General features: G+C 52.4%; 76 protein-coding genes (1 of these 76 running past the window's edge). 34 read left to right on the forward strand and 42 right to left on the reverse strand.

Annotation, left to right across the window (positions count from 1 at the left end; translation table 11 throughout):
* Together BLR09_RS25660 and BLR09_RS03535 are read left to right on the forward strand one after the other, a co-directional pair.
* Positions 1-206 (forward strand): hypothetical protein (locus BLR09_RS25660; RefSeq protein ID WP_218126601.1); only part of this gene is annotated, 206 nt, incomplete at its 5' end.
* A 511-nt stretch (positions 207-717) separates the two neighbouring features.
* Positions 718-2,457 (forward strand): S41 family peptidase, encoded by a 1,740-nt coding sequence (locus BLR09_RS03535; RefSeq protein WP_093197889.1) that lies wholly within the window; start codon positions 718-720, stop codon positions 2,455-2,457.
* Positions 2,458-2,791: 334 nt separating this feature from the next.
* On the opposite strand, the gene BLR09_RS03540 is transcribed toward BLR09_RS03535, so the two are convergent.
* The 3 genes from BLR09_RS03540 to BLR09_RS03550 form a co-directional block, all read right to left on the reverse strand.
* The gene (locus BLR09_RS03540) at positions 2,792-3,727 is read right to left on the reverse strand and encodes an NADP-dependent oxidoreductase (RefSeq protein WP_093197891.1); all 936 of its coding nucleotides are present in this window, start codon (positions 3,725-3,727) and stop codon (positions 2,792-2,794) included.
* A gap of 34 nt (positions 3,728-3,761) precedes the next feature.
* A complete protein-coding gene (locus BLR09_RS03545) occupies positions 3,762-4,580 on the reverse strand; it encodes an enoyl-CoA hydratase/isomerase family protein (protein ID WP_093197894.1) in 819 nt (272 codons plus the stop codon).
* A gap of 92 nt (positions 4,581-4,672) precedes the next feature.
* Complete coding sequence (locus BLR09_RS03550) at positions 4,673-5,569, reverse strand: helix-turn-helix domain-containing protein (RefSeq protein ID WP_093197897.1); 897 nt, start codon at positions 5,567-5,569, stop codon at positions 4,673-4,675.
* A gap of 476 nt (positions 5,570-6,045) precedes the next feature.
* Between BLR09_RS03550 and BLR09_RS03555 the strand changes: the two genes are divergently transcribed.
* Positions 6,046-6,348, forward strand: coding sequence for a hypothetical protein (locus tag BLR09_RS03555; RefSeq protein WP_143011010.1), 303 nt, complete (start codon positions 6,046-6,048; stop codon positions 6,346-6,348).
* Positions 6,349-6,425: 77 nt separating this feature from the next.
* Here BLR09_RS03555 and BLR09_RS03560 read toward each other — a convergent pair whose 3' ends face one another.
* Positions 6,426-7,292: an AraC family transcriptional regulator gene (locus BLR09_RS03560; RefSeq protein ID WP_093197903.1), complete on the reverse strand. Its 867-nt coding sequence runs from the start codon at positions 7,290-7,292 to the stop codon at positions 6,426-6,428.
* Between the two features lie 255 nt (positions 7,293-7,547).
* Here BLR09_RS03560 and BLR09_RS03565 point away from each other — a divergent pair, with 255 nt between their 5' ends.
* From BLR09_RS03565 to BLR09_RS03585, 5 genes are all read left to right on the forward strand, one after another.
* Positions 7,548-9,101, forward strand: coding sequence for a sodium:solute symporter family protein (locus tag BLR09_RS03565; protein ID WP_093197906.1), 1,554 nt, complete (start codon positions 7,548-7,550; stop codon positions 9,099-9,101).
* Between the two features lie 72 nt (positions 9,102-9,173).
* Positions 9,174-10,142: a dihydrodipicolinate synthase family protein gene (locus BLR09_RS03570; protein ID WP_093199613.1), complete on the forward strand. Its 969-nt coding sequence runs from the start codon at positions 9,174-9,176 to the stop codon at positions 10,140-10,142.
* Between the two features lie 550 nt (positions 10,143-10,692).
* Positions 10,693-13,740: a SusC/RagA family TonB-linked outer membrane protein gene (locus BLR09_RS03575; RefSeq protein WP_093197910.1), complete on the forward strand. Its 3,048-nt coding sequence runs from the start codon at positions 10,693-10,695 to the stop codon at positions 13,738-13,740.
* A gap of 45 nt (positions 13,741-13,785) precedes the next feature.
* Positions 13,786-15,438, forward strand: coding sequence for a RagB/SusD family nutrient uptake outer membrane protein (locus BLR09_RS03580; RefSeq protein ID WP_218126602.1), 1,653 nt, complete (start codon positions 13,786-13,788; stop codon positions 15,436-15,438).
* 81 nt (positions 15,439-15,519) lie between these two features.
* A complete protein-coding gene (locus tag BLR09_RS03585) occupies positions 15,520-17,541 on the forward strand; it encodes an SUMF1/EgtB/PvdO family nonheme iron enzyme (RefSeq protein WP_093197917.1) in 2,022 nt (673 codons plus the stop codon).
* A gap of 138 nt (positions 17,542-17,679) precedes the next feature.
* Here the strand turns inward: BLR09_RS03585 and BLR09_RS03590 are convergent, their stop codons facing one another.
* From BLR09_RS03590 to BLR09_RS03620, 7 genes are all read right to left on the reverse strand, one after another.
* Entirely contained in the window at positions 17,680-19,350 is a 1,671-nt protein-coding gene (locus BLR09_RS03590) for an alpha-amylase family protein (RefSeq protein ID WP_143011011.1), read from the reverse strand.
* Between the two features lie 94 nt (positions 19,351-19,444).
* A complete protein-coding gene (locus tag BLR09_RS03595; protein ID WP_176785439.1) occupies positions 19,445-21,193 on the reverse strand; it encodes an exo-alpha-sialidase in 1,749 nt (582 codons plus the stop codon).
* Positions 21,194-21,250: 57 nt separating this feature from the next.
* Positions 21,251-23,509 carry a right-handed parallel beta-helix repeat-containing protein gene (locus BLR09_RS03600; protein WP_093197925.1) on the reverse strand — a complete coding sequence of 753 codons (2,259 nt, stop codon included), beginning with the start codon at positions 23,507-23,509 and terminating at the stop codon, positions 21,251-21,253.
* A gap of 105 nt (positions 23,510-23,614) precedes the next feature.
* Positions 23,615-25,477: a RagB/SusD family nutrient uptake outer membrane protein gene (locus tag BLR09_RS03605; RefSeq protein ID WP_093197928.1), complete on the reverse strand. Its 1,863-nt coding sequence runs from the start codon at positions 25,475-25,477 to the stop codon at positions 23,615-23,617.
* Between the two features lie 24 nt (positions 25,478-25,501).
* Entirely contained in the window at positions 25,502-28,750 is a 3,249-nt protein-coding gene (locus BLR09_RS03610; protein ID WP_093197931.1) for a SusC/RagA family TonB-linked outer membrane protein, read from the reverse strand.
* A 127-nt stretch (positions 28,751-28,877) separates the two neighbouring features.
* The gene (locus tag BLR09_RS03615) at positions 28,878-30,134 is read right to left on the reverse strand and encodes a bile acid:sodium symporter family protein (protein WP_093197934.1); all 1,257 of its coding nucleotides are present in this window, start codon (positions 30,132-30,134) and stop codon (positions 28,878-28,880) included.
* A gap of 13 nt (positions 30,135-30,147) precedes the next feature.
* Entirely contained in the window at positions 30,148-30,876 is a 729-nt protein-coding gene (locus tag BLR09_RS03620) for a D-lyxose/D-mannose family sugar isomerase (protein ID WP_093197938.1), read from the reverse strand.
* 518 nt (positions 30,877-31,394) lie between these two features.
* Between BLR09_RS03620 and BLR09_RS03625 the strand changes: the two genes are divergently transcribed.
* Entirely contained in the window at positions 31,395-32,429 is a 1,035-nt protein-coding gene (locus tag BLR09_RS03625; RefSeq protein ID WP_093197940.1) for a LacI family DNA-binding transcriptional regulator, read from the forward strand.
* A gap of 96 nt (positions 32,430-32,525) precedes the next feature.
* Here the strand turns inward: BLR09_RS03625 and BLR09_RS03630 are convergent, their stop codons facing one another.
* The 7 genes from BLR09_RS03630 to BLR09_RS03660 all read right to left on the reverse strand — a co-directional run bounded on the left by BLR09_RS03630 (position 32,526) and on the right by BLR09_RS03660 (position 39,892).
* Positions 32,526-33,881, reverse strand: a complete 1,356-nt coding sequence (locus BLR09_RS03630) for a HAMP domain-containing sensor histidine kinase (protein ID WP_093197943.1) — start codon at positions 33,879-33,881, stop codon at positions 32,526-32,528.
* A 5-nt stretch (positions 33,882-33,886) separates the two neighbouring features.
* Entirely contained in the window at positions 33,887-34,564 is a 678-nt protein-coding gene (locus BLR09_RS03635; RefSeq protein ID WP_093197945.1) for a response regulator, read from the reverse strand.
* The gene (locus tag BLR09_RS03640) at positions 34,561-35,283 is read right to left on the reverse strand and encodes a hypothetical protein (RefSeq protein ID WP_093197948.1); all 723 of its coding nucleotides are present in this window, start codon (positions 35,281-35,283) and stop codon (positions 34,561-34,563) included. Before BLR09_RS03640 ends, BLR09_RS03635 begins: the two co-directional genes overlap by 4 nt.
* A 49-nt stretch (positions 35,284-35,332) precedes the next feature.
* On the reverse strand, positions 35,333-36,574 hold the full coding sequence (locus BLR09_RS03645) for an SLC13 family permease (protein ID WP_093197950.1): 1,242 nt from the start codon (positions 36,572-36,574) through the stop codon (positions 35,333-35,335).
* Positions 36,575-36,581: 7 nt separating this feature from the next.
* Positions 36,582-37,808: an MFS transporter gene (locus BLR09_RS03650; protein WP_093197953.1), complete on the reverse strand. Its 1,227-nt coding sequence runs from the start codon at positions 37,806-37,808 to the stop codon at positions 36,582-36,584.
* Between the two features lie 24 nt (positions 37,809-37,832).
* On the reverse strand, positions 37,833-38,546 hold the full coding sequence (locus BLR09_RS03655) for a hypothetical protein (RefSeq protein ID WP_093197954.1): 714 nt from the start codon (positions 38,544-38,546) through the stop codon (positions 37,833-37,835).
* A gap of 212 nt (positions 38,547-38,758) precedes the next feature.
* Positions 38,759-39,892: a glycosyltransferase family protein gene (locus BLR09_RS03660; protein ID WP_093197957.1), complete on the reverse strand. Its 1,134-nt coding sequence runs from the start codon at positions 39,890-39,892 to the stop codon at positions 38,759-38,761.
* A 134-nt stretch (positions 39,893-40,026) separates the two neighbouring features.
* Here BLR09_RS03660 and BLR09_RS03665 point away from each other — a divergent pair, with 134 nt between their 5' ends.
* The gene (locus tag BLR09_RS03665) at positions 40,027-41,205 is read left to right on the forward strand and encodes an acyl-CoA dehydrogenase family protein (RefSeq protein WP_093197959.1); all 1,179 of its coding nucleotides are present in this window, start codon (positions 40,027-40,029) and stop codon (positions 41,203-41,205) included.
* Here BLR09_RS03665 and BLR09_RS03670 read toward each other — a convergent pair whose 3' ends face one another.
* From BLR09_RS03670 to BLR09_RS03690, 5 genes are all read right to left on the reverse strand, one after another.
* On the reverse strand, positions 41,206-42,681 hold the full coding sequence (locus BLR09_RS03670; protein ID WP_093197962.1) for an FG-GAP repeat domain-containing protein: 1,476 nt from the start codon (positions 42,679-42,681) through the stop codon (positions 41,206-41,208).
* A 77-nt stretch (positions 42,682-42,758) separates the two neighbouring features.
* Positions 42,759-44,564 (reverse strand): RagB/SusD family nutrient uptake outer membrane protein, encoded by a 1,806-nt coding sequence (locus tag BLR09_RS03675; RefSeq protein WP_093197964.1) that lies wholly within the window; start codon positions 44,562-44,564, stop codon positions 42,759-42,761.
* A gap of 15 nt (positions 44,565-44,579) precedes the next feature.
* Entirely contained in the window at positions 44,580-48,146 is a 3,567-nt protein-coding gene (locus BLR09_RS03680; protein WP_176785440.1) for a TonB-dependent receptor, read from the reverse strand.
* A 263-nt stretch (positions 48,147-48,409) separates the two neighbouring features.
* On the reverse strand, positions 48,410-49,468 hold the full coding sequence (locus BLR09_RS03685) for a FecR family protein (RefSeq protein WP_093197969.1): 1,059 nt from the start codon (positions 49,466-49,468) through the stop codon (positions 48,410-48,412).
* Between the two features lie 155 nt (positions 49,469-49,623).
* Positions 49,624-50,223 (reverse strand): RNA polymerase sigma factor, encoded by a 600-nt coding sequence (locus BLR09_RS03690; RefSeq protein WP_143011012.1) that lies wholly within the window; start codon positions 50,221-50,223, stop codon positions 49,624-49,626.
* Positions 50,224-51,030: 807 nt separating this feature from the next.
* On the opposite strand from BLR09_RS03690, the gene BLR09_RS03695 reads away from it, so the two are divergent.
* From BLR09_RS03695 to BLR09_RS03720, 4 genes are all read left to right on the forward strand, one after another.
* On the forward strand, positions 51,031-51,240 hold the full coding sequence (locus BLR09_RS03695) for a hypothetical protein (protein WP_093197974.1): 210 nt from the start codon (positions 51,031-51,033) through the stop codon (positions 51,238-51,240).
* 883 nt (positions 51,241-52,123) lie between these two features.
* Positions 52,124-55,291, forward strand: coding sequence for a DUF6443 domain-containing protein (locus BLR09_RS03705; protein WP_093197979.1), 3,168 nt, complete (start codon positions 52,124-52,126; stop codon positions 55,289-55,291).
* A 611-nt stretch (positions 55,292-55,902) separates the two neighbouring features.
* Positions 55,903-58,194 carry an SdrD B-like domain-containing protein gene (locus tag BLR09_RS03715; protein WP_093197984.1) on the forward strand — a complete coding sequence of 764 codons (2,292 nt, stop codon included), beginning with the start codon at positions 55,903-55,905 and terminating at the stop codon, positions 58,192-58,194.
* A 34-nt stretch (positions 58,195-58,228) separates the two neighbouring features.
* Positions 58,229-63,481 carry an Ig-like domain-containing protein gene (locus tag BLR09_RS03720; protein WP_143011013.1) on the forward strand — a complete coding sequence of 1,751 codons (5,253 nt, stop codon included), beginning with the start codon at positions 58,229-58,231 and terminating at the stop codon, positions 63,479-63,481.
* Positions 63,482-63,552: 71 nt separating this feature from the next.
* Here the strand turns inward: BLR09_RS03720 and BLR09_RS03725 are convergent, their stop codons facing one another.
* From BLR09_RS03725 to BLR09_RS03740, 4 genes are all read right to left on the reverse strand, one after another.
* The gene (locus tag BLR09_RS03725) at positions 63,553-64,875 is read right to left on the reverse strand and encodes a vanadium-dependent haloperoxidase (protein WP_093197989.1); all 1,323 of its coding nucleotides are present in this window, start codon (positions 64,873-64,875) and stop codon (positions 63,553-63,555) included.
* A gap of 12 nt (positions 64,876-64,887) precedes the next feature.
* Positions 64,888-68,442 (reverse strand): VCBS repeat-containing protein, encoded by a 3,555-nt coding sequence (locus BLR09_RS03730; RefSeq protein ID WP_093197992.1) that lies wholly within the window; start codon positions 68,440-68,442, stop codon positions 64,888-64,890.
* 78 nt (positions 68,443-68,520) lie between these two features.
* Positions 68,521-70,269, reverse strand: coding sequence for a RagB/SusD family nutrient uptake outer membrane protein (locus BLR09_RS03735; protein WP_093197995.1), 1,749 nt, complete (start codon positions 70,267-70,269; stop codon positions 68,521-68,523).
* Positions 70,270-70,314: 45 nt separating this feature from the next.
* Positions 70,315-73,563: a SusC/RagA family TonB-linked outer membrane protein gene (locus BLR09_RS03740; protein WP_394331397.1), complete on the reverse strand. Its 3,249-nt coding sequence runs from the start codon at positions 73,561-73,563 to the stop codon at positions 70,315-70,317.
* Between the two features lie 704 nt (positions 73,564-74,267).
* Between BLR09_RS03740 and BLR09_RS03745 the strand changes: the two genes are divergently transcribed.
* Positions 74,268-75,098: a CvfB family protein gene (locus BLR09_RS03745; RefSeq protein WP_093197998.1), complete on the forward strand. Its 831-nt coding sequence runs from the start codon at positions 74,268-74,270 to the stop codon at positions 75,096-75,098.
* 53 nt (positions 75,099-75,151) lie between these two features.
* Here the strand turns inward: BLR09_RS03745 and BLR09_RS03750 are convergent, their stop codons facing one another.
* Positions 75,152-77,791: an alpha-L-rhamnosidase gene (locus tag BLR09_RS03750; protein ID WP_093198000.1), complete on the reverse strand. Its 2,640-nt coding sequence runs from the start codon at positions 77,789-77,791 to the stop codon at positions 75,152-75,154.
* 226 nt (positions 77,792-78,017) lie between these two features.
* Positions 78,018-78,452 (reverse strand): hypothetical protein, encoded by a 435-nt coding sequence (locus BLR09_RS03755; RefSeq protein WP_093198003.1) that lies wholly within the window; start codon positions 78,450-78,452, stop codon positions 78,018-78,020.
* A 110-nt stretch (positions 78,453-78,562) separates the two neighbouring features.
* Between BLR09_RS03755 and BLR09_RS03760 the strand changes: the two genes are divergently transcribed.
* The 4 genes from BLR09_RS03760 to BLR09_RS03775 all read left to right on the forward strand — a co-directional run bounded on the left by BLR09_RS03760 (position 78,563) and on the right by BLR09_RS03775 (position 85,396).
* On the forward strand, positions 78,563-80,197 hold the full coding sequence (locus BLR09_RS03760; protein WP_093198005.1) for a T9SS type A sorting domain-containing protein: 1,635 nt from the start codon (positions 78,563-78,565) through the stop codon (positions 80,195-80,197).
* A 5-nt stretch (positions 80,198-80,202) separates the two neighbouring features.
* Positions 80,203-82,227 (forward strand): thioredoxin domain-containing protein, encoded by a 2,025-nt coding sequence (locus tag BLR09_RS03765; RefSeq protein ID WP_093198008.1) that lies wholly within the window; start codon positions 80,203-80,205, stop codon positions 82,225-82,227.
* 220 nt (positions 82,228-82,447) lie between these two features.
* Positions 82,448-83,902, forward strand: coding sequence for a serine hydrolase domain-containing protein (locus BLR09_RS03770; protein WP_093198010.1), 1,455 nt, complete (start codon positions 82,448-82,450; stop codon positions 83,900-83,902).
* Between the two features lie 102 nt (positions 83,903-84,004).
* On the forward strand, positions 84,005-85,396 hold the full coding sequence (locus tag BLR09_RS03775) for a Gfo/Idh/MocA family protein (RefSeq protein WP_093198013.1): 1,392 nt from the start codon (positions 84,005-84,007) through the stop codon (positions 85,394-85,396).
* A gap of 68 nt (positions 85,397-85,464) precedes the next feature.
* Here the strand turns inward: BLR09_RS03775 and BLR09_RS03780 are convergent, their stop codons facing one another.
* On the reverse strand, positions 85,465-87,582 hold the full coding sequence (locus BLR09_RS03780; RefSeq protein WP_093198016.1) for a hybrid sensor histidine kinase/response regulator: 2,118 nt from the start codon (positions 87,580-87,582) through the stop codon (positions 85,465-85,467).
* Between the two features lie 41 nt (positions 87,583-87,623).
* On the reverse strand, positions 87,624-88,205 hold the full coding sequence (gene ruvC / locus BLR09_RS03785; protein WP_093198018.1) for a crossover junction endodeoxyribonuclease RuvC: 582 nt from the start codon (positions 88,203-88,205) through the stop codon (positions 87,624-87,626).
* A 59-nt stretch (positions 88,206-88,264) separates the two neighbouring features.
* On the opposite strand from ruvC, the gene BLR09_RS03790 reads away from it, so the two are divergent.
* On the forward strand, positions 88,265-89,269 hold the full coding sequence (locus BLR09_RS03790; RefSeq protein ID WP_093198021.1) for a lysylphosphatidylglycerol synthase domain-containing protein: 1,005 nt from the start codon (positions 88,265-88,267) through the stop codon (positions 89,267-89,269).
* The gene (locus tag BLR09_RS03795) at positions 89,256-90,377 is read left to right on the forward strand and encodes a glycosyltransferase (protein ID WP_093198023.1); all 1,122 of its coding nucleotides are present in this window, start codon (positions 89,256-89,258) and stop codon (positions 90,375-90,377) included. The genes BLR09_RS03790 and BLR09_RS03795 overlap by 14 nt, the downstream gene beginning before the upstream one ends.
* Here BLR09_RS03795 and BLR09_RS03800 read toward each other — a convergent pair whose 3' ends face one another.
* Complete coding sequence (locus BLR09_RS03800; RefSeq protein ID WP_093198026.1) at positions 90,378-90,677, reverse strand: hypothetical protein; 300 nt, start codon at positions 90,675-90,677, stop codon at positions 90,378-90,380.
* 196 nt (positions 90,678-90,873) lie between these two features.
* Here BLR09_RS03800 and BLR09_RS03805 point away from each other — a divergent pair, with 196 nt between their 5' ends.
* Both BLR09_RS03805 and BLR09_RS03810 read left to right on the forward strand, forming a co-directional pair.
* Positions 90,874-91,506, forward strand: coding sequence for a polysaccharide deacetylase family protein (locus BLR09_RS03805; RefSeq protein ID WP_093198029.1), 633 nt, complete (start codon positions 90,874-90,876; stop codon positions 91,504-91,506).
* A gap of 141 nt (positions 91,507-91,647) precedes the next feature.
* A complete protein-coding gene (locus BLR09_RS03810) occupies positions 91,648-94,176 on the forward strand; it encodes a DUF5686 and carboxypeptidase-like regulatory domain-containing protein (RefSeq protein ID WP_093198031.1) in 2,529 nt (842 codons plus the stop codon).
* Between the two features lie 483 nt (positions 94,177-94,659).
* On the opposite strand, the gene BLR09_RS03815 is transcribed toward BLR09_RS03810, so the two are convergent.
* Genes BLR09_RS03815 through BLR09_RS03830 form a run of 4 tightly spaced genes read right to left on the reverse strand, consistent with a single transcriptional unit; the run spans position 94,660 to position 99,120 of the window.
* Positions 94,660-95,421 (reverse strand): ABC transporter ATP-binding protein, encoded by a 762-nt coding sequence (locus BLR09_RS03815; protein ID WP_176785442.1) that lies wholly within the window; start codon positions 95,419-95,421, stop codon positions 94,660-94,662.
* Between the two features lie 38 nt (positions 95,422-95,459).
* Positions 95,460-97,127, reverse strand: coding sequence for a hypothetical protein (locus tag BLR09_RS03820; RefSeq protein ID WP_093198036.1), 1,668 nt, complete (start codon positions 97,125-97,127; stop codon positions 95,460-95,462).
* A 2-nt stretch (positions 97,128-97,129) separates the two neighbouring features.
* Positions 97,130-97,897: an ABC transporter ATP-binding protein gene (locus tag BLR09_RS03825; protein ID WP_093198038.1), complete on the reverse strand. Its 768-nt coding sequence runs from the start codon at positions 97,895-97,897 to the stop codon at positions 97,130-97,132.
* Positions 97,894-99,120 carry a TFIIB-type zinc ribbon-containing protein gene (locus tag BLR09_RS03830; protein WP_093198041.1) on the reverse strand — a complete coding sequence of 409 codons (1,227 nt, stop codon included), beginning with the start codon at positions 99,118-99,120 and terminating at the stop codon, positions 97,894-97,896. The genes BLR09_RS03825 and BLR09_RS03830 overlap by 4 nt, the downstream gene beginning before the upstream one ends.
* A 201-nt stretch (positions 99,121-99,321) precedes the next feature.
* On the opposite strand from BLR09_RS03830, the gene BLR09_RS03835 reads away from it, so the two are divergent.
* The 4 genes from BLR09_RS03835 (at position 99,322) to BLR09_RS03850 (ending at position 102,739) form a co-directional block, all read left to right on the forward strand.
* A complete protein-coding gene (locus BLR09_RS03835) occupies positions 99,322-99,993 on the forward strand; it encodes a hypothetical protein (protein WP_093198045.1) in 672 nt (223 codons plus the stop codon).
* 26 nt (positions 99,994-100,019) lie between these two features.
* Positions 100,020-101,039, forward strand: a complete 1,020-nt coding sequence (locus BLR09_RS03840; RefSeq protein ID WP_093198047.1) for a hypothetical protein — start codon at positions 100,020-100,022, stop codon at positions 101,037-101,039.
* A gap of 33 nt (positions 101,040-101,072) precedes the next feature.
* On the forward strand, positions 101,073-102,101 hold the full coding sequence (locus BLR09_RS03845) for an acetate and sugar kinases/Hsc70/actin family protein (RefSeq protein WP_093198050.1): 1,029 nt from the start codon (positions 101,073-101,075) through the stop codon (positions 102,099-102,101).
* Between the two features lie 134 nt (positions 102,102-102,235).
* Complete coding sequence (locus BLR09_RS03850) at positions 102,236-102,739, forward strand: hypothetical protein (RefSeq protein ID WP_093198053.1); 504 nt, start codon at positions 102,236-102,238, stop codon at positions 102,737-102,739.
* A 111-nt stretch (positions 102,740-102,850) separates the two neighbouring features.
* On the opposite strand, the gene BLR09_RS03855 is transcribed toward BLR09_RS03850, so the two are convergent.
* Positions 102,851-103,849, reverse strand: coding sequence for an SPFH domain-containing protein (locus tag BLR09_RS03855; RefSeq protein WP_093198056.1), 999 nt, complete (start codon positions 103,847-103,849; stop codon positions 102,851-102,853).
* Positions 103,850-104,254: 405 nt separating this feature from the next.
* Between BLR09_RS03855 and BLR09_RS03860 the strand changes: the two genes are divergently transcribed.
* The 4 genes from BLR09_RS03860 to BLR09_RS03875 all read left to right on the forward strand — a co-directional run bounded on the left by BLR09_RS03860 (position 104,255) and on the right by BLR09_RS03875 (position 107,630).
* Positions 104,255-105,745: a xylulokinase gene (locus BLR09_RS03860; RefSeq protein ID WP_093198059.1), complete on the forward strand. Its 1,491-nt coding sequence runs from the start codon at positions 104,255-104,257 to the stop codon at positions 105,743-105,745.
* Positions 105,746-105,889: 144 nt separating this feature from the next.
* Complete coding sequence (locus BLR09_RS03865) at positions 105,890-106,357, forward strand: SRPBCC family protein (RefSeq protein WP_093198062.1); 468 nt, start codon at positions 105,890-105,892, stop codon at positions 106,355-106,357.
* Positions 106,354-107,019, forward strand: coding sequence for a DNA alkylation repair protein (locus BLR09_RS03870; protein WP_093198064.1), 666 nt, complete (start codon positions 106,354-106,356; stop codon positions 107,017-107,019). The genes BLR09_RS03865 and BLR09_RS03870 overlap by 4 nt, the downstream gene beginning before the upstream one ends.
* A gap of 152 nt (positions 107,020-107,171) precedes the next feature.
* On the forward strand, positions 107,172-107,630 hold the full coding sequence (locus BLR09_RS03875) for a hypothetical protein (protein WP_093198067.1): 459 nt from the start codon (positions 107,172-107,174) through the stop codon (positions 107,628-107,630).
* A 98-nt stretch (positions 107,631-107,728) separates the two neighbouring features.
* Here BLR09_RS03875 and BLR09_RS03880 read toward each other — a convergent pair whose 3' ends face one another.
* Positions 107,729-107,992 carry a hypothetical protein gene (locus BLR09_RS03880; RefSeq protein ID WP_093198070.1) on the reverse strand — a complete coding sequence of 88 codons (264 nt, stop codon included), beginning with the start codon at positions 107,990-107,992 and terminating at the stop codon, positions 107,729-107,731.
* A gap of 65 nt (positions 107,993-108,057) precedes the next feature.
* Between BLR09_RS03880 and BLR09_RS03885 the strand changes: the two genes are divergently transcribed.
* Positions 108,058-108,741: a DUF3431 domain-containing protein gene (locus BLR09_RS03885; RefSeq protein WP_093198072.1), complete on the forward strand. Its 684-nt coding sequence runs from the start codon at positions 108,058-108,060 to the stop codon at positions 108,739-108,741.
* Here BLR09_RS03885 and fabF read toward each other — a convergent pair whose 3' ends face one another.
* From fabF to BLR09_RS03900, 3 genes are read right to left on the reverse strand one after another with little or no spacing between them, the layout of a single operon-like run.
* A complete protein-coding gene (fabF, locus tag BLR09_RS03890) occupies positions 108,742-109,992 on the reverse strand; it encodes a beta-ketoacyl-ACP synthase II (RefSeq protein ID WP_093198075.1) in 1,251 nt (416 codons plus the stop codon).
* A gap of 39 nt (positions 109,993-110,031) precedes the next feature.
* The gene (locus tag BLR09_RS03895) at positions 110,032-110,619 is read right to left on the reverse strand and encodes a TetR/AcrR family transcriptional regulator (protein WP_093198078.1); all 588 of its coding nucleotides are present in this window, start codon (positions 110,617-110,619) and stop codon (positions 110,032-110,034) included.
* 43 nt (positions 110,620-110,662) lie between these two features.
* Complete coding sequence (locus BLR09_RS03900) at positions 110,663-111,493, reverse strand: alpha/beta hydrolase (protein WP_093198081.1); 831 nt, start codon at positions 111,491-111,493, stop codon at positions 110,663-110,665.
* Positions 111,494-111,758: 265 nt separating this feature from the next.
* On the opposite strand from BLR09_RS03900, the gene BLR09_RS03905 reads away from it, so the two are divergent.
* Positions 111,759-112,349: a Crp/Fnr family transcriptional regulator gene (locus BLR09_RS03905; protein WP_093198084.1), complete on the forward strand. Its 591-nt coding sequence runs from the start codon at positions 111,759-111,761 to the stop codon at positions 112,347-112,349.
* Here the strand turns inward: BLR09_RS03905 and BLR09_RS03910 are convergent, their stop codons facing one another.
* A complete protein-coding gene (locus tag BLR09_RS03910; protein WP_176785443.1) occupies positions 112,350-113,726 on the reverse strand; it encodes a serine hydrolase in 1,377 nt (458 codons plus the stop codon).
* A gap of 141 nt (positions 113,727-113,867) precedes the next feature.
* On the opposite strand from BLR09_RS03910, the gene BLR09_RS03915 reads away from it, so the two are divergent.
* A protein-coding gene (locus BLR09_RS03915) for a sensor histidine kinase (protein ID WP_176785444.1) crosses the window boundary here: on the forward strand, positions 113,868-115,343 show its 5' portion. The gene runs 150 nt beyond the window's last position; the window shows 1,476 of its 1,626 coding nt (coding positions 1-1,476); its start codon is at positions 113,868-113,870; its stop codon lies off the right edge, out of view.

Consider the following 115,343-nt stretch of genomic DNA (forward strand, 5'->3'; position numbering starts at 1 on the left):
TGTCAATTGCTGCTTACGCACTTTCGTTGACGCTGGGGAGGAAGTATGCCGGCCCGGGAACCGGCTTCCTCATTCTTGTGTGTCTGCTGTCGGGAAGCATGTTCTTCTATCTTCAAAAACGGAGCAGTAGTCCGTTGATCGGTATCCTGAAGAACGGGATGCTGAGAAATGCGTTGCTGGCAAATTTTTGGTCTCCAATCTCATGATGACCACGCTTATCGTCAGACCGTCTTTTTTTGACGATCGGTCTGAAGCTCGACAAAGCCACTGTGGGTTGGCTGATGTCCATCGGGCCGTTGATTTCTATCCTGACAGGGATACCTGCCGGAAAATTTGTGGACAAAAAAGGTCGGGCTCTATCATCCAAATTGGCAGGTATAAAATCCTGGATAAAAGACGCAACAACTTTCAGGTTAAAACTGATGCCGATTGCATTGCTACGCCGGCCAGCTCGAGCAGTTCGTAAACCGGGAGATTCTCGATGTGCCCTCTGTTCTGATGGTGAAAGAATGCCTGAACTTAATCAAACGAATGTACTCGGCGATGCCAGGCGCCTTTTGTAAATTTGGCGAAGGCACTTAATCCATGCTGAGCGCAGTGTTCTCATTTCAAATCTCGCGCCCGGAACTTCACAGATTATCTGCAACTTTTCCCGTACCATTGCAATGGCTTAACCCAGGTAGTGAAAGGCGGCCAATTATCAATCGATAAGTCATTATGAAACAGTTGGTATTTGTTGTTTTCATGCTGGCAGGCACCTGCTCATTCGCGCAGATCAATACTGGCAAAACATTGGAATCCAGGCAATCGGCAAAAGCTGAAGACGACAAGGAGTTTGATAACGGCTCTATGCTCACACGGGAACAATTGCAAAAAATTCCGGCCAACGAGCTGGCTGAACTTGGCAAAATCTGGGGATTTTTGAAGTACCACCACCCCGCAGTGGCCAGCGGCAGGTACAATTGGGATTATGAACTTTTCAGGATACTGCTCCAATATAAGGACGCGGGAAGTAAGCAGGTTAAGCAAACGGTACTATTGTCATGGATTGACCGGCTTGGACCTTTTGGAGAACGAAAAAATACAGAAGCACAAACCGGCGAAATGGCACTTCTTCCTGATTTAAGCTGGATTCAATCTTCCGGTTTTAATGAGGAATTAAAAGCCAGGTTAATGGCCGTAAAAAACGCCGAAAGAACCGGGGGAAACTACTATATTGGAACTACCCCGAACGACAATCCGGCATTCAAAAACGAAAATCCTTACGAGTCAATGAACTATCCGGATGCCGGGTTTCGTTTGTTGGCCCTGTTTCGCTACTGGAATATGATCCAGTATTATTTCCCCTACCGAAAGCTGATCGATGGAAATTGGAACGATGTCCTGCCGGAATTTGTCCCGGAATTCCTCGCTGCTCCCGATGAGATCCACTACAAATTGGCAACGTTGAAACTCATTACCAGGATCAACGATACGCACGCAGACATACAGGGCGACTCGGTGCTGAACAGCTATTTCGGAGATAGAAATGCAGCTGTCGATGTCTCATTCATAGAAAACGAAGCTGTTGTAACGGGCTATCACAAAAAAGTACTGGGTGAGCAATCGGGCCTGAAAAAGGGGGATATACTGCGAAAAATAAACGGGAAAGCCGTTGCGGAAATGATCCGGGAATCGCTTCCGATCACCCCGGCCTCCAACTATCCAACGCAGCTGCGCAAGATTGCTACGAAACTTTTGCGGACTAACGATTCCCGGATTGTGGTGGATTACAAACGTGGTCGGGAAACCGGAAGATTAACACTCAAAAGCTATGACCAGAAGACGATGCAAGTACCGCGGAAAAACCAACGGAAAGACACTTGCTTCCGATTGATCCGGCCCGATATTTCTTATCTGTATCCGGGATCATTCAAAAACCGGTACTTACCGAAAATAACGCCAGAGATACTCAAAACGAAGGGTCTTATCGTAGATTTACGGTGTTACCCCAGTGATGATCTGGTGGATACTTTCGCAAATATCTTGCTTCCATCTCCCCGGGAATTCGTAAAATATTCCGTTTCGAAGCTGACCTATCCAGGACTCTTCGAGTTCACAGCTCCCATTCAGATCGGGGCGGACAATGCGGATTACTTCAAGGGAACGGTTGTGATCCTGATCAATGAACTCACTCAGAGTGCTGCCGAATATACCGCCATGGCATTCCGGACCGCGCCGAAGGTCAAAGTGATCGGAAGTACCACTGCCGGAGCGGATGGAAATACCTCCGCCATTTACTTCCCCGGCAATATAGTGACATACATTAGCGGCATAGGAGTATTTTATCCGGATGGACGGGAAACCCAGCGGGTCGGCATCATACCTGACATTCACATCAGCCCTACTATTAAAGGAGTCTCCGAAGATCGTGACGAATTAATAGAAAAGGCCATTGAAATTATCGACGGCAAATAACCATTGGCAAACCTTAATATCACCGAAAATGTCAAAGCTTCTTACCAGAATCTGACATCATGATATTTACTGAAGGGAGTGTCTGATTATGGCTTTCAATCGACTTGATTCCGCCAGGATAGGTTCAACGAATGATCGCCACAATTGGTCGTCCGATTTTCCGGAAGACAAAAAAGCCAGTCATGATTCACATCACAACTGGCTTATACTCAGTATTCGCGACAATGTAAATGCCGAACGGGTGTTCTGGCGGTATAAAACCAACGTCGAAAATAAGTTACTAATGAACGTCCCCGGTTCAACTTTTTAAGATTGTAAAAGAAAGACAATCTGCCTATGGAATCACCACCACTTTACCAATAGTTCTTCCCGATTCAACCTGCAAATGTGCTTCACGCATTTCAGAAAAGTTAAACTGGTGTGACACGTAAGGTTTAATCACTCCTTTTTCAAGGAGTAAAGCGATTTGCCTCATATCTTCTCCATTTGATTTGACCAGAATAAAGTAGCCGTCAACTCGCTTCTCTTTCGCTCTTTCGGTCACTTCGTCATTTAGTCCGGTTGGAATGCTGATAACGATTCCCCCTTCTTTGGTAACCGCAATGGAATTGTCGATGTTGTCTCCTCCAATGGTATCCAAAACAAAGTCGTATTCGCGATTTTGGGCGTGCCAATCGTAACCAGCGTAATCAATATGCCTGTCGGCCCCCAGGCTCATGACAAAGTCCTTATTTCTGGACGAGGAGGTACCAGTGACATGGGCGCCCAGGTATTTTGCCAGCTGAACGGCAATATGGCCGACGCCGCCGACAGCAGCGTGAATCAGTACATTCTGGCCTTTTTGCACCTTCGCATGTGATACCAATGCCTGCCAGGCAGTCAACGCCACCAGAGTCGAAACCGCTGCTTCTTCAAACGAAACATTAGGCGGTTTGATGGCCAACTGAGCTGCGGGTGCTGCGACATATTCGGCGTAGGCTTTTCCATGGCCCGGAAAATTGACCATACCCAAAACCTCGTCTCCCGGCTTGAATAACTCACTCCGACTTTCCTGCACAACTCCTGCAATGTCCCATCCGAGGATAATTGGCGATTCATCCTTCAGGACAGCATATATTCCTTTGCCTTCGCGCACTTTGGTATCGACGGGGTTGATGCTAATTGCTTTTACTTTAACCAATACTTCGCCCGTATTAATCCCGGGGATCGGAATATCAACAGGCTCCAGCTGGTCTGCATTGCCAGGCTTGTTTAAAATGATTGCCTTCATTGCTATTAAGAGATTTTACAGGCGGGATGGGTTTTCAAATGTCACTTTGGAAGATGTGCTCACCGAGATTGAGTTCGAGGTCTCCATTTTGTTGCAGGCCTTTACCAAAGAGTTTTTTGATTCGTTGGCGGGCTTCCGGCCATTCGAGAGAAGCAAAAAATTTGACCTGGGTATCAACAATATCTTCATTCCTGGGAATGATTGCTCTTTCATTCATAATGGATTTGATCGAGGCAATTGCTTTCTGATCGAATGAGGAAATCCTTCTGGCAAACCGGTCAACGAAAGAATCCAGCTCGGCGTCCGGAATAGCCCTGTTTACCCAACCGTAGGCCGCTGCTGTTTCGGCATCATAATCCTGACCGCTCAGAATAATTTCGAGCGCCCGGGCCTTGCCTGTTAACAGGTGTAAACGCTCCAATCCGCCGCCGCCCGGAAATGAACCGATACCTATTTCGACTTGAGCCAAAAAGGCCTTTTCCTTGCTGGCGAAGCGTATATCGAATGCCTGAGCGAACTCGCTTCCAAGCCCCCTTGCTCTTCCGCGAATAGAGGCAATGCTTACGAAGCTGGCTTGCTCCAGCCGCTTGGCCATATCCGGCCAGGCAATTGACAGTCCGGTCCTGCCCGTACCTTTGGGGAAGTCATTTACATGGAGTAGCTCGACATGGGCCACAAAAAAATCAGGGTTGGCACTTTCAAAGACCACCACTTTCAGATTTTCGCTGGCTTCCATTTCATCCAACAGCACCATCAGCTGCCTGGAGAACTCGGTATCAAACATATTGATCGGGGGATTGTCGAAAGTGACTTTCCAATAACCCTCGCTGATCTTGTCGGTCCTGAAAATCATGGTCGTGTCTGAATAGTTTTTGAACAAATAGTTAGAATGCTCAAAACTATTGCCCGGCACTTTCAGCCAGCGAACACAAACCAAGGAGATCTTTATACTTTTCCCTGATTGCGGATTTCTACCGGGGATTTACCCGTTGATTTCTTGAAGAGACGTGAGAAGTAGGGAACATTGTCAAACCCTAACTGATATGCTACATCCTGCACATTCATGTCTGTTTGGGTCAGCAGGATCTCAGCCTGCTCGATGACATAGTCGTGTATCAATGTGATGGTATTTTTCCCGGTTTCCTGCCGCACAAGGTCAGTGAGGTAATTAGGCGAAAGGTTGAGCTTGGCGGCTAACGCAGATACGGTAGGTACACCTTTTGCAGGCTGCGAGAGGTTGTTGTAATGATCCTGCAGAAGCTGTTTCACTTTCGACAGGATTGAGTGAGAGGGGGCCTGATGATCACGGAACTGCCTTTCATAGTACGTTTCTGCGTAAGTAAGCACCACATTCAGCAATGAAAGAACCACCTCCACATTGGCATCGGCTTTGTTGTTAAGCAGTTCCATGTGAATCCTCGTAAAAAGCCAGGTGATGGTTTCTTCCTCTTCCGCGGTCAGAAATAGTGCATCATCAATTTCGTAGCTGAAATACTTGTAACGGCTGATCTGACCGGCGATGGGATTTCTCTTGATTAGACTGGGGTGAAAAACAAAGGCGTAGCCGTCCCAAAACGTAAGCGTATCCCACGAAACCACTTGGCCCGGCTCGCTGAATAACATCAAGCCGTTTTCCGTATTGTATTTGCCGCTGCCATATCTGATATCACCTGAGAAATTTTTCTTAAATGCTATTTTGAAAAGATTCACCTGAATTTCAGCACTTTGGGCCGGAAAATTGGGAATAGTCTGCTTGCAAATCCGGCTATCCATTAACGGGTGCATCGGGTTTGACAGGTTCAGGTATTTATTATAGTCGGCTAAGTCGTCAAATACTTTCATACAACAAAAGTAATCAGAACGACGTCTTACGCCGTCCCCTCATGGCAGGCAAACAATAACCGTTGTTGTGTCATGGAATGGTTCGAAAGTACATGAGCGCAAAGGCTTCAGAAAGAGTACGTCCGATACCCTCATGCCGGCGAAGCGCAAAGAGACCAGCCAGGTATTTCGGGCGTGTCGCTGCACGCCTAATAAATTATCAGCAGAGTGCATCATCTGCAGCAAAAGTCATTTCATCGACAAATTATTCCATTTTGTCGACACTCACCAATTATATCTGTATCTTTGACTGCTCGCTGTTCTGAGGCAGAACCTTGTCCGCGCGGATAATGTGGCATTGCCCTGGAGCGAAGAGCGGCGAAGTCGAAGCGGAAAATTGACTTCGTTAGGAGGCCGGGACGAAATCTCGGCTTTTTGATTATCAAGTCACTGTTTTACACCCGGTCGGTCCCGCAAACGCTCTATCAGAATACCCGATGAAAAAAATACCCTGCCGCGTTGTGGCATTTTGTCCCCACCGAATTCTGAATACAGGAGATACTGTCCGCGATCAAATCAGCAGCTGGAGTTCGTTTCCGATGACAAAAGGAATTATTCCGGAACCCGGCCAGATTGTAGGCATCTTTCGTTTCACGGATCAGCTGGTCATTACCCCGCCTCAGTCGGAACACTGGACCCATGACCAGATACGGGAATGGATTGGTCAACGACGGTTTGTCGTCACCGAGGTGGTCGAAGGCGATTCTCATCCTGTTATTAAACTTGAAATGATAAGTTAACTGTCAGGAAAACATCGTCACCTGAACGTGATGTCCGGAACTGACTTCAGGCAGGAAAGCACGGTTAAACCGCTTTTCTAAACAACAAACCGGTTTTTGTAATCACCGGGGGTAAGGCCTTTAATGCGTTTAAAGTTTCGGTAGAAGTTAGACAGATTATTAAATCCGCTTTCAAAACAAATCTCTTCTGTACTCATCTTATTTTCAACCAACGACCGGCACGCATGACTGATTCGTACCTCATTCAGAAAATCATGGTATGTTTTATGAGTCATCAGTTTAAAGTACCGACAGAATGAGGTGACGCTCAAATTAGCTACGGAGGCTATTTCTTCGAGTGTTATCGGTTGCGCATAATTGGCCAGGGTATAGTTGCAGATATTGTTGAGCCGGACCGTTTCCATTTCGTTTGATTGGTAAAAGGCCTTGGCGGATGTAATGATTTCCATTTCATCGGATTGGGCGATTACATCCAGGATCGACAGCAGCGTCATCAGACGTTGAAAAGGAGTAGCCGTTATGGCCGCGCGCATCAGGCCGGCCAGTTTTTGATTCGTCGCGCCGTGAAATAACAATCCCTGCCTGGCCCGTTCGAATAATACGCGTATCGCATGCAATTCATCTAAATTCAGAAAATCCCGTCCAAAACAATCCGTTCGGAACTGGATCAGAATAGCTTCGACCTGTAGTCCGGACCCCTCCTGAAAATACTCCTGATTGCACCGCCAGGTATGCGGCAGATTCTCGCCTACCAACAGTATTTCTCCAGCCGAAAAGTTACTGACATTGTCGCCGATAAACCGTACCCCCTCTCCCCGAACGACATAGTGAAGCTCCAATTCCGGATGGTAATGCCAAATCGTTCCGAAGTTCGCTTTCACGTCGTGCGAGATCCGGAAGGAATCCTGCAAGCTAACCGGTACTTTGTAAAAATGAGGTTTCATAGGCCGCCACCCGAAATGATAAATTCGTACACTGATTAGCGAATTGGTAACACTGGATACCCTTTCGAATGCATTAATTTTGCTGGTAAAATTAAATGATTTTACCCAATAGTACAACTATTGGCCTCCCAACACGGAATAGTACAATACAGCGACTTTCTAATCTGGCCCGTATGCTCCAGCGATTCCTATAATTTATTTTCGTTTTCCGATGAAGAGTCATTGCCGGCTACCATCCGTTAATCGACCAATACCATGAAGTTGCTCCCCATTGCTGATATGTTGATTATACTGCTGTATTTGGGCGGTATGATTCTGGTTGGTATTTACTTCTCCCGGAAAAACAGAAACGCCGATCAATTCACGACGGCTTCCGGAAAAATTCCGGGATGGGCCATTGGCATGTCGTTATATGCTACCTTTTTAAGCAGCAATACTTTTCTAGGCGTACCCGGTAAAGCCTTTGGCAGCAATTGGAATGCCTTTGTATTTAGTCTGTCGATGCCCCTGGCGGCCTGGGTTGCGGCGAGGTATTTTGTCCCTTTTTACCGAAATACCGGCGAAGTATCCGCCTACTCGCATCTCGAAAAGCGCTTTGGCCCCTGGGCTCGCACTTATGCTGTTGCCTGCTTTTTACTGACACAGCTGGCCCGGATGGGATCCATCTTTTTTGGCATCGCGCTCAGCCTGCAGGCGCTGACGGGCTACTCCATGATTTCCATTATGATAGTGGTTGGCGTCTGCATTATCATCTACACGGTTTTAGGAGGTATGGAAGCGGTTATCTGGACCGAAGTAGCTCAGGGAGTTATCAAAACGGCCGGCGCGTTGATTATTCTGTATCTGGTCATTACCCAGGTTAGCGGGGGCCTTCCACGCATTTTGTCGATGGGAGCCGCCAACAACAAATTCAGCCTCGGAAGCTTCTCCCCTGACTTCACCTCCTCCACGTTCTGGGTAGTCCTGCTGTATGGCTTTTTCATTAACCTGAACAATTTCGGGATGGATCAGAACTATATTCAGCGGTACCATACCACGAAATCGACCAAAGAGGCCGCCCGCTCGATCTGGCTGTGCGTGTACCTGTACGTCCCCATTTCCCTGGTTTTTTTCATTTTAGGAAGTTGCCTGTACACCTATTATCAGCTTCATCCTGATTTGCTGAATGAGGTCCGCTACCAGGTCGCGGGTGAGCGCCTGCCCGGCGGGGCTCCTGAGGCTATCGCGCGCCTTGCCGACACGTTGACAGCGGCGGATATCGGCGACAAAATCATGCCTCACTTCATGGTTCATCAGATTCCGGCGGGACTACTCGGTCTGATTATTGCGGCTATCATGGCGGCCGCCATGAGTACGATCAGCTCCAGCATGAATGCGTCGGCAACCATTTTCCTGGTCGATATCTATCAGCGCTACCTCAAACCGGGCGTTGCTTCCCGTCAGTCGTTGCGGATTTTATACAGTGCGACCGTCGCGTTCGGCCTGCTTGGCATGATGACCGGAATTGCGATGATTGGTATAAAAAGTGTCCTGGATGCCTGGTGGCTCTTATCAGGCATATTCGCCAGCGGCATGCTGGGCCTGTTCCTGCTGGGCATTATCTCGCACTCGACGAAAGGGCCGGAGGCACTTACCGCAACCGTGATCGGACTTCTGGTTGTCATCTGGATGACGTTTCCGAAATTCATACCCGATCCGTTTGCCTCTCTGCGAAGCCCGTTTCACCAACATATGATCATGGTGATCGGTACCCTGACCATCTTTCTGACGGGCCTGCTCCTGACCCGCCGGGCTTCCGGGAAACAATAGCCGGGCCCTGTTGACAGCCACAGAACCTGAAAACGGGGTTTACATAAAAATCTACTTCTTAATATGCTCATTATGAGTGAATCAGTGAATTCCACGCAACCACTCCCCCACGGACTTATTCCGGTAATGCTCACCCCTTTCACGGAAACGGGAGCTGTCGACTATGCCGGATTGCATCAGCTGACGGACTATTACCTGAAAGCCGGCGCCGCCGGCCTGTTTGCCAACTGCCTTTCGAGTGAAATGTACGAGTTGACAGACGCTGAACGGCTCGCTACGACAAGGCAGGTAGTCCGACAGACAGACGGCTGTATACCCGTTGTGGCTACCGGAACTTTCGGAGGAAGTCTCGATCAGCAAGCAGATTTTATTAAACGTATATATGATACCGGTATTCAGGCCGTAATCGTTATTACCAGTCAGTTGGTATCCCTGCACGACAGCGATCAGACCTTTCTGGATCGCATGGGCAGGCTCCTGGACCTGACCCCCGGGATACCGCTCGGATTGTACGAATGCCCGGCTCCTTATAAGCGACTGATTACAACGGATATACTGGCGCAGTTGCTGCCGACCGGCCGTTTGATCTATCATAAAGACACGAGTCTCAGTGAAGAGGAAGTCAAAAACCGGCTGGCAATCGCCCGGGGTTATAATTTTGGTCTGTATGATGCCTACATGGTCAATGCTGTTTCTTCCCTGCGGGCCGGCGCTGCCGGTTTATCCTGCATCCAGGGGAATATTTTCCCGGAACTGCTGGTTTGGCTCTGCAATCACGTTAACGATTCCTGCCTGCAGGCGGAAGTAACAGAAATTCAGCGGTTTTTAGTGGACTGCATGGACCTGGTTCACACCGCGTATCCGACTATTGCCAAGTATGCCTTGCAGCAGCAGGGTTTGCCCATTTCGTTGTATACACGCCGGCAGGTTGAACCGCTCACCGATGCGCTGCGTACCGGCATGGACCAACTGCTGGCGAAAGCAGGGCGGTTAACAAAAGCGGTGTACCTCAATGAACTAAAACAGCGCCCGCTGGTTTGAAACGACACTTGCATTTCACCTGCTCCCCAAAGGCTAAGCACCTCATCATCAGCCCACCACCTTTCATCTGACAGAATCTCCAACGGATACCCGGCATTTATGCCTCCTGAAGAAGTACCTAAAAAGCAACCTGCTCTGTGAATGAATGGCAGGATGCTTTATAGTGATAAAGGCACTATCTCATTGATTTGCACCCTGGATGGCGATCCGGCCTCTTCATCCTGTCCGCGCCTGTTCCCCTTTAGATCAGATGCTATAAAATTATGATAAATTCGTACACTCAATTGATATGTTTAGTAACAGACAAATAGGCCTTCCGGCTTTATTTTTACATAAAAATTATATCTGCCCCGCAAAACGTTAAAAGACCTGCTCATTTAGCGTGGTTTTTTCAGGATGAGTCCGGACTTTATTTATGCGGCGTCATAGCCTCAAAATAGTCATTGTACAAATTTACTGTTCGTGCCTGACCATCACGACCTGGAATACTGTGCCTTTTTCAATCAATTCCCCCAATCTTTTACCCCCTGATTTAACTTAAACTACTAACATGAAAGAACGACTATTTACCTTGCTGCTTCTGGCAGCCGGGCTTGGCTGCGGCATGCTGCAGGCAGCGGCCTTGCCTGGTCACAATCGCTTATATGCGCATTCTGCCGACGATATACCCGCCGCCGAAATCACCGTCCGTGGAAGAGTAACCGACAGAGAAAAAGGAGAAGGCATTCCCGGCGTAAATGTGGTGTTGAAAAATTCCCGGAAAGGCACTACCACCGACGCAGACGGCAATTATTCCATTGTTATTTCGACGACGGCCGACGTGTTGGTTTTCAGCTCGGTTGGCTTTGCGACTCAGGAGATAACCGTTGGAGACCGAACCTTGCTCAATGTGACGCTCGAATCCGATGCGCGTGCCCTGGACGAAGTCGTTGTGGTGGGATACGGTTCGCAGTCCCGGCGGAATGTGACGGGTTCGGTTGCAAAAATCGACATGAAACAAACCGAAAACCTCCCGAATACCAACGTAACGCAATCCCTGAGGGGTCGGGTGGCCGGTGTGCAATTCACGGACAGCGGTCGCCCCGGCCAGAACGGTTCCATCCTGATCAGAGGACCGCGGTCTCTGGGCGGCGGCAATGACCCGCTGATTGTTTTGGACGGAATTTTCTTTAACGGCAGCCTGGCAGATATCAACCCCAACGACATCGAGTCGATGGAAGTCCTGAAAGACGCCAGTGCTGCGGCCATCTACGGATCACGGGCTGCCAACGGGGTCATTCTGATTACGTCCAGGCGGGGAACGACCCGCAAACCCACTATCCGTGTGAATGCCTTCACGGGCGTCTCCGAAATGGGTCGCACCGTTAAGCTGCTGAGTCCGGAAAGGTACCTCCAAAAAACGCTGGACTACCGGACCCAAAGCGGTCTGCCTTCCGATCCCGCCAGCGTAGCCAGCTACCTGACGACGACCGAAGCCGCCAATTACAAAGCCGGCAATGTCGTCGATCCCTGGAAGGCGGCTTCACAGCCCGGACGGATGGACTCCTACGATTTAAGCCTTTCGGGGAGAAACGAAGCTACCAATTACTACCTGTCGGCGGCGTTCACGAACGAAAAAGGGGTTATTCTTCAGGATAACCAGAAGCGGGTTACCCTCCGCACCAATATCGAGAATCAGGTTACCAATTGGCTGTCAGTTGGTATGAACACAACGTTCGTCCGGCGTGATTTATCGGGCCGGGAGGCCGACGTAGCCAGTATCTATTACAGCAGCCCGTTCGGCACCTGGACCTACCCGGACGGCGAACCCACCCAGTATACCGTACCGGAAGACCAGGTATCCGGCCAACCGATACGCGCTGCCCTGCTAACCAAAAACGAAGAGATTTACAACAACCTGTTTTCCAATTTTTACGGCTTGGTCAACATCCCGTTTGTCAAGGGACTGTCTTTCCGGGTTAACTACTCGCCCAACTACCGGTGGAACCATACCTACAATTTCGTACGCCAGGATCGGCGGCTGACCAACAATACGACCAGCGCCAACAAGTACAACCAGGAAAGCTTTGACTGGGTATTGGAAAACATTCTTACCTATACCAAACAAATCGGTAAGAACCACGGCCTGGACGTAACATTGCTTTATGGCCGAAACCACCAGCAATCTGAATCAACGACAGCCAATGCCAACCAGCTAAGTTCGGACGCATTGGGCTGGAACAGCCTGACCCTGGGCGGAACGCAAACGACCACGTCTGCCGCTTCGATGGTCGACGGAATTTCGTCCATGGCCCGACTGAACTACAGATTCAAGGACCGTTACCTGCTCACGCTGACGGCCCGCCGGGATGCCAGCTCGGTGTTCGCTGCCAATAACAAGTATGCGACCTTCCCGTCAGCGGCCCTCGCCTGGATTGTGTCGGACGAGTCGTTTATGCGCAAAGCCACCGCTGTTGATCTGCTTAAGTTCCGTCTTTCCTACGGGGCAGTCGGCAACCAGGCTATTCAGCCCTATCAATCGCTTGGCTTGTCAGGGATTACTCAGTATGTGTACGGGGATGGAGGACCGACTTCTGTCGGGATTTATCCTTCGACGATGGCAAATTCCAATTTGAAATGGGAGACAACTTACACGGCCAATGCCGCGATTGATTTCAGTCTGTTCAAGGGGCGACTGGGAGGTACCGTTGAAGTATACAACAGCGACACCAAAAACCTGATCGTTCAGCGCTCATTGCCCACACTAACCGGGTATACCAGCGTGCTGACGAACTTGGGAGCAACGAATAACAAGGGGATTGAATTAACCTTCAACACGGTCAATCTCCGGAAAAAGAACTTCGAGTGGAGCAGCAATATCGTCCTGTCGGCCAACCGGAACAAAATCGTTCACCTCTACCGGTCCGACACCAATGGCGACGGCCAGGAGGACAATGACCTGATCAACCGGTGGTTTATCGGTCAGCCCGTCACCGTCTACTACGATTATGTTTTCGATGGTATTTACCAGCAGGGCGATCAAATTCCAAACGGATCCCAACCCGGGTTCATCCGGTTCAAAGACCTTAACGGAGACGGGAAAATCGACGCCACCAACGACCGCACCATTATTGGCCAGGGCGGTCAGCCCAAAATACGCTGGGGCGTTACCAACAATTTCTCTTACGGTAACTTGTCCCTTTCCGTCTTTGTGAACGCGATGCAGGGCTGGATATCGGATTTCATCCTCCTCGATCCCAACTCAACAAAGAGCGAAAACTCACCGGGCCGCGCCCTGAACCAAATCGACGCAGGCTGGTGGACGGCCGACAACAAGTCCGACACCCGGCCGTCGCTGGTTTACACAAATCCTCTGGGATACAACTACTACGTAAGCCGAAATTTCGTCCGCATTCAGGACGTATCCCTGGCGTATAATTTCCCCGCCAAATGGGTCAAAAAAGTTCACGGTACGAATCTGCGCGTATTCGCAAGTGCGAAGAACCTGTACACGTTTACCAAATGGCCGGGCACTGATCCCGAAAGCGGCGGCACGACGAAATCCTCTTTCTACCCGATGCCCCGAACGTATACCGTCGGCCTGAACCTCGGTTTTTAGTCCGTAACCAATTGCAGATCCCATCACTTTACTGGACAAGCAACAATGAAATTCAAGCAATCCCTTTCAGTCATTCGATCCATCAGTATGCTGGCCGGCTGCTGTGCGTTGATTCTTCTGGTCGGTTCGTGTAAAGACCAGTTTCTAAATGAAGTCCCCCAGTCGTCGCTGAGTTCAGACGTTGTTCTCAAATCGAGGGCCGGCTTCGACAACTACATTACCGGTCTGCATCAGGCCGCCCGAGACGAGCTTTCACAGGAAGATCTGGGCAGCTTTTACGATATGTATCTGGGTACCGACATTGCCACAACCGGCCAGGAGCAAACCGTAAACTTCCGCAACTATACCACATTCCTAACCCCTACATCGGCCGCAGCCAGCAGCTTCTGGAATTGGGGCTATACGAAAATGATTCTGCGGGCGAATACCGTTATCGAATATGCCAATAAGCCGGAGCTGAAGGGCATATTCGCCAGCGAAGCCGACCGGAACGCCGTTATCGCCGAGGCCCGCTTCTTCCGCGGGTATACCTATAACCTGCTCGCCAATCTTTACGGAGGCGTGCCCATTGTGGATGTCACGTATCAGGCTCCCAAAACCGACTTTGTACGGGCCAGCCGGAAAGAAGTATACGAGTTTGCCAAAGCGGACCTGGAATTTGCCACTCAGTACCTGCCCGTTACGGTGGCAAAAGCAAACGAAGGCCGGATTGTCAAAGGAGCAGCCGATCACCTGCTCACCGAGATCTACATCAACCTGGGCGAGTACGACAAAGCCATCGAAAGCTCATCCCGCCTGATCAACTCAGGCACTTACCAACTGATGACGAGCCGCTTCGGTGTCCGGAAAGATCAGCCCGGAGATGTGTATGCGGACTTGTTTGCAGAAGGCAACCAGAACCGGAGCAGCGGTAATCTGGAGTCGATCTATGTCTGGCAATATGAAAACCTGACACCGGGCGGAGCCGGCACCAACAACGGCAATAATACCATCCGCGGATGGGTTCCGTTTCTGCCGAATCTAAAAGACCCCTCCGGAGGCACGGGTATGGTGGTTTCGGACAGTCTCGGCCGGGGAGTAGCATACAGCCGCCCGACCACCTTTTTCCTGTATGATCTCTGGAAAGATAATTGGACGAACGATATCCGGAACTCGGTCTATAACATCCGGAGGACGTTTTACTACAACAACCCGGCATCGGCGTATTTCGGGAAAATGGTAGAAAAACGAACCGCTAACGAAGATACGATGCGGAACGTCTATCCCTACCTGCGTAAACTGGAAGGGAAGCCGTTTAACGGGTCAAATACGTCAGGAAGAACGGGCAAGGATTTCATTGTTTACCGCCTCGCTGAAACGTATTTGCTGCGGGCAGAAGCCTATGTTCGTAAAAACGACCTGACATCCGCCGCTGCCGATATCAATGCCGTGCGTAACCGGGCCAAAGCGAAGCCTGTCGCACCCGCCGACGTAACCATCGACTACATTCTCGACGAACGGGGCCGGGAATTGATTACCGAAGAGCCGCGCCGGCGAACACTCAGCCGGATGGGCAAATTGGTGGAGCGTACCCGAAAATACCAGTCGCGCGTAGACGTGCGGAGTACCATTCAGGATTATCACGAACTTTACCCGATTCCCCAATCCGCGATTGACGCCAATTTCAGCGCCAAACTGACACAGAATCCCGGTTATTAATTCATCCACCTATCTTTATCCCTAAGCCAGGCCGGTCGGACCTGATTCCGGATCCGACGGCCTGGCTTTTTCTTCATCATTATGAGAGCCAGGCTAATCGTATTGCTGCTGCTTCAGGGGCCGCTGGTGGCAACCTGGGCCCAGAACAAAAACTCAATCGGCATGCAGCTCGTCCCGATAGAAGCCGGCAGGTTTTACATGGGTTCGGAGCGGGAAGGCAAGGATTACGACGAAAGTCCGGTTCACCGGGTGAGCCTGTCAAAACCGTTTTTGATGTCTGCGACCGAAGTAACCAATGCCCAGTATGAAGCCTTCGACCCTGCCCATAGAAAAATAAGAGGGAAAAATGGCTTTTCTACGCAGGATGACGAAGCCGTCGTCTTTGTCTCCTACCGGGAAGCGACTGCCTTTTGTGATTGGCTTTCTCAGAAGGAAGGGAAATTCTACCGCCTGCCCACAGAAGCCGAATGGGAATACGCCTGCCGCGCCGGAACCATTTCTGATTTTTCGACGGGTAGTTCTCTGCCGGGCGTGTACCAGAAAAACCAGTCGACGAATCGAAATACCGCTGTCGTCTCCCTCAAAGTCGGCCAGACACCGGCTAATCCCTGGGGCCTTTTCGATATGCACGGTAACGTGGAAGAATGGTGCCTGGACTGGTACGGCCCCTATCAGGCAGGGCCGCAGCAGGATCCGGTGGGTACGGCGAGCGGTCTGTATCGGATTAGCCGCGGGGGAAGCTTCGGCACACCTGTTTCCTTTCTGCGATCGGCCAACCGGTCAGCGATGATTCCGGAAGATAAGAACTGGCTGGTAGGTTTCCGGGTCGTCCAGGCGCCTCTGCCTGCAACCAATCCATCTTCAGTAAAAACGGCGGCCTATGGGAGTCCTGTTTCTCAGAAGCGCTATAGCTGGAAGCCGGCGGACGCGGAAAAGCCCATCTTCCGTGAACCCCAGCGGTATATCAACAAGCCCGATTGCACTCACCCGATCCCGTTTTACAGCCACAATCACCAACCGGCCGTTACCTGGTGTCCGAACGGCGACCTACTGACGATCTGGTTTTCGACCGACGAAGAGAGCGGCCGGGAAATGACTGTTTTATCCAGCAGGCTTCGGGCGGGCGCATCCACGTGGGACGAGCCGACCGAATTTTTCAAAGTGCCGGATCGAAACATGACGGGGGCCTCTCTCCTGCACGATGGAAAAGGAACTCTTTATCACCTGAATGGCGTGGAAACGGACGGAGACTGGCAGGATTTGGCCATGGTGTTACGTACCAGCACGGACAACGGCGTAAGCTGGACAACTCCTCGCCTGATAAACCCGGAGCATACAAAGCGTAACCAGGTCATAGCCGGCCTGAGCCAGACCAAAGAAGGCTGGCTGATCCAGCCGGCTGATGCAGACCCCGGTCCTTCCGGAGGAACAGCTATTCATGTCAGCAGGGATGGGGGCAAAACATGGGTGAATCCCTATACAGACCCACAGACTCCCGGTTTCGGAGCAGGCGAAACCGGAGGACTGATTGCGGGTATTCATGCGGGCGTTGTTCAGTTGAAGAACGGTGATCTGCTGGCGCTGGGGCGAAAGAACGATATTCAGGCCCCTGACAACTCAGGCCTGCGCATGCCGATGAGCCGCTCTGCCGACATGGGCAAAACCTGGACCTATTCCCCTTCTCCCTTCCCGCCGGTCTGGAGCGGCCAGCGACTGGTACTGACCCGCCTCAACGAAGGCGCGTTGCTGCTGGTTTCGTTTACGCATCATCCTGATGAACGCACTGAAAAACTGGCCGGTATGACTTTTCAGTCGGCAGATGGAAACCCGTATAAAGGCTACGGGATGTACGCGGCCGTATCGTTCGACGAGGGGAAAACCTGGCCGGTAGTCAAACTACTGACCGACGGCAAAGAGCGGTATCTGAACGGGGGGGCCTGGACGGGCGCTTTCGAAACGGATCAGACGCATGCCGAACCCAAGGGGTACCTCGCCGTTACGCAAACGCCTGACAATGTAATCCATCTGTTAAGCAGCAGTTTACATTACCAGTTTAACCTCGCCTGGCTGAACCAGCGCCCAATGGCGCCTGCCGGCAAGTAAGAACTCCGGATCCCAACGAAGCATCAATCGGGGTCGGCCACTCCCTACGTAGAAAAGAAAAGCAAAGCGGAGGCTCTGTGTCTGTTTGCCGAAACGGACACGGAGCCTCTGTTTGCGTCTTTCCGAGACCCTTCTGTGTTACCCCCAGTCGAAGGTAACCAGCTTGTTATTCAGCTTCCATTTCACAGGAAGCCGGTTTTCCATCCAGTCCAGCGGCTCTCCCGGCGGCAGGGCTTTCGCGGCGTTGGCGAAGGCCTGCCGGATCGCGCTTTTCTGCGGAGCGCCTATTGCTTCGGGTTGTGCGGAGATAAACAACGGCGTGCCACTTTCGGCCAGCAGCCGGAGCCATTGCTCATTTTTTTCCCAGGGAACATCGTTGGTAAGACCCACACAGTCCGCGTCGACCGCATAAAATTTGCCGTGCTGCGGCAAACGGAACGCCAGCGTATTGACGCCCATTTTGCGGGTCCGGGCCCAGTCTTTCCCGCTGGTATCGTCGCCGGTCCGGCATATTTCGAAAAGACCGGCGCTCAGATGGCTCATCGTATTGCAACCAAGAACGCAGATGCCGTCGCCGGCCCCTTTCCGGATCGTCCGGTATAACCCCAGCATGATTTCCGCATTTGTTTGATGCCTGTTGTTGAAAGACCACCCGGCAGGCGTGATGCGGTCGCCCATCGAAAAGCCCCACCTGCCTGTGATATCGTAGGTGGTGAAATCATGCTTCACCAGTTCATATCCCCAGGCTTTGTACAGGTCAAAATAATGCCGGATGTAGGCGAGATTCTCGGGGATAGTCGGGTCGAGCACCGGATTCCGGGGATTGTCGCGACCGGGAATTTTCGGAGCCAGCCGGTTTGCTTTCTGGTCATGCCGGGCGCAAAGCGGACGCATCCACAGGCCGGGGCGCATGCCGGTTCGTTTGATTTCGTCGGCCAACCGGTGCATATCCCTGAATTTGTCGTTCGGCTTTGAAAAGTCATCGTTCCAGCTGCCGTCGCCGGGCAATTCCGGAGAATAAACCGCCCAGCCGGCGTCAATGACAGAAAACGGCCTGTTGTTGCTATCCGAAGCCAGCTCGGCCATTTGGGCCGTGCTCGTCCGGATCAGGTCAAACGAATTGTTGCCATACGCAAAGTACCAGTCGTTTATCCCGTAAACGGGCTGGCGCGGCAAACGGGGCTTTTCGCACATCATCCCGCAAAAGCGATGGTCGGTCTGAAACGGACGCTCCCCACGCTTGCTTTGGGTAGTAACGATATCAGCGGCGTGCAACCGGCGGTTACCCAGTACGACGCCGTCTCCCCCCGACCGCGTGTCGAGTACCAGCTCCAGCGTATCGGCGGTCAATTCCCACCAGCAGATACTGTTCGGAGCGGTTTTGACGCCAAAACAAGCCGTTGTTGCCGAGTCATTCAGCAACACATACCAGGGATACTTCATGCCCGCTGAGTTGGGTTTCCATTGCAAATCACCGTAAGAACGCTCCCAATGATCGCCCAGCACCTGGGAAGACGCCGCAAGCCGGTGCTTCCAGACCAGCCGGACCGTACAAAGAGGCTGCCTCGGGGAAGAAACAAATACGGCGGTGGCGTTGCCGGCAGATTTTAGCACCACTTCGACCTCGCCGGCGCCGAATCGGGAGCTGCCGGTCCTGCTTAATTTTACCTGACCGGTACCCGAATCCATCCAGACTTCCGCCGGATCAGTCAGAAGCAGCGCCGAGCCGGGAGCGGCATAGGTGAGTCTGTCCAGCAGAACGGCTATTGAAGCCGCTCCGGATAGTTGAAGAAAATGACGTCTTTGCATGACGGACTACCTTTTTTATGAGCCGTTTATCGGGTAAACTGTCCCTGATTACTCAGGTGGATACCATTTTTTATATCCTTATCCACGGCTGCTCCTAGCGCATACCGCTGTTAAAATTGCCGATGGCTTCGGACGTTGTCAGGCACCGGTCATACACGCGGACTCGTTTGATCTGAGATTGAAATTCCTTTGAAACGGTCAGGTAGTTGCCGCCGTTGACACGCTCGAGTTTCTCATCAAACCAACCCCAGCCGCGGCGTCTGTATTTACCGCCGTCGCCTAATTTCCCGTCTACAATTGTGGTGATGATATTCGGGCCTCCGTCTGCCACAAATACAAAATGTTGCAGCGTACCTTTCCGGATCACGCCGCGGTCGGTATCCCATTCGCTCGTAACCGATCCGTTCGAAATGGATAGCTGAAGCGTCCTGAACCGGGAGACGGAAATCCAGACGCCGCTGCCGGTATTATCCTTTCTGGTATCCAGCAGTATCTGCCCCGGCGACAGATCCTTTATGTTCGCCCATATTTCGATGGTAAAGGCGCCTTCTTTCAGGTTGGGAAGTGCCGTCAGCGGAATTTTCTGTTCCAGGGTTTTACCCGAAGCATCGGCTATTACGTTGTCCGTTACGGCCGATTTGCGGGTCGCCTGTTCCCACAATCCCTCCAGCAGTTTGGGATCAATTTCATGTACCCTTGCGATTACTTTCTGCGTTTCCGTTATCCAGAATTTTCCATCTTCCTCGATCAAATCCGGATAGCTCATGATATCCTTCGTATTGGTGGAATAAAGCAGTATTTCCGGTTGTGACCAGTAGATATGCCCGTCCTTTTCCACCCCGCCGCTGATCCAGGCCGGGTTCCGGTTATATGGCCCCGGATCGCTGTTATTGTGAAACCAGAACAGGAACTTTCCATTGCTGCATTTAAAAAGCCGGGGACATGCGCGGGGAGTTTTAAAGGCCTGCCCACCCGGCGTATACGTCGCAAACTCCGGCTTGCTCCAGGTATGTCCTCCGTCTCTGCTGTAGGCGTGTCCGGGAAAACCGTTCTGCGTCCGGTACATGCAATAGAGATCGCCGTTCTTTAAGCTCACGATGTTGTGTTCCTCCTGAACGGTTCCTAATTCAACCGTACTAAGTCCCTGATCGCCGTCCGGCAACATCTCCCAATGCAGCTTATCCGGTTCTCTTTCTGTGTTAATATTGTCTGATTTGAAAAACCATCCCTCCCCCATGTCGGAGATGAATTTTCCCATTTTCGTAAATCCGAAATACATGTTGTTTCCCACCGTTATGGGTTTGGAAATACCCCACAAAAGCTGAACTTCTCCGTTCCATTCATTGATAAAGTCAATGGCCGTTTTCCGGACCGGTAAGCGGTATCGTTTTGACCATGTCTTCCCCTGATCGTCGGAATATTTGAAACAGTACCAGCCAAGCATATCATTCCGGATAGGCTTTTCATTTAAATGCGTCACATTGTCGCCGTTGTAGTCATAAAAAGCATAAATGCGACCATACGGAGTCAGATACGGAATAACCCAGGACGCTGCCGGACCGGTACTGGGTTCAATCGCGATGGTATCCGACCAGGTTTTGCCATGATCCGAACTTGTGCTGCAGACAATATGCTGTCCACCGGCGCCTTCAATACCTTTTCCGGTCGTAAAAACGCAAAACCAACGCTTGTCTTTGAGCGTGACGACATACGGCTGGTCGTTGTATCCGTTCTTATAAATAACGCTTCCGTGGCTGATATCCCGCAGATCCGGTTTTTGTGCGACGGCGGCGGCGTGGATAAAGACGGAAAGGAAAAGCAACTTCTTCAGGAACAGGTTCATGTTTTCCATTTTACATGGTTTCAATCGATGCTGGTAGTTGTACATGGAGCGGCTGTGTTACTGCCTGACGATGGCAATCCGCGCTTGTTTCAGGTAATCCGGACCGGCAATCGTCAGCAGATAGATACCGGAGCTCAGCTGTTTGGGAATCCGCACGAAGTTTGCCGAGCCATTTTCCATTTGCATATCGGACTGAAACCGAAGCTCTCCATTGGCACTGTGAAGGGATACGCTGGCCGTCCCGCTCCGGAAGTTTCCGGTCATTCGGATCGTAACGTAACCATTCGCAGACGGGTTTGGAAATACGTCAAGACGATTTTTTCCATCAACGTCAATCACTGGCTCCACCAGACCATATCCCGCTTTTCTGGCGCCTGAAAAACAAGCGGAATCCTGATACTCATACGCACCTATATCCGGGATACCGAAGGGCGAATTGCCTTCAAAGTCTGTCACAAAACCCACGGATATACCCGCGTTGATACCGGGAGAATTACACGGGATTTTAAAATCAGACGGAACGGATAAGGTCCCTGTCGCATTCACAAAGAGCGGATTCGCAGCAATGGAGTTTGTATCCTGTCCGGTAGCTGTTCTCCATTGAGTCAATGTATAGATACTCGTCGTTCCCCCCTCGTATACCTGCTTAATCGTCTTGGCCGTATCTGCGTTGAAGTGAATATTATTTTTGAAGATACCGAGCGGCACGGTCGACGATAACGTCCGGGTAATAAAATACGTAAGCTGGCTGGGGCCGGCATTGGAATAGATATTGTTGTAAAAAGTATTGTCATGAACCTGATTCAGGCTTCTTTCATGAATCCGGACCGAACATAGTGACGTATTGTGAACGACATTATTCACGATCAGGTTATTATGCGCTTTGTGGAGCTTAATTCCATTGGCCGCATTCACGACTATGTTTCCGGCGACATTCGCGCCATTCGTCGATTCATCCAGGTAAATTCCGACGGCGCTGGATTGCGTTCCCGGAGTACCTGACCAGTTCCCGCGGGTATCTTTCACAACGTTGTTCTTTATCCACAGGTTAGTATGATTCGAACCGGTATAGATTCCACCTCCGTCGTTCATCAGCAGCATGCAGTTGGAGATTGTGTTGTTCTTTACCGTCATATTCTGAGAATCATTTCCGATAAAAAAACCGGAGAATACCGTACTGTCCAGCTCATTTCCCGATACCTCCACGTTTTTCCCATAGAATATCATTCCGAATGCCAGTTTAGGTGAAACCAGATCGACAACCCGGCTTACCTTGTTGTTTTTAATTTCGGAAGTATCTACCGTTGCTACCCGGATACCATCCTTGATCGTATTGGTCACCACGTTGTTATTGACATAGAGGTGATGCCGGGAGTTGGGAGGGTATACATCCGCGTGAATCCCGCGTTCCTTTGAATTGGCAATCGTATTGTTTTCGACCCGGACATAACTATTGTTGTAGATATGAATACCGCTCAATCCCGGGTTCCGGATACTTAATTGACGAATGTTCAGGTATTGGCGTCCGTACGTAATATCGATCCCATAGGACCGGGTCGTTCCTTCAATGAGGTGGTTGGTCACAGTGTCGCCCGGGGCGACGTACAAATACACCTTGCCGCCGGTATAGAACCACTCGCCGGGACTGTCAACTTCTTCGAGTTTACCTTCCATATAGAAGCCAAAATTCGTCTTGATCGCCTCAATCGTAGCAGTAGACCAGACCATCGTATTGCCGCTGTTGGAAGTGATCACTTTGGGTTCTATCTGCCAATCGGCCGAGTGAATAACCGCCGTGGCGCCTGCCCAATAATCCGTGGGCTGCGTGATACTGGTACTGGTGAGCCGCAGCTTGTCGGCAGAATTAGCCGTTATCGTCTGCCATCCGGAATTGGGCCATCTGGCATAGGTCTGCCGCTTTCCATCGATAAACAATTGCGTGACGGTCGATGCAACGTTGGCGACGTAAATATTTCCGCTATACAGCGACCATCCCGTAATCACATCTGCGCCATTAATCTCCGGCAGATTCCCGCTTCCATACGACCCGAAAACAATCGGACTCGCCAGCGATCCCGACCAGTTGATTGTCAATTGTTCACGCCAGATGTCCCCTTTTCTGAAGAGAACGCTATCGCCCGCAACGTACGAAAGCGTCGCAACTTTTGCTATTGTTTTCCAGGGTGTAGCCGGATTCTGGGCCTGGGTTGACGTGTATGCGTCACTTCCCAGCGAAGAGGAAACGTAGATCGTTTTCGAAAGGCAGGTCGTACTCCATGCCAGGAGAACTACCGTCCAGAGGCTGATTTTTTGCATGATCGCTTTGGATTACAGGATGGAATGGCCCGGCTATCGGAAGTAACAGGACGTGAAGGGTCGGGTCGACCTGCCGGCCGACCTTTCTTCTGTCTCTGACTTTTACTACCAGCCTGGATTTTGTTTGAGCAGGTTATTCACGCCCAGTTCCCGGTTTGGAACGGGCAACAGGAGATTTTTGTCGCTGATATTATTCAACCCGATAAAAAGAACGCCCGGTGCGGCATTGGCTTTTCCGTAAACGGAGAGCTCCTGCATTTTAGAGAGAAATATTCCCCACCGTTTCAGGTCCGCTAACCGGCGCCCTTCCGTGGAAAGCTCGCGCACGCGCTCGTCCTGAATCGCTTTCAGAAATTTGTCTTTGGCCCCCGTTTGATCCGGCTTCAAGTCGGCGTCACCGGCGCTGGTTAAAACAGCAGTTGCTTTCGCGTCCTTTCCTCCTCCTCCGGTGATTTCAATGGCCGGAATACCGGTGTATTGTTTCCCGACATCCGTCAGGCTGATACCGGAAATGGAACCGTCCTTGCCGATAATTGCGGTCGCCTGCGCGCCGGCACCTCCCCCGCCGTTGATGGTGACCAATACCGGGTTGGTCTGCGAGGCGCTGTAGCCCGATCCCCCGTTGGTAACGGTGATTGTTTTGATCGATTCAGCGACCGAATTTGCCCCGTTCAGGTACTTTCCGTAGCCTCTTCGCCGGATCTGGTTTACGTAGTCAATTGCCGTTTGCGTCGGGCCGTTGTTCACTTCATTTGCCGCTTCCGCATACATAAGCAACACGTCCGAGTACCGCAGCAGCGGCACATTAATCGGTGTATTTCCCAGGGTTTTCGGAGATTCCGTCGTCAGTGTTCTCCGCCATTTACCGGCGTTCATGTTCCAGGGATTGGTATTCGGGACAATCGTCAATGTGGCGGAATAACTGAAATTCGCGCAGCTCCAGTCCCGCCGCAGGTCAAAAGACGGTTTGATCGCCAGAGAGCTGTTTGCGTTGACTTCAAAAAGGTCATAAGCCCATTTCGTATACCGGCCGACGGCTGCACTCCGACCGCTTGCGATAACCGTATTGGCAATTCCGAAAAGGTATCCCAGCCCCTGCCCTGCGTCGTTATATCCGCCGGTGGCGTTTCCCCACATTTCGACTTCCCAGATACTTTCCTTTATGTCGTATTTGTCCGTGCAATAGTTGATGAAAATCTGACTGTAATCCGGATTCAGCGAATGCTCTTTCGAATCAATTACTTTCTGACACCAGTTCAGCGCCTCTTTGAATTTGCTTTCATCCCGCAACGGATATCCGGCCATTGAAAGGCATACCCGCGCGAGAATTCCCTGAACGGCGGTCCGGGTAACTTTTCCGCCGTAGCCCAGCGACGTCGCCGTCTGGTTCTGGAGCAATCCTTCCGCCGTCGTCATATCGGCAATGATCTGCTCGTATACTTTCTGCTGCGGCGCCCGCGCGATGGCGGTATTGACAACGGAACTATTGGGTTCGAGTTTCAAAGGCACATCGCCGAAATTCGTAACCAGCAGAAAGTAAAAATAGGCTCTCAGAAACAGCGCTTCTCCACGGATCGTATTTCTCCGGGACTCCGATATTTCCCGGGGCTTGTTGATATTGGCGAGCAGCAGATTGGCCCGTTCGATCCCGTAGTACAGATTCGCCCAGAACGAGTCCACATTGGGATCCGACGCGTTGTAATTATACAAGGCTACGGGTCCGTAATTTGACGCGTTGTGGTAGGTCTCGTCGTTTTCAACGGTCAGCCAGTAGCTTAGGTTCGACCCGTAAATCTTGTCGTCTCCCAGCCGGTCATAGACGCCGTTCAGGGCCGTCTGCAACTCTGCTTCGGTGTTGTAATAGTTCTCCGCCGTGATGAAATCCGTCGGACGGACTTCCAGAAACTGCCTGCATGACGTCAGGCAACCCATCGTCCACAGAACAAGAAAAAATGTATTCGCTTTCATAAAATTGATACGGTAGAGGTTTGATCAGAACGCAACGTTTATGCCGGCTGTCACGGTCATCGCGCGTGGATACGGGGCATAGTCAAAGCCGGGTGTCAGCGCCGATTGGGCAACCGATACTTCCGGATCGAAGCCGGTGTATTTTGTCCACGTGAACACATTCTGCGCCGATGCATAGGCCCTCAGTCTGCTGATGCCGATCGGGCGCAGGATTTTCTCGGAAAAGTTGTAGCCGAGGGATATTGTCTTCAGCCGCAGAAATGATCCGTCTTCAATCAACCGGGTTGAGTAAAACGGAACACCTTCACCACCGCTCCGGAAATTCCGGCTGGTCTGATTCTCATTGCTCCACCGGTCTTCGTAGCTGGCGAACTGGTTCAGGCTCGTTGAGGCGCGGATATTCCCTTCGAAAAAGAGGCGGTTACTGTTGATGATATTATTCCCGTACACCCATTGAAAAAAGACACTCAAATCAAACCGCCGGAAGGACAGCGTATTGGTAAAACCGCCGATATGTTTCGGCAAACCGCGTCCGATAACGGTATTGTCGTCAGAGGTAATATTCATATCGCCGTTGCGGTCCTGGTACTTGATATCTCCCGGTTGTATCGACGTTCTGGCCTTTCCGTTTGCGGGAACGCCGTCTTTCAGCACGTAGGTACCATCCGCCTGCTGATTGAAATCACTGTACTGGTATACGCCTTCCCAAATCAGCCCGTTCATTTGCCCGATCGGCTGGCCAACCCTAGCGATATAAGGGTACAGCGTCGGGTAAATTTGTGCGACGCTGCTCAGCAGGGTATTTTGTCCGTTTGCCAGCGACAACAGCTTATTGGTATTGAAACTGATGTTGAAGTTGGCAGACCAGCTGAAGTTTCTGCGCTTGAGAATAGCGGACTTCACCGAGATCTCCAGGCCTTTGTTTTCGGTACTTCCGACGTTGACAAACGCACTGCTGACGCCTGTTGTATACGGCATCTGCGCGTTCAGAAGCAAGTGACTGGTTTTCTTCCGGTAGTAGTCAATACTCAGGTTAATCCGCTGATTCAACAGGCCAAGGTCGAGGCCAACGTCCAGCTGGGTCGTGCTTTCCCACATCAGATCCGGGTTTCCGATTGTCTTAATCGCAGTCCCCAGCGACGGAGTAGCATTGTTGTAGGAGTATCCATTGCCAAGGCCGAAATTCAGCTGCGTTAAATAGGCGAAATTGTCGATCTGATTATTGCCCGTAACGCCGTATCCTGCACGGATTTTGGCCTCGCTGACGGAGCGGATGTTCTTCATGAAATTCTCCTGATCGATATTCCAGGCAACAGCGGCAGAAGGAAAATAACCCCATTGTTTCTTTTGAGAGAATTTGGAGGAACCGTCGCTTCGGATGGAAGCAGTTATCAGGTATTTGGAACGAAAGTCATAATTGATTCTTCCGAGAAAGGAGGCCAGTTTCCAGGCACTGCTCGTGGAAGTCGCGGAGATGGATGTTGACTCATCCAAACCGTCAAGCCCCAGGCTCTCATTCGGCACCAGCGATGCATAAAATCCCCGGTTTGACATCCGGTTTCCCTGCGCAGTAATCCCGGCTAATACCACCAGGTTGTGGTCTTTCGCGAAGGTATTGGTGTAGGTAAGCGTGTTCTCATTCAGCCAGGTATTGCTGGAGTTGTTGTATATCCAGCCGTTTACCTGCGCAGGCATCAATGTATTCCCGAGGTTGGTACGGGAGTTATTGAAAGCCTCCGTCCGGTAGGTACTCCGCGACTCACCGCCTGTAATTTTCAGCTTCCATTTATCGGAAATTGCATATTCCAGGTAGGCATTGTAAAGCAGGTTATCGTTGCTGTTCTGCCGGAGAATATTTTTCGCATTGACCAGCGGATTGACGCTGCTGTTATCGGAAGACAGCGACAGCGGATCAAAAAGATCATTCAGCAGATCTACGTCCGAATTCCCCGTAACCGGCCGGTATCCCCAGATATTATACATCGATGAAGACGACGGCTGGCTGCGCGTAATACTCGACGGAATATCGCCATATCCGAGCGAGTTGGAATAATTCAGGTTGATTCCCGCCTTGAGTTTGGCATTGATCGTCTGGTCGATAACTACTCTTCCCTGATTCCGCTTGAAACCCGTGTTAATCAGTATCCCGTCCTGTCTGAAAATATTCCCCGAAACGGAATAGGTCGTCTTGTCATTCCCTCCCCGCAGGGAGATCGAATGATTCTGCATCGGCGCTGTTCTGAAAATCTCATCCTGAAAATTCAGTCCTTTTATCTTCTTGTAATCATCCAGGGTAAGGTTCGGTCCGGTCAGGTAAACCTGTGTCGGATCAAACGTAGAAGCCTTCGCTTTCGCCAGCTCAATCTGGTACTTGACGAAATTGTAGGGATCCATCAACGGGATTGTTTTCGTCGCCTGCTGAATCCCGTAATACGCGTCGTAATTGATCTGAAGATTTCCGCGCTTACCCCGCTTTGTCGTCACAATGATGACGCCGTTGGCGCCACGTGCGCCGTAGATGGCCGTAGCCGACGCGTCCTTCAGCACAGTGATCGATTCAATGTCGGAGGGGTTTATGGTATTGAAGTCGAGATCAGCAATCGGGAATCCGTCCACGACATACAGCGGCGCATTCGACTGCGTCACGGAATTCCCGCCCCGGATGACAATATTGTTATTGGAACCCGGCTGGCCATCGCCACTCGAGACCATAACGCCTGCTACCCGACCGGCCAGCGCGTCGTCAAAGGATTTGACCGGCGCTTTTTCCATCTCGGCCATCGCTACCTGGCCAACCGCGCCGGTCAGGTCTTTCCGGGTCGATTTCCCGTAGCCAATTACTACTACTTCATCCAGGGCCTTCTCGTCCGCTTTCAATACGATCTGGATCTGCGTTCGATTACCCGTATTTACTTCCTGGCTTTGATAACCGACGGAGCTGACAACCAACACAACCGGCGTCCCCGCAACCTGTAGTTTGAAGTTTCCGTTAACATCGGTCATGGTTCCGCTTCGCGTACCTTTTACCAGGATGTTTGCGCCGATAACCGGCTGCCCCTGTTCGTTCAGGACGGATCCTGAGATCGATATGTCAATCGCCCGCCCGTATCCGGAGTGGTGCGGTATCGTTGACAGTAAAAAACACAACAGGATCAACTTTGGAATCAGCCGGTGATGCTCCCGTTTAGGTGGGAAAATGCCTGTCAAATACGTCCGAAACGGAATGGTATTGACACAGTTGTCCTGTCCTCCTGAAATAGAGAATAGCTTCATTGTTTAGAGAGACGTTGATTTGTAACTTACTTTCCTCAGGAATTCCAATGCAATTCAAGACCTGCAGGTAAAAGTCCCATGCAAACGGCTTTTTACCCGCAGTTACAGTTGAAACAGCGCAGCTTTATCAGCGGCTGCGAAACCAGTTGGCCAACGCCGATCCCGTGACATTCTGCAAGGGACCGAAAATGGCAGAGGCAAGTCCGACAGTTGCTACTTTTCCCATTTGAAGCGCCAGTCCGGTCGCCACGCCGCCGTTTTGCATTCCGACTTCAAACGCGATGGTTCTCCTGTCTTTCTCTGGCAGACCGAATAACCGGGCGGCAAAGTACCCGACACAAAATCCGGTGAGATTATGCAACAGGCAGGAGAGTATCAGCAGGCCGCCAACCTGTATCAGGTTTTCCCGGCCGGAAGCCGTAATAATCACGGTATTGATAAGGATACCGAGCATGGCAATCAGGGAAAGGCTCTGTTCGACGGTCTGGCGGGACAGTCGGAAGACCTGTCTGAAAAGCAATGCTACTCCCATCGGCAACAGGTAAAACCAGGACATTGAATTTGCCAACTCTCCCCAAAAGCTACTACTGCCCTGGCCGGGAATAATACACATGGCAAAGTCCGTTGCGACGATAATCGCTGCAAATACAATCAGCTGTGTCAGCTTTTCCCTTCCGGAAACATTTCCGTAAAAAAACAGATTAAAAATAAAGCCGGCTACGATGGGAATGATGATCATATTTGTAATATCAATCATCATATGAGCTGTATTGATTAGAATATATTGCCCGGCAAGTCCTTTCATTAAAAAGGGCGTCAGAACAGGAGACAAAATCGTTGAACAGGCGCCGATAGTCACCGCCAGCGCAAGATTCGCGCCGGACAGGTAAGACATTACATTGGAAGCCATTGCACTCGAAACGCAACCGATCAGAATAACACCTCCGGCAATTTCACTGGGAAAGCTAAAAACATTGGACAATGCGAAGCCAACCAGTGGCATGATCGTAAAATGGCAGCTGACTCCAACAAGTACTCCTTTCGGCATTTTCACAACGCCTTTGAAATCTTCAAAGCTCATGTGAGAACCCATTCCGAACATGGTCAATTGCACAAACGGAACAATCAGTTTTTTCAATTGAAAATTTCCGAAAGAGAAGAAATAGGAAGGGTACAGCATGGCTATACTGACCGCTGCAAGGATCAGAACTGTATAGGAAAATCCTTTCAACAACGAAAATCCGCGAAAGGAAATCGCCAGCAATACCAGCGCAGCAACCAAAAGTAAATTCAGGTTGCTTTTACTATCAGTCAGGCAGACTACTATGCCGGCAATCAACAGCAAAAAGGAAAGTACCAATGTAATGCGGAAAAAGTTTTTCATAGCGCAGTAACCATTAGACGATTGAAGACGCTGATTTTACCTTTGGATACTCGTTGCAGAGGAAAAATTCCCGCTGCTCGTCTTCGTCAATTACAGGAAAGCGAACGCCGTAGTCTACCAGAAACACATTATCGTTCATATCATCGCAAACGCTGGAAATCTCAGCGCTGAGCGTATATCCGACGCCATCCACCTGCCAGCCGGTGCCCTCCTCTCCCCAGAACTGGTGGATGGTCCGGGGATGAATCGTTACACTTTCTCCCGGTCGCAACCGAATGATCTCGCCCGGCCCTATCCGGCGAGAACAACCGTCTACCTGGGTTACAAATGTCTCATTCGACGGGTTTCCCTCGGCGTCTGCACGGGTCAATTGAACGAGTACATTACCCCCGGCCCGACAGATTATATCCTCCCGCTTGGACAAGTGAAAATGAGCAGGAGCCCGTTGATTTTCAGGATCAATCAACCATTTTTCCGCATACTGTTTGGGGTACCCCGGCTGGCTCATTCGTCCGTTCCGGACCGTAAAGAGCGTTCTTCCGATATTGTGAAAATCCCGGCTGCCGAAATCCGTCACATCCCAGCCTAGTAAACAGTCCCTTATTTCATCATATTCAGGCCCTGCCTCAAGCCATTGCTCAACCGACCAATGGGCAAATTCCGGAAGGGATACCCCGAAATGTTTCATAACTGTCTTCGCGGTTCGGACACTCGCATTGATTGTTGAGCGTTTCAGCTGCATTGTTTATTTCATTAAAAATTAACGCCGTATTCCGTAGTTTTTTTCCGTTATTCTCCCATCATCTTATCAAAAAACCGGCCGGAACTTGTTGATAAAATCTGTTAGTCAAACGAAAATACTATTCTTTTAAAAAGAGAATAATTTTACCGAACAGGAGAATTTCAAGCTTGCTCCTTTTCCAATAAGTATTTTCACGGATCAGCGGGATGGAAAGGTATGTTTTGAGTCCGGCAGAGGAATAGCCGGGGTTTCTTGTACTTCTGTTCGAAAGTATAGAACGCAGAAGGGATTTCAAAAGGGGAATTGTCTTATTCGGAGATGATACTATAAAAAAACGTTTCCGGAAACGTTCTCGGAAGCTGCGAAAGATTACCGGATCGGTTTGCAGAAATATATGCTATATTACATTAAGGGAACATATCATCAGCCACTCAAGTAAGCACAAGTACTCAATTTTCGTTTATTGCCAGAAGAATGCGGGATTCGGCTCGTATTTTTAAACGGAATCTCCGACACCTATGAGTTCAAGAAAGAGTAAACAGCCTACTATTTGGGACATTGCAATAAAGTTGAATGTCTCTATATCCACTGTCTCCCGGGCGTTGCGGAATGCGGGAGATATTAACCCCGAAACCAAGAAGGCCGTACTGGAAATGGCCGAAAAACTGGACTACCAACCCAATGCGATTGCATCCAGTCTGCGAAAAAGCAAGACGAGCGTTATCGGCGTCATGGTTCCAGAATTTATACACCCTTATTTTCCGCGGGTAATACTGGGAATTCAGGAGATTGCCAATGCAATGGACTACAAGGTCATTGTCATGCAGTCGAATGAATCCTACGAAATAGAAAAGCAGAATATTCAGGCCATGTTTGCCCTGCGGGTAGACGGACTTATCATGGCTGTTTCAAGAGAAACAACGGATTTTGAACACATCCGGTCCATCCAGAAAAAGGGAATTCCAATCGTTTTTTTTAACAGAGTCAGCGACGAATTAGTCGGGTCGAAAGTGGTAGTCGACGACTACAGAGGCGCTTTTCTGGCCGTTGAACACCTTATTCTCACAGGCTGCAAACGAATTGCACACCTCGCCGGACCCGATAAGCTTACCATGTCCATCAACCGGAGAAACGGCTACCTGGATGCGCTTCGTACCCACGGAATTGCGGCAGACGGGCGCCTGATTATGCACAGCGACTTTGTTGAAGGAAGGGCAAGAACCTACATGCAGGAATTGCTAAACAATCCTGACCGGCCCGACGGCGTATTTGCTGTCAACGACCCGACGGCTATCGAAGCGCTGATATGCCTGAAAGACAATGACGTCCGGATTCCGGATGAAATTTCGTTGATTACGTTTTCCAATGCCCCGCATAGTTCGTTTGTCTCCCCGTCTCTTACTTCCGTTGTTCAACCGCTGGAAAATATAGGCCTCGTCGCTGTTCAGTTGCTGCTTCGGCAAATCGATGAAGGACAGTATTTCACTCCCGAAACCGTTACGCTGGATACGGAGTTAGTCGTCAGAAAATCCACCAGAAACCTCGCTGACTGAGTCCGGTTTTCCCCGAAACGAGCTGGTCATGGCCCAGAATGAAAAACCTGTCCAGATCCGCGGTTGCCTGCCGCCGGCAATCGTTTTCAGACGAGTCTATTCCGCCTGCGTTTCCGGTGCATACGCCAATGGAAACGTGATGGCTGCTGAAAAACAATAGTCGCGGCTGCTCAGAACAAACGCCGCCTGATGCGCAGCAAGTATCTCCTGGCAAAGCCACAGTCCTATGCCTGCACCGGCCTGAAGGGCGCTTTCGCGGTGAAAAGGCAATGTCAGGTTTGCGGTATCCATAACGCGCTGCTCTGTCTGGTTTTCAATGCGGATATTCATGCGCTGGCCGTCGGAAATCTTCCCGACAAAGCACGTCACTACTCCACTCTCTCTCCCATATTTGATGGCGTTTTCCAGCAGATTAATGAGAACGAGCCTGATTTTCTCGCGATCGGCGCACAGGCTGAAATCGTCTGTATTGTGATCGAAAACCAGGTTAAATTCCATGTTTCTAACGGAAGCCAGCGGCTTAAGCTGCCGGAAAACCCGCAGGCATAGTTCGGACAAATCGAACCATTCGCTGTTCAATAGCAGCTTGTCCGCTTTGATCTGGCTGATGATCAGGAACTCATGAACGACGTTTTGCAGCCGGTTAATTTCCTGCAACTGACTGGAAAGCAGTTCCCGGAATTCCTCCGAAACGGTCGGCTTTTTCAGGTTTACTTCAATCTCGGTGCGCATTACGGCCAGCGGCGTTTTGAGCTCATGCGAGGCCGATGCGAAAAAGTTCTGCTGCTGCTGCAAGCCTGCGTCAATCCGGCTGAGCATCTGGTTGATCGTTTCGGCGAGTTCCTGCAGTTCGTCATTGCTTTGGTTGACAGGGACGCGTTCCCTCAACTGCCCCGCGTTGATATTCCGCGTGGTAGCGATGATCCGCTGAACGGGACGTAACAAGAGGCCGGCCATCCAATACGAAATAACGCCCGAAACCAGCACGCTGAGCAACGTAGACAAAAGCAACAAAAACAGCAGGTATTGCAGCGTAGCCCGCAGGGCGTCTCCGCTTACCGCGAGCATCAGTTCGGCGGGGTTTTCGGGATTGTCGCTCGCGACATAGGCGACGCGGAGATTTCCGATATCCCGCACGCCCTGTCCGGCAGGCACCGGAATCCGGTGTATCTCACCCGGCGATTCGAACAGGATGGTGTTCGACCCATCGCGCTGGCGCACGAATACCCGCATGGCGGCATTCTTGTCCGGCAACGGAATAATGACCGGATTGACTTCTGTCTTGTCGAGCAGCGACCGGGCCCGGGAAAGCAGATACAGGTCGTTATCACCAATGATCAGCTGCCGGATCCGGTGGTAGCAATACAGATTCAGCGCGATGCTCAGGAACGCAAAAACCAGGCTGAAAGCCAGCGTGATTTTCAAGCGGATACCCGGGTTTCTGCTCAGCATCTTTTCTATTTTGATGGTGCTTTGATCATGTACCCGCTGCCGATGACTGTGTGGATCAGGGGCACGTCGAAATCTTTATCAATCTTTCTGCGCAGCTGGTACAAGTGCACCTCGATTACGTTACTTCCCGGATCGAAATTCATATCCCAGACCTTTTCCAGTATCCGGGCTTTGGTTACTACCCGGTTGGCGTTGCTGACCAGCAGTTCCAGTAAGGAAAACTCGCGGTTGCTGAGCGGTATTTTCCGCCCGTCACGGCTGACTTCGCGGCTGAGCAAGTCCATTTCAAGGTCTTCGAATGTCAGCTTCGACGCGGGTTGGCCGGTTGTTCTCCGCTGCGCCGTACGCACCCGCGCGAGCAGTTCGTCCAGTTCGAAGGGTTTTCTCAGGTAATCGATGGCGCCCAGATCCAGCCCTTTGATGACCGTTTCGGTATCGGCAAGGGCGCTCAGAATGATCACCGGAGTCTCCTGACCAAAGCGGCGGAGATTATCCAGGAAATCGAAGCCGTTCATGGACGGCAGCATCAGATCCAGCAGGATCAGGTCATAGGTATTGACCATCGCCGCTTCGAGTCCTTTCGCTCCGTCTGTCAGATGGTCGCAAACATGCCCGGCCTGAACCAGTCCGGCGCAGATAAAACCGCCGAGTTTCTGCTCGTCTTCCACAACCAGTATCTTCATCGGATTGTAAAGGTTTTGTTGTTGATGGTGATGCTGATGACGATGTAGACTTTGTCCCGGTCGCTGTTGACAAAGCCCTGGTCGTCAGACCGGTTCACCGCCAGCAGGGTACACTGACGGGCATTTTTGATTAATGCCTGAATATCCTCCACCTGTTCAGGCTTGAAATGGAAAAGCCTGCCCGGTACTTTCAGGGCCGCTATCCCGCCGTAGCCGTCTGTGATGACTTCCGGGTTGCTAATGTTAAAAACCTCCGCCCGCTGTCCCGGCGGGATTCGCGGTGGCGGAGGAAGCTGATCGACATCAACGACCTGTCCGGTATTCAGGTTGGTAATGCGGTGCAGGCGGTAGACAATGGCTTCGTCGTTGGGCTGTGTATCATAAGCGATTTCGACGTTGTCTCCTGCCTGTGCGACGCCGGTCACGGCGCTTGCGGTATGTGGCCGAAACTCGAACGTGAGCATACCCTGGCCGGCTTTTTCGATCTGCAACCGATTGATATCCAGGTGGACGTTGTCGGCGAATCCGTTTACTTTTCCGGTGACGGTTTTCAGCATCTCCGGTGTGGCAGGTCCCCGCTCCGGCCCCGGTGGCCCGGGCGGCGGCCCCGGCGGTCCCATTCTCACCAGCAAAACGGCGATTATCACCAGCAGCACAAGAATGCAGCCGATCAGCAGGGTCGTGACTGCAGGTTGATTCCGGTCTTTAACAGGCGGCATATGACATGAATGGCTAGTTTCCCGCGGGACAGGTTCTCCGTAAATGTAATCAGATCAGCAAAACGGCCAGCGCCGCACAGAGCGCGGGCAACATCACAACGACGCCCAGCAACAGAAACTGTCCGGCCGTAACATGCAGTTTGTTCCGCTTCAATTCCGCTAGCCATAAAACCGTCGCCAGCGAACCGGTTACCGACAGATTCGGCCCGAGGTCAATTCCGATGAGCAGGCTGCTGTGAACAATGGCAGGCAGGCCGCCGGCGGCTCCCGCTACCACAAGCCCGGCAGGCAAATTATTGACCAGGTTGGATCCGAAAGCGGTGCCAAGCCCGCTCAGCCAGGCAGTTGCCACGGGGGCTTTGCCGGCGCTTGCCGCCAGCCCGTTGTGGAGCGCCTGCACCAAACCGGTTTCACTCAGCGCCTCGACCAGCACAAACAGTCCGCCCACCAGTGGCAAAATGCCCCAGGAGATGCTCCGGATCAGGGCGAAGGGACCTCTCCGGCCGGCGACGAGCACCGCCGCCGAGGCAAAAGCCCCGGCAACAGCAGTAGGCCACCCCAACTGCCAATCCATCGCCGAAGCGCCGATCAGGGCCAGCGCTGTCAGGACAACACCGGACAGGGCGATCCGTCCGCCGCGCGACAGGCGTTCCGCCGGAATATCGGTGGCGACCGGTTCGCGCAGCGCCTTCCGCTGCGTCCATAGCAATGCCAGGAACGTAACCAGGATCGCCGCAAAAGACGGCAGCAGGTACATACTGAGCCAGCTCGACAGAGGCGGCACGCGGCTGGCGTACATCACCAGGTTAGCCGGGTTGGAAATGGGCAGGACAAACGACGCCGCGTTGGCGACAAACGCGCAAATGTACAGGTAAGGCATCGGACGCCGCACACTCGCCCTGCGGGTGACGGCCGCTACTGCCGGAGTCAGTACGATAGCGGTAGCATCGTTGGACAGGAATGTCGTCACGACGATACCTACCAGGTAAATCAGCGCAAAGAGGCGCACACCCGACCCGGCAGCAAAACCCGCCGCATGTCCGGCCAGCCAGTCGAACACCCCTTCTCCCCTCGCTGTTTCGGCCAACAGCATCATCCCGGTCAGAAACAGGTAAACGTCTGTACCCTTGTTTATTCCCGCCGCGACCGTCTGCATGCCGATCAGCCGGAAAGTCAGCAGGGCTACTACGCCGGCCAGAGCCCAGACGAACTCAGGTACGCCAAACGGCCGCGTGATCACCCCGGCAACCGCCGCAAATGCAATCAGGTAAATCAAAAAAACAGGACTCATGCGATGGTTATTGGACAACCGGATTGCACTCCGGTGAAACAGTTTTAAAGTAAGCCAGCCATAATCCGACTGACACAAAGGAGAAGCTTCCCAAAATAACAAATGCCATATCGTACCCCATACTCTGGGCAATCCATCCGCCTACTGCCGGGCTCAGCGCCGCGCCGATACCCTGAATCGTCATGACGGCCCCCTGCCCGGCGTTGATGCGCCCCGTGCCGTTCAGCAAGTGGGCGACTAACCCCGGCACGGCCACACTTTGCAGTCCCGCGCCGATGCCGTCGAGGATCTGTACCGGATAGATTCCGAAATCACTGCCCATATTCGCTGCGATAAACCCGCGGATGGGAAGGGAGATAAAAGAAATGAATATCACGAGCCAGTACCCTCGTTTGTCGACCATCTTCATCCCCACCAAAGAAGCACCTGCCATCACCAGCTGCGCAATAATGACTGTCATGGCAACAAACGCCGATGCATTTTGTTTTGACCCGGCTGCGGCAGCCATCCCATAGAGCGGCAGCAGGGCGGCATTCCCCAGGTGAAAACAGGCGAGCGCCAGCGCGAGTATCAGCAGGGGTTTCCGGCCCGCAAGAACCGTAACAGCCGGGGTATCTTCACCTTCTTCGGCCTTCCCCGATCCTCTGGCAGCCTGATTGTCGATGCTGCCCGCCGGAATTGCCCAGGTACTCAGGACAACCAGCACGCCGAAAAGTGAAGAGAGCAGGAAAATCGCCGTCATACCCCACCTCATTCCCAGGTAGCCTGACAACGCTGCACCGACGACATTTCCGGCATGGTTAAATGCCTGGTTATAGCCATTCTCCCGGTTGAAACCGGCCTGCCTCGCGATTCCGAGCGTTATCGCTATTACAGCCGGACCAATCGCCGCTCCCGCTACGGCAATCGCGACCTGCGACAAGGTAACCATCCAAAAGCTGTCAGAAATCAGGACGAGCGACCAGGCAAACATGATGCAGAGACACGGTATGGTCACAAACCGGCGTTTGTCCGGGACGATGTCGATGATTGCCCCTGCCGGAGCAATCATCAACATACCCGCAACTCCGCCGATCGTCATCACGGTACCGATAGGCCCGCTCTGCCAGCCCCTGCTCAGCAAAAAAATGCCCAGAAACGGTCCGATGCCTGCCTGAACATCTGCCATGAAGAAGTTGAGCGCTCTCAGCGACCATAAAGGCCATTGAGTACCGTGCGGCGGGATCGGTTTCATATCCTTACGTTCCTTTGCTTTTCGTTATCGGACCAGATAGGTATTGCCGGAGATGGAAAGCGTCCTGGCATCAACGGTATCCAGGTTGTCGGCTGTGACTACTCCTGCCGGTTTCGCCCGCTGCACACCGGTACCCGAAAGACTGATTCCGGGTTTGAGGTACTGACTCAGTTGCCCGACAGCCGCCGGCGGCAGGTTGATGAGCATTTTCCCGCTCAGGATCAGACCGTTAATCATACCCCGGCGATCGTGACTAAGCTCGGTGATATTGCCTTTGAAATCCTTCGCCCGCTCGGCAGCCGGATCGGGCAGCGCGGCAGGGACATTGTCGGAAACGACCGTCTCCCCTTTCCGGAGGCTGTAGAGGTGGAAGATGGGGCCCTCCGGCGTCTCGTCCTGCGCACCGCCAAGCGATACTGAGCTTCCGGCCGGAGCCACTTTCAGAAGCTGGGCAGCCAGGTGGGCCGGAAACCGGATTGCCAGCGTTGAACCGGAGGACTGGAACGTGAATCCGTCGTATTCGCGGCGGTCGTTTGTCGTGTACTCCAGAATCTTTCCGTCAAGAGTAGTCAGTTGTGTGACAGCGCCCGGCCGTGCCGGTGGCGCAGGAGCCATCCCCGGACGATGAGGTGGTGCGGGAGGCGGCGGAAGAAGCTGGCCGGGTTGCTGAGCATAGCCGGCCGTGGCACACAGGGCGATGGCGACGGCAACGGTGATTTTTTTCAGTTCGCTTTTCATGTCAGTTTGTTTTTGATCTTAACGGGATCAAAACTCCTGCTGCGACCTGAAGACGGTATGAATCGGGTATTAATTTTCCTTCATCTCCGTACTGCCTTTGAGACGTATATCTGCGCGTTCATCCCGAACCGTTCGGGATCACAACGACATTCCTCATCAACGAGGCGATGTCGGACTATTGGTACATTACCGGAAGATCGTTTGAGTCGTGATCAGGCATCCAGCAAAGCGATTTTCGCATATGCCTGCTCCACCATATCGGCCAGCCGCCGGGCAACCATACGGGCGTCCCGCTTCTTTTGTTCGACTTCTTCGGGCGTCGTGTCCCCCAGAAACCGGGCGATCTGCGTCTCCAGCGTAGCGTTGTCTTCTACCAGCCAGGCTGCGTCCTGAAGCAGCTCCCAGGTGTCGGCCTCTCGCCTTCCGCAAAACAAAACCGGAGAACCGGAGCATACCGCGCTCACCGCCTTCGACGGCACAGCGATGTGCGTCCACCGCGGCAGCAGGCTCACCAGCTGTATATCAAGCCAGTGCAGCTGACTCCGGGGAATGTTTTTGAGAATGGTAATGCCTGGCCGGTCTTGTGCCAGGCGCAGCAGGGCCTCCGACTTCGTCCCGTACAGCGCCAGTATAAGTTGCTGTTTCTGCGGGTCAATCTGCCGGATAACCTGCTCCAGAAACACAGCCGAATGCGCCTCCCCCACGTTCCCGGCATAACCGAGGTATAGCTTGCCATCTTCCTTTCTCCAGGCGGGTCGGGATTCGTCACGGGCCTGATCCAGCAATACGCCGCAGGGCAACAATATGGTTCTGACTGCTTTATGATACTTCCGGCGAATCAGTTCAGCCTGGTTCGGCCCGAGGGCGATCAGTGTGCCTGGCGCGTTCCGGTAGGTTTTACGCAACACCCAGCGGTAGATCGGGTTGGTGGCTTTGATCTTTCCGTCAGCAACAAAGCCCTCCGGAAACAAATCCATACTCCAGAGCGCCCATTTCCGTTTTCCCAGCAGCCACGACGCCCAGAAGGGCAGCAACGGCGGACTGGTCATAACAATCATGGGGCCTTTGTTGAGACGGATGGCCTTCCGGAGAAGCAGGAAGCCGTCGAGCGGACCGGCAATAAACCGCAGCAGGGGATTTTTTCCCTCGTAAATCGTCCGTACCGGATGGGTAATCCCGACAGGCTGCCGGACAGCCCCGCCCCCGTCATACGTCCGGTCGATGTGCACGATATGTACTTCGGTACCGTGCCGGTCGATCAGGTACTGGGCAAGGTCCCAGGCTGATTCTCCCGTGATGCCGGGATTAGGGGGATAATGTCGGTTGACGATCGTGAGGGTACGCATGCGAGAAACTGCCGGATGGGCGGCAAGGTGCAAAAATAGTCCATCTGTAAGCGTTTCCGGGCGCTGGTATTCCCCGAACGCAGGATTTTCTTCCTATTTTACCTTCGGAAAAAACGCTGCTTCATCCAAACCTCATGAAAACCGACAACTTCGAATCCCCTGATTTTTACGGACTTGACGATCTGCTTTCGGAAGAAAACAAGCTCGTCCGGCAGTCCGTCCGTGACTTCATCAAAAAGGAAGTTTCACCTGTTATTGAAGACTATGCCCAGAAAGCGGAATTTCCACGGCATCTCGTCCGGGCTTTCGGCGAGCTGGGCGTCTTTGGCCCTACCCTGCCGCCGGAATATGGCGGCGGCGGACTGGACGCCCTTTCCTATGGGTTAATGTGTCAGGAAATTGAGCGGGGCGATTCCGGCCTGCGGTCAACGGTCTCGGTTCAGAGTTCTCTCGTGATGTGGCCGATCTACCAATATGGCTCCGAAGAGCAGCGGAAGAAATACCTGCCCAAACTGGCATCCGGCGAATGGCTGGGGTGTTTCGGGCTGACCGAAGCCGACTTCGGCTCCAACCCCGGCGGGATGCGTACCCGCTTTGAAGACAAAGGCGATTATTATCTCCTTAACGGGTCGAAGATGTGGATTTCCAATTCGCCCTATGCCGACCTGGCCGTTGTCTGGGCTAAAAACGACGAAGGCCGGATACGCGGCCTCATTGTAGAGAGAGGAATGGATGGCTTCACAACGCCGGAGATTCACAACAAATGGTCGCTGCGGGCCAGCATCACCGGCGAGCTGGTTTTTGATAATGTGAAGGTTCCGAAAGAAAACCTGCTTCCCGGGGCAGAAGGCCTGCGCGGACCGCTGGGCTGTCTCGACCAGGCCCGGTACGGCATTGCCTGGGGAGCGCTAGGCGCCGCGATGGATTGCTACGATACCGCCCGCCGGTACGTAGCCGAGCGGATTCAGTTTGATAAACCCCTGGCATCTTTCCAATTGGTACAGAAGAAACTGGCGGAAATGCTGACGGAAATCACGAAGGCACAGCTGGTTTGCTGGCGGCTCGGTACGTTGAAACAGGCCGGTAAGGCAACGACCTCCCAGATATCCCTCGCCAAACGAAACAACGTGGACATGGCATTGACCGTCGCCCGGGAGGCCCGTCAGATGCTCGGTGGAATGGGTATTACGGGCGAGTATCCGATCATGCGGCATCTGATGAACCTGGAGTCGGTCGTCACGTACGAAGGTACCCACGACATTCACCTGCTCATCCTCGGCGCGGAAATTACCGGCATTCCTGCTTTCAAATAGCTATTTCGTTTTGTTTTCGAGGACAACAAACGGGGTTTGCCGGTCCCAGAACGGCTTGAAGTGATCGAGGTTATTGAATCCGACGGAGAAATTTCCGAGTACGAGGTCTTCGTCGCCGTCGCCGTCCAGGTCGCCGGAATCCATACACATCCAGCGGCCTTCCTTTTCGATCGGCAGCCCGTGCGCGCGAAAATGGAGGGGTTTGTCCTGTTCAAACAGGATGAATCCTTCCTTCGGCCGTTTCTGAAAATCGGCGAAGAACGCGATGGTGGCGAGATCCAGGTCGCCGTCGCCGTCGAAATCCCGGGCAATCACCTTTGTTGCGCCGTTTACCGGATAAAACCAGGCCTGCTTAAACCGGAAATCCCCTTCATTCAGGTAAACATACACGCCGTGATACGGCTTGAGAATTTTGGAATAATCGCTGTTGTCGCCCGCCGTATAGATCAGATCGGGTTTGCCGTCTTTGTTCAGATCCGAGAGCTGAAAACCCGTCGAACCCATCAGCGGCGGAAAACGAAGCAGGTTTTTCGCTTGAAAGACACCCTTACCGGTATTGGTAAAGAGCCAGAGACCTTCGTCGGCATGCGCCATCAGCGCCATGAAATCCAGCCGGCCGTCGCGGTTAAAATCACCGGTTTCAATTTGTGTAGCGCCGGGTACTTCGTGAATGATCTGGGTTTCGTAGGTACCGTCGGCGCGGGCGGTGGAGAGGTAAATACCTCCCTGATTATGTCCGAAACCGCAAATAAGCCAATCGGTCAGGCCGTCTCCGTTAAAATCACCGGGAACAGATTGTACCGGCCGCTGAAGCTGGGTCGCGATGGGCGTTACTTTTTTTGATGCGAGGTCAACCCGGACGAGCTGCCCGAGTTTCTGATCCACCGCCATCATACTTCCGATCGCGGTAAAATAGGCTTCGCCAGGCTTGGCAAATACCGCCTCTACCGGCATGGAGGGCAATTCCGGCGCGGCAGAAGCCTTCAGGTCTTTCGACCAGCGGGTCAGAAACGGAGGATCGGCATCACCGGAAAAGACCGTCCCTTCGTGCATTTTCACCATCAGGGTCATCGCCGGGCGGGATCCGGGTGCCGGCTTCTTCAATTGAAAAACGGACCAGTCTTCGAGAAGCGGTTCACGCTTTTCTTCCCCGAGGCTATCCGGCGCGTTTTTTTCGAAATAATCTACCAGTTTCAGCCACTGCGCGAAGGAAAGCGCCGATTTCTCCTGGCTGTTCGCCACCTGGTAATACTCTCCGTACGCCGAGACGGGTATGCCCAGTTTCGGCGCCATGGCAGGCAGGACGTGTTTGAGCCATGTTTCTTTATCGAGCTGGCCGGGTTTAACCGGCAGGTGGCAGGAACTGCAATAGGTTTGGGCGAGTTGCTCGCCGGTTTCCTCTTTGGGGGCGGAAGGACCGCCGCAGCCGGACAGTATCAGGGTCAGAAAAGCAAAAGGCAGCCAGTGGAGTCGCATCGTGATTATTTTCCGAAAAATAAAAGGAAAGAGGCAGACGATCGTCTGCCTCTTTTACCTGGCCATTCTACTGATTACTAATAACTGGGATTTTGTGTCAGGGTCTTCGTCGTTCCCATCGTTGTCAGGTCAATCTGGCGCTGCGGAATCGGGAAGTACTCATTCTTACCGGCCGTAAAATGTCCGCCGGTGAGGTCTGTGGTGATCTTGCTTTCGTAGGCGATGTAGGCGTTGAGCGTCGCTTCGGCGATCCCCCAGCGGGACAGGTCAAAGAACCGGTGACCTTCCATTGCCAGCTCCAGTTTCCGCTCAAAATAGATCGCTTTCAGTGCGCCGGCTTTGCCGAGAGCTGCGAACTTACCATCCGGATAAACTGAAATTTTATAATTGGCAGCCGGAGTGGTTGAAAAGCCCGCCATTGGCTTTGTTTCGTCCTGATACTTATAAACCCAGCCGGTTTTGTTTGCCGCCCGGGCACGGACCAGGTTAACATACTCCTGCGCCTTTGCGAGGTTGCCAAGTTGTGCCTCCGCCTCGGCGGCCATCAGGAGAACATCTGCGAAACGGATAATCAGCACATTGATAGCCGTACCGGGTGCCCAGGAGTGGTTGTCGGCATACTTGTCCTGATTGTATTGCCAATAGACATTCTTTTTCGGCGAGTACGGCCCGGCATAAGGCTGACTGCGAATCCAGGTCTGACCAGGGTGATTGCCCCAGTCAAGATAAGGAATGCCGCGACGTCCAACTGTCCAGTCAAGCCGGGGATCGAGGGCCGTTTGATCCGGATCAAAAGTAGTCGGTTTCTCGGCCGTCGAACTGGCGAGGCCCATGTCATTTTTAACAGCAGTCTGGTTGTACGTGTCCACATACGGCAGCCCGTCTGCGTCTGTCCGATACGAATTCACCAGATCCTGAGTAGGCTGGTAAAATCCGCAGCAGCGGAAGGGGCTTTGATATGGAAAATTCAGCATCTGGCCCGAGTTAGCATTGTCGATGGCATTTGTACCATCGTTTGCAGCCATCTGAATCGCAAAGACGGACTCTTTGTTATTCTTTGCCGCTGCATCAAAGTTATCCTCGTACTTGTCGGTCAAGCCATACTTCAACCCATTGGAAGTTACGCCGCTGGAAATCACCTGATCGAAGGCTGTTTTGGCGTCCTGATATTTGTTTTGATACAGGTACGCCTTGGCCAGGTAAGCAAGAGCCGCCCATTTATTCACACGGCCCACCTGACTTTGGGTAGCAGGAAGATTGTCGGCAGCGAATTTCAGATCGGCTTCAATTTTGGGCCAGATATCTTCCGTATTCTGCTTTTTAAAATCGTCGACATTCGGCTTCGCGTAGTCTGTTGTTGTTTCGTCAATCCAGGGAACCATCTTGAACATTTTCTTCAGTTCGAAGTAATAATGTCCCCTCAGAAAGCGGGCTTCCGCCTCGATAGTCTTGGCATCTGCATCCGTGATATCCTTCGCTTTCTTGAGATAGAACAACGTAGTATTGGAACGATTCACGCCTTCGTATACCGCCTTCCATTTACTGTTGAAGAAACCGTTGCTGGCATCGTGACTATACTGCATGATGGAGTTAATCCCCGCCTGATCGCTACCATCCGAGCCTTTGTGAGCGTCGCCACCGGCTACGCTCCCATAAATCCAGTTGCCCGGGGCAGCATCCCAGGGGTTGGCGGCGCCTGCACCTACTCCATCGAGAACGGCGTAAGCGCCAACAAGTAGCGTTTGTACACCGGCATTGCTCTGTAGCTGCGAGTCATTGAGCGCACCTAGCGCAGGCTGGTCAAGGAAAGAATTCTGGCATGAAGAAATCGCGAGGCTGACAGCCAGAACACTGGTTAATTGGATGTATCGTATTGCTTTCATCGGATTCTTTTCAGATTAGAATGACAGGTTCAGACCCAACAGGAATTGACGCTGATTCGGGTAAACCCCTTCGTCGATGCCGAATGAAGTATTGTTCGAAATCGACTGGTTGAGGCTTCCGTTAGACGAGTTGTTGGTGTTCGCCGTCGTTCCGATTTCAGGATCCAATCCCGAGTATTTTGTGATCGTGAACAGGTTTGCCGATTGAACATATACGCGCAGACGTTGTACACCAACCTTCTTTAGCAGCGCCGCAGGGAACGTGTAGCCGAGTTGCGCATTTTTTGCACGGAGATACCCTCCTTTTTCAACATAATACGAGTTCGGTACAGTAGTAGTACTGAAAGAACCGCTGTTTTCCTGAATCGGCGCTTTTGCGTTCATATGCTCCGGAGTCCACGAATCGTAGTAGGCGGTCCGGCTCTTTGCTCCGGCGAAGTTGGGATAGAAATCCGTCCACCACCGTACGTTATTCCAGATATCATTCCCCTGAACACCGTACAGGAAGATGCTGAAGTCCCAATTCTTGTAGTTCAAACCCAGGTTGACACCGTAGCTGAATTTCGGATTCGGGTTTCCAAGGAACGTCCGGTCGTCAGCGGTGATCTGACCATCGCCGTTTACGTCTGCATATTTAAACCGACCAACGGCGACCTCATTCTGATAGACGGCACTTGCATTTCCGGTCTTCGCACGGGCAGCAGCATTCGCCGCATCGATTTCTCCCTGATTATTCCAGAATCCGTCGATTTTATAGCCAAAGAACTGGCCGATCGAATGCCCTACGGCGTTCCGAACGATATTGCTTCCGTTAAAACGGCGTCCTTCCTGATCAAAATAGCTGGTACCTGTCGCAACGGTGAGGATCTTGTTGTTATAAGTAGTCAGTGTTCCCGTGACGTTGAAGGTCAGATCTTTCGTAATCGAACCATTGTAGGTAATGGCAAGATCAACGCCTCTGTTGCGCATTTTCGCTATATTGACGTAAGGCAGATCCCCCTGGCCGGCCGAACCGGGCATTTCCGGGTTGTATAACAGATCCTTCACTTCCTTCACGTAATAGTCCGCAGTTACATCCAATTTACCATGGAACAGCGTCGCGTCAATCCCGATGTTTGAGTTTACGTTCTTTTCCCATTTCGCATCCGGATTTCCAATGTGCGTACGCTGAAATCCTGAAATGATGGACGTCGTGGTGCCGGCGATGTCATAGAAGGAGCTGGCCTTAACCGCGCCGTAGGTAGTGAACGGGTTGATCGCGAGTACATTCAACTGGTTACCCATAATACCGTACCCCCCGCGAAGTTTCAGGTCAGTGATCCAACTGACGTTCTTCATAAAATTCTCCTGAGAAATCCGCCAGCCAGCGCTGAAAGCAGGGAATACGCCGTACTGCGTGTTCAGGAAGCGGGAAGAGCCATCGCGGCGAACCGTCGCACTGATCAGATACTTCCCGGCATAACCATAGTCAACTCGTCCAATCAGGGAATACAGGGCGTCCGCATACCGGTTACTGTAGTTTGTCGGCGTACCTGAGCCAGTCGAAAGATTGACATAATTCGGATCAAAAGAGAAATAACCTGTTGTAGTACCACCCAGGTTACGGCCACGGTTCTGGTAAGCTTCCGTACCTACCAATACTTTCAGGTCATGCGTATTGTTGAACGTATGCGAGTAGGTAGCCGTGTTGGTCCATGTCCAGTTAAAACCGTTGAACGCATTCTCGGTGTAGCTGTTGGTAGGCGTATTTTCGGAGTTTTCGTATTCCGGGTAAGCAAATGAGTGAAAAGACCCCGAAAAGAGTTCGCCCCCGAAACTGGACCTTACCGTGACGTCTTTGAAAAGATCCGCCTCGATATACATATTGCCAAACAGACGGTTATTCAGTCCGCCGTTGTTGGCGGTACGGCGCTGAATGGCAACCGGATTCTTGGCATTACCCATTCCGACACCATGCGAACCAGCATAATTGCCGCGAATGTCATACACCGGTATGATCGGTTGCATACGGAATGCCATACCAATAGCGCTACCTTCTGTTAATGCGTTGATCCGGGGGTTGTCGGTCACAGAAAACGCCAGGTTTTCTCCGATACGAACGTGATCGGAAATGTTGTACTGGCTGTTTGAACGAATCGTATAGCGTTTTACATACGTATTGAGCAGCGTACCCTGCTGGTTGAAATAATTCAGCGAAAACAGATAATTCCCCTGGTTTCCTCCGCCACTAACCGAAATATTGTGGCTTTGAATCGAAGCAGGTTTGAAGATTTCATGGAACCAATCTGTCCCCCCCTTATTCGCTTTTACAATCCGGTTAAACCTGTCCAATTCAGCAGAACTTGTATAGTTCGGATTAACGAAATAAGTGGATTCATCAACCGTTTGTGCACCAGTAGGCTCGATGTAATTGGGTAACACCGGGGTCGCTCCGGAACCATATTGCTGATCCGTGACGGGCACATTGGGAGCCGAGTTTTTCAACGCCCGGAACTTCAGATTCGCCATGTCCTGCGGCGAAAGAATATCCCAGACATTTCCCTGCTTCACGCGTTGCGTACCGTAGTAAGCGTCATAGGTTACTTTCACCTTGCCGCTGCCGCGCTTGGTCGTCAGGATGATGACCCCGTTGGCTGCCCGTGAACCGTAGATGGAAGCCGAACCGGCATCTTTCAGTACCTGCATCGACGCGACGTCGTTCGGGTTGATATCCGCAATGTTCTGAGTCGGCACACCGTCCACAACATACAGCGGCGTGTTGCTGCCGAACGTGTTCAAACCCCGGATACGGATCTGCGGCGCTTCGCCCGGCTGACCGGAACCAAGGACCGTCACCCCGGACGCACGACCCTGCAACTGACTGGTAATCTGAGAGGTAGGCTGCTCGGTCATTTGCGATACGTTGATCACAGAGACGGCGCCCGTCAGGTCTTTCTTTTTCTGGGTACCGTAACCGACAACTACCACCTCAGAAAGTTGTTTGGTATCGGCTTCGAGAATCACGACAAAGCTCGACTGGTTGTTGATTTCCACTTCCTTCGTCACATAACCAACCGATGAAACCACGAGCGTACCCTTCAGTTCGGGCAGGTTGAGGGTAAACTTACCCTCCGCGTCGGTATTGGTACCTATTGTGCTGTTTTTCAGGCGAATAGAGCTACCCGGAATACCCGAGCCTGTGGCGTCGGTGACCTTCCCCGTCACCACAATCAACGGCAGGTGGTTCACAAACGACATCCCTCCTCCTGAAACCGGAGCCCGTACAGGTATCTGGCTGCTGGCACGGCTCAGAATGATGACACCGCCGGAGACTTCGTAATTGAGATTCAGGGGATGCAGCAACTGATCCAGTAACCGGCTCAGGCTCTCGTTCGAAACGGAAAGAGAGACGCGCCGGTCCGCCTGGATCAGGTGAGAGCTGTAGACAAATTTGATGCTGGTCAGTTTCTCAACGGTCCTGAGAACCTGCTTGACCGTTTGCCCCTGCACGTCCAGGGAGATCCGCTTGCTGAGCACGTCCTGGGCTTTGCTTTCCCGCGCAAAGCTCACCCCCGCGAGTGTAATGGCCAGTACTAGTTGCATTACTGTTATTCTCATAATAGTCAACAGTACTTGTTTCCTTTTTTTCATACATTTGAAACTGTTTTGTTGAAATGCGATTCGACAAAAAACATCCACCTGCAACCCTGCGACTGGTTGCATCACGTAAAGTGAAAAAGTGGAGAGAGTACGGTCGGCGGTGCTGGCACACTGCCGACTTTTTTACTTGAAGACGGCGACTTACATCATAGGCATCAATTTTGGTTACGGGTTAAGTTATTCTATCAGGTTTTGTACTTCATTGATCAGCCGCGGCAGCCTTTGCCGTGTACCACAATCTGGCCATCCAGCACATCGTAGTGCGCTTCAATCGCCTTGCAGATAATATCGAGGGTTTCCGTCAGCGGCCGGTTTGTCAGCGAGGCCGTCAGCGGGCATCGGGACAACGTTTCCCGGTCGTATACGATCTGAATCCCGTACGTCAATTGAATCTGCTTAAACACCTCATCGAGGGGCGTGTCACTGAACTCAAATCCGGCAACTGCGATTTCCGGACGAGGCAGGACAGGTTCAGCCGCTTTTTCGCGCACCAGGTTGGCATCCCGGCGGCGAAAAACAGCCTGCTGATTGGGCATGAGTACCAGCGCGTTCGGCCGGTCCGTATTATCCGCTCCATGAAAAACAGACACTTTTCCGGATTTGACCGCTACCGTAACATCGTTTTCAGAAGTCTTGACAATGAAGCTGGTCCCCAGTACGCGGGTCGTCAACTCATTAGAATATACGTAGAAAGGACGGGCGGGATTTTTGATTACATCAAAGATCGCCTCCCCGTCCAGGAAGACTTCACGCCTCTTCCCGCCGAAGGACGGATTGAAGCTGATCTTCGCTTCCGACTTCAGCACGACCGTGCTGCCGTCCGGCAATTTGACCAATAGTGGCTGGTGTGTTGTGTTGACGTGTTCGATCAGGGAAGCAGATTGTGCCCGGGTAAGCGCCTGGTAAGTAGACACTCGGGTGTCTGCCGACTGCCAGCAGTAAAACTGGTAGCTGCCGTATCCGACGAGCAGGGTCATGGCTGCAGCAGCAGCCCAGCGCCCGATGGCAAACCGGTGTTGACGACGCGGGCGGGCAGCTGAAACGAGCACTTCCACTTCCTCATCCGTCAGTTCCCGAACCGGACGAACCTGCAGGGAATTGAGCAACCGGATGGCTTCGTCGACTACTTCCCGCTTATGGGGGTGCGTAGCGAGCCAATGCTCCCACTCCAGGGTCTCGTCGTCGATAACGCCCCTGGCCCACTTCAGAAAGGAATCATCCGCAAGGAAATCTTCTATGGTTTCGTAGACGGTATAATTTTTCATCGATGGAATAGCATTTTCTGGTTGCCTCTTTGACGTATTATTCCGGATTTGGTTTGATCTACTGGTTTCCTGACAAAAAAATCTTCAAAAAAGAGAACAAACCCATCCAGTCAGTGCATGAATCACTGATAATCAATTATTTGCATCAACTAAAATCAGCTGAAAATTTCCCGGATCAGGAAAAGGAAAGAAAGTACCCACTCGCCCTGCCAGCTCCGGCGGAGGCGCAGAATGGATTCATGGAGGAGGTTGTAGACCGACTGCCGGTTCATGGTCATGATACGACTAATGTCGTCATGAGATAGTCCTTCGTAGAAACGCAGGTACAGGATTTCTTTCTGGCGTTTCGGCAGGGCGTTGAGCAGCTGCTCGAGTTTGCGGTGGGTTTCGTCGGCGAGCTGGCGATCGATCAACTGCCGTTCAATGGAAAACTCCACCTCGAAATTGTCTTCCAGGTCGGCGCCCCGGATCCATTTGCTTTGTTCCCGGAAGATCCGGAGACGAATGGCTTTGAAGAGATAGGCCTTGATGGAAGCCGGTTGACTGACGGTGGACCGGTGTTCCCACAGATCGAAGAAAATATCCTGAATGCAATCTTTGACAAAGTCCTCATCTGCCACAAGACGGCAGCCATACCGGAACAAAAGCCGCGAATAAACCCGCATAAGCGACGAATACGCATCTTCGTCACCCGCTCTGAAACGCGCCCAGAGGTCTTGTTCGGGATCGGAAAAATGCAATTCTGATGGGGTCATACGTTCCGGCAGTGATAGAGAAACTGTACAAAAGTATTTTTTTCTGGTATTAATCCCCTTCCCCCTTCCGAAAAAACCGGCAGGATGCAACGTTTTGTTAAAATTGTACAGGTCGAAGGAGGATACAGAAAATTTTGCTGGAAAGCGGGTCAATCCGCGGGCTGCTTTGTCAAATTACAATTAATTATACGATAAAAACAATTGTTTCCCGGGAATTAAAGTAATACACGTTGAAAGCGTTTGTTTTAGCGACGGAATTTGAATGATTGGTCGGTTGGGTAACTTTGTCCGTCCGCGAACCACTCTTCGCTCATCCCATCTTCGTGAAAAGAATCTGTTTAACCTTCACGGTTTTATTGTCTATTAGCTTTTCCAGTTATGCGCAGACGTATAACTATTCTCAAACTGGCACAAACGACCGGCCGGCAGGAACCGAGAACATAACCATCGGTAACGGGGCCGGTTTTATGATGGCCGCGGGGTCCTTCCTGAATGTACTGCGGGGAAGACAGGCCGGTATAAATGCCTGACATTTCAGCAATCTATTCCTATTGGTTACTGGGCCGGTGCCGGATTATGTTCCGGAGCGGGCCAGATAATTATCGGGGACAGCAGTTTTGCAGAAAATCCCCAAACCCTTACCTTTCCCAATACTATCGAACAAGTTGAGGAAACAGACTTCGCAGTCTTGAAAATACGGTAATCCTCGGCGACGACATTCTGAATACCGGAAGTTCATGGCAGTCCGGATCCAATATCCTGGTTGGCTCCTGCGTCGGCCAGAAACAGACCCCTACGGATCAAAGCATGATAGGCAACGCAGTACTTGGCGCCTATGCTGCGTCCATACCGAGCGACAGCTACGGCACGTATGTCGGGTATGCTGCAGGAACCAATGGCGGATTGGAGTATCTGGATACCTACATCATGGCGGTAGGCGCCTGGGCAGGAGCAGGTGCCGACAACCGCAACAATACATACCTCGGAGCGAAAGCGGGTATGAATGCCAGTTCTTAGAAAGCGAGGACCTTATACTGGTCATTGAACGCGATTATAATTTTATCAGGCGGAGGCCACTATCATCAACTGGCGTGTCGCCTGAAAAACACGCAGAGACGAGCGAATACGTTTCTCGGCCATACGGCTTGAACTAAGTCGGAAATGAGCAGTCAGAATACGGTCGTTGGTTATCAGGCCCGCTGGAGAAGCTGGAAAAGGAACACGATTAGCTGCGTAAGTTGCAAGAGGATATCATTAGAACGATAGAAAAATAGTCAAAATAAAAGGGTTATCAGAGGGTTAACCCTTCACTTTGGTTCGTTGGTCGTTGTTTCAACCTGGTGCATCTCCTGACATATTTATATAGCAATGGACAAGATTCTTTTTTCCCGAAGAAAGGCTCTTCTATTAGATAATATAGCAGAACTCCTGCAGAATCCCGGGATATCCGAAAAGGAGAAAACGATGCTCGAAAGAGTCTTGGTCCTGCTTGATCACTATTCATTTGAGAATAGATTGCTCGTCAAAGGGTTGCTGTCACATACAGTTATTGACACCCTGGAACTACCCTATTCACTGGGAGATCTACTGATTAGATTCGATCATCAAATAACCTGACGACTGAACTTTACGCCTGCTTCCTTATCCTCCGCTTCAACTCCTCCCCTACCTTTTTTAATTCCCGCCACTTCGGGACCTGAAGAGAGTTGCCGTAACGTTTTCGTTTATCTATCTCAAACCAGAGTGCCTGACTCAGGTCATAGAAAATACTTACCACAGACATCGCAGCGATTTTCTTATATCTGATAAAATTTTTTCAAGATTTCGTTTTGATATCAGAAGATAATCACGCAGTATTGAAACCGAATTCCCCCTTGTCCAACTCTATTCGAGCATTCTAATGGCTCTACGCTTTACTCGTGCCATATCCGGCGTCCTCTGCGTATTTATCTCTACCTCATTTGCTTTTTCCCAGTCAGGAGACAAGAACTTTATTATCTCCAGAACCTACAAACGTGCTACTACCACTCCGGGAGGAAGCGGCTCTATTCTGGATGCAACGCAGGAAATCAGTTATCTCGACGGTTTAGGGCGACCTATGCAAGCCGTTTCCGCGCATGGTAGTCCGCAGCTTTCAGGCGGCACTCCTTCTGACCTGGTCACGCATACGGAATATGATAATTTCGGGCGCGTATCAAAAGTGTACCTTCCCGTTCCTAATCAGGGAAACGGCAACTTTTCAGGAAGCGCTGCGTCTGACGTTTTCGGTTACTATCAGAACGGATCTATATTCTGCGGAACGAGCACACGCGCCTATGCAGAAACCCAATATGAAGCTTCTCCCCTGAACCGTCCGACTCGAAAATACGCCCCCGGAACCGATCGCGCTGTAGAAATTACATATGGCGTTAATGGAGGCAATGAAGTCAAACAATACGACGTAAGCGGTGATAACCTAGTCAATAACAATGTGTATTATCAGGCTGGTGCCCTGAGTTACACGGAAACGAAAGATGAAAACGGAAACAGAACCCGGGAATACAAAGACAAGGGCGGTAAAGTAATTCTTAAACGTTCGTACCTTGATTCCGGACAGTTGGATACGTACTACGTTTATAACGATCTGGATCAGCTTAAATTCGTCCTTCAGCCAAAATTTCAGGACGATGCCAACACCGATCGGTATGCGTTCCGATACAGTTACAATGACCGCGGCCTTGTTCAGTCCAAATATGTCCCCGGAGGAGGAACAACTACCATGGAATACGACGGGCAGGATCGGTTGACTTACACAACGGATGGCCGTGGAAAGCGGATTTTTTATACTTATGATGGACTAAACCGTCCCACCGGTACCCGAGACCGAACCAATGGCGCGGATGAAGGGCTGACTGTTATTTCTTACGACAATTACAATTCCCGTCCAGGCGGGCATGATTTTGTCAATATCGGAAGCAATTATCCTGCCACCACTGCAGCGGCAACGGGGAAAATAACGGTGGAAGCACGCCGCGTACTGAAACCGGACGGCAATTATGACGCGTGGTTGTATACCACCACTTATTATAACGAGCGCTATCAGGTCATTCAGGTCGTTCGCGACCTCTATGATCTCGGAACAGGCGACGCGAGAGAACGAACCACCTATGACGTGCGATTTGACGGCCTTGTACTCAGAAAACGGGTGGATCAGAATACGCAAACCGGGAGTCATGCTGTCGAAACAACAATTACCTACGATCACAACGACCGTGTACTGAGCAGCAAATATACTATTTACAAAAATGGAAATTACCTGAAGGAGGCTGTCGTTGCAGCTTCCCGGTATAATCCGGTGGGTCAGCTGAAAAACCGCTACCTTCATTCGACAGGCAATGAGAGCTACCGGGAGCAATTGGATTATTGCTACAACGTACGGTCTTTCATCAAGAGCATTAACGGAAAGACGAGTGCTTCGGACAATTTTGGCCTTAATATCCGTTACGACGACGCCCGTGACGGAAACTACAACCAGTTTAACGGTAATATTTCCGAAATCTCCTGGCGTCAGGTGAATGGCTCATGGCCGGGCTTCCGTTTCAACTATGACCAGCTCAGCCGGATGACCAACTCCACTCCTTTTGACGGAAACAACCTGAGCGAAGCTGTAGCTTACGACAAAAACGGTAATATTACCTCTCTGCAGCGGTCCGGCAGCGGCGGCCAATGGGACAACCTCACGTATAGTTACTTCAAAAATGGGAATCAGGGGGATTTCAGCGGGAACCGACTGATGCGGGTGGAAGATGTCTCCGGAAACAGCAACGGATTCCAGAATGGAAACAACGGCAGTGACGATTACGACTACGACGGAAACGGAAACGCCACGAAAGACCTCAACAAAGGGTTGTCTTCCATCGAATATAACATCCTCAATCTCGTCCGAAAGGTCACGTTTGCCAACAATCCCGGAAAGTCCTACGAGTACCACTACGATGCATCAGGCACTAAAATCCGGTTGAACAACAGCGGTACCAACACCAAATATGCGGGCATTTTCGAGTACGATCAGAATAATTACGTAACCCGCATTGCAACAGAAGAAGGCCAGATCGCCGTTACCAGCAACGCTTCCAATTACGAATTCCAGTATTACCTGAAAGACCACCTCGGCAATGTACGCGTTGTCATCAACGAGGGCGGGTCTGTCGTGCAGGAAACGGAGTACTTCCCCTTTGGAATGCCCGTTGTGAGGACGCAGGGGGCGAATAAGTATTTGTATAACGGAAAAGAGCAGCAACCGGAGACGGGATATTTGGATTATGGGGCGAGGATGTATGATGGTGGGATCGGGAGGTGGTTTGTACCGGACGCAATGAGTGACACGTATTCGAATTTCACGTCTTACAATTATGTTTTTAATTCACCCCTCTCATGGGATGATCCTGACGGCAGATGCCCGACTTGTCCACAAGGAGACGAAGCGAGGGATGTTTATTCGCCAGGAGCAATTGTCTCGAATCAGTACGGTAGTTGGAAATGGACAGGGTCTGAGTGGGTAACGCTGGGGACTTTGGAAGTTCCTTCCGGGTCCCAAGTCATGGCCCCTGTTTCCGGAATACTAGAGTGGATTGACCAGGTTTTTAATGGCAATCGAACCTTTGGATTGAAGGAGGTAAATAGTGATGGAGTCCTTTCAAATAAACTCAAACCAATAACTGGACTGCCACCCGACGTTGGAGTCTCAAGAATTAGATCTGCTACAGAGCTAGCAGCTCTTGCGCGGCCGTCCGCCATTGCATTGACTCAGAGGGCATTAGAGCATGTTATCTCTCGACACTGGCCTACAAGCGCCGCTACGAACGCGGGAAAGTTTGCGCAAAACATTTCTGAAGATGGCCTGAAAGAAATGGTAGAAATTGCAAGAGCACAGGGTACGATCAGAGCTAATACACATGGACGCGCTGGTATAATTATTGAACATACCTTTGAGCATATCATTGGTATAAATATACAGGGAAGCTCGACGTCTAGCATAAGAATTATTGTTGGAGACAGCGGAAATCTCATAACTGCATTTCCTTTCTAATTTCTAAAAATCATGTTCGAGATAAGATATCAAATACTTTCTAAAAATTTCTCTTGTGGCGAACGCATTTCTCGGGAATCTCTCCACTATTATATGTTTTTGGGCAATATTCAGTTTCTCGGAGGTGATCGCCAAATCTCAATGAATTGGGAGTGGATACCGATATTTGATTTTGCGTATTGCGTTCGAGAAATTTCTCTCGCACTGAATAATCTGCAATTCGGAAATGAATATTTCGAATTTACGGAAAATTCTGAAATTATTACCTTCTCAAAAGACAATAGCATACTTACAATTAAAACATCTTTTTCTTCTGTCATACTCGAAGTCAAATTTGACGCCTTCAAGAGCGAAGTAGCCAATTTTTACAATAGTATTTACGAAAAAATTGAACTTGATCTAAAAATAAAATTATCCAGTATTTTATAATATAAATTACTCGCAGCTTAGACGATCAATATATGATTTTCGAATAACGGCACTAATTTGAGCCTATTAAATATTTTATGTTAACGTCATGACTTGCTCTGACGCTGCTTTAATACTGTCAATAGATTTAGCACTACTTGAATTCAAAAAGTAGTATTTTAGACATCAGAAACGTTTAAAACATGATCGGAAAATTAGTCACTAACGCCTTATTTCCTGTGGTATTCTTTTCCAATTCGCTTTTCGCCCAAATCTCCGGCCTCACCTACCGTGATAGCAACGGCAATGGCAAACGGGAAAACCATGTACCGGCGGAAACCATTCTTTCCGGAATAAACGTCAAAGCATTTGACGCGTCTGACGCATTGATTTCCCAAACACATTCCGACGCTACCGGCCGGTATACGCTCGACGTCCCTCACGGACAGTCCCTTCGGGTCGTGTTTGGCACCGGTGATGAAAAAGGCTCGCTTCCCCCTTCGCGCTATGTACGCAGCCCGGCGCGGAACATCGACTTTGGTCTGTACAATCCGGATCAGCATGCCTCCCCTAACCCCGTCGCTATCTGCCCTATCTACATCCTTGGCAAAGGAAACGATACCCTGACCGCCCTTTTGGCGATTGCTACAGAAACCGGGGAGCGAACGCCGTTGGCAACCGCTGCCCAGGTGGGAGCCCTCTGGGGTGTTGCCTATCACCGGCAGACTCGCCAGGTATATTCCGCTGCCTTTGCGAAGCGGCATGTCGGCTATGGGCCTCTGGGTACCGGGGGTATTTACAGGACCGACTGGAACACCCGGCAGACAACTCCCTGGCTAAACCTCAAAACCCTTGGCATTCCTACCGGCATAGACCGGCATAAGGATCTGACTGCGCATCCTTACGGTCAAAATGTCGACGCCGATATGATGAGCGATGTTGGAACCGTCAGCCTAGGCGGGATGGATATCCTGGATAATACATTGTTTGTTGCGAACCTGTCTGATCGGCAGGTATATGCTATCGCCCTGCCGAAAGATCCTTCCCGGCGTCCCGGAGCAGCAGATGTAAAAAGCTACTCCCTCCCCGATCCGGGATGGAAAGGAGGCGCTGTCCGGCCCTTTGCCATCAAAGCCTATCAGGGGAAATTATACGTAGGCGTCGTTTGCGACGCTGCCGAATCACAGCTTGCTGCCGACCTGAAAGCCGGCGTCTATGAATTAGACCCGATCTCCGGCAAATTCCGGTTGGTTGTGACGGTACCCCTCGCTTACTCCCGCGGAACGGTAACTCTGGCCTGGCACCCATGGACGAGCGATTTCACAAAAGCCCGCCAACCAAACGCTCCTTCTTCGGCACTGTATCCGCAACCCATCCTGTCCGCCATAGAATTTGACGCAGATGGCGGAATTATACTCGGACTCATGGACCGATTCGGGCATCAGGCGGGTACCGGCCAACCGGATCCAACCGGAGAAGCTGCTTTTTCCGCCATAGCCGCAGGAGATGTGCTCAAGGTATTTCTCTCCCGAAAAAACTATAAACTGGAAGCGAACGCCGTGGCAGGTGACCTCCGAAGCGCCGGCGCCGGAAACCGTCAGGGACCTGACGGAGGCGAGTTCTTTTTTGAAGACGGATTTGTTGCTTCCGACGGAAAAGTCATTCACGAAGAAACGGCGGCGGGCGGCCTCGCGTGGCTGCCCGGTACCGGTGAACTACTTGCTTCTGCTCATGAACCCGGATCAGACTTTAATAACAGCGGTATTAAGGCCTTTGGCAATCAAACCGGCAAGCGAACCCGTAGTTGGGCCTTTTATACAGATGGGCAAGCGGGGACATTTGGAAAAGCCAATGGGATAGGCGGTATCGCCTTGGTCTCTGAAGCCCCTCCGAAGGTCCTGCTCGGGCGTATATGGAACGATCAAAATCGAAACGGCAGTCAGGATGTCGGCGAAGACGGCTTCGAAAACCAGCTAATAGCACTAAACGTAAACGACAGGTTGTTCCAGCAGGCTCATACCGATGCGAATGGTTATTTTTCGTTTTCCGTCAGTCCGAGTTCAGTTTCTCCTGACTCAGTGTTATTCGAAATAATACTCCTGAGGGATGTTTCTCTCGAATTAACCAATCCGGCAAAATTTGAACAAGCTCCTGATCAATTTAAACTAAAAATACAAGCTGGCAATTCAGTTAAAAACTTCCATGAAATCGGTTTGGCTTTTAGTCGGCCATTCGGTGAGGAAGGTCGCCCATCTTTATTCAAAAGCTATCCGAATCCGTTTAGTCGTTTTTTACAATTTGAGATATTATCTGATAAACCCCTTTTAACCGTCACGCTTACTGACATTGCCGGCAGACAGATTGCACGTAAAGTTTCTTCCGGATTAAACGGCAAGCATGCTGGTTTTTTTGACCTACCATCCTTATCAAAAGGTTTCTATCTTATCAAACCTGACGATATAAGTATTCCCGCATTGAAAGTCGTTAAGGAATAATCATCCGAGCTCACATTAATTCGCGTGTCGATCTATGGCAAAGCTTTACAAGCACCCAATACAGGCTTTTCTTTTATTTTCCTCTATTCTTTGCTCCTTTCCAGTTTCAGGCCAGAAGACTGAAACTGACTCATTAAAAAAGAGTGCAAGAATCAGTTCTGCACAGAATTTCACTGGCCAGCCCTCTCTCATCCCCTCGTCTCCGCAAGCGGCATCTTTGGGAAAGTATGGCGACGTTCCTGTCTCTCATTACACGGGTGTACCCCCTATTTCGGCACCTATCTATGAGATTAAAAGCCGTGATCTTACTCTTCCTATTTCTGTGTCTTATCATGGTGGCGGTGTCCGTGTAGAAGAAGAGGCGTCGCAAGTCGGTCTCGGCTGGGCGCTCAACGCAGGCGGCGTTATCCGTCGACAAATTAGAGGCCGCGATGACCTGAAAAGTAACGGCTACACATGGAAAAGACTTTCGCAACTTGCTTACGCGGGGAACTCCGCCCTATGCTTTTTTCTGAACCAAGGCGATTATTCCATTTTTTTTGCAAACGGGGGAACAGAGATTGAGTCAATCCTTCAGAATATGACGACAATCTCGGGGTATGAACCAATAGTAGACGGAGAGCTGGATATTTTCACCTACAATATAGGCGGAATGGCCGGCCAATTTGTCATTATTCCTGATGGCAATGGCGGCTTTTCGGCGAAGTCTTTAAAGTCTGATGATATCCAAATTTCGATCCTTGGTACTCAACAATCTGACTGGAACTTCCAGCTGACACTGCCAAACGGCGTCGAGTATACCTTCGCCTTTAAGGAAAGACAGAAGGTCATTGATCCTGGCTTGAAACAAACCATGAAAATTCAGGACGCTGCATATGACACCAGCCCATATACAGGCACACCCGTTGAGCATATCGGAGCCTGGTATTTGACTAAGATCAAATCAAATATGACGCTGGAGGAGATCAATTTTCAATATAATTCGGGTGCCTATGTCAGGCAGCTTCCGACTGGTTCAGAAAACTATGAAATCGCTCCAGGAAATGCCTACACAAGTCATCCCACTTTTCGATGGAGCGTCTCCGAAGTTCTCTCAGAAGAAGTAACCTTGGAAGAAATAAATTTCACGAATGGAAAAGTAAAGTTCACAAGAAGTGGTCGAGAAGACAGACCCACCGGAAGCGTCAAACTCGACCAAATAGAGGTTTTGGCATCCAACGGGTCTACCGTACTAAAAGTATCATTCCAGTACGACTATTTCAGTAGCGGCAGTGGGTCTCCTTCATATGTATCCAAGCGATTGAAGCTTCTTTCCATTAAAGATATTACAGGAGGAACAGGACAACCTCCCTATAGCTTCGAATACTATGGTGGCTCAAACCTTCCGGACAAAAATTCTTATCAACAAGACTATTGGGGCTTCTACAACGGTGCAACTGGCAACGACACAAAAGGGACAATGATCCCCTCGGACCAGGTAATTCCCTCTGCTCAATATAAATTGCCAAGTGCTCTACAGGGCGGAGCAAATCGAACCGTGGATTCTGAAAAGGTCAAAGCGAATCAGCTTATTAAGGTAACCTATCCTACCGGTGGAAGCACGACGTACAATTGGGAATCAAACCTTGCCACGAATGCAACCCGTTACAGCGACCAAAATCCCGTCATATTGGTTACAGACTATCTTGGAAACTCTATAGAATTCAAAGGACCTGGCCTTCGCATTGCGAGTATCCAGAATTCTGATGGAAATGAAAAAACAACGTTTGAATACTTAGATCCGAGCACGGGGATAAAAACTGGCAAATTAATGAGTGGCCTTGCTTTTATCCAATGGTTTACTGGTTCTGGATTGGCATATTCTTCGTCATCCAAACATCCATTCAGTAGCAGCCCGCAGGGCAATTTGGTCGGTTATTCGTCTGTCGTCAGTTACAAAGGATCCAGTCGTCTTTCCAACGGCTATACTGTTTTTCGCTTTGACAATAAAGTAGAACAATCTAATGTATCTAGTTTTTGTCTATACAGTGCAGATGGCATTTCTTGCAACCAGACATTTCTCGAGTCTGCGGGTAGTTTTTATTGTGATCCTTATTCTAGTCCGATAAATAACCACATAAGTATCTCAGAACCTAGCATGCCAAATGTGGTTTATCTGCCCAATGGTAATCAGCTCGAAGAAACGTATTATAATTCAGATAATCGGCCGGTCAAAAGTACTATAAATACCTATGAGCTGGCTGACAATTCAACGATACCTAGTTATCGCGTAAAAAAATACTATCGAACATTGGCGTCATCTCCGCAATACTATGGGCTAGTTTATCGAATTCAAACTGGGTGGACCAAACTGAAAGAATCAAAAGAGATTACTTATGAAGGAAATTCAGATAACCCATTGTCAATAGTTACAGAGTATGTATATCATCCAACATACAAGCAACTAATAAAGGCTACAAAGACTGACAGTAAAACAGGGCCGAATAAAGTAAATGTAAATGGTGCGAGCTTGTGGGATCGTCAAATTGAAACGAGTTACAAATATTCATTTGACTTTAACGATAATAGCGCCGTCATAACGATGCCTCAGAAGAATATTATAGCAATCCCTATAGAGACCGCCGTAGCCGTTGTCACTACCAATGGAACTTCCATCATATCCACTCCTACAAGTTGGAAAAAAATAAGCTATAATTACGATGGTTCTAGATTTATGCCCGCAAAAATTGAATCAAAAATTGGCACGGGTAGCGTCTATACTGAAACTACCTATCTCAATTACGATGGCAGAGGGAATTTACTATATTTTGTAAATAGGGAAGGCATTCCAACTTGGATTGACTATTACGGGGTATCCGATTTAGGCAAAACGGATCTAGTAAAAAAAATAACAATTGGCATAACATCCTCTTTATCCCGATCTGAGGATTGGGACTATAAGCCTCTTGTCGGCCTATCTTCTTCAAGAGACTATAATGGACGAATGCTGTTTTACTTATACGACGGGTTTAATCGTCTGTCTGAAATCCGCGAAAACTCAACTTCTGGAAATCTCATAAAAAGTTTTAGTTATAATTACACAAACCAAACCGGCCAAAACTACACCGGCATCAACGTCGCCCCCGGCGTCGTCGCACCTTCCAACCCCTCTCTCACCGGTGGTTCGGGCTGCTCCGCTCCGACTCCGAGTATCAGCGCCTCCAGCACTTCCTATACTTCCGGAGGACCTGCAGTGTCACTTTCGGTCAATAACTGTACCGGCGGCAGCGTTTCCTGGAATACCAACCAGACCAGCAATTCGATCAGTGTTACTCCATCCTCGCCGACGACATACACTGCCCGCTGCACCGTCGGTTCCTGTTACAGTGAGCAATCCATCTATATTTCAACCGGCTCCACCTCCGGGGGTACGAGTCTGGTTTCCGGATCTTGCTACCGCATTAAATTGAAGTCCGCTGGCACGGGGAATGCCTATCTCCAGGCACTCAGCGATAATACTGTTGAACGCCGCGCAGCTTCCGGAGCGAATGACCAAATCTGGAAGGTAGAGTCCGTTGGCACTAATCAATACAAGTTTACCGTCCAGGACAATACCTCCCGGGTTACGACTATAACCTCCCAGGGTATGGGAACAAGAATTACCTTATCTCCTTATTCATCCAGCTCTCTTCAAGCCTGGAGTTTACAGAGCAACAGCAGCAACGATTATCGCATATACACCTCCAACGGCACAACCTGGGACGTCGATAATTACGGCAATGGTGTTTTCCTTCAACTGTGGGGAAGTACCTCGGAGCCGGAGTATACTTACCGTCAGTTCAATTTCGAGTCGGTAGGTTGCCCCGGCAGCTCCAGTGGTGGAAATAGTGTTACCTGTTCGGGAATGACCTTTACGGACGGTCAACTACTTGGTGTCGCGAATGGCCGGAATGTTTACGTCCGGGTCATCAATGGGTGTCTCTATATTACAGCAGGAGATGCAGGCCCTGCAGATGCCCCCATGGCACTCGACTGGCTTTACATCCTGATCAACAATAGCGGATGGGCGAGCAATGTTCCGCACTTTACTTCTGCCACCGCGACCTCCTGCTTCAAGCAACCGGGAGACACATGCAGTGGCACCGGTACCGTGAGTTGTCCGCAGCCCAGCATTTCTGTAAACCCTACAGCCATCAACTCAGGTGGACAGGCTACTCTCCAGACAAGCAGCGCCTGCTCAGGCGGCGTAATCGAATGGCGTATTCAGGGAGGTGGCTCAATTGGACAGGGGGCTTCTTTTAGTGTTTCTCCGACAACCTCCACATCGTATGTCGCGGTCTGTAAAGTAGGCTCATGTACGAGCGCTGCCTCCGGGGCCGTCACGGTCACGGTCAACAATACAGGTGGTGGAAATTCAGTCACCTGCTCCGGCATCACCTTCACCGACGGACAGCTTCTCGGTACAGGAAACGGCAGAAACATCTATGTACGTGTCATCAACGGCTGTCTATACATTACGGCAGGAGACGCAGGGCCGACGGACGCACCCTGGGCGTTGGATTGGCTCTACATCCTTATTAACAACGGCGGATGGGCGGCCAACGTCACGCAATTCAATTCGACTGTTGCCACCTCCTGCTTCAAACAGCCCACAGAAACTTGTTCCGGCACAACCACTTGCCCGGCTCCAACGATTTCGGCAAGTACGACCTCCATCAACGCAAACGATCCTGTCACCCTTCAAACCAGCAGTAGTTGCCCTGGTGGAACGATCGAATGGCGGATTTCGGGAGGCAATGTGGTTGGGTCAGGAACGTCTCTCGTCGTAAACCCAGCTTCTTCCACCAGCTATGTCGCTGTCTGCAAAATCGGTTCCTGCACGAGCGCCAATTCCAATACGGTGAACATTACAGTTAACTCCTCCGGCTGTACTGCCCAACTTCCAGACTACTGTTGGAATCAAACCATTCCCGCTAACTATTTCCACTTCAAGTCGGCACCGCCGACTGCAACGATTGCGGGCCCGTATTGGTCCCTCAGCACCGGTAACCCGCCATTCTACGGAAATGCCTGGTATCTCCAGGCAGGAGACCCAAACAGTGTGATTTATCCTCCTGGTACGAATGACATCAATTTGCCAGTGAACGACTATCGAATCGACGTGTCGTCCGAAACTACTAAAACTGCCAAGCTATATTTCAACGGTGTATTGAAATGGTCTCAGCAGTTTTCTGGCAGCGCACAACTTCATCCGACTTGCTGGGGAGAGCTCCAAAGCGGTACGCGGGTTTATTTCGTGGTGGAATAAGTTAGGCACACTAAAGTAAAAAAGGACGCAGGCGTCGCCTGCGTCCTTTTTTACTTTAAGAAATCCAACCCTCACTTCCCAACCCTCCTCACCAACCACTCCCCTACCTTTTTCCCCTGCTCCGTCCCTCGTTCGCACGAAAACCGGTAGTGAATACCACCGTAAAGCCGGCTCAGGCCTGCTTCTTTTGCTGCCTGGAGAAACGAAGTAAAGCTGCGGTCGCCGTGGCCGTACTCCAGCTCGGTTTTGTCGTGAAAGGCGTAGTTATCACCGAAAAGTGTTGTCAATACCATTGCCGCTGACGCGGAGATGACGCTATGCCCGGAGGTATATTCCGGAAACGGGGGCGTCTGGAGGTACGACTCCCACCGGGGATTGATGAACTTATTAATCACCGTAACCGGGCGAAGGTACTCGCTCCGGTACTTTTCGTCCCAGCAACTGATGAAGCCGTCGAGTAAGGCCGAAGCCGTCAATGCGTAAGCCCTGGCCGACTTCTCCCAATCCGCATTCGTTTCCTTCGCTACCTGACTGGCAATCGCCATCCAATGGCCGCCGGGTGTCATTTTCTTCCGGCCGATCATCAGGTGACCGGAATGCTGGGAAACAAACGGGTTATCGTCCCAGAACCGGGCAATACTCTTCAGCGAATCTGTCAGGTGATTGACGGTCTCGTATACATTGGTCAGTTCTTTCCAGTACGCGCTGTTCTTGTCTTTGCTGCTATAAGGATAGGGCCGCTCCGGTTTGAACTGGCTGGCGGAGTCCATCCCGACAGGCCGGATCATGCCCCAATACGGCTCGACAGCATCAGAATAATCGGGCGGCGTGGGCAACCACTTGTCTTCGATGTATTGCTTGATGCTGTACCGCTCCATGCCACGCGTCTCTTTGTAGCGGTCCTTGCCGGCACGTTCCATGATTTTTTTGCCGACTGCTTCACCAAACGCTACCGAACGGTCGTACAGCTCGTCTGCCGCCCCACCCCGCAGCGACGCCAATGTCGCCGCCTCGAAGCGCCGCACGGTATCTTTCGAGAAGGTTAGTTTTTCTGCCACAAAACAGAACGCCCGGACACCCGCCACCTGGTAGAGATAGTCCTTGCCGGCCTCGGGCTTCGGCATATCCGGAAATCCGTTCAGCCTGGCTGTGAGCGACTGACTCGATGCGTTCTGAAAACGCCCGGCTTCGTACGCGGCAAGCGAGGTATAGGTGTATATGCGGCTGGCCACAGGCGGCGTAAAAATGTCATATACGATGACGTCTGTCAGTTTTTTAACACAGGCGTGGATACTCTCCGGACCGGTGACGGCCACCTCGGTTTTCTTTTGAGGTTGGCAGGAAACGAGGGCCAGGCAACCGGCCGCCACCAGCCATACCATACTTTTTTTCATTGAACGTCAGGTTTACAGGGTTACTTTCCGGGAGGTCCCTTTCCCGGAGAAAAATTCAACTGCCCGCACCCCGCCCGATACGAGCGTCATGGGCGCGGATTGCGAATAAAAAGAAGGACTGTTTTCGACCCGCCGCCGGCTGCCGTCGGCAAAGGTCAGGACGGCCGACTGCTCCCCCGGGGCAAACCGGACGGCCTTCGCGGCTCCCGCCAGCTTGAAACAGAGCAGTTTTCCGAGGTTCTGCGACGCCGCGACACAATACCGGCCCTGCGCATCCGTAAACCGGACCAGCCCCTTGGCATCTCCCGGAATCCAGATACCACTCTGCGGAAGCGACACGGCGATAAACTGCCCTTTCCCGTCACCCGTCAGCAGCAGGCCGTTCATGGCGTCATACCGCCCGACGAGCAATTCGTTTCCGAAGTCGTTCCCCGCCAATAGGATATCCAGCTTTCCATCTCCGTTAAAATCGTCGGTAATCATCCCGTTGACCGGCGCAAACTGGGCTTGTACCGGCAAAGGCGTTACGGTAAACGTGCCGTCGCCGTTATTCCGTACAAAGCTGGTTTGCAGGTAGTTGGCATGCAACTCCAGCATATCTTTCCGCTCTTCGGGTGTGAGGAGCTTGTCGACCGTCAACCCTGCGTATGTCTTATAATTCGGCGCTTTGGCGCGGGTTCCGATCATCTGTTTGACCATGTCGTCCCGGACATGATAGGGATACTCCAGGTAGTTGCCGTTTTCCTTTTCGCGGTAAAACACCGTCGGAACTACGTCATAGCTGCCATTCCCATCGAAATCCTTGGCATACAGGCCAATCGGACGGGCATCCGACGCCCGGAGCAGGGAATTAAGACCCAGGTTTCCGGCGATATAATCCATATCTCCGTCGTTGTCGAAATCACCGGCGGTCAGCGAGTTCCAGCAACCTGCATATTTTTCCAGTCCGGTTTTGTCAGATTTGGTAAAAACGCCCTTTTTATTCTGGAAAAGCGTCAGCGGCATGAACTCCCCGGCCAGAAGCAGTTCGGGCCAGCCGTCCTGATCGGTATCGGTCCAGACGGCGTCGCATACCATGCCGGGGCGCACGAGCGCAGGCGCTATTTTCGCCGTTACATCGGTAAACTTTACCTGCCCGCCTTTGGAGTCATTCCGCAGCAGTTTACTTGCCGAAGGGCGCGGGTACTGTTCCGGAACGACTCTTCCCCCGACAAAAAGATCAAGATCTCCGTCCCGGTCAAAATCTCCGGCTTTCACACACGACCCGCTCTCGGTTTCTGTCGGAACCGCCAAAGGATCAAGGGTAAACTGCCCTTTTCCGTCGTTCCGGTAAAACCGGTCCTGAAAAGCGGGCGCGCCTTCTTTCCCTTCATATCCACCGCTGACGACATAGAGATCCAGGTCTCCGTCGCCGTCGGCGTCAAAAAGAAGCGAACCGGCGTCTTCCGATATTTTTGCCTCCCCGATGGGGTCGGCAGTAAGCTCCTGCCGATCGAATCCGCCGCCCTTTTTCTGGAGGAGAAACACGCCGCGCTCCCGGCGCGAGCCGCCCAGAAAGAAATCGTCGAGCCCGTCGCCGTTTACATCCCCCACGGCAATGGACGGACCATACTGGGAAAGTTTATGCGGAATGGTTTTCTGGACGTTGAAATCGATGTAATCCCGCTCGGTATGCCGGTAGGGTAAACTATCGGTGACGGCAGCAAAGAGGGGTGCTACTTCTTTTTCCGGAAAACGGATTTCCCGGGCCTGTCGGATGTCTGCCGTGAGTACCTGATCCGCCGATACGTCGCGCAACTCCTGGCTGCGGCCGTTAGGCCAGGTGATGAGCACGGAGGCGATCTTTGTTTCCTTTCCTAGACCGAAATGCGCCGCGGCTTCGACGGTCGAAAGGTATCCGCGGTAAATCGTATGCTCATAGACCTGGTGCTCATTTTGCCCATACCGGATTTCCACCTTCGCACCCAGGCCCATCGGGTTCTGTCCTTCGCCGCGGAATTTCACCCGCAGAAAATGACTATCCTTCGCGCCGCTCTCAATCAGGTTGTTGCGGTAGACGAAAGCTGAATCGTTGATGTTACTCACGATCCAGTCGAGGTCTCCGTCGTTGTCGAGATCCCCATAAGAAGCGCCGGAAGAAAAACTCGATTCCTTCATCCCCCACTCCTGCGCCTTATTGGAAAACGTCAGGTCGCGGTTGTTATGAAAGGCATAATGCCGCAGCTTCACCTGCGGGATCATCTCCATCAGTTGGGTCGAGGAAGCGACGGAACCTACGTCACCGCGGTAGGCGACAAAATCATGATCGGTAATGTCTTTCGGATACCCGTTCGTAACGATAATATCCCGGTATCCGTCCTGATCAAAATCGGCTACCAGCGGCGCCCAGCTCCAGTCGGTCTCCGCGATTCCGGCCAATAAGGCGATTTCGGAGAAAACGGGACGCTTCCGGTCCGGCGTTTCCGGAATCAGCCCCTGGTTCAGCTGAAGGGTATTCCGGACATATTGATACTGATAATGAAAGAGTTCGTTGTTGATGTATGTCTGATAGCTCAGCGGATTGAGGAACATTTTCTTCCGGTAGTTGTCTTCCGGAAGCATATCAAGGGCGATGATATCGGGCAATCCATCGTTGTTGATGTCCGAAATATCGTTGCCCATCGCTGAGCTGGAGGTATGCTTGAGGTAGTCAGCCGAGCGGTCGGTAAACGTACCGTTGCGGTTGTTAATCCAGAGCAGGTCGTTGGTGAGGTAGTCGTTCGTCACATATACATCTTTCCAGCCATCCTGGTTGATGTCGCAGACGTTGATTCCCAGTCCGTACCCTTCTATGGTGATACCGGCTTCTTTCGAAACATTGGCAAAAACCGGGTGTTTTAAAGCCGGGTCTACGCCGTTATTTCTGTACAGACGGTCTGTTTTGGGGGAAGATCCGTCTCTGATCTTTTCATGGAAATTATTCGGATGCCGCTCGGGCTCCATTTCATTGGTGAGGACGTAGAGATCGAGGTCTCCGTCATTATCGTAATCAAAAAAGACGGCGTTGGTGGAATGTCCGTTGTCAGCGATGCCATATTCACGGGCCATTTCCCGGAAGACCGGCGTTCCGCCTGGTTGACATCCCTGGTTGACATAGAGGAGGTTTTCGCGCCGTTCGGGACTTTTACTGACGGTCGCGCAGACGTAGAGGTCCTGCCAGCCGTCTGCATTGATGTCTACTACGGCGACGCCGGAGCACCATTTTCCTTTGCCTTCAACCGCTGCCGCAGCAGTCACGTCCTCAAACTTCATCTCCTTCCTATTGAGGTAGAGGCGGTTTGGCACCTGGTTCCCTGTGAAGTATACGTCCTGCCAGCCGTCGTTGTTAAAATCCCCGAGGGCTACTCCGCTGCCATTGTACGTGTACTCAAAATCCAGTACGTTGATCGAATCGTTTTCCGCAATCCGGTTGGCGAAGGTGATACCGGTATCCGCCGCGGGAAGGGACTGGAACAGGGTCTGGTCGCACGAAGACAACAGGGCAAGCAGTGACAGAAAGCCTGCAGCGGCTCCGAGTCGTTTCATCATGTATCAGGTTATATTCTGTCAACAATATACAGACCCCGCACCCGGTTCGGGTACGGGGTCTGCAAAAAATTTCGGCTATCAGTAACCCGGATTCTGCTTGAGGACATCCTTGCCCTGGAGGTCAATCTGACCCTGCGGAATCGGTGAGTGTTCGTGTTTGCCGGCTGTAAACTTGGCCCCGCCCAGCGCTCCGGAGAGCTTCGTGCCTTCGTAGGTCAGGTAGGCGTTGACGTCCGTTCCGACGGTTTTCCAGCGAACGAGGTCAAAGAACCGGTGGCCTTCGCCGGAAAGTTCGAGTTTCCGTTCGAAACGCACAGCCGCACGTGCAGCGGCCTTGTCGGTCCAGGCCGCGTCATAGGTACCAATGACGTATTTTGCAGCCGGGTCTCCGGAAGACCGCTTGACGAAGCCATCAGCATTAGCCGCACGCTTGCGGACCATGTTGACGTAGCTCTGAGCTGTTGCCAGCGAACCTACTTCCACTTCTGCCTCTGCAGCCATCAGCAACACATCGGCAAAGCGGATCACCGTATAGTTAATCGCTGTGTAACCGGGCGTCCAGGAGCTGTTGTCCTGCAGCGAGCCTACATCAGACTTGTAGTACATGTACTTTTTCGGGGAATACGGACCGCCGTTGGCCTGGTTCCGGATCCAGTCTTTTCCGGGAAAATCCTGCCAGTCAAGGAAGGGAATACCCCGGCGGCCGATGGAGTGGTCGAGGCGGGGGTCGACGTTTCCGGCATCAGGGGTAAATGGCTGCTTTGATTCAAGTCCCATGTCAGTCTTCAGCTCGTTAGCCGTCTGGTTATAGCTGCCATCGAGCAAAGGCAGACCTTTCGCATCCGTCCGGAAAGAATTACCCAATTCGAAGCTCGGCTGAAAGAATCCGCAACAGTTCCCGGGACCGTTTGCTCCCGTGTTATAGGGAAAGTTGAGGTCAAATTCCGGGTTGGCATTATTTACACTACCGGTATTGACAGCGGCCTGAAAAGCCCACACAGATTCTTCGTTATTATCATTCGAAGCTTTGAAGATATCCGCGTATTTGGGCACCAAAGCATATTTCTTTCCATTACTGGTTTGTCCCTTTGCGATGATAAGATCATAAAGCGCCTTGGCTTCGGCAAACTTAGACTGATACATATACACCTTCGCTAAATAGGCTGCTGCGGCCCATTTGTTGACCCGACCAACCTGGCTCTGTGTTTCCGGGAGATTGTCGTAAGCGAACTTGAAATCAGCTTCGATTTTTGGCCAGAGATCAGCGTCATTGGTCACTTTCTCAATCCCGGCTTGATAATCCACCGTTTCGTCAACATAGGGTGTCTTATCAAACTCACGCTTCAGCTCAAAATAAAAGTGCCCGCGCAGGAATCGTGTTTCGGAGGAAATCCGCTTCTGGTCCTCGGCAGGAATAGCTGATCCCGCCTTTGCCATCGTTCTCAATACGCCATTGGATCGCGCAACCCCCTCGTACAATCCATTCCATTTATCGGAAACAACCCCACTGGTGGGCAATGTCTCGAATCGTTGAATAGGATTAATATCGCTGTAGTCGCCCGGGTCAGTCCCTTTGTTTGCGTCGCCCCCCCGAATGCTTCCCCATACCCAGTTCGAAGGGCTTGCCATCCGGTTGCCCCGGCCGTTTACCTGAGCGTATGTCGCTATCAATAATCCATCCAGCGACTTTGTCGTCAGCAATTGTGACTCCTGAAGTGACCCGGTTACTGGTACCTCCAGAAATTTATCCTTACAGGATAAAACTGTTAACGCTCCCGTGAAGACGAGAACAGTTATCAGGATTTGTTGTTTTGCTCTATTTCTCATTGTATGGTCTCGATCAGAATGAATGTTTGACACCCTCTGCCACTATCAGAATGCGATGTTTAATCCTCCTGTCCAGCTACGCGTGACGGGATAGTTTCCTACATCAATACCGAAATTGGTATCTGCGTTTCCACCAACAGCCGGGTCAAGACCATGATATTTTGTGATTGTAAACAGGTTATTAGTGGAAACAAATAAGCGTAGCTTTTCCATTTTAATACGATTCAACAAGGATTTTGGAAAAGTGTACCCCAGCGTCACATTCTGCATCCGGAGATAGGAACCATCCTCCACATAAAAAGAGCTCGATTGCGTATTAGTACTAAAGTTCGAGGCGCTTTCAAAAATTGGCGTAGTAGCGCCAAGGTTGCTCGTTGACCAAGAATTCTTTACGCGTTCACTAATTGCCGCTCCTGCGAAAGACGGATAAAAATCAGTAAACCACTTCGAAACGTTGAATACCTTGTTCCCAATAGAGCTATACAGGTAAGTCACCAGATCAAAGTTTTTATAACGCAAAGTCAGATTAAGCCCACCAACAAACTTAGGAACCGGACTTCCCAAAAAAGTGCGGTCATCCGCGTTTATAACTCCATCTCCATTCAGGTCGGCATACCGGAATCTTCCAGGACCTGCGCCATCCTGTTTTGCGGCTCCGTCAACCTCAGCCTTATCACGGAAAAGGTTGGTTACTTTATAACCATAGAATGAAGAAATAGAGTATCCGATTTGATTTCTGATGGGGTTAATCCCGCGGAAGCCGGGATTGATCGTAGTCAGGTATTGTTGGTCGTCTTTCAGCGATGTGATCTTGTTTTTGATCCACCCTCCTGTAACGTTTACCTCATAAGACAGATCCCTGGTGATCTGGCCTTTGTTGATCAATTGGATATCAACTCCCGAGTTAACCATTCGTCCGGCATTTACAGAAGGAACGGAAGCTGCGTATCCCACTTCGGCTGTAATCGGCACCTGATACAGGAGGTCCTTTGTGTCTTTCTTCCAGACATCAAAAATGACGTCGAGCTTGCCGTTGAAAAGTGTTGCGTCAAAGCCGATGTTAGACGTAATACTACTTTCCCATTTTGCGGAGGAGTTACCGATTTGAGAGCGGTAGAACCCTTCAACCACCTTTGAGTTGGTGCCGTTAATATCGTATACAGACTGTCCCAGCGCTGTATTATACTTGGAGTATTGGTTTGTCGGAGTCACGTTATTGGAATTCCCCATAATACCCCATCCACCACGAATTTTCAAATCCGACAAGAACGAAACGTTCTTCAGGAAAGGTTCGTCTGAAATTCGCCAGGCAGCAGAGAACGCAGGAAATACACCATAGCGGTTTGCTTTGGCAAACTTAGATGAGCCGTCCCGGCGTACCAATGCCGTAACGACATAGCGTCCGTCTCTGAACGAATACTTGGCCCGGCCAAATAATGAATAAAATGTAGCTCCCTTGTCAAGAACGCTGTTAACTACACGGGAAGACACATTTGTCATGTTGATGTAGTTAATGTCGTTCGACGCCGGATTTTGGCCGGAGCTTCCATTTTCCCTCATGATTCCCGTGTTCAAAGCCTCCTGGCCAACAAGCAGATCAACATTATGGAACCCAAACTGCTTTTTGAAGTTAGCCGTATTGGTAAGGGTCCAGGAGTACAGGAACCCCCAGGTTTCACCATAACCAAAGGCCGAATTGTTTTCGGAGTTCTCATATTGCCGGCGCGAATAATACCAGCTTGCATAATTATTGTAATTACCACCAATGCTGCTCCGAAGGGTCAGGCTGGGAATAGGGTCATATTCAAGGTACATGTTCCCGAAACCGCTGCCATTAAAGCCCCTGTTGTCTTTCTGTCCATCCCGTGATGCAACGGGATTCCGGGGATTATTAAATCCCTTGGCCGCTGTACCAGCATACCCCCCGAATACGTCATAAACAGGAATAATAGACGGCATCCGAAAAGCAGATAAAATATCATTTTCATCAGCTGAAACACCTTGTCCGCCATTCCCACCGGACATCCCCAGCACCTGCCGATAAGTAACCTGGAAATTCTCTCCAAAACGAAGATTTCGGGTTATGTCAAATTCTGAGTTCGCGCGGATCGTGTATCTTTTAAAATCGTTATATGTCAGAATACCTGACTGGTTCTGAATACCGAGGCCTACGAAATAGCGACTTGACTCAGTACCACCAGAAAATCCCAGCGAGTGACGCATCATCGGTGCAGTTCTCGTAATAGCCTTATACCAATCCGTTCCCTGCTTGTTCGCCGCTACAACCTGATAAATATCTCCTTTATCAAAGTCGAGGTTGTATTTCGCTTTTTCAGCAGCCAGATCAATTGTGCCAACTACACCGAAATCTTTACCAACCATCAAATAGTCCGGAATCACCGGGTTGGCACCTGAACCAAATTGGGGGTGCGTCCACTCCTTATCCCCTACTTTCCAGCCGCTGTTCCGAAAGGCATTCCATGTCCAATTGGCAAAATCCGTCGGATTCATCATTTTTTGTCCATGTCCGGGATCCGTTACGCCAAAAAGGCCATCGTATGTAATCGAGAGTTTTCTTGCCTGACGACTTCCTTTTTTGGTGGTATAAATAATCACCCCTGATGCGGCTCGGGCACCGTAAATGGAAGCAGAAGCCGCGTCCTTCAGGACGGTAGTCGATTCGATATCGTTCGGATTCAGGAAGTCCGTGTTCTGAATAGGCACCCCGTCAACCACATAGAGAGGCTCGTTTCCGCCAAAAGAGCCAAACCCGCGCACCCGCACCTGGCTCGTTGTACCCGGCTGCCCGTTCGTGATAACAGTCACCCCGGCCACGCGGCCCTGCAATTGCTGCTCGACGTTTCCGGAGGGCGTTACGGTCAGATCCTTGGTTTTGACGGTGGAGACGGCGCCGGTTGTTTCCCGGCGGCTATCCGTCGTATAGCCCGTCACCACGACTTCGTTCAGGGCTGATGCCTGCTCTTCCAGCGTAACGTCGACGCGCGTCTGCACGCCTACAGTGACTTCGGTTGTCTTGTAACCGATCGCCGAAACAATCAATACTGCATCGTTGCTTTTTATCGTCAGGGAATAGTCGCCGGAAGCTCCGGTATTGGCCCCCAGGTTGGTGCCTTTGACTAGGATGCTCGCTCCGGGAACCGGCTGCCCGGCGGCATCTGAAACCTTTCCGGTGATGCGTCTGTCCTGAGCAGACAACATACCCACCACCCCCAGGAAGAGAAGTAACGTCATGACAACGGAACCCCTCCATACATGGTAGAGATTTTTCATCATAATTGGAAGAATAAGTGTATAGGTTTTGTTCAAAAAACAGACAATTCTATCGCCTTTCCGGATGATTTCAAAGGACCAAAGTGTCTTTATTCAAGATTTTATTTAACTATAATAGGTCTATTTAAGGAATTTTTCTGCCTTTCTTTCTATAAAACCGGGGATATTCCGGACTGGTTAGTGTATTAGTATTTGTTGAAATAGTATCGATTATAAATCATTCAATTATCTGAAAATCAAGTATTTAAATAATTTTTTCGGTTTAGAATGAGCATTTTGATTGATTTTTGTATTATTTCAGAAAATATCGGAATAATCCAATAAAATTTATTGTATCCAAGTGATTCATTCGTCTTAAAATTTCCAACTCCGGCGCGCCATTTTCTTCATTACCAGTCATAAAATCGGATTTGGTCGCATTTCCGGCTGTCTGCATACGAATCAGGGCTGCTCCAATAATCCTAAAAAATCCGAACGTTACACACCCGGATTGTCCGGCTTTTCCCCACCTTCCCAAGGCTTATCATTTCTTTTCTATAAGTTAAAAAGCCTAATTGATCTTTGTTTTCTTCCAGGCAACTACCTGAAACTGGTTAAGTATCTCACCCTATTGAACGGAAAAACCTATACGCAATGCGCGGATCCTGCCGGGGAATTACCGGCAAACGCGCCAAACCTCCCGATCTTTTCAGACCTTTGCATTACATATGATTCACTTAGGAAAAAGAAATACCCTGACCGCACTGCGCCTGACGCCTCCCGGCATGTTCCTCGGAGATGGCCGCGACGAAGTGCTGCTCCCCAACAAATACATTCCGGAAGGACTGGCAGAAGGAGACGCCGTCAACGTCTTCGTCTACCGTGATTCGGAAGACCGCCTCATCGCCACCACCCTTCAGCCTGCGCTCGAACTATACGAATTCGGGCTATTGAAGGTAACAGCGATCGCCCCTTTCGGCGCGTTTCTGGACTGGGGCCTGGAAAAAGACCTGCTGCTTCCTCTTTCCGAGCAATCCCGCCCGGTCAGGGAAGGAGACGAAGTAGTGGTCTGCGTCGTTCCCGACGTGGAAACCGACCGCCTGATCGCGACGGCGAAAGTCGGACAGTACCTCGAATACGACCGGATTCCATATCAGGGAGGCCAGCAGGTGGACCTGCTGATTTACGAGCGGTCTGACCTCGGCTACAACGCCATCATCGACAACCACTACCGTGGCCTGATCTATTTTAACGAGGTTTTCCGGCCGGTGCGGATCGGCGAGCGGGTGACGGGCTACATCAAGTTGGTCCGTCCGGACAAGGCCATCGACCTGTCCCTGCAACCCCTCGGCTACGCCCGGAACATCGATCAGAATACAGAAAAAGTCCTGGAAGCCGTAAAAAGCCGCGATGGCTTTCTCCCGCTCACCGACAGCAGCGATCCGGCGCAGATTTATGCCGAGCTCGGCATGAGCAAAAAGAACTTCAAAAAGGCCGTTGGCGCACTCTACCGGGAAAAGATCATCCGGATAGAGGACGACGGCATCCGGCTTCTCTAACGAAAAAAGGTGGTCCCGGGAAGACCACCTTTTTTGTTTCCTCCGGCGTATCCTTATTCCACCGTGAAGTGATAGGTCCCGGCCATGAGGCGGAGCTTCCCCTGCGCGTCAGGCTTTTGCTCCCGGCCATCCTGAAGGATGCGTTTTTTTCCGCGAAGCGTCAGCGTAGCCGTGCTGTTGGCGGGAATCGAGACATCATAGGAAACAGCAGTGCCTGTGCGCTTCCACGCCGACCGGATGGTTCCGTAAGGTCCTTCGTGCTGTGCCTCGAAATGCTCCAGCCCGCTGACGAAATTCGGCTCCAGCAGCACATTCCGGAATCCGGGGTGCTGCGGATCCGGCTTGATGCCTCCCAGGCCTTTGTAAATCCATGCGCCGATTTCTCCGAACATGATGTGGTTCAGGGATATATCTGACTTTGCATCAATCGGCCAGTTTTCATACAGCGTCGTTGCGCCGTTTTTGATCCACCAGCCCCAGGATGGGAACGTCTCCCGCGAGGCCAGGGCATAAGCCAGGTCGGCATACCCGTTTTCGCTGAGCGCGTTGAGGATCGCTTTGGTTCCGAGCAGGCCGACATCGATGGCCTTGCCGTCGGCTTCAACACGCTTTGCCAGGTTCGCCGCAACCTTCGCTTTCAGTTCCTCCGGCACCAGCCCCCACTGTAAGGGTACGCTGAGCTCGGTTTGCAGTCCGCTGCCGTACATACCGGTCTCTCGGTTGAGGTACTTTGCGTTGACCGCCTGGCGGATTTTTTCGGCCAGCGCCGCGTACCGGACCTGGTCAGCTGTCTTTCCGAGTATTCCCGCAGCACGGGCGAGGATCGTCGCATCGACAAAATAATAGACTGAAGACGTCAGCTCTACCGGCGACTTTGATTTCACCGGCACCCAGTCTCCCAATCCCCAGGAGGTCAGTCCGTCCGGAGCAAGGTCCGCAATATGATCGACGTACCGGCGCAGGTTGTCGTAGTTGTCGGCCAGCGGCTGCGTGTCGCCGTAAAACAGGTATAAATTCCAGGGAATGAGGGCAATGGTACTCGTCCAATCCGGCCCGTTCGCCCACTCATATCCCCATCCGCTGGTAGGTATGATGGCGGGCAGCACGCCATTGGGTTGTTGTTCATCCCGGTGATCGCCCAGCCATTTTTCGTAGACAGTAATACCGTCGAAACTATAAAGACCCGTCTCCACGGCAATGTGCGCGTCGCCGGTCCAGCCGTTCTTTTCCCGCTGCGGGCAGTCCGTCGGATATCCGAACAGATTGGAGAGATAAGAGTTATTCGTCGCCCACCAGATCTTGTCAAGTGTCGGGTTCGACGAGCGAACCGTACCCACCGCCGGCACGTCGCTGTGCATGAAGTAGCCGGTCAGGTTTTCGGGGCGAAGTTCCGTCTCCCTCGGCGCGGTGACTTCCACATACTGAAACCCTTTGTAACTGAAGGAAGGCATAAAAGACTGCTCTCCTTTCCCGTTGAGGATAAAAATATCGGTCTGAAACGGATCGGTATCGTCCGTCGGCCGGTAGTGGACATCGATGTTGGACATGTCTGCACGACCGTCCGGATACAGGCGCTCGGCGTGTTTCAAACGAATAATGCTGCCTGCAGGACCGCTCACACGAAAACGAGAGACCCCCGAGATCGTCCGTCCCAGGTCAAAAACCCAGGTAGTATCATTCAGTCTCGTCAGGTTGCGCGTCCGAACCTCCTCCACGTTGCGGATCGGGTGTAATGCCTGAGCTACGACGTGTGTCGACGGCGCAGCGCGGTAAATCACTTCTTTCCAGCCTTTGTCGTCAAATGACGCCGTATTCCAGCCTGGCAATTCTTTACGGGAGTCGCAATGCTCCGCGGTATATATGCTATTGAAAATAATCGGACTGAGTGCCGTTTTCCAGGTTTTGTCGGTTGAAATGGTCTCGGTCGTTCCATCCTCATACGTCACCCGCAGGTCCAGGCAAAACGCCGGGCGGTTACGCCAGGGGGCTTCGTGAAAATACCAGACGGCGGTAGATTGGTGGTTGTACCAACCATTGCCGAGCAGTACGCCAACGGCATTTTTTCCTTCCTTCAGTTGGCGCGTCACATCATATGTCACATAAAGGGTCCGCCGGTCAAAGCGGGTATACATCGGATCCAGCCGGTGGTTGCCGATCTTTTCGCCGTTGAGAAATAACTCGTAAAGCCCTCCCGCGGCGATGTACGCCCGGGCCGAACGGATTTTCTTTTTCGTATCGAACGTCTTCCGGAAATAGGGTGCGGGCCGGGTTTTTACATCCCGCGAATCGCTGATCCACGCCCCCTTCCATTCGTTTCCATTACCGGTTTCGAAGCTGGCAACCGATCCGCCCGGCAGTACCTTTCCGTCTTTGTCCCATACCGAAACTTTCCAGAAATACTTCGTAAACGGGAGTAACGTTTTTCCTGCGTATGAAACCCGGTTGCGGTCAGACAGCACCTTGCCCGTCTGCCAGACGGAGCCTTTTCCGGCAGCTACTTCGGCGGAATCGGTACCGGCGATGAGTTGATACGCCGACTGCCTGGCGCCGGGGCGGCTGTCGGAGAGCTGCCAGCTCAGCCGCGGATGGAGCGCGTCGAGCCCGATGGGATTTGTCAGGTACTCTGTCTGCAACCGGACGGCCTGCCCGAAACCTGCGACGGGGAGAAACAGCAAATAGAGGGGAAACTTCATAGAGGCTCAGGGTTATCCGGGATTGTGCGGCTTCCCGTTTATCGGTTTTCAGGAAACAAACGCCCGCGGATTTTCAATTCAGGCCCCAAAAATAAGAGGCAACTACCAACCAACGTTCATACCCGGATGGTACAGGATGCCTCCGGCCGAGAACAAACGCGGATATACAAAAACGAAGAGGCCGGACAGCTTGCCCGGCCTCTTCGTTTTTGTATGCGGTCAGTACCTAAAGAGCGACGAACTCCAGATTGGCAGATTGATTTTTGCCATCCACCGGTACGCCGGACTGTTGCAGAATAAGGCTGCCTTTTTTCAGTTCGACTACCTTGAAGTCTCCCTTGAAGGCAGTAATGTCCACGGTCATAACCGTCTGGTCGCTGCTCAGCTGCCAGGTTCCGGCGTTCAGTATCTGGTTGTCAGGACCCATAGCCCGGACGATATTATTATCCCGAAACTGAATATTCATCTGAAAAATACTGACAGTAGTAGCTCCGAGACGCGATTGATCGATGGTCTTTCCATCTGAGGGATTAGACACACGGGAGAGTTTCCAGGAAGTGCTCACGAGTACTTCCGACTTCGTCAGGTCCTTGTCTTTTCCGCATGAAGCCAGGAAAAGAACCACCAGCACGAGAAAACCTGTAGAGATTTTTTGGATCATTTTCAATTGAGAAGGATGGTGATCGTCAGCCAGTAACGACTAAACAAAATTACTAATTGCCTTTGCGCTGGCAAAAAACGGATGTTATTTTGTTTGATCGGTACAGACCCATGAATACACGAATGCTTTCTTCCCGGCTGATTTTTGCCTGCCTGCTGGTCGCTCCGACGCTGATTCCGGCCCGCATACAGGCCCAGACCTGTGAGACGCCTGCTTTCCAGCCCGTGACCGGCAACGGCGTCATTGAATGGAATAAATTTCCGGATTTTTCGCTTCCCTTCAAGGTAATTTTCGGCGGTCCGAGAGGAAACGACGCCTCCCAGACGCCGCTCCGCAAAGGCTTTTCACACCTCGCCAATTTTTCAGGAACTGACGGCACCCAGCTGCCGGCACAAAACCGGGCCATCCTCTGGTACGGTACTGCCACCGGGCTTGGTCAGCCCTGGGAAACCATCGAATCTCCCTGGGCGAATAACATGAACGCTTACCGGAACAAATGGGCCGAAAACCTGCGCTCCTTCGCTGCGTTGTTTTCAGATTCCCAGGGAAAGGCGTTTCCGAATGCCGATATGCTCATGGTTGATATCGAGCGGCATTACAATACCAACGACAGCATACTCAGCCTGAAACGGCGCAACCTCGTACCGGCACCCTATTCGGCCCTGCCAGACGCAGCTTTTCTGACCCGGTACCAGCGGGATATGCAAAATCTGTACGCAGCGCCTCTCAAGTACATGCGGGATAACGGGTTACCGGCGTCGGTCAAGCTGACCTCCTATGCAGATGTGCCGATCCGGAATACCTTCGTCAACGTCGACGGGAATTCGTGGCAGGACTGGACGACCAACCCGGACCGCGTACACTACCTGACCAAAGACACGGTGACCAATAACGTCGGCGGCTCGTTTTACAACTACCAGGACTTCCTGCTGCCCTCGGCCTACTACCTCTACGATTCGCCGAGCCCGTTTGCCGGGAATTACCTCTCCTACCTGCTTTTTCAGGTCGAAGCCAACAAAGCCTGGAGCAAAAAAGATATCATACCGATTGTCTGGCTGCGGTATACCTCCACGCTCAACGGCGTACCGATCCGCAACTGGATGGCCGAAGCTACCGCGATATTTCCCTTCTTTTCCGGGGCGAAAGGCATCTGGGTATGGGAAAGTCCGGTACACTTCAATCCCACCGACAACCTGGCCATGTATGAGTATTTCATTCAGGGCCTCTACCGACTGTCGCAGTTCAAAGACTTTTTTGACGGGGGAACGATTTACATACCGAAATCTGCCCGGGATCACTTCGCCGATCGCGACCCGATCTGGCGGGGCGTTGTCAAGGGGAACCGCATCCTGATCGCAGCCCACGCACCTTTCGCTTCTGATAATCAGACCACTACATTAACTGCACGGTACGGCGCCTGGCAACAGACCCTCACCCTGAAAGGGCATGAAACGCTGCTTTGTGCGTTTGATATTCCGGAAACGGCTAATAATGTCCTCACACTCAAGCCCTATCCTAATCCGGGACGGGGTAATCTGACAGCCGAAGTATTCTCGTCCGCCGCAAGGCTGGCGCGGCTTCAGGTAGTATCGCTTTCGGGACAGGTACTGCTTGATACTTCCGTACAGCTCGCCGCAGGTGTAACAAACCTGCCGCTGTCGGCTTATTCCCTCCCGGCGGGCCTTGTAGTGGTGCGTATTTCCGACGGCACTACCCACGCCTCCTCACGTTTGCTTATCCGATAATTACCATGAACCGACTCCAGCACGAAACCTCGCCCTATCTTCTCCAACACGCACATAATCCGGTGGATTGGTACCCCTGGGGAGAAGAGGCGCTCGCCCGGGCACGGGAGGAAAACAAGCCTATTCTCGTGTCCATCGGTTATTCGGCGTGCCATTGGTGCCACGTGATGGAGCGGGAAGCATTCGAACGGGAGGAAGTCGCGGAAGTCATGAACAGGCATTTTGTCTGTATCAAAGTCGACCGCGAAGAACGACCCGACGTAGATGCCATCTACATGGACGCGATCCAGGCAATGGGTATACGCGGCGGCTGGCCGCTGAACGTATTTCTCATGCCCGACGCGAAGCCTTTTTATGGCGGAACTTATTTTCCCCGCAAAAACTGGCTTAGCGTCTGCGAACAGATTGCCGTTGCGTTCCGGGATCAGAACGACGACCTCCAGCAATCCGCCGAAGGCTTTGCCCGGAATATGCACGTCTCAGAATCAGAGAAATACGGGTTATCTGACGAAGAATCGGCCTTTTCTCCTGCTGAGCTCGAAAAGACTTTTCGCCATCTGTTCAACGGCTTCGATGCCGAAAGGGGCGGCACCCAGGCCGTTCCGAAATTTCCGATGCCGGCGATCTGGCTCTTCACCCTCCGGTATTTCCAGCAGACGTATGACCCGGCTGCGAAACAGGCGCTGAAAACCACGCTCGACGCCATGGCGACCGGTGGTATCTACGACCAGTTAGGCGGCGGTTTTGCCAGGTATTCAACCGACGGGGAGTGGTTCCTCCCGCATTTCGAAAAAATGCTCTACGACAACGGACAGCTGGTCAGCCTGTACTCCGAAGCCTGGCTCGTTACCAAAGAACCGCTATATAAACGCGTCGTATACCAAACCATTGACTGGCTGACGCGGGAAATGACCAGCCCCGAAGGCGGGTTTTATTCCGCGCTGGATGCCGACAGCGAAGGCGAAGAAGGCAAGTTTTATACCTGGACAAAAGCGGAAATTCTGGAGGTACTCGGTCCGGTATGGGGTGAACTCGTCTGTTCGTTTTTTCAGGTGACGGAAGAGGGGAATTATTACGAAGAGGCCACCCGTGAAGCCACGGGAACGAATATTCTTTTCCCGCAGCAGACCCTCGAAAGCTTCGAAATGGAACATGGGTTGCTCTCGGGCGAGCTCGACAATGCGTTCCGGCGCCTGCTGGACGCACGTGCAGACCGGGTACGACCGGGTTTGGACGACAAGATCCTGACCTCCTGGAACGGCCTGATGCTTCGTGGTCTGATCGACGCCTACCGGGTGTTCGGCGAAGCCTCTTTCCTGAACCTGGCCCTGCGGAATGCGGAATTTCTGATACACAAACTCTGGCAGGGGAAAGACCTGTACCATAGCTACAAGGAAGGCCGGGCGACGATCCACGCGTTCCTCGAAGATTATGCTGCCCTCACCGACGCGTTCATTCAGCTGTATCAGGTGACGTTTGACGAAAAATGGATCCGTATCGCTGAACAGTTCGCCGATTATACCCTGGCGCATTTCTGGGACGACGAAGACGGCCTGTTCTTCTTTACCGATTCGGTATGGTCAGCCGGTCTGATCGCCCGGAAGAAAGAATTGTTTGACAATGTCATTCCTTCGTCCAACAGCATTCAGGCAACCAACCTGTACTGGCTGGGATTGCTGCTCGACCGACCGGATTTCGCTGACAAAGCCGATCAGCTTTTTGCAAAAGTCCGGAAACTGATCCGCTCCAATCCGGAGTACGTAGCCAACTGGGCGTCGCTGGCCAGCTACCGGAGTAAGCCGACTGCCGAAATCGCCATTACCGGGCCGGAAGCCGAAGCGTTCCGGCGCCAGCTCGAAGCCCGCTACCTGCCGAACAAAGTACTCGCCGGCGCGACGGTTTCGGGCAGCTTGCCCCTGCTGGAAGGCCGGGCTGCAACCGGTGGTACTACCCGCGTATTTGTCTGCTACAACCGCTCCTGCCGCCTGCCGGTTGATTCGGTGGCGGCGGCATGGGAATTGATTGGCTAGGTACTTTTGAATTATCACTTGGAACGGGATCTGCCAGACGGATCCCGTTTTTTATGATTCGGCACCGGCATGGCCGGCTGAAAAAGCTATTTCTGTGCAACGAAAAATGCATGAAACGCGTCTGTTCGGCAACCGGACATGACCGGAAACCCATGCGCGCAACTTCCGGCAAACGCTAAACCACTCAACTCCTCCCCGCCTCGCATAACGCTCTTTTTACATGACACATTTCGCCCAGAACCACCGCAGCCGATGGAAGACCATCACCAGGCTGGTTGTTATTTTTTGCCTGCCTGTCCTGTCTGCACTTCCGGTCATCGCCCAAACGGGCCGGCTGAAGGCTTTGATACAAGTGAAAGACACCCTTGTCGCCCGCTACAACCGGGGAGATTTCGATGCCTTTTATGAACTGGCGGATACTTCTTTCTCGCATTACATATCCCGTCCGCAGCTTACCGAGTTTCTAAGAAGTCAGAAAAACAACGGGAAAATCGTCGCCACGACGCTACTCGCCGACTCGTCAAACGGACGTACCTATTTCCGGGTCTCTTTTGATCTGCGGGATATGACTATGGTACTTCGAACGACTTCTGACGGGAAATTCACAACATTCGGACTATCAAACCTTCCCGCTCCGCGGCTCCCCTACCTTCCCGTTATTCCCTGCAATAATCCGTTGAAAACGCCGCTGGACCGGATCGTCGATTCTGTAGCGCGGGAGTACTTCCGGAATCCGAATCACACCGCGCTGTCCATCGGCTTTCGCATCGGCGGGAAGAGCTACCGCTATCATTATGGTGAGTTAAAAAAAGGATCCGGAAAATTACCCGACGACGCTACCGGCTACGAAATCGGGTCCATTACCAAAACCATCACCGCTACCCTGCTGGCCCGCGCGGTTCTGGAAAAACGACTCGCGCTGAATGACGATATCCGGAAGTACCTTCCCGGCGACTACCCCGATCTGGCCTGGCACGGCAGCGCCATCAAAATTCAGGATCTGGCGAATCATACCTCCGGCCTGCCGACGCTTCCGGGGAATTTCGAACGGCAGTCGCCTTTTATCCACATGCAATCCTACGCCCACTATACCGAAACTCTGTTCTGGCAGGCGCTGAAACAATTCCGGCCTGATACGTTGCCGGGTACCCGTTTTTCGTATTCAAACATGGGGTTTGCGGTGCTGGGCAGTATCCTGGAGCGGATATACGGAAAACCGTACCGGTCCATCCTCAAAACCGCTCTGAACCTGCCGATGCCGCATACGCTCAACGGGTTTTCTTCCGGCAGGCGGGCGTCTGGTTACAGCGAAAACGGCCGGGAAGTACCCGCTTCCGCTCTCGGTCTGTTTGATGCGGCGGGCGGTATTTGCTCCAGTCTGCAGGAGATGCTTCACTATGTCGATGCGCAACTCACTGAAACCGACCCTGCTATCCGTCTGACGCACGTGCCCACGACGAATACCGTTCGCCTCAGCTGGGGTGTACTCACCCTGCCCTCCGGCGGTCGGATGATTCAGCACAGCGGCAGTACCGGAGGTTTCACATCCAACGTCACGTTATATCCCGAAAAACAAAAAGGAATGGTGATTCTTACCAATACGAAATCCAACGTCGGGCCGGTTGTGATTGCGTTGAGCAAATGGCTGTCTGACGAAAGCAGCACGGGAAAATAAGCGGATATCCTCCGCTTTAGCAGGATAATTTTCGGGACACATCACGCGGCATATTACCGGAACATCGTAATTTCCGGTCGGCATTCTTACTCTGAACCCGTTATGAACAATACCCGGCGCTCCTTTCTGAAACAGATGGGCGGGTCGGCGGCTGCGGCCGCCGTCGGCGGTTTGCTTACTCCTGCCTCCGCCCAGGCCTCCGGACAGCTCCGCGCTGTTTCCCCCAACGACACCCTCCAGATCGCGCTCATCGGCGCCGGTATCATCGGCCACTTCGACCTGGATACTGCGCTGAAAGTACCGGGTGTAGAAGTCGTGGCGGTCTGTGACCTGTACGACCAGCGCCTCACGCGGGCGAAGGAAAAATGGGGCAGCCAACTGTTCACCACCCGCGACTACCGGGAAGTACTCGCCCGGCCCGATATCGATGCGGTACTGATCTGCGTGCCGGATCACTGGCATGACCATATTTCCATCGCCGCCCTGAACGCCGGAAAGAACGTCTACTGCGAAAAACCGATGGTACACCATATCGACGAAGGCGCGGCCGTGATTGCCGCTCAGAAAAAGTCGGGAAAGGTATTTCAGGTAGGCAGCCAGGGCGCCAGTTCAGTAGGTACCCTTGAGGCCGCCAGGTATGTAAAAGACGGCGCCATCGGGGAGATTTCCTTTGTCGAAGCGACCAACGACCGGGTCGACGCCCTCGGCGCCTGGCAATACACCATTCCGTTTGACCTGAATCCGAAGGAAGTAGATTGGGACCGCTACCTCGGCGATGCTCCGAAACATGCCTTCGAAGCCAACCGGTTTTTCCGCTGGCGGAATTACAAAGACTACGGCACAGGCGTGGCAGGCGACCTTTTCGTCCACCTGCTTACCTCCCTCCATACCATTACCGGGTCACACGGACCAAACAAAATCTTCGCCCTCGGCGACCTGAACTACTGGAAAGACGGACGCGACGCCTACGACATCGTCTCCGGCCTGATGGACTATCCGAAAACAGATACCCTCCCGTCGTTCCAGTTTTTTACCCGGGTCAATCTTGCTGATGGCGGTGGCGGCTCCAACCGCAGCCGGATCGTCGGAACAGAAGGTTCCATCGAACTCAACGGCAATAACTTCACGCTCCGCCGGTTCAAGCGGCCGACAGCGCCTCCGTTCAGCCTCAGCTACGACGCCCTCATTACCTACCCGAAGGCCATGCAGGAAGCGTTTCTGAAAGAGTATGACGCGAAATACCCGAAAGATCAGTTCAGCAGAACCATTCAGAAAGAACCGGATATTGTCTTCAACGCACCCGCAGGATACGATTCCCGGCTGGACCACATGACGCTGTTTTTCAATGCTATTCGTGAAAACAAGCCGGAAATGATCAGGGAAGACGCGGTATTCGGGCTACGCGCCGCTGCACCGGCGCTCGCGAGCAATCTCTCCGTCGAGAAACAGAAACCGATTCTCTGGGATCCGGAAAAGATGAAGCTTCAGTCCTGACCGCTGTAAAACGACAAGCGGCTGCCGAATCCGGCAGCCGCTTGTCATTAAAAAGCAAGCGTATCTTTCTACGGCAGAATCCGGTCCAGTACATCCCGAAACTCCTTCTCGCTGAAAGGTTTATACAGCAGGTCCGTCATCCCGGAAGACAGGTACGTTTTCCGCTCTTCTGCACCTACATGCGCCGTAAAACCAAGTATGGGTAATGTCATACCGGTGCTACGCAACTGCTTCGCCAATTCGACACCGCCCATTTTCGGCATTTGAATATCGGAGATGAGGAGGTCGTACCCGCCGGTTTTGACCAGGCGCAGCGCTTCCTCGCCGTCGCCGGCTTCGGTAAAGGGGATCGCTTTTTTCCGGAGAATCATGCTGACCAGGAGACGGTTCATCTTGTTATCATCGGCAATGATTACCTTTTTACCGGCCAGAATGTCTTCGATTTCCCGCAGTGTACCCGTAGCTCCGGTTGTCGTACCTGACGCCGGCTGAGCCAGATCCAGGTCCAGTTCGACGATAAATTCAGCGCCTTTCCCCAGTTCGGAATCGACGCGGATCGTTCCCTTGTAGAGGTCGACGATCTTTTTACAGATAGACAGCCCGAGGCCGGTGCCGACCGGGCGCTCGGCACCTTTACCGGATTCGATCTGGCTGAAATCCTCAAAAATCAGCCGCTGGTTTTCCTTTGCGATACCTATTCCGGTGTCTTTCACGCGGATGGTCCATTTGGCGGATTTTTCGCTCCGGGACAGGATAGAGGATTTCAGTTGTACCTGCCCGCCTTTCGGCGTGAACTTGATGGCGTTACTGAGCAGGTTCATGACGATCTGCTTGATCCGGAAGGCGTCGCCCGCGAGCAGCAGCGCGGGGTCGATCTCCACCTGCTCCGACAGCCGGATACCCCGCTGGTCGGCTTGAATCTTCAGCATATTCGAAACTTCCGACAGCAGGGCCGCCGGCCGGATATCCTCTTTTGTCAGGACGACTTTCCCGCTTTCCAGTTTTGAAAAGTCCAGGATATCGTTGACAAGCGACATCAGAATATCGGAGGAAGAGCGGATCGCGTCTACTTTCGGCCGCTGCGCAGCGGAAAGATCCTCTACATTAATCTGTTCCGAAAACCCGATAATCGAGTTGAGCGGCGTGCGGATTTCGTGGCTGATATTCGCCAGGAATTCCCCTTTCATCTTGGCATACTGCGTCGCCTGCTGACTGTACCGGAGCAGGGCCAGTTCGTTTTTGTACAGTTTCCAGATGTTGTAAATGATAAATACCGCCAGCAGGACGACGATCAGGATAATGTACGTCGTCAGTTCGTCAAATTCTGTCACATCGTGCAGGGCATCAGACGTGAGTTCGGCCCGCTGGGCGTCTGCTTCGGCATTTTCTTCCGCCTTCAGCGTTCGCAGCGTTTCCTGGAGGTCCTTGAAAATCCGGTCATTCAGCAGCAACAACTCCGTTTCTGCCTGATTCAGGTTTTTCCGGGAATCAAGCAGTTTTTTGTAGTAGTTGTTGATGGCCTTCATGTTGGCCTGGTACCGCATAGTAGCAGGTATGCTGTCGGCCTTGTTTTTGGTGAATTCGGCAGAGGACTTGTCGAGCGTTGTTTCCGTCCGGTCCGAATTATTGAACGCATCGATGATACGCCCGAACAACTTCCGGTTCTTCTTCCGAAGCGACAGCTTCACCGAATCCACCCGGAGGGTATTGGCCGTCGTGCTGATTTTATACGGCAGGATCAGCGGTTCGGGAGGCTTGGGTACCTCCATCCGCACCGAGAGGTACATCAGGCTGTCTGTCAGCTTCTTGAGGTAGATAAACTGGTTGTTTTTGGCCTGTTTGTCCTCGATGAGCCGCCCCATTTGCCGGCTTTCCCGCTGCTGCTGGAACGCGCTGATGAGCTCGGAGACCTTGTGAATCTGACTGACGTATTTCTGCCGGTAAGTCGTATCGGACGTGACGAGGAACAGCCGCGAATTATTCTCGGCGAGGTACAAAATCGCAATACACGAATCGAGTTTCGCGTAGTCTGCCTTGACGGTGGAAAGATCCGTCAGGTTACTTCGGATGGTTTTTGTCTTCGTATTCGTCAGAAATGCCACAAAGGAAAAGGCTGCCAGCAGCACGACGAGCAGACTTAGCCAGGCAAATCGTTTGACGAATACCTTTCTGAACTTGTTTTCCATTTAATTGACCGAAAGGCGGGTTAGGTACTAAATAAATACATTCAGGAACGGAGCCTGTCCTGGTTTTCAGCGACAAAGGCGGCCCAGCTCCCTTTCTTTACCTGTTTGACTCCCAGCGCCTTACGGCCTTTGGAAGACGTCAGGGTATTTTCATGGAAGTGGTGGCAGACGGCTACGCCGACGGCGTCGGTCGCGTCCAGCCGCTCTCCTTCCAGTTTGATTTTCAAAATACTTTCCAGCATACCGGAAACCTGTTCCTTGGAAGCGTTTCCGTTGCCTGTTACCGACTGTTTGACCGTTTTCGGCGAATACTCCACAATCGGAATCTGCCGGGCCAGCGCGGCGGCCATTGCTACCCCCTGCGCCCGGCCCAGTTTCAGCATAGACTGGACGTTTTTGCCGAAAAACGGAGCTTCCAGCGCCATTTCGTCCGGTGCGTATTCGTCGATCAGCCCGGTAATCCGCTCAAATATCTTTCCGAGTTTCAACTCGTGATTATCGTACTTCGTGAGGTTGATGACCCCGTATTGAATCAGCGAAACCTGGCCCTTCTCCACAGAAATCAGACCATACCCCATAAATCGCGTTCCGGGGTCTACACCCAAAATGATCTTTTCTGCCATAGTTTTGCAACGGAAACGGATGGAGCGGGTTACCCCAACATGCCGTGTTCCGGTTTCTTATGCAAAATAACTTGAATAATGTAGCTTTTCGCCAATTTTCCCTCTTTCTCCTTAAATGGATTGCTCCAATTCTTATTTTATGGTTGGTTGTGCGGTCCCTTCAGGAGAAACAGCAGGACCTGGGACAGGTGGTAACACTTCTGCAACAGGCCTTTACGGGAAAAAACGGCGGCTGGCTGATCCTGACGCTGCTTCTCACCGCCGTCAACTGGTCCGTTGAAGCGCTTAAATGGCAGGCGCTGGCCCGCAAACTTGAGCCGATGTCGTTCGGTACCGCGCTGAAAGGTGTTCTGGCGGGTCAGTCCCTCGGCTTCGTATCACAGGCCAACCTCGGCGATATGGCGGGGAAGATGGGGTACCTTTCTGCCCGCAACCGGCTCGACAGTATCGGTGCGTTTCTCCTCGGCAGTACCATTCAGTTTCTCGTCACCCTGTTTGCCGGCACGCTGGCTTACACAGCCTTTCTCCTCCGCATTTCGGCCGGATGGGGCCACTGGGCCGTACTCACAGCCCTCTGGATCGCCTGCCTGATTACGTTCTGGCTGCTGACGCTGCGGGGACGGGCCGCTCCCCTGCTCGAACGGGTATCCTGGCTGGCGTCGTCCGCCCGTTTTTTCCGGATTCTGGAAACCTACAGCCGGAAGGACGTCGCGTATGTTACGACGCTGGCTTCGCTCCGTTTCCTGACCTACAGTCTTCAGTTTTTGCTTGTCCTGTATGGGTTTGAAGTGGGGTTACCGGTGGCGGATCAGTTAACCGTCGTCTGGTTACTTTTCCTGACGAAGAGTATCATCCCCGCCTTCAGTTTTTTGAGCGACCTGGGTATCCGGACGTTCAGCACCGTCTATTTTTTCGGGTTTTACGACGTCAATCCGGCATTGGTCACGTCCGCGTCTTTGACAGTATGGCTCGTCAATATCCTGATTCCGGTGCTGGTAGGTATTGTTTTTGTTGTCCAACTCCGGTATTTCCGGGCAAGCGGTGCTGCCAATGAGCCTTCCTGAATTTTTCCTGCTGGCTTTTTCAGCCTCCTGGCTCGTCGTCACACTGGTATTGCTGTCCGGCTGGACGCGTATGCCGGTTTTCCGGCCGGCGAAACGAAAGCCGTCACTGCCCCTGACAGTCATCATCCCGGTCCGGAACGAAGAGGAGGGGTTACCCGACCTCCTGGCCGACCTCGACCGGCAAACCTACCGGCATTTTGAAGTGATTGTCGCTGATGATCAGTCGACCGACCGAACCCCCGACCTCGTACGCGCCTTTGCCGCACACGCTACCTATCCGCTTACGCTGCTGCGCCTGACCGACGACCCCGGAACTTCTCCCAAAAAACGGGCTATTTCGCAGGCGATCCGCCGGGCGGCGCACGACTGGATCGTGACAACCGACGGCGACTGCCGTGTTGGCGAACACTGGCTCGAAACACTGGCGGGTTACCAAGAACAAACCGGCGCCGCGCTTGTAGCAGGCCCGGTCACCTTTCTGGACCGGGGTACGCCGGCCGACCGCCTGCAGATCGTCGAGTTCGCCAGCCTTGTGGGTACGGCGATGGTATCGCTCTTTCTGGGAAATCCCAATATGTGCAACGGGGCAAATTTCTCCTATTCGCGGAAGGTGTTTGAAGCGGTAAACGGCTTTGCCGGAAATGAAAACCTGGCTTCGGGAGATGATGAATTTCTCCTTCACAAAATCGCCGCACAGTTTCCGGTGGCCTTCGTCAAAAGCCGGGAAGCGCTTGTTAAAACCGGCGCGCATGCCTCCCTGTGGTCGTTTTATCAGCAGCGCCGCCGCTGGGCCAGCAAGTGGAAGCATTACAACGACTGGAAGATTCCTGCCTTGGCCATCTACGTGTTTTGTGTACACGCCGCACTGCTGCTGGGGATTGCCGGATGGGTATACGGGAGCGTTCCGGGGGCTGTCCTGCTGGCGTCTCTGGGATTGAAATGGCTGGGAGAATGGGCGTTTATTGGGTCGGTACTTGCGTTTTTCGGACAGCGGAAGTCTATTCCGTGGATCGGAGCAGTACAGGTGCTTTACCCCTTTTACGTTTGCTTTTTCGGACTTGCGGCGCAGGGGTCGGGGTATTCGTGGAAGGGGCGGAAGCTGAGGTAGTTATTTTTGGATAATCAGCGCACTACCCTCATATTTCTTCCCCCGAAATTCAAAACCGCTCACCTCCTCATACTCAGGATCCATGAATCCGAAGGCACAGTTATTACACCTGTCTTTCCGGAAAAACACAGTGATTGCCAGGGTATCCGCGGGGAAGTACACATACATCGGGGACTCCGTCACGGAAATGGATACATGCGTTTGCCCGTTGATCGGCCGGTCTCCTTTCCAGCCGCCTGAAACGGCTTTACAGATACCTTTTTCCAATTCATCTTTCGAAAAACCGGTAAATTCCAGCATGGCAGCGCCAGTGCACAGTTTTTTGTTGCAGCATCCTCCGAGCAAGAGAAGCAAGGCAAAAGCGGGGAAACAGTACTTCATAAAAATCGCAAAGGCTGGATATGTGGCAATTCTTCCGCAGGTTTCGGGGAAGTTCCGAATCTTTCCGGAAACCATCGCCGATATTTGACCTGATTTTAGCTATTTCAGTTACAAAATGGCTCTGTTCTTCCATAAAACCATTCCCCTGCTGCGGCGTATCTATCCGGAGATGACGTGGCGTATTCCATCCTCAGTACCAACAGTTTACCTGACATTCGACGACGGACCGATTCCGGAAGTAACCGAATTTGTCCTCGAAACCCTCGGCCGGTACGACGCGAAAGCCACCTTTTTCTGCATCGGGGATAACATCCGCAAGCACCCGGAGGTATTCAGGCAGGTTGTTGACGCCGGGCATTCGGTCGGAAACCATACCTTCAACCACCTCAAAGGCTGGCACACGGAAGATCAGGTCTATTTCGAAAATACTGCCGCCTGTCAGGCCCTGTTGCCGCCAACACGACTGTTCCGGCCGCCGTATGGTCGCATCCGCAAGCGGCAGGCTCAGCACCTGCTCGCCGACCATGAAATTATTATGTGGGATGTACTGACGGGCGACTACTCGCCGTCCCTCTCGCCCGAATCGGTTCTGAAAGGAACAACACGGGCCTGTGAATCAGGTAGTCTGGTGGTATTTCACGACAGTATCAAAGCCTGGCGCAACATGAGCTATGCCCTGCCCCGGACGGTTGAGTACCTGCTCGAACGCGGTTTCCGGCTGGAAACGCTGCCGATGCTTCCCCGGTAAAAACCGTTTATCGCGTGATTGCAGCTTATTTGCACTTATCTGGGGACGATCGTAGATTTTTTTCGCAGGATTGAAATCCCTTTTGCATTTTTCCCGTTCAACGTCACAACACCACGTTGGAAAAGCCATCCTTCCTGAACTATGCTTAAATGGTATCTGGTTTTGCTCGGAGTTCTTACGAGCCTCGTCACCCAGGCGCAATTCACGATCAAAGGTCGTGTGACAGACGCCGTCACCGGAGACCCCATTCCGTTCGCCGCCGTCGGCCTCAAAGGAGGCACTGCCGGCGGTAATACCGACTTTGAAGGCAACTATACCTTTTCCGCCCGGCAGCTTTCCGATTCGATTTTTGTCAGCTACATCGGCTACAAGCGCAAGGCGAAGGCCGTAACGCCGGGGCAGGCTTCCCAAACGATTGATTTTCAGCTGGAAGCCAGCTCTTCACAGCTCCGCGAAGTCCGCGTTTATGCCAAAGGCGAAAATCCGGCGTACCGGATTATCCGGCGGGCGGTGGATGAGAAGTCCCGGAACGACTGGCGCCGCCTGAAAGCGTACGAATACGAGAGCTACGTCAAGAATGAATTTGATGTCAACAAGATTTCCGACAAGTTCAAAAAGAGTGCGATCGGCCGCAAAATTACCGGGCCGCTGGAGAAATACGACCAGATTGCGGGAGACGACGGCAAGCCGGTTATTCCGGTTTTTCTCTCTGAAAGCCTGTCGGATTACTACTACCGGCAGAATCCCGATCTGACAAAGGAACGTATCCGAAAAACAAAAATCACGGGTGTCGGTATTTCCGACGGCAGTACGTTTTCCCAGTTTATCGGAAGCGCCTTTCAGCAGTATAATTTCTATGAAAACTGGCTGAGTATCCTGCGGAAAGACTTTCTATCCCCGATCGCTGACGGTTGGAAAGGCTCTTACGAGTATTTCCTGGCCGATACCGTGCAGGTCGACGGTGCGTATTGCTACGAAATCGACGTTACGCCGAAGCGGAAGCAGGACCTGGCTTTCATCGGTAAGATATGGGTAGATACCACGCAGTTTGCCCTGCGGCAGGTAGATGTCGCCATCAGCGGCGATGCGAATATCAACTACGTAGAAGGCATCAAAATCCAGCAGCAGCTTACGCCGGTTACCGACTCCCTTTCCGGAAAAACGGTAGCCTGGATGCCTTTGCAGACACGCGTCGTAATCGACGTAAGAGAAATGACGAAGAATTCCGTAGGCTTCCTCGCGAAATTCTACGTCTCCAATCGGAACTTCAAGGTAAACCAGCCCCGGGAACCGAAGTTTTACGATCCTCCCATCGAACTCGCCGATCAGTATCGCGAGCAGGCCGACGGATACTGGCAGAAAGCCCGCCCCGATTCCCTGACCCGGGATGAAAAAATGGCGTATTCCCTCATCGATTCGGTGAAGAATATTCCCCTCGTCCGAACCTATACCGAGATCCTGACAGTACTTGCCAACGGGTACAAACGGATTTACCGGGGAGTCGAACTCGGTCCTTTTCTGAGCAGCCTCGCAGTCAACAGCATCGAAGGCGTGCGGCTCCGCGCAGGTATCCGGACCAATGCGGAGTTCAGTAAGGTCTGGGTATTAAACGGCTACCTCGCCTACGGCACAAAAGACGGCGTACTCAAGTACGGCGCAGATGCCAAGTACATCATCAGCCGGAAGCCCTGGATGGAAGTTGGGGCGAAAACCAGCTATGACCTCGAACAGATCGGCCTTTCTTCGGAAGCTGTCGGCAATAACAGCCTGTTCGCGGCCTATTCCCGCTTCGGCACGTACCGGCGGGGGTACTTCCAGCGGGAGTACATGGCCTATCTGCGGGGTGAAGTGGTGAAGGGTATCACGCCGATGATCGGTATCCGGCGACGGACGTTCAACCCGCTGTATAATTTCGCGTATGTCGACGACGGGGAGCCCGGCGGTCAGTCCCGCACGTTCCAGAATACGGAACTCCTTGCCGAAGTACGGTTCGCGAAAAACGAGCTGTTTATTTACAACGACAACGACCGGATCAGCCTCGGGACTGCCCAGTCGCCGATTTACACCCTCCGGTATTCGCTGGGTTTACAGAATACCCTCGGCGGTGACTTTCAGTACCACCGGTTTACGCTGAGCATGGCCGATAACTTCCGGCTGGGTATCCTCGGACGGAGCTACTACACGTTGTCGGCAGGCTATACGCCTTCTACCCTGCCCTATCCGCTGCTGTTTCCGCACCTCGGGAATCAGTCCTGGTTTTACGTGGGCAATGCCTTCAACATGATGAATTATTATGAGTTTCTGTCGGACCGGTACGCGGCGTTCCGGTATGAACATAATTTCGAAGGCCTGTTGTTTAACCGGATTCCCCTCATCAAACGCCTTAAGTGGCGGACGCTCCTCAATGTCAATGTACTATATGGCGGCGCACGGCAGTCCAACAAGGACATCATCCCGGATTATGACCTTGACGGCAAAGCCATTCCGGGTTTCGGCTCGCTGGACCCGAAAACACCGTATGTTGAAGTCGGTTATGGAATCGATAATATCCTGAAGTTCTTTCGTGTGGAAGCCATTCACCGGCTCACCTACCTGAGCCAGCCTACGACTGCTGACGGGGTGAAAATCAATAAGTTTGGGATAAAGGTGTCGGCGTATTTTACGTTGTAGCGGCTGTAGGCGGTAAGCTGTAAGCGTTAGGCAGGATACCCTTTGCCCCATGCGCAATAGCCGGTGGTTGAGCTACGTCGAAACCAGCGTGGCGAAAACATCAGGATGAAAAAGAGAAGGCTGCCAGTGGTTTCGACGTAGCTCAACCACCTGGGAGGTATCTGCCGTTGCGACACGCTCCCTTTGCGCAATAGCCGGTGGTTGAGCTACGTCGAAACCAGCATGGCGAAAACATCAGGATGAAAAAGAGAAGGCTGCCAGTGGTTTCGACGTAGCTCAACCACCTGGGAGGTATCTGCCGTTGCGACACGCTCCCTTTGCGCAATAGCCGGTGGTTGAGCTACGTCGAAACCAGCGTGGCGAAAACATCAGGATGAAAAAGAGACGGCTGCCGGTGGTTTCGACGTAGCTCAACCACCGGGGAGAGAAACCCGCCTCTGCGACGCATAAACCCTCTGCCCCATACCCTACGCCCTATGCCCCCTACCCCTCCAGCCGCCGCCTCACTTCTTCCAGAATCGTCAGACCGCTGGAGAGGAAAGATTTCACGTAGGCATCGGCTGGCTCCCGGAGCAGATCGCTGACGGTGCCGGTTTGGAGGAGTTTTCCCTGGTACATAACGCCGAGCCGGTCGGCCACGGTAAGGGCATCGAGGAGATCGTGCGTTACAAACAGGCAGGCAACGCCCGTTTCCCGGACAATCCGCAGCAATTCCTGCTTCAGCTTTTGCTTGTTGAGGGTATCGAGGCTTGAAAAGGGCTCGTCGAGCAGCAGTACCTTTGGTTCGTCGGCGATGGCCCGGGCAATAGCCGTGCGTTGTTTTTCTCCGCCGGAAACTTCACGGGGGAGTTTGTGCTGCACCGCGCCCAATCCGGTGAGGGCAATCAGCTCGTCGAGCCGCTCGCGCTGGTATTCCTTCGTGTATTCCCGCAGGGCGTAGGCGATGTTTTCGCGGAGGGTATGGTTGGGTAGCAGCTTGAATTCCTGCGGAACGAGCTTAATATCTGCATGGCCCGGAATCAGGTATACCGCCGAATCGGAGATTTCGGTACCTGACAGCCTCAACTCCCCCGCATCAGCCGGAATCAGGCAGGCCAGTATCGACAGCAGCGTACTCTTACCTGCGCCGCTCTCGCCCACCAGTGCCAGCAATTCGCCGGCGGATAAGGTCAGTGAAACCTGGTCGACAACCCGTCGGCCCTGCATATCTTTCGTAATCCGGGAAGCTTCAAAAAGGGAATTCATCCCGCAAAATTGACGAATAAACGGGGATTGTCGCCCTGTTATTCCGAAAACTGCTCCCAGCGGAGTTTCCGGTAGCTTTGTATCGTTCCCCATAGCATCGCGGCATAACATCCGGCGATGAGGATGGTACCGCCCGGCACGAACGAGGCTCCCCAATGCGCGAGACCGCACAGCGGAAGAAAAAAGAAGAGCATCATCATCAGGATAATCGTTCGACCGGAATCGGCCCGGGTTTTCGGCTCCTGGGAAAACGGCAGTTTCCAGTACCGGCTCTTTACCCAGGCTTCAAGGGTCGTGACGAAAACGGCGAAAATATAGCCTGCCACGAGGTCGTCCAGGATCTGCGGCCCCCACACAAACAGTAACCCTGCCGAAACAACCAGGTAAAACGGCGTAAAAAACTTGAAAACGATGGCTTTGAGGTTGCCGAGTATGATATCTCCCGGCGCGGCAACCGGCGCGGCGTCATATACCCACGCAGCCCGGAAATCTTCCGACTGAAAGCTGTTCATGTAAAAGCTGCCCATCACAATCTGGGAACTGTAGATAACGAGAAGGTACATCCGCCCTTCCTGCAGGCTTTCGAAAGATACTTCCCCTTCCAGAATGGGCCGCAGGACGACAAACAACATCGGCAGCAGAAAGCCCAGCGCGGGATAGGCCCGGGTTTTGAAACGCCGGTCGCGCCCTGTCAGCAACCAGGACAGCTCAAAGGAAGCCCTTTCGGTAGCGTTCCGTGTAAACCGCGCAGCCAGCCAGTTGCCGACAGACCGGCGCGATTGCTTCCGGGCAGTATGCACCTGCGTGGTACTGCCCATGGCCGTCAGTTTCGTCGTAAAATCTGTTGCCAGGTACCTGCTGCTTACCCACAGCAACAGAGGCGGCACACCTGCTGCCAAGGCCAGGAGTACTCCGTGACCGGGCGTAAATACGTGGTTTACAAGGCTATCTGCCACACCAGCCAGCCAGGCCGGAGGAGTCAGGTAATGCCAGGTATGGAGGCCGTCGTCCGTCAGGTTTGTCAATTGTGGGCGGATCAGCCGGGGAACAACCTGATACCCCACCGTAAACAGCAGCGAGAGCCCCACCTGCAGGTAAGCGATGATATCTTTCAGCTTTTCTTCACTCGTAAACCGCACGACAAGCAGGTACAACAGGGTAGTCAGAAACACAGCCAGCAAAACGGCCTGGACAGACAGAAGCAGGACAACGGGCGTCAGCCACCAGCCGAAGCGGTACCCCGCCGCTCCCGCCGGAATCAGCACCATGCTGAGCGCGAGCGTCGACACATACACGATCAGGTGCACGAGACGGGAAAGCCAGATCGTCCGGGAATTAACAGGCCTGGGCAGCAGTATCGCATTATCGGTTGTATCCAGCAGCAGTTCGGCGTAATCAGTGATGAGCGTGAGTGCAACCATCACGATGAGGTAGGTAAACAGCACCGTCATCCCGGTCATCACCGACGGAATAAAGGATACCAGCAGCCCGATAAACAGGCTGAAAAAGGCATTCATTGCATAAACCAGCCACAGCCGGCCGGAGCTATCGGCATTCCGGTACGACCGCCCGAGCGTACTTCGGTTGCGCCGGGTATCCATCAGGAGTTTCATCTCCACGATGGCGCGAAGGGAAAGGTAGTCGGCGCCCAGCCGCCGGAACAGGCCCTGAAGCCGGTCCAGTATCCAGAGTACAGCGTTGATCATGGCTATTGCAGTGCCTGGAAAAATTCGGATGCACGGAGCGACGTACTGTCATCTCCGGTAAGTCCCTGAAAGATTCGTTCGAGTGATCCCGACTGCACCTGGTGCCGGAGGTCTTCAATGGTGCCGTCGGCAATAACCGTCCCCTGGTTGATGATGACGATCCGGTCGGAGATTTTCTCCACTACGTCCATCAAATGCGAAGAGTAGAAGATCGTTTTGCCGGCTTCCCGGAGGCGGGCGAGTATTTCCTTCACGAGGATGACCGCGTTGGCATCCAGTCCGGAGAGCGGCTCATCCAGGAAAATAATCTCCGGATTGTGAATCATGCCGGCGATCAGCAGGACCTTCTGCCGCATGCCCTTGGAGAAGGTAGTCATACGGGAATCGATCTGGTCGGCGAGGCCGACGAGCTGCAGAAGATCTTCTGCTTTCCGACGGATGACGGCATCGTCCATGCCGTAGAGCCGTCCCATAAAAAGCAGAAATTCCGCCGGCGTCAGTACTTCATAAAGGGCGGCGTTTTCCGGGACATAGCCCACATGCCGCTTGATTTCCAGCGCGTCGGTCCGGATGTCCCGGCCAAGTACGGTGACTTCTCCCGAAAAATCAGGAATCATCCCCAGCAGGATCTTGATGGTGGTGGACTTGCCGGCGCCGTTCGGGCCAATGTACCCGACAATCTCACCGGCGTTGACGTCGAGGTTGACGCCCTTCAGCACCGGCTGATCGTAGGATTTTTCAAGATTTCGGATGGAAATGACAGGATTCATGCAGAGCGCCAACCGGCCGCAGGTATCCAGCCGGTCTGACGGCGGGAAGTTACATTACCCGTTCCGGCTTTTCGGTTTGCGGTGGGAGGAATGTTCCATTCGGTGGCCGGAACGGTCGTACCGTAATGTGAGCGCTGTTTTTTCTTACCGCCGAGCGTCACCAGCAGGCCGACAAGCGCGAGAAACGCCAGTACCGCCAGGGCGATTTTCCAGGGAGATACGGGGCGTTTCCCGGAAATACTGCCGGTTTGCCCGTTGATGAGAAACTGGTAGGTCTTCCCGCCATACTGATACGCGCAGATCCAGAGCGGGAGTACCAGGTGTTTGAAGGTCTGACCGGAGTACTGCGTCCGGACAGAGAGGTTCCGGTAGGTATCGTCGCTGCATTTGTCCGCGCAGGCCGATTCAATACGCTGATCAACCTGTTGTTTGGCGACGGAAAATCCGTCTTTCGGATCGATGTTGTAAACTTCCGCCTCCCAGCCCAGCATGACTTTCGGCTCGTAGTTGACCACGTTTTCAAGCAGATAGGGATATACCTGCTGGATCACGTTCTGGGGTAGCTGCCGGGAAGCAAGAATCAATACATCGTCGAAAAACTGGCTGTGGGTACCTTCCTTGTACCACCAGCGGACATTCCGGACCTGCCGCGTTTGCACGTTGCCGTTCTGATCGCGGAATTGCTCTGTTACATAATAATAGGTGCCTGCCTCACCGCTCCATTGGGAGTCCGTCTGTACGTCATAGGTCCAGAACGGGATATACATGCCGTGAAGGGTATCGAGCCGGGCTAAGTCTTTCAGATCGTTCGGCGCCCAGATACTCTGCCCGATCCATTTTTTGAAGCTATCGGAGGCCTGATTCCGGGAGATACGGAACGGGACGATGCCCTGCGGCTCGAACAGGCGGGTTTTGACCGCGTCGGGGTTAACGTTGGTGGACCCGCAAAACCCGCACGAAATCGTCGGCGCATCATAGTTTACAACCGTTTTCGCACCGCATCGCTGGCAGGAAAAGAGGCGTCGCTCGACGGAGTGTGCCGTCGCTTTATCCGACTGTGCCTCGCTCCAGTCAATTTCCTCGATCCTGTCTGCCGAGAGTACGAGAGGTTCCTGATACCCGCAATGCCCGCAGGCCATGGCCTGTTTTTCAGCACTGAACTGTAACTGGGCCCCGCAGCTTGGGCAGGGACAATGAAGCAGGTCGTCGAGTTCGCGTTCCATAAATCGTGAATACAGTCCCGAAAAAACGCTTTTTTTGCATTGCGTGTAACTTTCAACCTCAAATTTCCGGATTCCGTCACGGCATCTGTCCGCTCATATCAATCGCAGCTTGCCCGGAATCCGGGAACCTGCTAACATTGTCCCGTCATCCGCCGGAAAAAACCGGCAGGCGGCAAACCACCTTCTTGACCATTCCATCCAATGTCTGACAACAAAAGTCTCGGAAAGCGAATTCTGGGTATTTTCTTCGAGGAGGCAACGGGCGACGCAACTACTCCTGCTGCCTCACCGGCCACCCCTCCTGCTCCGGGTGGCGCGCCCGCTCAGGCTGCGCCGACGCCGGCCGGAAGTCCGGACAGCAAGTTCGTAGACCATTTTGCGTCGGTGCTTGAAAAGAATAACCTTCCCGGACAGGACTATTTTGAATTCCGGGCGACGCTGAAAAGTCTCGGCAGCATCGGTCTGAGCGAAGGGCAGCAGTTTCAGGCAGCCTGGGCCAGCTTCCGGGCGCTCGCTGCGAATACGAGCCTGGAACAACTGAAATCGACGGCGGAGCAGTACCTGACCATTCTCAAAACCGATCGGGATGCTTTCCTGAAAAGTGTGGATATTGCCGTACAGGAAAAAGTCGGCAGTCTTCAGAATGAGCAAAAGACACTCGAAAAACAGGCCGAAAGCCTGACCAAACAGATCGCCGACCTTCAGGCGCAGATCGAAGCCGGAAAAGAACGCCTGGCAAAGATCAACGGAGAAATCGAGGAACAAAGCGGGAAGATCACCCAGAACCGGGCCAATTACGAAGCGACGTTCGCGGTCTTCACCAGCCAGATCAAGGAGGATATCGACAAAATCACCCAATACCTCCGCTCCTGACGGGCGGATCAACATAATCAAACGCCATGCCTGCTCCTGACTTTTCCCAAATCGGCGGAAACGACGACACCACCAAAAAATCCTTCTGGAACCGTCCGGAGGGAGTGGTCGGCTTCCTCTTCCTGGCAGCGATTGCCGCGATGGGGCTCGTGTACTTCAACAGAGTCGTCGAGTTTCTCATCAAAGTAACCGAAAACACCCTGTACCTGGCCGTACTCCTGGCGGCGCTGGGGATACTCATCTTCCTCTTTACGAGCAAAGACGTGCGTACCGCCGTGTTCTTTCTCTTCAAGACGATGATGCGGAAAATCGCCGGGCTCGTGATCCAGCTCGACCCGATCGCGATCATGAAGATTTACATCGACGACCTGAAAGACAAGCGCCGGAAGATGCAGGGGCAGATCGACCAGCTCGCCGGACAACTCGTGAAGCTCAACAAGAAAATCAACGAGAACAACGACGTCATCAAGCAGAAATTCGCCGAAGCCAACAAGGCCCAGTCCATGTCCGATAAGCCGGGCATGAAGGAAGCGGCTTCCCTGGCGACGATCGAAGGCGCCGGTTTGCAGGAAATGAACGAAAAGCTCTTCCCCCTGCAACGGAACATCCAGACCGTCCTGGCTTTCATGGAGAAAGTCAACACCAGTGCCGACTACATCATCAAGGAAACCGAAATCAAGGTCAAGCTCAAGGAAGCGGAATACCAGATCGTGAAGGAAAGCTCAAACGCCCTCCGTACCGCGGTCAGTATCTTCAAGGGCAACCCGGATAAGAAGTTTTACTTCGACGAGTCGATGGAGTACATCCAGGACGACATGAGCAAGAAGCTCGGGGAAATGAAGCGCGCGATGGACCTGTCGATGGACTTTATCAATTCGGTTGATATCCAGAACGGCGTTTTGTCCGACAAAGGCCAGGCCATGCTCGAAGCCTACAACAAGGGCGAGTTCAAGCTCATTCAGCTCGACGCACCCCAGGCGCCGTCTTCGTCCGGCAAAAAGATCAACCCTCCCAAAGACGAAGGCTACCGCAGCCTTCTGGAGTAATCATTCTACCTTCATAATCATCTCTTTTTCACCATGCAACGACTAACCGTAACCGGGCGACTGCTCATCACCGCCCTGATTCTGGCAGCCCTGTACTTCGGATTCAAATACGTGGGCGGCGTGGATCTGCTTCAGAGCCTGAAAGCCAAAAACGAGGAAACCCGCACGGGTAATGAACCGGCCTCTCCCGCCGCAGCCGAAAGCAGTGCGCCGGAAAGCGCCACGCCCGCAGAAGAGCAGGCTACCGATTCGCCCAAACAAGGCTTTGCCTATGAAGCGCCCGTGCCGAAGGAAGGCAAGCTGAAGGGTGTCGTCGAACTGGGCGCGAGCGGGTTCAACTCTTTTATCATCCGTATCGACGCCGACAAAAACTGGAAGCTGGAAAAAGCGGAATTCGGCAACAGCCTCGTCCTCGAAAACATGGCTACCGACGAAGACGTACGGATCGGCCTGAAAAAGTACATTTCCACCATGCTCGACTACGGCGTAGGCGGACGGGATATTCACTTCGTGGTCAGCTCCGGCGCCGTGAAGGCGGATGTAACCCAGAAGATCATCCGCGTCCTGAAATCGCTCAATTATACCGTCAATACTGTAACGCCGGAGGAAGAAGGCCGCTTTGGCCTGCGCAGCGTCCTGCCGACGGAATTTTACGGCTCGGCGTTTGTGGTTGACATCGGTTCCGGCAATACCAAGATTTCGTGGAAAGACGGCAACCGTACCACTGCCCTTGAAACCTATGGCTCGAAGTACTTTCAGGAAGGCAAAAGCGATTCGGATGTGTACAGCGAAGTGAAGGCAAAAGCGAAGCAGATTCCTTCCGATCACCGGAAAACCTGCTTCATCATCGGCGGCGTGCCGTTTGAGCTGGCCAAGGCCGTCCGCAAAGGCAAGGAACGCTACACAGTACTCGACGCGCCTTCGGCCTACAAACTCGAAAACGCCAAGTCAAAAGCCGGCCTGAACATCTACAAGGCCATTGCCGACGCAACCGGCGCAGAGCAGTTTGTGTTTGACTGGGATGCGAATTTTACGATTGGGTTTTTGCTTGAACTGAAGTGAGGCAATAAGCTGTAAGCTTTAAGCTGTAGGCTGCGGTAAATGAATAGCCTACTGCATATAGCTTACAGCTTATTGCTTAAAGCTTATTGCTTAAAGCCTATAGCTTAACCCGCCCAAAAGCCTCTCTCCCCTCCATGACTCTACAAGACCTTTTCCGCTATGTTTCCCAAAATCCTTCACCGTATGCGATGGCGCTGGTTTGCGTGCCGCTGTTAGCGTTGTTGCTTAATATGTGGTCGGGGAAAACCGCGGAAGAGGTACTTCGTTTCAAATACGGGTATACGGTATTGGTATACGTGGCAGCTATTCCGGGGATTTTTGCGCTGACGCTGGGCGTATACCTGTTTCTGTTTGAACGGCAGAGCGTCTGGCAGATGAACCTGATTACGCAGGTTTTGCCGGTTATTACCATGGCGGCAACGCTCTGGATTATCCGGCAGAAAATTCCGTTTCAATATGTACCGGGCTTCGGGAAACTATCCGGTTTTCTGACGCTGATCGCGGCGCTGATGGGGATATTGTTTTTCCTGGACCGGCTGCATTTTTATGCGTTTACGTATGTGCCGTTTGTGTACCTGGTGGCGGGGTTTGTGGGGTTGTTGCTGGTGATCCGGTTTGCGTGGAGCCAGCTCTTCTAGCCCTTCACTTATTACTTACCGAAGCGTAAAAAGTCTGTGTCGTCTGTGAAGTCTGTGAGATAAAATGATCCTCTCACAGACTTCACAGACGACACAGACTTTTAGGGTAAGTTAGAGCTTTGCGAGCAGCTCCGCTTTTTTGGCCGCGAATTCTTCTTCTGTCAGAATACCCGCCGCTTTCAGGTCGCCAAGCTGTTTGAGCAGGCCGAGGATATCTTCTTTGGATTGGGCAGGCTGAGCGGCCGGTTGGGCTCCCGGAGCGGCGGCTCCCGGAGCAACGGCTCCCGCCATCATGCCGCCGAGGTTCACCCCGACAATACTCGCCGCTGTCGCCGAATTTTCTGCTGCTTTCTCGATGGAAACGCCGGCCTGAAACTGCTGAAACTTCGCCATATCCCCCACCATGTTCATCTGGGTGGTTTTGTCGAGGAACGCTTCGACTTCCGGCGGAAGCGAGGTGTTTTCAATGTAAAACTTGACGATTTCGAGGCCGTACTGATCGAAATCGTCGCTCAACAGCGGACCGAGTTTTTCTCCGAGTTCGGTATAGTTCCGGGCCAGGTCGAGTACCGATACATTGGCTTCGGCAATGGCATCCGAAAACTTTGAGAACACAATGGAGCGGAGCTGTTCTTCCAGATCGCCTACGCGTACCACGGGCGTGGTACCGGCAAATTCCTTCAGAAACTTCTTCGCATCCTTCACCCGGAAGGTATAGGTGCCGAAGGCGCGGATGCGCACCTGCTTGAACTCCGGATCGCGGACAATAATGGGGTTGGCCGTACCCCATTTCATGTTCGTAAACTGCTTCGTGTTGACGTAATAGACGTCTACTTTAAACGGCGATTCAAACCCGTATTTCCAGGAACGGAGGGTAGTAAGAATCGGCATGTTGGCCGTCGTCAGCTCATGCCGGCCGGGGAGAAAGACGTCGGCGATCTGCCCCTCGTTCATGAAAATAGCTACCTGGCTCTCCCGGACGGTCAGCTGCGCGCCGTACTTGATGTCGTTGCCTTTGTCGGGAAACTTCCAGATGATGGTATCCTGCGAGTCATCGACCCATTCGATGACGTTGACGAATTCATTCCGGATAAAATCGAAAATGCCCATTTTGGTTGTTCTGTTTGACTGAACGTTGATCAAAGCTATTAAAAATGCGGGTTTTCGGGGAGAGTAGTTGGATGGGCGGCTGTTTTTTTGTGTTGCTCCCGGATAAGACGCTGCCAGTCTGTGAAGTCTGTGTCGTCTGTGAGCAATAATTTTTTTTCTCACAGACGACACAGACTTCACAGACAATGAGCAGCATTCGAATATCTGACCATCCCTTCTGTGTATTCTGTGCTTTCTGTGAGAAAAAAATCATTTCTCACAGAAAGCACAGAATACACAGAAAGATCCTTTTAAGTGAGGGCGTCGACGTGCCTCCCGCTTCTTCCTTTTTTGTATTTTTTCCCGGAAAATTAAAAATGATTGTCAAATTGACACATATTCGCAGTTGTATTTGCTCCTCAAACCATGCTCCTCTTAGGAATTGACGTAGGAACGTCTTCGATAAAAGTTTCGGTGGTCGACGCCGACAGCCAGCAGGTAGTAGCCTCGGCCTCCTGGCCCGACCAGGAAAACCCCATTTCCACCCCCCAGCCGGGCTTTGCCGAGCAGGATCCGGGTATGTGGTGGAACTGCGTGCAGCAGGCCATCCTCCGGGCAAACGCCAGCGGAAAATACAATCCGAAAGACATCGCCGCCATCGGTATCGCTTACCAGATGCACGGCCTCGTGTTGGTCGACCGTAATCTGGAAGTACTCCGGCCGTCCATCATCTGGTGCGACAGCCGCGCCATTCCCTACGGCGACGCCGCTTTCCGCAAAATAGGCGAAGAAAAAGCCCTCGATCACCTGCTCAACTCGCCCGGTAATTTCACCGCTGCGAAGTTGGCCTGGGTCAAAGACAAGGAGCCGCGTACCTACGGCAGCATCTACAAAATCATGCTTCCGGGAGATTACATCGCGCTGCAACTGACAGGCAGTGCGACGACCTCCAACTCGGCGCTGTCAGAAGGTGTATTCTGGGATTTCCGGTCCAACGCCGTTTCAGAAGACGTACTCAATGCTTTCGGCTTTTCCGACAATATCCTCCCTACCCTGCAGCCGCTGTTCTCCAACCACGGAGAACTGAAGAGTTCCGTCGCCGATTCCCTCGGTCTGAAAGCTGGTATTCCGGTGACATACAAAGCGGGAGATCAGCCCAATAACGCCCTGTCTCTCAATGTACTGGAGCCGGGAGAAGTAGCTGCGACAGCCGGCACCTCCGGCGTGGTGTACGCCGTCACCGATCAGATCGCCTACGATCCGAAGAGCCGGGTAAATACCTTCGCGCACGTCAACCACCAGCGGAACGATCAAACCCGCCTTGGTATCCTCCTCTGCATCAATGGTACTGGTATCCTCAACCGCTGGGTACGGGACCAGTTCGGCAGCGGTCTCTCCTATTCCGACCTCAACCGGCTCGCCGCCGAAGTACCGGCCGGCAGCGAAGGCGTCCGGGTACTGCCCTTCGGCAACGGCGCGGAGCGGGTACTGGAAAACCGGAGTATCTCCAGTACGTTTTCCGGGCTCGACTTCAACATTCATACCCGCAGCCACGTGTTCCGGGCGGCGCAGGAAGGCATCGCCTTTTCGCTGAAATATGGTGTCGATATCATGGCCGACCTGGGGAGCCCGGCGAAGGTAGTCCGGGCCGGGAAAGCCAATATGTTTTTGAGCGACGTCTTTGCGGAATCGTTTGTGAACGTGACCCAGACGCCGGTGGAGCTATATGATACCGACGGGTCAAAAGGCGCAGCGCTGGGCGCAGGCATCGGCCTCGGGCATTTCTCCGATCCGAAAGACGCCTTCTCCCGGCTTACCAAACTCGGAACAATAGAGCCGGACGCCGGAAAAGCCGCCCTCTATGCCGAACTGTACAGCGAATGGGTAACATTGCTGGAGAGGTTCGTGGAAAAGTAACTAGCTGTTAACCAGCTGACCGACAGATAAATCGCTGGCATATTTCTTTTCAGGTTAATCTGTGGAGACAGAGACGCCGTGTGTTTGAAAACATGCGGCGTTTTTTGTTTTTTGTGTAACAGATTATCTATCCATCTCAATGTCATGAAAAATACAAAGACGCATACCTGGTCGATCGACATCGCCGCGCCGGCACTCCGCGTGCACAATGTCATGCTTGGTCTGAGCGACAAAGCCACTTACGAACAATGGGTAACGGTTTTCAGTCCGTCGTCCTCGTATGAAGGTACGTGGGACAAAGGCTCGAAAATCCGCTTCGTCGGAAAGGACGAACACGGAAAAGTTCAGGGAATGGTTGCCGAAGTGGTGGAGAATATTCCCGGGAAATTTGTTTCCCTCCGGCATTTCGGTATGATTGACGGCGAAAAGGAAATTACCGAAGGCCCGGCGGTAGAAACCTGGGCAGGCGGCTTTGAAAACTACACGCTCGCGGAATCGGATGGCCGGACGACCGTCACCGTCGACGTAGATTTACCCGAATCAGAAGCCGCTTTTTTCAATGATATCTGGCCGAAAGCCCTCCAAAAGCTGAAGGAAATTGCCGAACAATGACAAAAGACGAAGTACTCGACACACTGAAAGCCCTCGGCGACGAGAAAGTATACAGGCAAAACCTCAAACGCGGCGCCGGCGAAAATCAGTTTGGCGTCAAAATGGGTGATGTGCGGAAGGTCGCCGATAAAATCAAAACGAACCACGCGCTCGCCCTTGAACTCTGGAAAACCGGCAATACCGACGCACGCTCGGTAGCGATCCTGATTTCGAAACCCAAGGAATTTTCACCCGAAGAGCTCGAAAACTGGGTAAAATCGGAGACGTATAGCTGGGTGGCCGACTGGCTCTATTCCTACATCATCAAAGAGTATCCGGACAAAGAGCAATTCCGGGAAAAATGGATGAATTCTGACGACAAGATGTGCGCCCGCGCAGGCTGGAGCCTCATGGCCGGTCGCGTCGCCCGCGAGCCGGAAGGCTTGGATCTATCTGTCCTGCTCGACCGGATTGAAAAGGAAATGTCCGCTGCGCCGCCGGAAGTACAATGGACGATGAACAATACCTTAGCCAACATCGGTATTCACCACCCCTCTCACCGGAAACGCGCGCTGGAAATCGGCGAAAAACTCGGTATTTACCGCGACTACCCCGTCTCCAAAGGTTGCACGTCTCCGTTTGCGCCGATATGGATTAATGAGATGGTGAAAAGGCAGAAGTGAATGAGCCATAAGCAGTAGGCTTTAAGCTGTAAGCAATGAGACGTGTCACTTGCTACCGCATAAAGCTTAAAGCCTATGGCCTAAAGCAGTAAAAAAACGTTTCCGGTGGGGTACAGAAGTAGTTTTCCGAACATTATCACAGCCCGCAAAACATGATTGATATTCAGGACCGGAACGAGATTTTCCTCTTTCTGCGCCAACTACCTCCTGATCGAGAACCGTTGTTTGGCGCGATGACGCCGCAGCACATGGTAGAACACCTGGCGCGTTCTGTCCGCTTTTCGAATGGCCGGGAACCGCAACCCCATTATTACACGCCGGAGAAGGAGCAGCGGTTCAAAGCGTACCTGATGGACGCCCATACATCCCTCTTGCCGGGGTTCCGCTCGCCTATAATGCCGGCGGAAGGCCTGCCCGATCTTCTTCATACCAGCCTGGCGGAAGCCCTGACGCAACTGGAAGACGAGCTACTGGAATTTGATCGGTTTTTTCAGGAAAATCCGGAAGCTACGCCTGTGAATCCTACTGTAGGTGAGTTGGGGTATAAGGAATGGGTGGTATTTCATAATAAGCATTTCAGGCATCATTTGGGGCAGTTTGGATTGAATTAACCGCTCTTCGGGATGTTCCGTAGGGCATCTCGAAGTGTCCGGACTCCTGCCTGGCGGCACACAGCAAGAAAGCCGCCTCTGGCAGAAGCGGCTTTCAATTAATCCCTCGGAATATTCCGTTCCGGCTGTTCCTCCTCCTCCCTATCCTCGTCCTCTGCAAACTCTGATTCATCCTCTTCTTCCTCATTTCCCCTCGGAATCGTCTCCGTTTCCGGGTCGTACGGGCCGCCGATGGGCCGTTCGATGGGCTGCTTAATCGTAGCGTTGGAGCCGACTTCAGCCGAGGAACCCTGGTTATTCGCGAGGTTCGTATCCTGAGCGGTACCGAGGTTGGTACCGGCGTGTTTTTCATTGCGGTTCATGGCGTTTGTGCTTTTGTTGGACAGGATACTTCCCTAAAAACCCGCGCCAGCCTACCTTTGCCCCCATGTCTCCCTCTCTCGAACTGGTCGTCGCCCGCTACGAAGAACCCCTGAACTGGATCCGGAAGGTCCCGGCGGCGTTCCGGCGAACGATTTACGATAAATCGACAAATCCCGAAGACCGGATTTCCCTCCCCAATACCGGGCGGGAAGCCCACACCTACCTCACGCATATCGTCGACCGGTACGATTCCCTTGCCGACTATACCGTTTTCTGCCAGGGCAAGCCGTTCGACCACGCCTACGATTTTCACCATACCCTCCGGGCGGTCGCTGCCGATCCGGTTGCTTCGCCTGACTTCCGCTGGCTCGGCCACCTCATCGATACCGATGACCTGGACGGCAACCGCCTCTTCCGCCCCTGGAGTAAAAACGAAGACGGCAGAGGCCTCGATATCAGAGGCTTCCACCGTCAGTTGTTTGATCGGGAAGGTCCCGAATTCTATACTTTTGTCCTCGGCGCGCAGTTTATCGCTCACCGGGATCTCATCCGCCGGCAGCCGCTCCGGTTCTACCAAAAGGCGCTGGAGCTATCTGTCTCCTTTCCGGATGCAGCACACTGCTACGAACGGACGTGGGACAAGGTATTCGGCGTCACCGGAATCAGCGAAGAGGTACTGCAAGGCCGCCTGAGCCTGTCGCTCAAACCCATCAAAAACGCCGCCTACCCGGCTAATCCCCTGCCCTGATCAGCCTTCATACTTACCAAACAGCGACGTCGCGGTATGCCCCCCAAAGCCGAAGGTATTGTTGAGCACATACCGGACCGGCTCGTACGACGGCTTCCCGGTGACAATCCGCAGGCCTTCCGGCACACCTTCGTCGAGGTTTTCGGTATTGATCGTAGCCGGAATCACGTTGTGCACGATCGACAGAATACTGATGATACTTTCCACCGCGCCGGCCGCGCCGAGCAGGTGACCCGTCATGGATTTCGGACCGGTTACCGCTACCGGGTGATCTCCGAAAACGGTTTTGATCCCAGCCAGCTCGCTGAGGTCGCCGATGCCGGTCGACGTCGCATGCGCATTTACATATGTCACGTCTTCCGGCGCAATACCCGCCTCTTTGATTGCGGCACGCATGCCCAGCGCCGCGCCAAGGCCATCGGCCGGAGTACCCGTCAGGTGGTACGCATCCGCAGCCATACCTCCGCCGACGAGCTCGGCGTAAATCTTCGCACCGCGGGCCAGGGCATGGTCCAGGTCTTCCAGTATCAACGCACCGGCGCCTTCGCCCATGACGAAACCGTCCCGATCGCGGTCAAACGGTCGTGAAGCACCTTGCGGATTATCGTTATTTTTCGACAAAGCCTGTGCGGCGTTGAACCCGCCAACCGACGACGGCGTAATCGCCGCCTCCGAGCCCCCGGCCACCATGGTATGTGCCCGGCCCAGCCGGATGGTATCAAAAGCATTGAGAATAGCGGCGTTGGACGATGCGCAGGCCGCCACCGTGCAGTAATTCGGACCATGCAGGCCGTTGCGGATCGACACGACACCCGCCGCGATATCCGTAATCATTTTCGGAATGAAAAACGGATTGAAGCGCGGCGTGCCGTCGCCCGCATGAAACTCCTTCAACTGGTCTTCAAACGTACCGATACCTCCGTTTCCGGTCGCCCAGATAACCCCGATACCGTACCGCTCCTCGGCGCTGAGTTCCGAGGGTACCAGGCCGGCATCTTTCAGCGCCTGCTCGCTCGACACAATGGCATATTGGGTAAACAGGTCGTATTTCCGCAACTCTTTCTTCTCAATAAACGACTCAGGATCAAAGCCTTTCACTTCACTGGCGAAGCGGGTTTTGAATTTCGAGGCATCGAATTTGGTCAGGGGACCTGCCCCGCTGCGTCCGGCCAGGACACCCTCCCAGAGGGTATCGACCGTGTTTCCAAGCGGGGTAATTGCACCCATTCCGGTAATGACAACTCGTTTCATAAGAAAATACCGATCGGTATATTTTAGGGTAAAAATTTTTCAGAGATCGCGGATGTACCGCTCTACAGATTGCATGACGACGGACCGGTCTTCCTCCCGTTGCGTCAGGCGGGCGATCATGACGCCGCCTTCGAGCATGGCAATGAGGCAAAGGGCGATGTGCTCGTCGGGAAGCGGCGATTGAAATTCGCCCCGCGTCCTTCCTTCCGCCACAATTTCCGCCAGCAGGCGCTGCCAGGCTTTGAGGGCTACTGCCGCTTTCCGCCGCAGCGCCGGGTGGGTGTCGTCTGCCTCGATGGAGGTATTCAGCAACGGGCATCCGCCTTCGGGAAAAGCCCGGTCGGTCAGCAGGGCACTGTAAAAATCCACGTAGGTCAGCAGTTTTTCCCGGGCCGAGGCCTTGTTTTCCATCATCTGCCGCATGCGTTTCTGCACGCTGCGCATGTGGAAGTCGAATACGGCAAGAGCTACTTCGTCTTTCCCCGAAAAATTGCCATAGATACTGCCTTTGGTCAGCCCGGTCGCCTCCGTCATGTCACTCAGGGACGTACCCGCATACCCCTTCCGGTTAAACAGCGGCGCTGTTTTCTCGATGATGAGTGCCCGGGTTTTCTCTGCCTTCGACATGGTTGTGAAATTTTCGCAGCAATTTATACCGATCGGTACATTCTTACAATACTTCGCCTCTTTTTTCCGGAGAAGCAGCTGATACTTTGTTCTTTTCCAGCCAGTTAAGAATATAGTCCGCATCTTCTTTCCAGGTAGGCTGGCCCAGTACATAGTGGTTGCGTCCCGGAAATTCTTTATAGTCTGTCACTGATCCAGGTGTGCGGTATTTCTTAAAATTGGTGTAGTTGAGTGATGCCGGCAGGATATTGTCTTCACTACCGGACGTAATCAGCAGCGGCACGTGCGGGCGGGTAAAGTCCACGCGACCAATACGTGTCAGCGCCTGACGGGATGCGCGGCGTGATTCGGGAATGACATATTTTTCGTACGACGACCGTTGCTCTTCTTCGCTCATTCCATTCGTAAAGGCGTACTTCCATTCGTCGAGCGTCATCAGAAAGGATTCGTTCACCGAAGAAAAGAATCCGAGCGGTCGCCAGGTAGCTTTGTAAAACGACCATTTAAACGTCAGTACCCCTTGCGGAGGCGCCGGGTGGATGGCGACACCGGCGACGGCGATGTCCCGTTGCAACAACAACTGTACCATCAGCCCGCCGAGAGAGTGACCGACCAGAATCGGTTTTTCAGGAAGCTGACGAATAAAATCGGTGTAATAATCCAGTACCTCATCCAGCCCGACCGACGCGATACCGGCATGCGGCTGCTGACTTCTCAGTACGGCTGGGTCTCCGTCTTTGTGAGGCCAGGCCGGCGCGTAGACGGTATACCCGCGGGATTCAAAGTAGGTTTGCCATTCGGCCCAACTGATGTGGCTGACAAAGGCGCCGGTAACAAAAACGACAGTCCTGGAAGAGGTGTTTTGCGCTTTCATGATCGTGATAGAAAAAAGGTGAAACCGTTGATTTGATGATCCAAAGGTGGCCGATGGATCCGGGAAGAAATTTCACCTGGGTTAAATAGTGAAACGACTGTGTTTCAGCGCGATCAAAAAAATATCTCTTCCTCACCCGTATTCTTTTTCTTCCGGAAACGGATGAAAAAGGCGCCAGGCAAACGACCTGTTGAAAATGCCGTATTCCCGGCTTTCCAACAGGTCGCGATTTTTAGCTATTTTGTTGGGAATCTCCCGCATAACCATGTCTGCACACGCCCGGCTCCGCGAACGCCTGATTACCTATGCCCAGCTTTCCGAAGAAGATATCCGGCTCGGAGAAGAATACTGGCACTACAAGACCATTTCCCGGAATGAATTTTTCAACTTCCGAAATTCCGTTTGCCGGCACGTTGGCCTGATTCTGACGGGTATTTTCCGGGTGTATTACGTCGATCTGAAGACGGAAATCGAACACAACCTCATTTTCATTCCGGAAGAGCAGTTCCTCGTTTCACTCAAAAGTTTCCTCACGCAAACGGCCTGCCCCTACTACATCGAAGCGCTGGAAGATTCAGAGCTGATGCTGATCCAGAAAGACCACCTCGACGAGCTCTACACCCGCTCGCACGGCTGGGAACGGTTTGGCCGGAAACTGGCTGAACAATACCTTATTTTCAACCAGAGCCGCGCTGAAAGTCTCATGACGCAATCGGCTGAAGAGCGCTACATCGACCTCCTCACCCTCATGCCTGACATCGCCAACCGGGTGTCGCTCGGCCATATTTCCTCGTACCTTGGCATCAAGGGGCCGTCGCTCAGCCGCATCCGCGCCCAAATTGCCGGGCGCAGGTAGTCAGGGTTGCTCCTTGCGGCCGCTTTCCCAGGCAGCCCGGGCGTTTTTGTTCTCCGGATCGGCCTCTGCCGCCTTTTGAAAGTACAGGAGCGCCAACGGCAGATTACCCTTTTTCCGGTAGCACTGCCCGATGAATTCATAGGGGTTGGTGACTTCCCGCGAGGCGCCAAACAGCATCGCACTCAACTGAAACAAGGCAATGGCATCCTCAAGGCGGTCGCGCCGCATGAGGTACTTGCCTGTCGTGAAGAGTTCGTATTTCTCCGCATTGAAGTCATAGGTATCCTGCTGCGTTTCGCGAAGGGCATTCAGCACGGCGATGCCCGCGGGGAAATCCGCCAGCATTTTCTCCCGGATATCGAGGTACAGGGATTTTTTCGGAACGATATACGGCTTGCGCAACAGTACCGATTCGATAACGTCCCGCAGCGCGCCTACCCGCATGTTCTGGTTGTTGGTCAGGAGGATAATGACGATATCTTCCCGGGCATTCCGGTAAATCATCCCTTCAAATCCGTGGTTCGAACCCTGGTGATAATGCGAGACGAACGCACCGTTTTCGAACCGGACGGTTCCAAGGCTGCTTTCGCCAAACCCGTAGGCCTCAGCCAGTTGCTGCGTTGATTCGGTCGAAATCAATCGGTTCCGGTAAATCGCCTCCATCCATTTCAGCAGGTCTGCCGTTGTGGGGCGTACCCAGCCGGTTGACCGGGTTTCATACCGCAGCGGCTCGAAGCCATTGGAAAAACCTTCGGCGACAAGCGAGTCGCCAATGGGCAGGTCCACGCCGGTATGGGTCATTCCCATGGGCTTCAGAAAATATGTTTCGACGAAGCGGGCATAGCTCATCCCGCTGGCCTTTTCAATGATTTTCTGTTGGAGAAAGACATTCGGATGGCTATAGAGGTACCCTTCCCCCGGCGAAAAAGCGAGGGTTTTCAGGTTACGCAGCCAGGTCAGGTCGGCTGCTTCGTCCGGGTAATCAGGCGATTCGGGAATACCGCTGGTATACTGAATCAGGTGCCTGATTTTCACACGATTACCCCATTCCGGCAGTACCAGGTAGCGGGAGATCGGGTCGTCGAGCGACAGTTTCCCTTTTTCTTTCAGCCAGAGAATACCCACTCCGTTGAATTCTTTGGTAATGGAGCCGATGTCAAACCGGTAGTCGGGCGTCAGCAGCCGGGACTTATCGGCGCGGGCATACCCGTACGACCGGTTCAGGACGGTTTGCCCGCGGTGTACGACCAGCGCATTGCCGTTGAAGATACCCCGCCGCAGCGCGATTTGCAGGACGGAATCGATCTCGCGGGAAGGCTGCCCCGCGCAAAGGAAAGCCGCCAGGCAGAGTGCGACGGCCAGATAGGTTGTTTTCATGGAGGAAAAAAAGTCTGGTCCGAAACTACGCCGGCGACAGGTAAGCGATTGCCTGTTTCCGGTGAACGGCTCCATAATCCGCTGAACCGCTCTGCCCGGGGAGAAATTTGTCCCTACCTTCGTCCGGAGCCTCCGATGCCGATGCGGACAGTACTGCTTCTCCTGTTTCTCTGGTTGCCGACAGCCGTTTCCGCGCAGGAATCGGTCGGGATGTGGTATGTACAGCCGGGTGGCGAGGCCATTGCTTCCGGGATCTCGTCCGGCCCCGTTCCGAACCTCCCCGGCCGGGGTTATTTCCATCTGACCAATACGCTGACGCTGAGCAGAAAAGTACCGCAGCCCGGCGTCCGGGTCACCGCCCTCGGCGCTTACGAGTTGTATTGGGACGGCGTACGAATAGGCAGCAGCGGTCAGGTCGGACGCTCGGCGGAAGAAGAAGTACCCGGCCCGATGACCGCCTGTTTTCCCCTCCCCGATTCCCTTGCTCAGCCGGGTACCCATGCGCTGGCGTTGCGGATTTCCAACTATCTCCTGCCGAAAGGCGCATCGTGGTTTGTCGTCAGCGAAGGAACCTATACCGACCTGATTACCAAACCTTTCCTTCCAGCCCTGGCCATGCATACGCTGGCCGGTTTGTTTCTCGCGGCAGCATTGTACTTCTTGTTTGTCGCAAACCGAAGCGACCGCTCCTATGCCCTGTTCAGCGGTATTTGCGGGCTGTTTTTTGCGTTGATCGTGCTCGAATACCTCCGGGCTTATTACTTCTACCCGTATACGTTTCAATACCTGCGGCTCGACCTCATCCAGTGGCTCACGCTGGCACTATGCGTCCTGATTCCGGTGTTTTTTGCCGTGACATTGTTACCGGAGAAAGGCAGGTATATCCTCATTGGTCAACTCGCCCTGCTTGCCCTGCTCGTCTATCGGTTTTACGGCCAGTACGACCGGCTGGCAATAGCCGGCGCAACGACAATGCTCCTTACCAGTACGGGGATCGCCGCCATCGCAGCGGTTCGGTCCGGACCTGCCAGGTGGGTACTCGGCAGCCTGGTACTGGCGGGCATTTCGGCGGTTCTGTTTCCGTTCGACTACAGTCTTTTCCTCGGTTTCGGACTCGTGATACTCGTGCAGTTTTTCCTCCTGAGCCGGCGCATGAAAGACCAGCGCCGGGCTGTTGAAGAAGCCCGGCTGCTTTCCGCCCGGCTGCAAACCGAGTTACTGAAGAAACAGATACAGCCTCATTACCTGCTGAATACCCTGACCTGTCTGGCGGAATTTGTCGAAGAATCGCCTGAAAAAGGCGTTGCTCTCATTTTTGCGCTCAGCCGGGAGTTCAGCCTGTTTTTCCGCTTTGTTCAGGAAAAACAGGTACCCATTCGGGAAGAAATTGAGCTATGCCGCCGCCATCTGGAAGTCATGCAGCTTCGTCTGGAGGCCACCTATTCCTGGTCGGAAGAAGGTATTCTTCCCGCGGAGACCATTCCTCCTGCCGTGCTGCATACCCTCGTCGAAAACGGCCTGACGCACTGCCGGCCCGTCTACGGTTTTCACTTGTCTTTCCGAAAGGAAAACGGCATTCGCGAATATGTCCTGATCACACGGGGCCGTCCTGCCCAT

The sequence above is a fragment of the Siphonobacter aquaeclarae genome, assembly GCF_900103285.1.
GTDB classification, from domain to species: domain Bacteria; phylum Bacteroidota; class Bacteroidia; order Cytophagales; family Spirosomataceae; genus Siphonobacter; species Siphonobacter aquaeclarae.

Excerpts from the sequence above, each read along its gene's own strand:
- BLR09_RS03535 (WP_093197889.1), top strand. The coding sequence starts at position 718 with ATGAAACAGTTGGTATTTGTTGTTTTCATGCTGGCAGGCACCTGCTCA.
- BLR09_RS03540 (WP_093197891.1), bottom strand. The coding sequence starts at position 3,727 with ATGAAGGCAATCATTTTAAACAAGCCTGGCAATGCAGACCAGCTGGAG.
- BLR09_RS03545 (WP_093197894.1), bottom strand. The coding sequence starts at position 4,580 with ATGATTTTCAGGACCGACAAGATCAGCGAGGGTTATTGGAAAGTCACT.
- BLR09_RS03550 (WP_093197897.1), bottom strand. The coding sequence starts at position 5,569 with ATGAAAGTATTTGACGACTTAGCCGACTATAATAAATACCTGAACCTG.
- BLR09_RS03555 (WP_143011010.1), top strand. The coding sequence starts at position 6,046 with ATGAAAAAAATACCCTGCCGCGTTGTGGCATTTTGTCCCCACCGAATT.
- BLR09_RS03560 (WP_093197903.1), bottom strand. The coding sequence starts at position 7,292 with ATGAAACCTCATTTTTACAAAGTACCGGTTAGCTTGCAGGATTCCTTC.
- BLR09_RS03565 (WP_093197906.1), top strand. The coding sequence starts at position 7,548 with ATGAAGTTGCTCCCCATTGCTGATATGTTGATTATACTGCTGTATTTG.
- BLR09_RS03570 (WP_093199613.1), top strand. The coding sequence starts at position 9,174 with ATGAGTGAATCAGTGAATTCCACGCAACCACTCCCCCACGGACTTATT.
- BLR09_RS03575 (WP_093197910.1), top strand. The coding sequence starts at position 10,693 with ATGAAAGAACGACTATTTACCTTGCTGCTTCTGGCAGCCGGGCTTGGC.
- BLR09_RS03580 (WP_218126602.1), top strand. The coding sequence starts at position 13,786 with ATGAAATTCAAGCAATCCCTTTCAGTCATTCGATCCATCAGTATGCTG.
- BLR09_RS03585 (WP_093197917.1), top strand. The coding sequence starts at position 15,520 with ATGAGAGCCAGGCTAATCGTATTGCTGCTGCTTCAGGGGCCGCTGGTG.
- BLR09_RS03590 (WP_143011011.1), bottom strand. The coding sequence starts at position 19,350 with ATGCAAAGACGTCATTTTCTTCAACTATCCGGAGCGGCTTCAATAGCC.
- BLR09_RS03595 (WP_176785439.1), bottom strand. The coding sequence starts at position 21,193 with ATGAACCTGTTCCTGAAGAAGTTGCTTTTCCTTTCCGTCTTTATCCAC.
- BLR09_RS03600 (WP_093197925.1), bottom strand. The coding sequence starts at position 23,509 with ATGCAAAAAATCAGCCTCTGGACGGTAGTTCTCCTGGCATGGAGTACG.
- BLR09_RS03605 (WP_093197928.1), bottom strand. The coding sequence starts at position 25,477 with ATGAAAGCGAATACATTTTTTCTTGTTCTGTGGACGATGGGTTGCCTG.
- BLR09_RS03610 (WP_093197931.1), bottom strand. The coding sequence starts at position 28,750 with ATGAAGCTATTCTCTATTTCAGGAGGACAGGACAACTGTGTCAATACC.
- BLR09_RS03615 (WP_093197934.1), bottom strand. The coding sequence starts at position 30,134 with ATGAAAAACTTTTTCCGCATTACATTGGTACTTTCCTTTTTGCTGTTG.
- BLR09_RS03620 (WP_093197938.1), bottom strand. The coding sequence starts at position 30,876 with ATGCAGCTGAAACGCTCAACAATCAATGCGAGTGTCCGAACCGCGAAG.
- BLR09_RS03625 (WP_093197940.1), top strand. The coding sequence starts at position 31,395 with ATGAGTTCAAGAAAGAGTAAACAGCCTACTATTTGGGACATTGCAATA.
- BLR09_RS03630 (WP_093197943.1), bottom strand. The coding sequence starts at position 33,881 with ATGCTGAGCAGAAACCCGGGTATCCGCTTGAAAATCACGCTGGCTTTC.
- BLR09_RS03635 (WP_093197945.1), bottom strand. The coding sequence starts at position 34,564 with ATGAAGATACTGGTTGTGGAAGACGAGCAGAAACTCGGCGGTTTTATC.
- BLR09_RS03640 (WP_093197948.1), bottom strand. The coding sequence starts at position 35,283 with ATGCCGCCTGTTAAAGACCGGAATCAACCTGCAGTCACGACCCTGCTG.
- BLR09_RS03645 (WP_093197950.1), bottom strand. The coding sequence starts at position 36,574 with ATGAGTCCTGTTTTTTTGATTTACCTGATTGCATTTGCGGCGGTTGCC.
- BLR09_RS03650 (WP_093197953.1), bottom strand. The coding sequence starts at position 37,808 with ATGAAACCGATCCCGCCGCACGGTACTCAATGGCCTTTATGGTCGCTG.
- BLR09_RS03655 (WP_093197954.1), bottom strand. The coding sequence starts at position 38,546 with ATGAAAAGCGAACTGAAAAAAATCACCGTTGCCGTCGCCATCGCCCTG.
- BLR09_RS03660 (WP_093197957.1), bottom strand. The coding sequence starts at position 39,892 with ATGCGTACCCTCACGATCGTCAACCGACATTATCCCCCTAATCCCGGC.
- BLR09_RS03665 (WP_093197959.1), top strand. The coding sequence starts at position 40,027 with ATGAAAACCGACAACTTCGAATCCCCTGATTTTTACGGACTTGACGAT.
- BLR09_RS03670 (WP_093197962.1), bottom strand. The coding sequence starts at position 42,681 with ATGCGACTCCACTGGCTGCCTTTTGCTTTTCTGACCCTGATACTGTCC.
- BLR09_RS03675 (WP_093197964.1), bottom strand. The coding sequence starts at position 44,564 with ATGAAAGCAATACGATACATCCAATTAACCAGTGTTCTGGCTGTCAGC.
- BLR09_RS03680 (WP_176785440.1), bottom strand. The coding sequence starts at position 48,146 with ATGCAACTAGTACTGGCCATTACACTCGCGGGGGTGAGCTTTGCGCGG.
- BLR09_RS03685 (WP_093197969.1), bottom strand. The coding sequence starts at position 49,468 with ATGAAAAATTATACCGTCTACGAAACCATAGAAGATTTCCTTGCGGAT.
- BLR09_RS03690 (WP_143011012.1), bottom strand. The coding sequence starts at position 50,223 with ATGACCCCATCAGAATTGCATTTTTCCGATCCCGAACAAGACCTCTGG.
- BLR09_RS03695 (WP_093197974.1), top strand. The coding sequence starts at position 51,031 with ATGATAGGCAACGCAGTACTTGGCGCCTATGCTGCGTCCATACCGAGC.
- BLR09_RS03705 (WP_093197979.1), top strand. The coding sequence starts at position 52,124 with ATGGCTCTACGCTTTACTCGTGCCATATCCGGCGTCCTCTGCGTATTT.
- BLR09_RS03715 (WP_093197984.1), top strand. The coding sequence starts at position 55,903 with ATGATCGGAAAATTAGTCACTAACGCCTTATTTCCTGTGGTATTCTTT.
- BLR09_RS03720 (WP_143011013.1), top strand. The coding sequence starts at position 58,229 with ATGGCAAAGCTTTACAAGCACCCAATACAGGCTTTTCTTTTATTTTCC.
- BLR09_RS03725 (WP_093197989.1), bottom strand. The coding sequence starts at position 64,875 with ATGAAAAAAAGTATGGTATGGCTGGTGGCGGCCGGTTGCCTGGCCCTC.
- BLR09_RS03730 (WP_093197992.1), bottom strand. The coding sequence starts at position 68,442 with ATGATGAAACGACTCGGAGCCGCTGCAGGCTTTCTGTCACTGCTTGCC.
- BLR09_RS03735 (WP_093197995.1), bottom strand. The coding sequence starts at position 70,269 with ATGAGAAATAGAGCAAAACAACAAATCCTGATAACTGTTCTCGTCTTC.
- BLR09_RS03740 (WP_394331397.1), bottom strand. The coding sequence starts at position 73,563 with ATGATGAAAAATCTCTACCATGTATGGAGGGGTTCCGTTGTCATGACG.
- BLR09_RS03745 (WP_093197998.1), top strand. The coding sequence starts at position 74,268 with ATGATTCACTTAGGAAAAAGAAATACCCTGACCGCACTGCGCCTGACG.
- BLR09_RS03750 (WP_093198000.1), bottom strand. The coding sequence starts at position 77,791 with ATGAAGTTTCCCCTCTATTTGCTGTTTCTCCCCGTCGCAGGTTTCGGG.
- BLR09_RS03755 (WP_093198003.1), bottom strand. The coding sequence starts at position 78,452 with ATGATCCAAAAAATCTCTACAGGTTTTCTCGTGCTGGTGGTTCTTTTC.
- BLR09_RS03760 (WP_093198005.1), top strand. The coding sequence starts at position 78,563 with ATGAATACACGAATGCTTTCTTCCCGGCTGATTTTTGCCTGCCTGCTG.
- BLR09_RS03765 (WP_093198008.1), top strand. The coding sequence starts at position 80,203 with ATGAACCGACTCCAGCACGAAACCTCGCCCTATCTTCTCCAACACGCA.
- BLR09_RS03770 (WP_093198010.1), top strand. The coding sequence starts at position 82,448 with ATGACACATTTCGCCCAGAACCACCGCAGCCGATGGAAGACCATCACC.
- BLR09_RS03775 (WP_093198013.1), top strand. The coding sequence starts at position 84,005 with ATGAACAATACCCGGCGCTCCTTTCTGAAACAGATGGGCGGGTCGGCG.
- BLR09_RS03780 (WP_093198016.1), bottom strand. The coding sequence starts at position 87,582 with ATGGAAAACAAGTTCAGAAAGGTATTCGTCAAACGATTTGCCTGGCTA.
- ruvC (WP_093198018.1), bottom strand. The coding sequence starts at position 88,205 with ATGGCAGAAAAGATCATTTTGGGTGTAGACCCCGGAACGCGATTTATG.
- BLR09_RS03790 (WP_093198021.1), top strand. The coding sequence starts at position 88,265 with ATGCAAAATAACTTGAATAATGTAGCTTTTCGCCAATTTTCCCTCTTT.
- BLR09_RS03795 (WP_093198023.1), top strand. The coding sequence starts at position 89,256 with ATGAGCCTTCCTGAATTTTTCCTGCTGGCTTTTTCAGCCTCCTGGCTC.
- BLR09_RS03800 (WP_093198026.1), bottom strand. The coding sequence starts at position 90,677 with ATGCTGGAATTTACCGGTTTTTCGAAAGATGAATTGGAAAAAGGTATC.
- BLR09_RS03805 (WP_093198029.1), top strand. The coding sequence starts at position 90,874 with ATGGCTCTGTTCTTCCATAAAACCATTCCCCTGCTGCGGCGTATCTAT.
- BLR09_RS03810 (WP_093198031.1), top strand. The coding sequence starts at position 91,648 with ATGCTTAAATGGTATCTGGTTTTGCTCGGAGTTCTTACGAGCCTCGTC.
- BLR09_RS03815 (WP_176785442.1), bottom strand. The coding sequence starts at position 95,421 with ATGAATTCCCTTTTTGAAGCTTCCCGGATTACGAAAGATATGCAGGGC.
- BLR09_RS03820 (WP_093198036.1), bottom strand. The coding sequence starts at position 97,127 with ATGATCAACGCTGTACTCTGGATACTGGACCGGCTTCAGGGCCTGTTC.
- BLR09_RS03825 (WP_093198038.1), bottom strand. The coding sequence starts at position 97,897 with ATGAATCCTGTCATTTCCATCCGAAATCTTGAAAAATCCTACGATCAG.
- BLR09_RS03830 (WP_093198041.1), bottom strand. The coding sequence starts at position 99,120 with ATGGAACGCGAACTCGACGACCTGCTTCATTGTCCCTGCCCAAGCTGC.
- BLR09_RS03835 (WP_093198045.1), top strand. The coding sequence starts at position 99,322 with ATGTCTGACAACAAAAGTCTCGGAAAGCGAATTCTGGGTATTTTCTTC.
- BLR09_RS03840 (WP_093198047.1), top strand. The coding sequence starts at position 100,020 with ATGCCTGCTCCTGACTTTTCCCAAATCGGCGGAAACGACGACACCACC.
- BLR09_RS03845 (WP_093198050.1), top strand. The coding sequence starts at position 101,073 with ATGCAACGACTAACCGTAACCGGGCGACTGCTCATCACCGCCCTGATT.
- BLR09_RS03850 (WP_093198053.1), top strand. The coding sequence starts at position 102,236 with ATGACTCTACAAGACCTTTTCCGCTATGTTTCCCAAAATCCTTCACCG.
- BLR09_RS03855 (WP_093198056.1), bottom strand. The coding sequence starts at position 103,849 with ATGGGCATTTTCGATTTTATCCGGAATGAATTCGTCAACGTCATCGAA.
- BLR09_RS03860 (WP_093198059.1), top strand. The coding sequence starts at position 104,255 with ATGCTCCTCTTAGGAATTGACGTAGGAACGTCTTCGATAAAAGTTTCG.
- BLR09_RS03865 (WP_093198062.1), top strand. The coding sequence starts at position 105,890 with ATGAAAAATACAAAGACGCATACCTGGTCGATCGACATCGCCGCGCCG.
- BLR09_RS03870 (WP_093198064.1), top strand. The coding sequence starts at position 106,354 with ATGACAAAAGACGAAGTACTCGACACACTGAAAGCCCTCGGCGACGAG.
- BLR09_RS03875 (WP_093198067.1), top strand. The coding sequence starts at position 107,172 with ATGATTGATATTCAGGACCGGAACGAGATTTTCCTCTTTCTGCGCCAA.
- BLR09_RS03880 (WP_093198070.1), bottom strand. The coding sequence starts at position 107,992 with ATGAACCGCAATGAAAAACACGCCGGTACCAACCTCGGTACCGCTCAG.
- BLR09_RS03885 (WP_093198072.1), top strand. The coding sequence starts at position 108,058 with ATGTCTCCCTCTCTCGAACTGGTCGTCGCCCGCTACGAAGAACCCCTG.
- fabF (WP_093198075.1), bottom strand. The coding sequence starts at position 109,992 with ATGAAACGAGTTGTCATTACCGGAATGGGTGCAATTACCCCGCTTGGA.
- BLR09_RS03895 (WP_093198078.1), bottom strand. The coding sequence starts at position 110,619 with ATGTCGAAGGCAGAGAAAACCCGGGCACTCATCATCGAGAAAACAGCG.
- BLR09_RS03900 (WP_093198081.1), bottom strand. The coding sequence starts at position 111,493 with ATGAAAGCGCAAAACACCTCTTCCAGGACTGTCGTTTTTGTTACCGGC.
- BLR09_RS03905 (WP_093198084.1), top strand. The coding sequence starts at position 111,759 with ATGTCTGCACACGCCCGGCTCCGCGAACGCCTGATTACCTATGCCCAG.
- BLR09_RS03910 (WP_176785443.1), bottom strand. The coding sequence starts at position 113,726 with ATGAAAACAACCTATCTGGCCGTCGCACTCTGCCTGGCGGCTTTCCTT.